Below are 115,343 nucleotides of genomic sequence, written 5' to 3' on the forward strand. Positions count from 1 at the left end.
GGCGCCCTGGCTGTGCTCGGCCTCGCCCTGGGAGATGCTGGCGCGGCCGCTGGTGCCGCCGCGGCGTCCGCGGCCGGCGCGGTGCCACCGCCGCCGGCAGCCGCCACCGCCTTCTCGCAGGCCGGTGAGAGCTTTGCCTTGTTCTTCTCCAGGCACTGCAATGCGGGCGCGCCGCCGGTCGGCACACCGGCGCAAACCTTGGGATAGTCGGAGCGGCACGCACTGCGGATTGCCGAGATCTGCGCGCTGCTTGGCTTTCCTGCGGCGGCAGCTTTCGGCGCCGCCGTCTCCGCGGGCTTGGCCGCGGTGGTTGCGGGCGCCGCGTCGGTCTTGGCTGCCGCGGGCGCGGCGGCCGGTGCTTCCACGGCCTTGACCGCGCTGGCGCAGCCGGGACCGAGGCTTGCCATGTTCTTCTGCAAGCATTGCAGCGACGCTTCGCCGCCCGGCGGGACGCTGGAGCAGTGTGCGATGTAGTCGTTGCGGCATTGCGACTTGATGGCGTCGCGCTGCGCCTGGCTCGGCGCCTGCGACATCGCCGGCGCGGTACTGATGAAAGCCGCAAGCGCAAGCCATGCGGAATGCTTCGTTGCACGTGTCAACGCATTGATCATCTGAATAAATCCTCTTGTCGCGCCGGAAGCCGCCGGCTCAACTGAACTGCGTTCTGAAAATTCTTGCTGTAGCAACCTTCGCGAGCGGTATCATTTTCGCTTTCGAGTTCCGCTGCAAGCGGATTGTTGCTATGGAGGGCAAAGCTGATTTCACTCGGCGTGTTTGATTTAAGTCATTTGCATTGAGGCCCGGAAATGAAGCATGCGCGCGCATCGGCACATTTCATGCGGATCAATTTTGTGCGGCTGCGAAGTGCACCGCTTGCGCGTGCGGCGTTCGTCATGTCCGCCTTCGTCGGTTTAAGTGCCTGCGAGCAAAACAGTTTTGTGGCGCCACCGCCGCCCAAGGTCGAGGTTGCGCCGCCAGTGCAGCGCGCCATCACACGCTATCTGGACGCAACCGGAAACACCGCGCCGATCAAGACCGTCGATCTCGTCGCGCGCGTGCAGGGCTTCTTGCAGGCGATCAACTATCAGGACGGCTCCGCCGTGAAGCAGGGGACCACCCTGTTCACGATCGAGCCGGAGACCTACAAGCTGAAGCTGGAGCAGGCGCAGGCCGCCGAGGTCGGTGCGCAGGCGACGCTGAAACAGGCTGAGGCCGACTTCAAGCGGCAGCAGGACCTGGTGCAGCGCCAGGCGGTGTCGCAGGCGACGCTGGACACGTCGACATCGACGCGGGACAACGCCCAGGCCAATCTGCAACAGGCCCAGGTCAACACCAAGATCGCCGCGGTGAATTACGGCTACACCAATGTGGCAGCGCCGTTCGACGGCATCGTCAGCAACCATCTGGTCTCGGTCGGCGAACTGGTCGGCGTGGCATCGCCGACCCAGCTTGCCACCATCGTGCAGCTCGACCCGATCTATGTGAATTTCAACGTCAATGAACAGGATGTGCAGCGGGTGCGCGACGAAGCGCGCCGGCGCGGCATCTCCGTCAGCGACATCAGGCAGCTGCCGATCGAGGTCGGCCTACAGACCGAGACCGGTTATCCGCACAAAGGCAAGCTCGACTACATCTCGCCGACCATCAACCAGTCGACCGGAACGCTCGCCGTTCGCGGCCTGGTGCCGAATCCAGAGCGCGTGCTGCTGCCCGGATTCTATGTCCGGGTTCGCGTGCCGTTCGACAAGCAGGACAACGCGCTGCTGGTGCCTGACGTCGCGATCGGCAGCGATCAGGCCGGCCGTTACGTCCTGGTCGTCAATGCCGACAATGTGGTCGAGCAGCGCAAGGTGACGACCGGCCCGCTCGATGACGGCCTGCGCGTCATCGAGAGCGGGCTGAAGGCCGATGACCGCGTCGTGACCGCCGGTCTGCTGCGCGCGATCCCCGGACAGAAGGTCGATCCGCAGATTCAAAAGGGCGACGCGACGCCGGCCGCGGCCAAGTGAGGGGCGCGCCATGATCTCGAAATTCTTCATCGAGCGGCCGGTCCTGTCGAACGTCATCGCGATCCTGATGATCCTGATCGGCGGGGTGGCGCTGTTCAATCTCGCGGTCGCACAATATCCCGACGTGGTGCCGCCGACGGTGCAGGTGACGACGCGCTACCCCGGCGCGTCGGCGAAGACTGTGATCGACACCGTGGCACTGCCGATCGAGCAGCAGGTCAACGGCGTCGAGGACATGCTCTATATGCAGTCCTACAGCGGCGCCGACGGCACCTACACCCTGACGGTGACCTTCAAGATCGGCACCGACCTCAATTTCGCGCAGGTGCTGGTGCAGAACCGCGTCTCCTCGGCGCTGTCGCAATTGCCGACCGCGGTGCAGAACCAGGGCGTCACGGTGCAGAAGCGATCGACCTCGATCCTGCTGTTCGTGACGCTGACCTCGCCGAACAAGACCTATGACAGCCTGTTCCTGTCGAACTACGCCACCATCAACATCCGCGACGAGCTGTCCCGCCTGCCGGGCGTCGGCAACGTCACGGTGTTCGGCGCCGGGCAATACTCGATGCGGGTCTGGCTCGATCCGAACAAGCTGCAAGCGCGCGGATTGATGCCGCAGGATGTCATCCAGGCGATCCAGCAGCAGAGCCAGCAGGTCACCGCCGGGCAGGTCGGCGCGCCGCCGGCGCCGCAGGGGCAGGCTTTCCAGTATACGCTGAACGTCAACGGCCGGCTCGATGACGCGAGCCAGTTTGAGAACATCATCGTCAAGACCGGCAATGTCGGCGACGTCATCCGGGTCCGCGACCTCGGCTCGGTCGAACTCGGTGCGCAGACCTACAGCCAGGTGTTCTCGCTGAACCAGAAGCCGGCCACCGGCATCGGTGTGTTCCTGTCGCCGGGCGCCAATGCGCTCCAGGTCGAGAAGGAAGTGCAGAAGAAGGTGGCGGAGCTCGCCAGGCAATTCCCGCAGGACATCCAGTACGACACGCCGTTCGACACCACCAAATTCGTCCAGGCCTCGATCGACGAGGTCTACCGGACCCTGATCGAGGCCGGCCTGCTGGTGCTGGTGGTGATCCTGGTGTTCCTGCAGGACTGGCGGGCGATGCTGGTGCCGGCGACCACCGTGCCGGTCACCATCATCGGCGCGTTCGCGGCCATGGCCGCGCTCGGCTTCACCATCAACCTGTCGACGCTGTTCGCGATCGTGCTGGCGATCGGCATCGTGGTCGACGACGCCATCGTCGTGGTCGAAGGCGCCGCGCATAATATCGAGCGCGGCATGTCCGGCCATGACGCCGCGATCAAGGCGATGGACGAACTGTTCGCGCCGATCGTCGGCATCACCCTGGTGCTGATCTCGGTGTTCCTGCCGGCCGCGTTCCTGCCCGGGCTGACCGGCCGCATGTACGCGCAATTCGCGCTGGTGATCGCGGCCACTGCGCTGCTCAGCGCGGTCAATGCCGCAACCCTGAAGCCGACGCAGTGCGCGCTGTGGCTGCGCCCGCCGGTGCCACCGGCGCAGCGCAATTTCTTCTACCGCGGCTTCAACGCGGTCTATGACCGGGTGGAGCGGGGCTACACCCGGATCATCGGCGGCATTGCCGGCCACGCCAAGACCTCGGTGCTCGTCGCATTGGTCCTGATCGGAATTGCCGGCTACGGGCTGTCACGGGTGCCGACCGGCTTCATCCCGATCGAGGACCAGGGCTACCTCCTGGCCGCCGTGCAGCTGCCCGACGGCGCTGCGATCGATCGCACCCAGCGGGTGCTCGACCGGGTCACCGAGATCGCCCGCAAGACGCCGGGGGTCGAGCAGGTGGTCAGCATCGCCGGCATCTCGGCGCTCGACAATTCGTCGAGCCTGGCCAATGCCGGCGTCGCCTATGTGATCCTGAAGGACTGGGGCTCGCGCGGCCCGGGCGAGGATCTGCGCTCGCTGGTCTACGGCCTCAACGACCGGCTCGCGGTGATCCCGGAGGCGCGCATCCTGGTGATCCCGCCGCCGCCGATCCAGGGCATCGGCAATGCCGCCGGCTTTGCCATGCAGGTGCAGCTGCGTGACGGCAATGCCGACTACGGCAAGCTACAGGCGGTCACCGGCGCGGTGGTCAGCAACGCCCAGACGCAAAGCTCGCTGCAACGGGTGCAGTCGTCGTTCCGCTCGATGGTGCCGCAGTTCGACGTCGAGGTCGACCGCATCAAGACCCAGACGCTGCATGTCACCACCGACCAGATCTTCTCGACGCTGTCGTCCTATCTGGGCGCGAGCTACGTCAACCAGTTCACCAAGTTCGGCCGCACCTTCCAGGTCTACACCCAGGCTGACGCGCAATATCGACTGACGCTGCGCGACATCCAGAACATGATGGTGCGCAACAGCAACGGCGACATGATCCCGCTCGGCACCGTGGCGAACATCACGCCGTCGGTCGGGCCGTCGCTGATCAGCCTCTACAATCTCTATCCGTCGGCCACCATCATCGGCCTGCCGTCGCAGGGCTACAGCTCGGGTCAGTCGATGACGCTGATGGAGGAGATCGCCGCCAAGACGCTGCCGCCGGGGACCGGCTATGAGTGGACGGCGATGTCGTACCAGGAGAAGGCGGTCGGCGGTCAGATCTACTTCGTGTTCGCGTTGGCGCTGCTGTTGGTCTACCTCGTGCTCGCCGGGCAATATGAGAGCTGGTATGCGCCGATCTCGGTGATCCTGGCGGTGCCGCTGTCGTTGCTCGGGCCGATGCTGGTGCTGACGGCGCTCCGGATCGAGAACAATCTCTATACCCAGATCGGCACCATTCTCCTGATCGCGCTGTCGGCCAAGAACGCGATCCTGATCGTCGAGGTCGCGCTCGAGCATCATATCCGCGACGGCAAGCCGGTGCTGGAATCGGCGATCGACGCCGCGCGCGCCAGGTTCCGGCCGATCCTGATGACGTCGTTCGCCTTCATCCTCGGCGTGCTGCCGCTGGTGATCGCGACCGGCGCCGGCGCCAACGCCCGCAAGTCGATCGGCATCACCGTGTTCTCCGGCATGATCGCCTCGACCTGCCTCGCGGTGCTGTTCGTGCCGGCATTCTTCGTCGTGGTGCAGAATTTCGAGAACTGGCGCAAGGTGAAGAAGGGCAAGACGGCCGGGCCGCAAGCCGCGCCGCAGGCCTCGGGCACGGTGCACTAGCCCCGCGTCCTCAATCCATCCCCGTCACCCAGCTGCGTAGGGCGGGTTAGCCGACGGCGTAACCCGCCATGCCAATGCGAAGGAAAAGGTGGGTTACGCTTCGCTAACCCACCCTACGCACCTGCTTCTCGGCTTTACACCTTCACCATGCGCTTGCCGCGGTTCTCGCCGGCGAGCAGCCCGATCAGCGCCTGCGGCGTGTTCTCGATGCCGTCGATGACGTCCTCCTGCACCTTGAGCTTGCCGGAGGAGACCCAGGATTGCAGGTCGGCGAGCGCCGTGTCGCGCTGGTCCATGTAGTCCATCACGATGAAGCCCTGCATGATCAGCCGCTTCACCACGATCAGGCCGGGCACGCCGCGCGGGCCATGCGCCGACGGCACGCCGTCATACTGTGAGATCGCGCCGCAGCAGGCGATGCGGCCGCGGTTGTTCATCTGCGACAGGCAGGCTTCCAGGATGTCGCCGCCGACATTGTCGAAATAGACGTCGATGCCCTTGGGCGCCGCCGCGCGCAGCGCCTTGTAGGTGGCGCCGTCCTTGTAGTCGACCGCGGCGTCGAAGCCGAGCTCCGATGTCAGCCAGTGACATTTGTCCTTGCCGCCGGCGATGCCGACCACGCGGCAGCCCTTGAGCTTGGCGATCTGGCCGACGATCGAGCCGACCGAGCCGGCCGCGGCCGACACCACCACGGTCTCACCCTCCTTGGGCTTGCCGACATGGAGCAGGCCGAAATAGGCGGTCAGGCCGGCAATGCCGTAGACGCTGAGCAGATGCGTCATCGGCTCGAGCTTCGGCATCTTCGACAGGTGCTTGGCGGGCACCGCGGCGTAATCCTGCCAGCCGGTGTCGCCGAATACGACATCGCCCGGCTTCAGGCCGGGGTCATTCGACGACACCACCTCGGCAATGCTGCCGCCGGCCATCACCGTGTTGGCTTCCACCGCGGCACGGTAGGTGGCGCCATGCATCCAGGCGCGGTTGGCGGCATCGAGCGAGATGTAGCGCGTGCGCACCAGCGCCTCGCCGTCCTTCGGCACGGGGACGGTGCCCTTGGTCAGCCGAAAGTGCTCGGGGCCAAGCTTGCCGGTCGGTTTTTCAACAAGCAGGATCTGGCGATTGACGGTGTCGTTCATTGGCGATGTCTCCCCCTCGCGTTGGTCGTTTCGCATGCAATTGGCTGCGCGTTGCGCAGCGCATTGCACAGATTGTGCGCTGCATGAACGCTAGTCCGCGCGCTGGCATTCCACAACGGGAACATTTCGGCAAAGTCCCGCTCGGCGCGAAGCGTGTTGCATAGGTGCGTAAATCTGCCACACTTGCCCTTCGCCGGGAACTTACGGGGGTAAGAGAATGTCGAACAGGTTTACGCAGTACATCCTGATTGCGATGGTCCTTGGCATCGCGATGGGGACGATTGTCTTCAACTATTTTCCTGACAGCCGTGCCGAAATCGCAGCAGACGTCAACCTGATCGCCATGCTGTTCCTGCGCCTGATCAAGATGATCATCGCGCCCCTGGTGTTCGCAACCCTCGTCGGCGGCATCGCGCATATGGGAAGCGGCGCCAAGCTCGGGCGCATCTTCGCCAAGACCATGGGCTGGTTCGTCTCCGCCTCCTTCATCTCGCTGCTGCTCGGCCTCGTGATGGTCAATCTGCTGCAACCCGGCGCCAACTTCCCCGGCACGCTGCCCGACAAGGCCCAATCCACCGGCCTGCCGGTGTCGGCGTTCTCGGTCGAGAAATTCCTGACCCATCTGATCCCGACCTCGATCGCCGACGCGATGGCGCAGAACGAGATCCTGCAAATCGTGGTGTTCGCGGTGTTCTTCGCGGTCGCGCTCGGCGCCATGCCCGAGCGGTCGAAGCCGATCATGAGCCTGATCGACGACCTCGCGCACATCATGCTCAAGGTCACCGGCTACGTGATGCTGTTCGCGCCGATCGCGGTGTGGGCCGCGATCATGGCGACGGTCTCGAAGAACGGCCTCGGCGTGCTCTGGAAGCTGATCGTGTTCATGGGCGGCTTCTACCTGTCGCTGCTGCTCCTGTGGGGCATCCTGGTGATGGTCGGCTTCATCGTGATCGGGCCACGCTACAGCCATCTGCTGCGGCTGATCCGCGAGCCGCTGATGATCGCGTTCTCGACCGCCTCGTCGGAGGCGGCCTACCCGAAGACGCTGGAGGGGCTGAACAAGTTCGGCGCCTCCTCGCGGATCTCGGCCTTCGTGCTGCCGCTCGGCTATTCCTTCAACCTCGACGGCACGATGATGTACTGCACCTTCGCGAGCATCTTCATCGCGCAGAGCTATCACATCGAGATGTCGCTCGGCACCCAGTTCGCGATGCTGGCGACCCTGATGATCACCTCGAAGGGCGTCGCCGGCGTGCCGCGCGCGTCGCTGGTGGTGATCGCCTCGACGCTGTCGCAGTTCAACATCCCCGAGGCCGGGCTGTTGATGATCATGGGCATCGACACCTTCCTCGACATGGGCCGCAGCGCCACCAACGTGATCGGCAACTCGCTGGCGACCGCGGTGGTCGCGAAGTGGGAGGGCGAGCTGAAGGCCGAGCATGAGCTCGGGCCCGACGACGCCGTGCCGTCCGATGCCGTCGCCGGTGACGCTGTGCCGGCACATTGACGGGAGGGACGCATGCATCCTGCCCGCTGGAGGCCGATCCTGGCTGAAGGGCTGGTGCTGGCAGCATGTCTGCTGGCAGCACCGGCCCTCGCACAGACGGCCGGCGGCGAGGGGCTCAGCCCCACGCTCGCCAACATCAAGGCCACGCACAGCGTGCGGCTCGGCTATCGCGAGAGTTCGCCGCCGTTCTCGTTCCTCGACCATTCTAATCGGCCGATCGGCTACAGCCTCGAGCTGTGCGACGCGATCGTGGACGAGATCGGGGCAGAGGTCGACGACGCCAACCTCAAGATCGACTACGTCAAGGTCACCTCGGACGATCGCATTCCGGCGGTCGTCGACAAGAAGATCGATCTCGAATGCGGGTCGACCACGGCGAATGCGGAGCGCGGCAAGCAGGTCGCGTTCTCGCCACTGATGTTCGTGGCCGGCACCAAGCTGATGGTGCCGAAGGCTTCTAGCGTCAACCAGGTCAGCGATCTCAAGGGCAAGACCGTGGTGGTGACCAAAGGCACCACCAACGAGCAGGCGATGCACAATGTTGATGCCAAGCAATCGCTCGGGCTCAACATCGTCACATCGGGCGACCACGAGCAGTCCTACCAGATGCTGGTGGACGGCAAGGCCGATGCGTTCGCGACCGACGACATCCTGCTCTACGGCCTGATTGCGCGGCACAAGTCGCAGGACAAATTCCGCGTTACCGGCGACTACCTGTCCTACGATCCCTACGGCATCATGTACCGCAAGGGTGAGCCGCAGATGAAGGAAGTGGTGGAGCGCGCATTCCGCAAGCTCGCTTCGAACCGCGACATCATCCCGCTCTACGACAAATGGTTCGTCGCCCGCCTGCCGACCGGCGAGAAGCTCAACGTCGCGCTGTCTCCGCAACTCGAAGAGGCCTTCAAGGTGCTCGACGAGAGCAATTGAGCTTGGCGTGATACGTTCGAGATCGTCCCGGCCTTGGCCGCAGGGCAATCGAACATGGGCTCGATCTCCCCACAAACTCCGTCATGCCCGGCCTTGTGCCGGGCATCCACGTCTTGATTACCGCGTGAGAAAGACGTGGATGGCCGGGACAAGCCCGGCCATGACGAACGTGGAAACGGCCGCGCAAAACTGTTCGTGGCCATAAGCGATTGCCCCGGCCGCGGCCGGGACGATTGTCGTGCTGGGGCCGCTTGGTTGACCGCTGGTTACCAAGGGCTGGATGCTGCCCGGGATGGACAGGTGCAAGCTGTCGCTCCGCCCCCGACCGGACCGATTGTTTACCATGTCGAGCATCAGTACCGGTCTTTTACGGGGGTTTACCACTCGTAATACGCTGCTGCCTACGGTGGACCCATAACGGCCTCTTATGGATCCATCAATTACGGTACTGATCAGATGTTCAAGGTCTATAATTGCATCGCGACCGAGCATGATTTGTGGCTCGTTGGGCTGGCCGCCGTCGTCTGTAGCCTTGCCTCCTATGCCGCCATCAACCTGCTGCGCCACGCACGGAGTTCGGTCGGTCAGATGCGCGGTGTCTGGATCGTGGTGTCGGCGGTGTCCACCGGCTTCGGCATCTGGGCGACGCATTTCATCGCGATGCTCGCCTTCGCACCGGGACTTCCGAGCGGCTACAATATCAAGCTGACCTTCCTGTCGCTGGTTGCGGCCATCGTGCTGACCGGTGTGGGACTGGCGGTTGCGATGCGTCCGGGCTGGCGCTTCGGGCCGGCACTGGGCGGGGCGATCGTCGCCGGCGGCATCGCCGCGATGCATTACACCGGCATGGCCGCGTTTGAGGTCGCCGGAGTGATCCTTTGGGACCCCGCGCTCGTTGTGGCCTCGATCGTGATCGGCACGGTGATCGGCGCGGCGGCGCTGCCCGCGGGTCTCCATGACAGGTCCCTGAAGTGGAAGGTGTTGGGTGCGCTGCTGCTGACGCTGGCGATCTGTAGCCATCACTTCACGGCGATGGGCGCGGTATCGATCATCCCCGACCCGACGATCGTGGTGCCGCGTTCGGCGCTGCCGGCCGAATGGCTTGCCGGCGCCGTGGGCGTCGCGAGCTTCGTCATCATCCTGCTTGCGTTGACCGGCAGCGCGCTCGACCTGCGCGAACGCCGCCGGATGGAGATCGAAGCCGACCGCATGCGCGGTCTCGCCAACGGCGCGGTCGAGGGGCTGCTGGTCTGCGACGGCGACATCATCGTGACCGTCAATGACAGCTTCGTGCATCTCGCCGGCTCCTCGTCAGATCAACTCGTCGGCGGCCGCCTCGCAGCCTGCTTTCCGGACCAGATCGCGCTCGCCAGGATCGCGGCCGATCCGCACAAGCCGATCGAGACCAATTTGCATCACGCCGACGGTTCGATGATCCCGGTCGAACTGATCCGGCGATCGCTGGATTTTGCCGGCCGGCCGCATCAGGTCATCGCGGTTCGCGATCTGCGCGCGCGCCGCGAGGCCGAGCGGCACATTCGCTATCTGGCGCACCATGACGCGCTGACGTCGCTGCCAAACCGCAGCCATTTCAACACGCGGATGGATCAGGAGGTCGGCAACGCGCTGGCCAAGGGCGACAAGCTGGCGGTGCTCTGTCTCGACCTCGACCGCTTCAAGGAGGTCAACGACCTGTTCGGTCATGCCGCGGGCGACAAGGTTCTGCAGGCCGTCGCCTCGCGCGTCACCGCAGTGCTCGGCGAGCGGCATATGATGGCCCGGTTGGGCGGCGACGAGTTCGCCATCCTGGTGCCGCAGCTTGCCAGCCCCTCGGCGGTCAGCCATCTGGCCGAATCGATCCTCGATGCGTTGCGCCGCAAGGACATCATGCCCGAGGTCGAAAGTATTTCCAGCAGCGTCGGCATCGCGATCTGCCCGGATGACGGCTCCGAGCGCGAGACCCTGCTGGTGCATGCCGACACCGCGCTCTATCGCGCCAAGACCGAGGGCCGCTCCACCTACCGCTTTTTCGAGGCGAAGATGGGCTCCGACGTCCGCGAGCGACGCATGATCGAGCACGATCTGCGGCATGCGATCTCGCGTGACGAGTTGTGGTTGGTCTACCAGCCGCAGAAGGACATTCGCACCGGGGTCGTGACCGGCTTCGAGGCGCTGTTGCGCTGGAAGCACCCGACGCGCGGCGTGATCTCGCCCGCGGTCTTCATTCCGATCGCCGAGGAGTCCGGCTCAATCCTGGAGATCGGCGATTGGGTGCTGAGAAAGGCGTGCCAGGAGGCGGTGAACTGGACGCAACCGCTGACGGTGGCCGTCAACGTCTCGGGTGCCCAGCTCTACAACGCCAATTTCGTGCAGGACGTGCACAAGGTATTGCTGGAGACCGGGCTGTCGCCGCGCCGGCTCGAAATCGAAATCACCGAGACGGCGCTGGTCCGCGATTTCAATCGCGCGCTGGCGACGCTGCGGCGGATCAAGGGATTCGGCGTTCGCATCGCCATGGACGATTTCGGCACCGGCTATTCGTCGCTGTCGAACCTGCGCGCATTCCCGTTCGACAAGATCAAGATCGACGGCTCGTTCATCAAATCGGTCGATACCAACGAACAGGCTGCCACGATCGTGCGCGCCGTGCTCGGCATCGGTCGCGGGCTCGGCCTGCCGGTGCTTGCCGAAGGCGTCGAGTCGGATGAGGAGCTGCGTTTCCTGCGTGACGAGTTCTGCGACGAGATGCAGGGCTATCTGCTCGGCGCGCCAGCCAGGATCGAGACCTTCCGCGAACTGACTCACAGTGGCGACGAAGCGCCAAGGGAGGACAAGGCTGCCGTCCGGGAATTGGCGCGGACCGCCTGACGACGGTCGCACCTCGGTTGCGTTGTTCAGCCGAACAGGCGGTCGAGGGCGGAGCCATAGGCCGCCTCGACCAATTCCGGATGGCGGCGGGCCAGCGCTTCCATCTTCACGCCGGCGTTCACTTCGAGGATTTTCCACGCACCGTCGGCGCGCACCACGTCGATGGAAGCGAAGCGAATGCCGACGGCTTGTGCAGCCCTGATGGCCAGTGCGACGCAGGCCTCGCGTGCCGCGCCATCTGCAAGAAGCACCGGCTCCGCGCCGGCATCGAGGTTGTGCCGCCAGTTCAACAGCCGCCGCTCACCAAGCGGCGGAATGGCGTCGAGCGCGGCGACGTCGTGTTCCGTGGTGATGATCTTGAATTGATCTTCGGTCGTCGCCGCCCGCGCCAGCGCGCGCAATGAATGGACGCCGTCGCCGACCACCGACGGGCGGGTCTTGCCGTAGACAATCAGCGCGCGCCCATCGAGCAGCACGACGCGCACCTCGTCCTCGATCTCGACATAGGGCGAGATCGCAAGGCTCGGATGCGCGGCGAGGATGCGCGCCACCGCCGTCTCAAGTTGCGCCCGGGTCGTCACCCGAAACACCAGCTCGCCTGATGTCCCCGCATTGGGTTTGACGACGAGCCCGAGCGGATGCCTGTCCAGCAGAAGTTGTATCGCGTCCAGCGAGTCCGATCCCGGGATGTGCTTGCTGAGCTTTGCGCCGAGAACCAGCGTGTGCGGAAGGGCGGGGACGCGCGCCGACGCCAGCACGTCAGCGCAGGCCGATTTGTCGTTGGCAACCTGATGCGCGACCGCGCTGTTCAGCCCGATGTCGTAACCGATCGCGAGCCGTCGCTCGTTGCCCCTGGTCATGATGAGCAGCCATCCGCCGGACCTGATCTCGATCGCGATATCGTGCGCGAGGCAATATTTTTTGATGGTTTCCAGGAAGATTCGCTGGCTGATCAGAACCACGAGATCATTTTCCCTTTGTTGCTGACTTCGCAGCAATTAATTGCCAGATCGGCGCTGATCTCGGCAAGTATATTACGCGCGTCGCCGCGTGTTAACGATGTCGCGTGGTTGAACCTCCGCGCGAAATCGAACGACTGCCATTCTGAGATCGCAATTGCACGCCAGTTGATCTTGACTATCTCTCCCATAGGCGCAATGGACACGCGAGATCTTCAATGATTTCGGCCACTTTTGCGTCGTCGCGGGCAGTCTAAATCAAACCATTCTAAATCTGGTCAATCGAGAAAACGAAAACACATGAGCGCGTTCTATCGAGAGAAGGTTCTTTCCGTTCAGCACTGGACCGATACGCTTTTCAGCTTCCGAGCCACCCGCGATTCCGGTTTCCGCTTCCAGAATGGCCAGTTCGCCATGATCGGCCTCGAGGTCGATGGCCGGCCGCTGCTGCGCGCCTATTCGATGGCGAGCGCCAATCACGAGGAAGAGCTCGAGTTCTTCTCGATCAAGGTGCAGGACGGCCCGCTCACCTCCAAGCTCCAGAAGATCCGCGAGGGCGACACCATCCTGGTCGGCCGCAAGGCGACCGGTACGCTGATCACCGACAACCTGATTCCCGGCAAGCGGCTGATGCTGCTGTCGACCGGCACCGGCCTTGCGCCGTTCGCGAGCCTGATCAAGGACCCCGAGGTCTATGATCGCTACGACCAGATCCTCCTGGTGCATGGCTGTCGCCAGGTCTCCGAGCTCGCCTATGGCGAGGAGCTGGTCGCCAAGCTGCGCGACGACGAACTGTTCGGGCCGCTGCTGTCCGAGAAGCTGTCCTACTATCCGACCGTGACGCGCGAGCCGTTCCGCAACCGCGGCCGCATCACCGACCTGATCACATCCAACCAGCTCTTCACCGACCTGCATCAAGGGCCGCTCGACATCGAGACCGACCGCATCATGATGTGCGGCAGCCCCGCGATGCTGGAAGAGTTGAAGCAGCTGTTCGAGACCCGTGGCTTCAAGGAAGGCAGCGGCAACACGCCCGGTCACTTCGTGATCGAGAAGGCGTTCGTCGAGCGTTAATCGGTGTCGTCCCGGCGCAGGCCGGGACCCATTACCACCACTCTCTGTTTTGCGAAGGCTGGGGCCCCATCGGGCTCCAGCCTTTAGCATTTGTGGTTATGGGTCCTGGCCTTCGCCAGGACGACGGCTGTGCAGGTGGCGTGCACCGTTTTTCCTTTGCTATAACCCTCCCAACGCCGCGCAGCCGTTTCCCGAACGCGGCGACCCGAGGAGCCGCAGCTTGTCCATCACCAATCCGGATGCGCCGAAGACTGCGTTTGTATTCGCCGGCGGCGGCAGCTTTGGCGCGGTGCAGGTCGGCATGCTGCAGGCGCTGGCCGCACACGGCGTCGTTGCCGACATGGTGGTCGGCTCCAGCGTCGGCGCCCTGAACGGCGCATTCTATGCCGGTGATCCCACCGTCTCGGGCGTCGCTCGGTTGGCCGACATCTGGCGCCATTTGACCCGGCAGGATGTGTTTCCGGTGACCTGGCGGACGCTGGTGAGCTTCCTGTGGCGGCGCGACTTCCTGATCTCGCATGAAGGCATCCGCCGTCTGATCGACGACTACATCCCGTTCCGCAATCTCGAGGACGCCCGGATGCCGATCCACATCGTCACCACCGACATCATCAGCGGCGACAGCGTGGTGCTGTCGGAAGGCTCGGCGGCGGAAGCGATCGTGGCCTCGACCGCGATCCCCGGGGCGTTCACGCCGGTGCACTACCGCGATCGTTTCCTGGCCGATGGGGCGATCTCCAGCAACACACCGGTCCGCGTCGCCGTGAAGCATGGGGCGAAACGCCTGATCGTGCTGCCGACTGGACACGCCTGCGCCAATCAGGCGCCGCCGGTCGGTGCGCTTGCCAACGCGCTGCATGCGCTGACGCTGCTGATCGCGCGGCAACTCGTCAACGAGCTCGAGAATATCGGCCCCGACGTCGAGTATTTCGTGGTGCCGCCGCTCTGTCCGCTGGTCGGCTCGCCCTACGATTTCACCCGGACCGCGGACCATATCGCACGCGCGCGCGATACCACCAACGAATGGCTCGCGAGCGACGGCCTGAAGCCGGGCCACATCCCGCACGAATTGCAGCCGCACGACCATTGAGGTCGGGGGGCTCCTAACCTCTCCCCGCAAGAGCGGGGCGAGGGAGCACCAGCGAGTGCGCGGCCGACTTCGTTGCACTGCAATAGGTGGGATTAAGTTGAACGATCATGGCGCTCGCACCCGCCCATCCGGGCGGTTGTCACATCTGTGACCGACCGGCCGTATTACCGTGTAGCGCTGGTTCCGCGAGTTGGATTAGGCTCGCGACCGACAGGGTATCCAGGCAGACCGGCTGAGGGGTTCTATGGACACGATGCTGCTTCCGTTCTCGCCGCGCTTCATCGTGCTGACGATCTGCGCCGTCGTCACCGCGCTGCTGCTGCTGGTCGGGATTTTCGATCACAAGGTCTTCAAGATCGTCCTGATCCCGCTCGTCATCTTCGGCGCGCTGACATTGCTCGGTATCCGCGACCTCACGCAGAAGAGCCACGCGGTGCTGCGCAACTACCCGATCTCGGCGCATGTCCGCTTCCTGCTCGAGGAAATCCGCCCCGAGATGCGGCAGTATTTCTTCGAGAGCGAGAAGGACGGCATGCCGTTCTCGCGCGACACCCGCGCGGTGGTCTATCAGCGCGCCAAGATGGTGCTCGACAAGCGGCCGTTCGGCACCCAGGAGGACGTCTACCGCGAGGGCTATGAGTGGATGCACCACTCGGTGGCGCCGAAGCCGAAAGCCGACGAGAAATTCCGCATCACCATCGGCGGCCCCGATTGCACCAGGCCGTATTCGGCTTCGGTCTTCAACATCTCGGCGATGAGTTTTGGCGCGTTGAGCCCGAACGCGGTGCGGGCGCTGAACGCCGGTGCCAAGAAGGGCGGCTTCGCCCATGACACCGGCGAGGGCGGCGTCAGTCCGTATCACCGCGAGATGGGCGGCGACATCATCTGGGAGATCGGCTCCGGCTATTTCGGTTGTCGCAACCGCGACGGCACCTTCAATCCGGACGAGTTCGCGCGGGTCTCGAGCGACGACCAGATCAAGATGGTCGAGCTCAAGATCAGCCAGGGCGCCAAGCCCGGCCATGGCGGCGTGCTGCCGGCCGCCAAGGTCTCCGAGGAGATCTCCAAGATCCGCGGCGTGCCGCTCGGCGAGGACTGCATCTCGCCGGCCTATCACAAGGCGTTCTCGACACCGATCCAGATGATGGAATTCGTCGCCAACATGCGGAAGCTGTCCGGCGGCAAGCCGGCCGGCTTCAAGATGTGCATCGGCCATCCCTGGGAATTCCTGGCGATCTGCAAGGCGATGAAGGAGAGCGGGCTGTATCCCGATTTCATCGTGGTCGACGGCAACGAAGGCGGCACTGGCGCGGCGCCGTTGGAGTTCATGGACCATTTGGGCATGCCGATGCGCGAGGGCGTCAATTTCGTCCACAACGCGCTGGTCGGTATCGGCGCGCGCGACCGGATCAAGATCGGCGCCTCCGGCAAGATCGCGACCGCCTTCGACATGGCGCGCGCGATGGCGATCGGGGCCGACTGGTGCAATTCGGCGCGCGGCTTCATGTTCGCGCTCGGCTGCATCCAGTCCCTGAGTTGCCACACCGATCGTTGCCCGACCGGCGTGACCTCGCAAGATCCGGTGCGCAACCGCGCGCTCTACGTGCCGGACAAGAGCGAGCGGGTGTACAATTATCACCACTCGACCCTGCACGCACTGACCGAGCTGCTCGCGGCCGCCGGCCTCGAGCATACCCAGGATCTGCGCCCGATCCACTTCTCGCAGCGGACCTCGACCACCGACGTCCGCTCCTTCGCCCAACTCTACCCGGCGCTGCGCCCGGGCGAGTTGCTCGAAGGCACGCAGGATCCGCGCTTCCGCGAAGCCTGGGCGATGGCGCGCGCGGATTCGTTCCAGCCGGCGGGGTAGGGCGCGGGCGAAGAAATCAGGTACTCTTGTGCAATCCGTCATGCCCGGCCTTGTGCCGGGCATCCACGTCTTTGTCTTGGGTGATCCAGGAAGACGTGGATGGCAGGGACAAGCCCGGCCGTGACGAAGAACTCTATCAACCAAGCGGCGCGCCGAACCATCTGGTCAGTGCCTCGGTGAGCCCCGTCTGCGCCTGCTCGCCGACCCACGCCACATAGCCGTCGGGCCGGACCAGCACGGCGGCCGGTGCCGGCACCGTTCCGATCGCGGGAAGCTCCCACGGGCCGGCGTAGCCGGCATCGACCGACTGCACGCGATCAGTCCAGCCGGCGATATCGACGCGGCTCGGCGCTGCGAAATTGAGCAGCACGGGTTGCGCCCAGTGCAGCAGCGTGAAGAGCTGTACGGGACCGTTCGCGGTAACGAGGTCGAGATCCGGCATCCGGCGTCCGAGCAACGGATGGCCATCGCCGAGATCGTAGTGCAGGTCGAGGCCCGACATCATCGCGACAAATCGGCGGCGCGGCTCGTCCATGCGCAATAGATCGGAGACGACCTCGTTCAGCGCCTTGCTGCGCGCGTCGGTGCGGCTGAGCGCGACGTGCGCCATGGTGTTGCGCAGCACGCGGGCCGCCACCGGATGTCGTTCGGCCTGATAGCTGTCGAGCAGGCTGTCCGGTGATATCTGCTTGACCACCTGGGCGAGCTTCCAGCCCAGATTCACCGCGTCCTGTACGCCGATATTGAGGCCCTGTCCGCCCATCGGGGGATGCACATGGGCGGCATCCCCGGCCAGCAGCACGCGCTGCCTGCGATAGGTCGCCGCCTGCCGGGTCATGTCGGTGAAGCGCGAGATCCAGACCGGATCATGGATGCCGAAATCGGTGCCATACGCGGCGGCCAGCGTCTCGCTGACGTCGCGCAGGGTCGGCTCTCTCTCGGTGCCGAGCTGCCGCTCGGTCAGCACCACACGCACGCGCGTGGTGCCTTCCACCTTGCCGATCGCATAGGTGCCGGTGTCGTCCTGGCGAAAGCCCCATTGCGGTTCGCTGGACATCTCGGCCTCGGCGATCAGCCAGCTTCTGGTCGGATCCCATCCGGCGAATTCGATGCCGGCGGCCTTGCGGACGATGCTCCGGCCGCCGTCGCAGCCGACGAGATACTGTGCCCGGATGCTCTCTCCATCCGACAACGCGACATCGACGCCGGCCTCGTCCTGCGTGAAGCCGGTGACGTCGCACGCGCGATAGATCGGCACGCCGAGCTCGCCGACCCATTCGCCGAGAATGCGCTCGATACGGGTCTGGAACAGCCCGAGCGTGAAATTGCGCCGGGTCGGAAAGTCGGTGATATCAAGCGGAACCAGATGCGAGTGGAACAGCACCGCCGGATGGCGCGTTCCCGCCGCGACGAATCGATCGCCGATGCCGCGCTGATCGAGCACCTCCATGGTCCGCGCATGCAGGCCGCCCGCCCGCGAGCCGGTGAGATCCGGGCTCGCCCGCCGCTCGACGATCGCGACATCGATCCCGGCCAACATCAATTCGCCCGCCAGCATCAGCCCGGTCGGCCCTCCGCCGGCAATCACCACATCATGTTCCCGCATTTCGCATCCCCTCGGTTCGATCGATTGGGCGCGCGTTCTACGGGATGACCCCGGGCTTGCGGCAAGCCCGGGGGGTCTACATATATCTGAGTGGGGAGAGGATGACTGCCCGATCCATCCGTCAGGTGTTGCAAGGAACCAATGGCCTGGATGAAGCAGGCCGGGATTCATGCGCACGTCAATCCTGATGCCCTGGATTCGGCTGCTGCGACTTCACTCTGATTGGACGGCCGCGTTGTCGTGCGTGGCCCGCTCCTCCGGCTCCACGTGAATCGTCGTCATCGCTCCTTCGAACCGGTCCTTGATTCCCGCTTCGATTCGATCGCAGATTTCGTGCGCGCGTCCGGTGCTCATTTCAGCCGGTACGACGAGCTGAAATTCGACAAACAGTGCCTTGCCGGCGTGGCGCGTCCGCAGGCCGCGAGCCTCGATCGCACCGTCCGCATTGCGGGCGATCGCCGCCTTGATATCCGCGACATCCTCGGCGGGCGCGGATTCGTCGAGCAGCCCGCTGGTGCTTTCGCGAATCACGCCCCAGCCGCTCCACAGAACGTGGAGGGCGACCAGTGCTGCGATCACGGCATCGAGTTCGATGATGCCCGTGACGACGACGAGGACAACGCCGACAAGGACGCCGACGGACGTCGCCACGTCCGCCATCAGGTGCTTCCCGTCCGCGACCAGTGACACCGACTTGTGGATCCGTCCCTGACGGATCAGGAACAGGCTCCAGCTCAGATTGAACGCGGTTGCTATTATGCTGACGGTCAGACCGGGGCCAGCCGACTCGATCGGTTTGGGCGATACGAAGCCTCCATACGCCTCCTTCATGATGGCGATCGCGGCCGCGACGATCATGACACCGACGACGACGGCGGACAGATACTCGGCCTTATGATGACCGTAGGGATGCTCGGCGTCAGGCGGATTGGCCGCGATCTTGACTGCAATGATGACGGCCGCCGCGGTCGTGATGTTGATGATGCTTTCGATCGCATCCGAATACAGCGCGACGCTTCCGGTTATCACATACGCGATGTACTTGATCGCGAACACCGAAGCGCTGACGATGAAGCTTCCGATCGCAATCTTGAGCGAACGATCGAGGCTGCGTCCGGGCGCACGGACAGGTATCGGCTCGTCGATCACCCTGAACATCATACGGCTCCCTTGCCGAAATAGGATCGTGCCGAATCCATCGCGGGTTTGCAGGAGGGCGCGGCCTCCTGCACAATCTGTTCCGGCGTCTTCCTCGCCAGCCAGACGTCGAGCGCGACCACCACCGCCCATTGCGGATCTTCCGTTGCACGTCGCACTGCCGCGGGCAGCGACGACTTCGTGCACTCGGTGATCTCAGCGACGGTCTGCGGCGGTACGCCTGCCCTCACGAGGCGGTTGGAAATCTCGGTCTGCAAAGGATCGAGGATCAGTGTCTGGACGATGAAGTAGACAATGCCATTCAGCATGGTTGCTCCCCGGCAGCAGTATGCGAGCGATGCAACCCGAAATCGCGCAAGCTGCCGATGAAGCCTGCGCGAGAGCGGTCCGAAGCTCCGTTACGCCGCAAATATGGAGATCGCCGAAGAGCGTCAACCGATCTGTTTGCAAAGGATTTGCATGAGCAAGGTCGTGCGAAGCGTTCGCATCGCACGCACCAGCAACATTGGCTTTTTCCGTCAGGAGCTGTGACTGCGGCATCACTATGTCGCAGTCCTGTCTGCGGCCGGATCGTCGGCTGCGGCGTCAATTGCCTGGCGATGGCGGCATCATATTACCGGCTTTTGCCGGTCCTTTGAAGCCGCCACAGCAGACTCAGAACTCGCCGTGCAGGCGGCCGGAGAAGATGTGCACCGGGCCGCGGTCGGCGTTGTAGGCGGGGTTGGCGATGAACTGGTAGTCCGCCGTCACCGTCAGGTGCTTGTTCACCGAGTAGGCGTAATAGCTCTCGAAGATGCCTTCGTTGCGGTAGTTGAGCGCGCCGTCGCCGATCAAGAGGCCGAGGCCGCCGGCGGCGAGGTAATCACGGTGCGAGGCCGACAGTCCGTTGATTGCGCCGCCGATGCCGATGGTGTCGTCCGGCCGACCCCACCGGCTGCCCTTGATCGACACACCGCCCGAAAGGCTGCGGTCGATGTCGGTGAACGACAGGATCTCGTTCTGGCCGTCGTTCCAGCTCAGCCGGCCGAACAGGCCGACATCGGTCGCGATCTGCTGCTCGGCATTGAGGTAGAAGCCGTACTTCAGATTGTCCTTGCGGATGCTCGCCATCACCGCGTTGATGTCGAGCGTCGGGTCGCTGGCCACGATCGCGAGCGCCTGGCTGTAATTGCCGGTGAAGCCGCGATTGCCGAACACGCCGACGCGCAGTTTGCCGGGCTGGTCGAAGATCGAATAGCGCCCCTCGAATTCGACGACGGCGCCGCCGGTCTTGAAGGTCAGGACGTCGCTGTTCGGTGCATCCGGCACCTGGAACAGGCCGGCGCGCACCGCCCAATCCTTGCGGTTGAGCTCGGCCACCGCGCCGCGGGTATAGCCCGGCAGGTCGGCCGGGAAGTCATAGGCGGCGGACGCCCACATCGCCCAGTTCATGAAATCGGCGCGCGGGTCCTTGGCGTAGGAATTGCCGTCGAAGAAATCGCCGATCGCAAACCGCCCGACGATCAGGGTGAGGCGATCGATGTCGCGCTTGCCCGCGATCTGGTTCGGGCCGTCAGGGACGTCTTCCTGCTCGCCGCCGAAGCCGAAGGTCTGCTTGATGTAGTAGCGCTGCGGCCGGATCCTCGGATACTCGGCGCCGGCCTTCTGTGCTTCGCCGTTCGGGAAGCCGGCGATGCCGAGCGTGCCGTTGAGGCCGAAGCCCTGGGCGGTTTCCGGATTGAAGTAGAGCTCGCCACCTTCCCAAAGCTTGACGCCGACGAACGCGGTCGTGGTCCAGGTCTGCTGCACCTGTCCACCCGCCGGAAGGCTGTTGGTGCCGGCATAGGCCGAACGAATGGCAGGGTAGCCCTGTCCGATCAGGGTCGTCTGGCCATGGATCGACCAATTGTCGGAGTCCGGCAGCCGCGGCTGGGTCGGCGTCGCCGACCACGGCGAGTCGCCGAGCTGGTAGTTCAGGCCGAATTTCAGCAGATGAATCCGCGGGTCGATGGTGACACCGGGTATGCCGAAATCATTGAGCCCGAGTGTCCGGCGCGACAGGTCGACGTATTCGTACTCGATCTTGGCGGTCCAGTTGCCGCTCAGCGCGAACTCGGCGCCGATACCAGCGGTCCATCCGGTCTGGTACTGTCCAGGCTCGGAGACGACGTTGCCGGAATCGTCATTGACCCTGACCTGGGTGTGTCCCCAGGCGAAGCCGCCGGTGATATAGGGCATCCAGCTGCCAAAGCTGTAACCGGCGCGGCCACGCACGGTGCCGAGATAATCGATCGAGGCGTTGAAGGGGCCGAGCGTGCGGCGCGGCAGGTCGACCGGGCTGACGAAGGTCGCATCGGCCTCGACGCCGAGCACGACGCGGTTGGCGAACTGGTGATTGTAGCCGACCTGGAAGCCGCCGACCCCGCCCGTGACCGTGTGCGGGAGCAACACGCCTTGCAGGGGAAGCGGATTGGTATCGGGACCGAGGCTGCCGTCGCCATAGCCGACATGGCCACCGACGTAGAAGCCGGTCCAGTTGTAGACTGCGGTCATGGCCGGTGACTTCACCGCCATGTCGGCCGCCGCCGCGGGCGTTCCGAAGGCAGCCGCGCCGAGCGCTGCCCCGGCGACGATCGGAGCCCGGAACAGGCGGACGCGGGTCATGCGGCGTTGCCCCTCGGGCGGTTGGAGGTATTCCCTGCCATCACGCCAGATTTGACGGCCGCATGCCACCCGAGATTTGAAGTCATTGCCCGCCATCCCCGGTCCGATCCGTACCGTCCCATCCAAAACCAGACCAGCACCTAGCACCGTCCGCATTTTGTTGCAAATAATTCGCAGTTGCAGCTGAGGTGTCCCGGGTGCCTCCCGGTGTGCACTGCCTCTATGACAGTCGTGCAACAGAGCAAGGCCCCTTGCGCGGTTCACCTCATTTGGCTGCGCGGGTGTGGCAGTCAGGTCGAGCGCCCGCCGTTCATTCGATGCCGTCATCGTCTTTAGCTTTCATTGTCGTGGTGAATTCCGGCCGCGACCATCGTCCCAGCACGATCGACGCGCCGGCTCGTTCGAAGGATCGCGCCACTGAGAGCGCCGCGCGGAGCTCGGCGCCCGAGATTGTGCGTTTCAGGTAGAGCGCGGTGGCGCTGCGCAGGATGGCGCTTGCCATCCTGAGCAGCACGATCGCGCCCCATCGCCGGAAGCGGCCCGGCGTGGCTGCGGTCACGCGCCCACCGTGGCCAGCTGGAAGATGCGCAGCAGCACCAGCCCGCCGGCGACCACGAGATAGCCGCGCAGCACGATCATCCAGATCCGGCTCAGCGGGCTGAGCCGTGCCGGCGGCAGCCGATCGAGCGGCGGCATCCGCCAGGTGTCGCGGTTGAACAGCGGCGGCTGGTGCTTGAAGCGGAACGACGCGTTGCGGCGCGACGACATCTCGTACAGCTTGACCAGCGCGGTGACGACGAGCGCAAGCACGCTGCCGCCGATCAGGATGCCGATGATCCATTGTTCGCCGAGGTCGGGGAACAGCACCGCAGCGGTCAGGATCACCGACAGCATCACCAGCGCCGCGACCACCGCGCCGGTGAACAGGTTCAGCCTGGTCGAATTGATCCAGGGTCCGAGGATGTGACGGTCGTTGCAGAGCAGCAGCAGGAATACGGTCGCGCTCGGCAGCAGCACGCCGGCCAGGGTCTGCACTGCGTTGGTGAGCAGCCCAAGCGGTGTGCCCGGCGTCAGCACCAGCGTGGCGGCCAGCACGATCAGCCCGCAATAGACGCCATAGAAGCCTTTGGCGTCCCACGGCTTGCGGTGCAGCGAGTGCTTGACCGCGAACACGTCGCCGATCGCATAGGCCGTGGAGAGGGAGACCGCGGCCGCGCCGATGATGCAGGCATCCAGCAGTGCGAGGGCAAACAGCACCGCCGGCAGCCGCCCGGCGTATTTTTCAAGTCCGACCGCGGTCCCCAGCGCGTCGGTGTAGTTGCCGAATTCCGGCGTCCCGGCAAACACCGCCGCGCAGAACGAGATCATCGCGACCGCGCCAACCACGACCAGCACGATGCCGATGCACAGGTCCAGCCGCTCATAGCGGATGAAGCGCGGCGTGATCCGCTTGTCGACGATGTAGCTCTGCTGGAAGAACAATTGCCACGGCGCCACGGTGGTGCCGACGATGGCAACGATCAGCAGCATCACCTCGCTGAGCTTGGCGCCCTCGGGCATCTTCGGTACGAAGAAGTCCGCCGCGATCTGCCCGACCGGCGGATGCACCATCAGGATGACCGGCACCAGCAGCAGGCTGCCTACGACCAGCACGATGCCGAACCACTCGAAGCGGCGGAAGTCGCCGGTCGAGACCGCCGCCATCACGATGACGGCCGATGCCAGCACGCCCCAGAACTGCGAGACGCCGAGATAGCTGAGCGCCAGCGTGATGCCGATGAACTCGGTGACGATGGTCAGCGCGTTCAGCACCAGCAGGTCGATGACGCTGAAGGCGCCCCAGAACTTGCCGAAACGCTCGAAGATCAGCCGCGCATGGCCGACGCCGGTGACGGCGCCGAGCCGCACCACCATCTCCTGGTTGACATAGAGCACCGGGATCAGCAGCAGCAGCGTCCACAGCAGCGTGGTGCCGTAGTTCTGGCCGGCCTGGGTGTAGGTGCCGAACGCGCCGGCATCATTGTCGCCGACCATCACGATCAGGCCGGGGCCGACGATCGCCAGTAGCGTCTTCATCCGTGCCGCGAATGTCGCGCGGGGCGCGACATCATCCTCGGCGATGCTGCCGAGTGCACCATGGATATCGCCGAGATGGGCCCGGTCGAGGACCGCGGTCCTGACCGAGGTGGCGGCGTCTTGATCGGGGGCGTGCATGTTCAAGTCATTGACGACGGTCATGACTCATTCCTTCTTACTTGCGTGGTTTGGTTGTTTTGGCTGTTGGAAAGCGGATGATGTTGGTCGCGTCAGGTGCGGGCGCAGGTCTTGCAGCCGGCCGGCGCTTCGGCGCGGCGCCGGCGTCGAAGACCAGGACGATGCCGAGGGCTGCGACATGGCGCACCAGGCCCGCGCTCTCGCTGACGAGACCGATGACGCTGCGCATCACGGGGACGAGCGGATCGTTGGTGGAGCCGGTGGGCCGGACGGTCCGCGCAGCCGTCGGCCGAACCGGCAGCTCGACGATGTCATTTGGCTTGGTCATGGTTGCCTCCCGTCCACTCTGGCGTGGATGGACTCGAATTCCGGTCGCGGGATTTCGGTGGTTTCTCGGCGATCCCGAGTTCGTCGGCACGGCGGCGCATCTCGGCCCACACCGAGCCGGGATCGATCTCGGCGCGATGCCACAATGCGACCAGGTGGTAGAGCAGGTCGGCGCTTTCGCGGACGATGGCCTGCGTGTTGTGCTTGACGGTCTCGAGGGCGACCTCGCCGGCCTCCTCGATCACCTTCTGCGCGATCTTGCGGGTGCTCGCGTTGAGCAGCCTTGCGGTGCGCGGGTGATTGTCCGGCGTCACCGCGGCGAGCGACGCATGCAGCCGATCGAGTTCGCCTTGCGTCCCTGATGCGGTAGCGTGGGGGCCGTCGTTCGCCGGACTTGCGCCGGCTTGCCGGCGCAAGCGTCTTTGCCGGCGGTGTATCTCGGTCTCTGTCTGTCTGGCGGTTTCCGTCATAGCTGCTCCGATCGTCTCCGCGCTGCCTGTCAGGCACGGCGCGAGGAACGCGGAGCGGCTTTACACGCGCGCGCAACCTCCGCTGCCGTGAGCAGCGGCATTCTCAAACGTGATGTCGTTCCCCGGAGGGAGTCCCGTTGCGGCGCCGGAACGGCGGGCAACGGGACGTCTAGGTCCTTCGTCCATGTCCGTCCTCTAGGCGCTTGCAGCCATCTTGAGTTCAGCGGCACGCGCGATTGTCATGCGCGGGCCGGAAGGCCGGTCCGCGCATCGCTCACCGTTGGTTGGTTCGGTGGTGGGGTCGACGATCCACCGGGATTCCAGGTGGCCGTCGATCAGGATCCAATGACAGACCGGGGTTGGACGCCGGCGTTCCGCCGGACGGCGAAAGCCCGGCAGGTTGTCATTGGAATGCGTGGCCGGTCGCGGCTCCATGCGCCGCGGCTCGAACGGCCGGAATTTTGCGAGCTTTTCGAACATCGCTCACCTCCACTTCCGCTGTCGCGCGGCAGGCCGGTGAGGAGCGGCGGTCAGCTAAGGCGCGACCACCCATCCACGCAGGCGAGTTCTGCGCGATCAGTCTTGCTGTGTTGCGGCGTCAACAGTCCCGTCGTGGGTCTACTGTCGCCTGAGTTGCTACTGCCCATGTGCCTTCTGTGTTGGCTCGTGGTCGGGTTGGTCTCCGGAGTAGGACCCCGGTGCGGAACGAATGTTCCGACAATCGGGCACTACGCCTGACACAAACGCGTGTCAAGCCGAATCTGCTATCCTCCGGGGAGGATCATGATTATCCTCCGGGGAGGATAGGAGAACCGTATGCCCGATGACCACCCGCACGCTGCGATTGCCCGGCGCCTGAAGCGCGCCAACGGCCATCTCGAGACCATCGTCGAGATGATTGAGCAGGGCAAGCCATGCGCGCAGATCGCCCAGCAATTGCAGGCCGTGGAGAGCGCGATCGAAAGTGCGAAGAAAGCGCTGATTCACGATCACATCGGCCACGGCCTGGAGGAGACGCTGAAGGCGTCAGGCCCGAAGGGCCGCAGCGTGCTGCGCGACTTCAGGCTGATCGCGAAATATCTGTGATCGCAGGCGGCATCGTTGGGCTTTGCAAGGGTTGACCCGTCCGGGAGATCGCCGGGCGGGTCGGTTGCGGCACGGGGTGGATGAGGACCCGCGCCGAACGCAGGATCCGCGGCCTTTAGGCCTGTTCCGCCCGATCAGTAGCAGGAGCGCACGCGGCCGATGTAATTGCCGTAGGCGTCGAACTGGCGCACCCAGACGCAGCGGCGATAGCCATTGTAGTAGCCGTCATTGGCCGCGATCGCGCTGCCGACAATGGCGGCTCCGACGAGGCCCGCGCCAACGCCCCAGCCCCAGCCATACGGCCTGGCTTCGGCCTGCGAGGTGGTGGCCGCGATGCTGCCGGTCACGGCGAGCGCGGTGAGAGCGAGGGCGGCAAGCCTGGTCTTGATCGACATCGGATACTCCATCCTGTTTGAGCGCGGCCCGCTATGGTCCGCATGCCCGTTGGACGGAGGCTTTTCGGTTCCGGTTCGAACGCGGTCGCCGAAATATGGTTTCGTGAATTGTTTCGTCGTGGCGATCGGGACGCGGCGCGGTCACTTGCCGCGCAAGACGCCCGGATCGAACCTGTCGACGTCGGCGAGCAGTTCGCAGAACGCGCGTGCGCCGTGCTCGATCAGCTTCTCGCCTTTCTCGGCGGAGGCCTTGGTCGCATCGCCGATCGCGCCGCTCGGATTGAGGTCCTGCGCCTGCCAGGCGAACGGCGCCGGCCGCTGCGTCGACAGCCAGCGATAATCCTGCTCGAGCTGCACGCTCGCCGGCTTGAAGTCCGCGATCACCTCCTTGCGCACGGCCTGCGGATATTTCGCCAGCATGATCGAGGTCTCGACCGCGCCGCCATGGATGCCGTGACGCAATTCGTCGGCGTCGAACAGCCCGTCCGGAGCGCCGAAGCGCGACCAGCTCGTGGTTACCACCAGCATCCCGTGTTGCGCACGCAGGTCCTGCGCGACGAGCTGCATCGCGGCGGAATTACCGCCATGGCTGGTGACCATCACGAGCTTCTTCAGTCCGGCACGCGCCACGCTCTCGCCAAGCGCCATCCAGCTTTTCACCGCCACCTCGGTCGGCAAGGTCAGCGTACCCTCGAAATCGAGGTGCTCGGTGGAGATGCCGACCGGCTGCAAGGGCAGGAAGGTCGCCGGGGTGGCGGCCGGCAGCAGCTCGCGCACCCGCGCCAGATAGGCCTCGCCGATCATGACGTCGGTTCCGAGCGGCAGATGCGGCCCGTGCTGCTCGGTCGCCGCCAGCGGCAGCACCGCGATCCAGCGCGCGGCTGCGCCCCCGGCGATATCGGGCCAGTGGATGGCGGTCCAGTCACGGGGCGGAAGCTGAGAAGTCATCGAGGCCGTCGTTTCAATACAAGCGTTTCATTGGATGGATTTGCAGGCTAGTTTATCTGGCATCAGTGAGGCGTTCGCGTCTCCGGGCGCGGTCCACGTCTTCCCGCCTTCCATCATGGGCCATAATGTCAGACGGAGTCCAACCATGATCCGGGCCTTTTTGCCGCGAGCGTTAACCACAGGGCTGCTGGCCGCGGTCCTCGGCTTTGCCGCGGGCTTCGTTCCGGCGCGGGCAGAGACCCTGGACAAGGTCTCGTTCGGCACCAATTGGGTCGCCGAGGGCGAGCACGGCGGGTTCTTCCAGGCGGTCGCGGACGGCACCTACAAGAAATACGGTCTCGACGTCACCATCGTGCCCGGCGGTCCCAACGAGAACAACCGCATGCTGCTGATCGCGGGCAAGCTCGACTTCTTCATGAGCGCGAACTCGTTGCAGACCTTCGACGCCGTCACCAACAACGTGCCGCTGGTCGCCGTCGCGGCGATGTTCCAGAAGGATCCGCAGGTCTTCCTGAGCCATCCCGAGGCCAAGGTGAGCAAGATCGAGGATCTCAAGCCGCTGACGCTGCTGGTCTCCAAGGAGGGCATCGTCACCTACTTCCAGTGGATGAAATCGCGCTACGGCTTCAGTGAGAGCAAGGTGAAGCCCTATACCTTCAACGCGCAGCCCTTCATCGTGAACAAGGACGTCGCGATGGAGGGCTATGTCTCCTCCGAGCCCTACGCGGTGGAGAAGGCGGCGGCCTTCAAGCCGAACGTGCTGTTGATCGCCGACTACGGCTTCAATGCCTACTCGACCCTGATCGAGACCCGCCGCGATCTCGTCGACAAGAAGCCGGACCTGGTGCAGCGCTTCGTCGATGCCTCGATCGTCGGCTGGTATCACTACCTCTACGGCGACAATTCGGCCGGCAACGCCATGATCAAGAAGCTCAACCCCGACATGACCGACGAGCTGCTGGCCTACTCGGTCGCCGCGATGAAGGAGCATGGCATCGTCGATTCCGGTGACGCCATCAAGAACGGCATTGGCGCGATGACCGACGAGCGCATGGCCGATTTCTTCGAGAAGATGGTGAGTGCCGGCGTGGTCAAGAGCAATATCGACTATCGCCAGGGTTACACGCTGCGCTTCGTCAACAAGGCGGTCGGCGTCGAGTTCAGGCCGAAGAACTGACGGTGCGGACGCGCGATGAGATTTAGTCCGGACGTTGCAGCGACGGTGCTCCACCTCTCCCCTTGTGGGAGAGGTCGGATTGCATCGCCAGATGCAATCCGAGTGAGGGGTGACGCTCTCACGCGGGACGTATCCGCCCTCACCCGCGCCTGCGGCGCGACCTCTCCCCGGCGGGGAGAGGTGAACTCTGCGGCTCGACCGCGCCCACCAGTATCCAGCCGCCGATGGTAGAGAGCATCGTGCCGGAAACCGATGCCAGCAGCTTCGCCGTGCGGTTGCGCGGCGTTACCAAGACCTATGACAGCGGCGTGATGGCGCTGGGACCGCTCGACCTCGACGTCGGCAGCGGCGAGTTCGTCTCGCTGCTCGGGCCGTCCGGCTGCGGCAAGTCCACCGCGCTGCGAATTATCGCGGGCCTCGCCGCGGCGAGTACGGGCACGGTCGAGCTCGCGCATCACGACGTCGAGCGGCGCGGCAGCCACCGGATCGGCTTCGTGTTCCAGGAGCCGACCCTGATGCCGTGGGCCACGGTGCGCGACAATGTGCGGCTGCCGCTCAAGCTTGCCCGCACGCCGGCAGCCGAGGCCGATGCGCGCATCGATGCGGCGCTCGATCAGGTCGGGCTCGCCGATTTTGCCAGCGCTTATCCGCGCGAACTGTCCGGCGGCATGAAGATGCGGGTGTCGCTGGCGCGCGCGCTGGTCACCGATCCCGATATCCTCCTGATGGACGAGCCGTTCGCGGCGCTCGACGAGATCACGCGCTTCCGCCTCAACAACGATCTGCTGGCGCTGTGGCGCAATCTGCACAAGACCGTCATCTTCGTGACGCACTCGGTGTTCGAGTCGGTCTATCTCTCGCAGCGCGTGATCGTGATGACGGCGCGGCCGGGCCGGATCGGCGCCGAGTTTCGCATCACCTCGCCGGAGCCGCGCGGCGAGGAATTCCGCACCTCGGCCGAATATGCCGCATTCTGCCGCGAGGTCTCGGGCGCGCTGGCGCCGTCTTATGCGGGGCAGACCGGCGCATGAAGTCTCCGCAAAGCCTCGTCCGCTTCGTGCTGCCGGTCGCGGTGTTCGCCGCTGGCCTCGTGCTCTGGGAGGCGATCGTCCGCATCAACGGCATCCAGCCCTATGTGCTGCCGAGCCCGCTGCTGGTGCTGAAGACGCTGGTCGCGGATTGGCCCATGCTATCGCAATCGCTCGGCGTCACGCTGTTGACGACGCTCGAGGGCTTCGTCGCCGCCGCGGTCGGCGGCGTCGTGCTGGCGCTGTTGTTCAACCAGTCGAAATGGCTGGAATACTCGCTGTTCCCCTATGCCGTGGTGCTGCAGGTCACGCCGGTCATCGCGATCGCGCCGCTGCTGTTGATCTATCTGCAACAGCAGACCGCGGTGATCGTCTGCGCCTGGATCGTGGCGTTCTTCCCGGTGCTGTCGAACACCACGCTCGGCCTCAACTCGGTCGACCGCAACCTTGCCGGATTGTTTCAGCTTTATGGCGCCTCGAAGGTGCAGACATTGCTGTTCCTGAAGCTGCCGGCGGCGCTGCCTTACATCCTCGGCGGCCTGCGCATCGCCGGCGGGCTGTCGCTGATCGGTGCCGTGGTCGCGGAGATCGCGGCGGGCAGCGCCGGCGCCGGCTCCGGGCTCGCGTTCCGGATCGCTGAATCGGGCTACCGGCTGAATATTCCCCGCATGTTCGCGGCCCTTCTGCTGCTATCGCTGGCCGGGATTGTCATCTATGGGTTGCTGGCGCTAGTTTCGCACCTCTTGTTGCGGCGTTGGCATGAAAGCGCGTTAGGAAAGGACAGTTGATGGCCCCGATTTCTTCCGAAAAGATCGATCTGCTGATTTACGGACCGATCCGGCCAATCCTCGAAAACGGCTTTCCCGACCAGTATGTGCTGCACAAGGCCGAGAGCCGCGGCGATCTCGAGCGCCTGACGCCCGACACGATGGCCAAGATCCGCGGCATCGCCGTCACCTATCACTCGATGGCGACCGACAAGACCGCGATGGCGCTGTTTCCGAAGCTGGAAATCGTCGGCAGCTTCGGCGTCGGCTACGACCATGTCGATTCCGCCTATGCACGCGATCACAACATCGTGGTCACCAACACGCCGGACGTGCTGACCGAGGAGGTCGCCGACGTCGCGATGGGGCTGTTGATCGCGACCCTGCGCGAATTCGTCAAGGCCGACCGCTATGTGCGCTCCGGCCTCTGGCAGACCCAGAATTATCCGCTCAGCGTCGGCTCGCTGCGTGACCGCAAGATCGGCATCGTCGGCATGGGCCGGATCGGCCAGGCGATCGGGCGCCGGCTCGAGGCCTCGCGCGTGCCGGTCGCCTATCACTCGCGCAACCCGGCGAAGGACGTTTCCTACAAGCACTATCCCGACCTGATCGAGATGGCCAAGGCGGTCGACACCCTGATCGTGATCGTGCCGGGCGGCGCCTCGACTGCGAAGATGATCAATGCCGACGTCCTGAAGGCGCTCGGCCCGCGCGGCGTGCTGATCAACGTCGCGCGCGGCTCCGTGGTCGACGAGCCGGCGCTGGTCGCGGCGCTGAAATCCGGGACCATCCTGGCCGCCGGCCTCGACGTGTTCGCATCCGAGCCGAACGTGCCGGACGAATTGAAGGCGATGCAGAACGTCGTGCTGCTGCCGCATATCGGTTCGGCCTCGGTGGTGACGCGCAACGCGATGGACCAGCTCGTGGTCGACAACATCACGAACTGGTTCGCCGGCAAGGCCCCGCTGACGCCGGTTGCCGAGACCCCGGTGAAGGGCCGCTGATGAGATTGTCCCGCTTCAGCGTCGTGCTGCTTGCGCTGCTGGCCGCGTGCGGTCCGGCATCCGCGCAGGATGTCACGACGTTGAAGAAGGACATGATCGGGCAGTGGGAGCTCGCCACCACCGAACGCAGCAAGACCTGCGTGGTGACGCTGAAGGGCGATCCGGTGCCGCAAGGCTTCAAGCTCGAGCTGGAGCCGGCCTGCGCCACCGCGCTGCCCTTCACCAAGGACATCACCGGCTGGAGCGTCAAGGGCCTTGGCGACATCGTGCGGCTGCACAACGCGGCGGGCGAGGCGGTGATCGATTTCACCGAGGTCGAGACCGGCATCTTCGAGGGGCTGCGCACCAACGAAGGCGTCTACATCCTGCAAAACCTCGCCGCGGCCCGCTCGCTCGCCAAGTCGATGGACCAGATGATCGGCGATTGGTCGCTGGTGCGCGGCAACGGCCAGGCGATCTGCGCCCTGGTGCTGACCAACACCGAGGCCGGCAACGACAATTTCCAGGTGTTCATGAAAGGCAAATGCGATCCGGCGGTCGCGGCCTTCAACCCGACGCTGTGGCGGCTCGACCACGGCCAGATGATCCTGATGTCGGCCAAGGGCGAGAGCTGGCAGTTCGAGGCCGACGACAACGCCCAGTGGCGCCGCGTCCCCGACAGCGCCGACCCCCTGATCATGCTGCGGGAGCAGTAAGGGATAACCTCCATTCGGTGGCTGATCCGCTAGGCGTGGTCGCCGTTCTTGCGAGGCAGGTTCGGGAGCAGCAATAAGAGCGGAAGTGCCAGCGGCCCTATCAGAGCAGCGATCCATGCCCAGGCTTTGAGGCTGCGCCCGCGGTGCCCGGCCATTCGGGCCGCCAGAACGATCGAGGCGATCGAGCCGATGAGGAGGGCCAAGCTCAGTAAGTCCATGATGCATGCTCCGGCGCCAGACGCGGTGATTGAGAATAGCACGGATGGATCGTCGGCAGTGGTCGGCGGCCGGCCAATAACGCCGAATTGAGGCTCCCGAGACCGCGATCCGGCCGAATCCACCAGCGAAATATTTCTCCAGCTGCTGTCGATCCGGCCGCCTCCGGATCGTCGTTTCCTGTACCGAGCCGGTTTTGGCGGCGATGATCGCCGCGCCTCGTTCAAAGCAGGAGCATTTTCATGCGTTTCATGTCGATCGTGACCTCTCCGCAGCCGCCCGCGCAGCCGACCCCGGCGCTGCTGGAGGCCATGCACAAACTGGCTGACCGCGAGATCAAGGCCGGCCGCATGGTCGATACCGGCGGCCTGATGCCGCTCGCGACCGGCGCGCAGGTGCGCATTGCCGACGGCAATCTCAGTGTCGTCGACGGTCCCTTCGTCGAGGCCAAGGAGGTGATCGGCGGCTATGCGATCTTCGAGCTGCGCAGCAAGGAGGAGGCGGTGGCACTCGCCGTCGAATTCATGCAGCTCCACAAGGACCACATGCCAGGCTGGGAAGGCACCTGCGAGGTCCGCGCCTTCGCCGGCTTCGCCGGACAATGTCCGGAATAGGCGAGGGGAGGATAGACCATGCGCTTCATGTACGTCCTGGTTGCCGAGAAACCGATGTTGCCGAACCCCGCGTTGCGGGAGGCGATCGGCAAGCTGGCCGAACGCGAGATCGCGGCCGGCCGCATGCTCGATACCGGCGCGCTGCTGCCGCGCACGGCGGGCGCCGAGGTGAAGATCAAGGACCGCAAGCTCACCGTCACCGACGGCCCGTTCATGGAGGCCAAGGAAGTGGTCGGCGGCTATGCGGTGTTCGAGCTGAAGGACAAGGAGGAGGCGGTGGCGCGCGCGGTCGAGTTCATGCAGCTTCATCTCGATCACATGCCGGATTGGGAGTTGTCATGCGAGGTTCGTCCGTTCATGGCGGGCTGACGATCGCCGCGATCGCACGCCGGTGGCCGGCATGACGAACGACGACGTCAAGCGCACCATCCTCGGCGTCTGGCGCGTCGAGCAGCCGCGGCTGATCACCAGCCTGTCGCGGATGCTGCGCGACGTGCCGCTCGCCGAGGATCTGACCCAGGAAACGCTGATTGCCGCGCTCGAGCATTGGCCGGCCGATGGCATCCCGGACAAGCCGGGTGCCTGGCTGATGGCGACTGCCAAGCGCCGGGCGCTCGATCATCTGCGTCACGTCAGCATGCGCACGCAGAAGCACGGCATGCTGGCGCACGATCTGGCGCGGGAGCAGGACACCATGCCCGATCTCGATTCGAGGCTCGACGACGACATCGGCGACGAGTTGCTGCGGCTGATCTTCACCGCCTGCCATCCGCTGCTGTCGCGCGAGGCGCGCGCCGCGCTGGCGCTGCGCATGATCTGCGGCCTCACCACCGAGGAGATCGCGCGTGCCTTCCTCCAGGCGGAGACGACCATCGCCCAGCGCATCGTGCGCGCCAAGCGCACCTTGTCGGACTCCGGTCTTGCCTACGAGACGCCGCGTGGCGCGGAGCTGTCCGAACGTCTCGCCTCGGTGCTCGAGGTCGTCTATCTGATCTTCAACGAGGGCTATACCGCAGCGCGCGGCGACGAATGGCTGCGGCCGCAGCTCTGCAACGAGGCGCTGCGCATCGGCCGGGTGCTGACCTCGATCGCGCCGTCGGAGCCGGAAGCGCACGGCCTGCTGGCGCTGATGGAGTTCAACGCCTCGCGGATGGCGGCGCGCACCGATGCGGCCGGCGAGCCGATCCTGTTGACGGACCAGAATCGCGCGCTGTGGGATCGCCTGCAAATCCGCCGCGGGCAACTCGCACTGGCCCGCGCCCGCGAGCTCGGCGGTGCCGGCGGCTTCTATGCGCTGCAAGCCGCGATCGCCGCCTGCCATGCCGAGGCCGATGCGCCCGACGCCACCGACTGGCGCCGCATCGCCACACTCTACGGCGATCTCGCCGCGCTGCTGGATTCGCCCGTCATCGCGCTCAACCGCGCGGTCGCGATCGGCATGGCCGAGGGGCCGCGAGCGGCGCTTGCGATCGTCGACGGTCTCGCGGATGTGCCGGCGCTGAAATCCTATCACCTGCTGCCGAGCGTGCGCGGCGATCTGCTGTACAGGCTGGGCCGCTTCGCCGAGGCGCACACAGCGTTCGAGGCCGCCGCCGCATTGGCCGGCAATACGCGCGAGCGTGAGTTTCTCAAACGCCGCGCCGCAGCCGCCGCGCGTGCCGCGCAGGATCAAGACGGCCGTACGGATCCATCGATCGCGTAGCCGCATCTGCGAAGCGATAGGCCGGACACAGCGCCACGAATCTGGGTCAGGCCTTAGGCGCGATCAGCGCAGCCTTGCCGCGCAACCCCCACAGCAGCAGGAGCGATGCTGCGATGATCGCAAGGCCGATTGCGACGAACCCGGCGGTCACCAGCGTTTCCTGCCACTGCGCGGCGGCACGCCCGGGTGCGGTGATCGGCGAGAGCGCCCCGGTTCCGAGAATGGCGGCGAGGGTCGTGACCGCCCAGTTGCCATAGGTGCCGAACAGCAGCGTCCAGTAGGCGACGGCGCTGCTGCGAGACGGCAACCGGACCTCGCTCCAGATCGCACCGACCACGAGCAGGAACGTACCGTTCATGACGCCCTCGAGATGGGCCGCGAGCGCCATCCGCACATTGGTGAAATGTTGCTCGACCAGGCCGGTCAACAGCCCGATCAGGAACAGGGCCATGCCGTGAAAAAGCAGTCGCCGCCGATAATCCATTCTCGCCCCTCAAATCGTTTAGCGCCGGTAATGGCCGAACCATAACAGAAAGCGCGCAGGCGCCCCCCCAGTGACCGAGTGACGCCGGCCCGCGGCCGGTCTTCGCCCGCGGGTCCAGGCCCGTCGCTGCCACGGGGCAGGCTCCCGTCCGGGAGGGCCCGGCGGTTGTTGCCGGCCACAACCTATGACACCATCCCGATTCCGATTTGGTTTGACGTGGGAGGCCCATGCCGCGCCGGAAATTTGCCTGGGAGAAACTGTCCGATGAGCAGTTGCTCGGGCTACGCCTCAGCAGTCTGAGGGTTGCGGTCGAGGGCACCTGGCTGGAGGATTGCCTCGGCACGCTCCACGAGGAGTTCGAAGAGCGAGGCATTCGGCTGCGGCCGCACGCATGGATATCGAGCGAGTGGTTCAGCCCTTCGACCACGCCCGGTATCGCGATTCCGTTTTATCTCGCGCATCCGCGGCTGATGAAACTCGAGAAGAAGATGATGCTCGACGTCGAGGGCGGCACCTGGTCGGAGTGCATGGCCATTCTGCGCCATGAGGCGGGGCATGTCATGCAGCACGGCTACCAGCTGCACCGCCGCCGGCGCTGGCAACAATTGTTCGGTCCGTCCTCGAAGCACTATCCGCGCTACTACCGGCCCAATCCGGCCAGCCGCAACTATGTCCAGCATCTGCGGCTCTGGTATGCGCAGAGCCATCCGGACGAGGATTTCGCCGAGACCTTCGCGGTGTGGCTGCGGCCGCGTTCGAACTGGCGGACGCGCTATGCCGGCTGGCCCGCGTTGAAGAAGCTCGAATATGTCGACGAGCTGATGGCCGAGATTGCCGGCAAGCGGCCGCTGCTCACGACGCGCGAGCGCGTCGATCCGTTGCATTCGCTGAAGCAGACGCTGGCCGAGCACTACAAGAAGAAGCAGGCGTTCTATGCCTTCAATCCACCGAAGACCTATGACCGCGATCTCTCGAAGCTGTTCTCCGCCGATCCACGGCATCGACGGCAGCCGCCGGCCGCGGTCTTCATCAGGCGGCACCGCGCCCAGATCAGGCAGCTGGTCGCGCGCTGGACCGGCGAGAACCAGTTGACGCTCGATGCCGTGCTCGACGACATGATCTCGCGCTGCCGCGAGCTCAACCTGCGCGCCGTCGGTCCCGAGCAGAAGCTCGTGACCAACTTCACCATCCTGCTCACCGCCAAGACCATGCACGCGCTGTTCGGCCCCTCCCGCCGCAAATGGATTGCGCTATGAAACGTCTTCGCATTCTCGTGCTCATGCACCCGGACTTCGTGCCGCCTGAGACCACCGACGGATATTCCGCGCGCGAGATCAACGCGTGGAAGACCGAATACGACGTCGTCAGCACCTTGCGTGCAGCCGGCCATGAGGTGCGGCCGCTCGGCGTGCAGGAGGAGATCAAGCCGGTCCGCGACGCGATCGAGGATTTCAAGCCGCATGTGGTGTTCACGCTGCTCGAGGAGTTCCACTACGAGGTGGTGTACGACCAGCACATCGCGAGCTACCTCGAGCTGATGAAGGTCCCCTACACGGGATGCAACCCGCGTGGCCTGATCCTGGCGCGCGGCAAGGACCTGTCCAAGACCCTGGCGCATCATCGCCGGATTCCGGTGCCGGCCTTCGCGGTGTTTCCGATGCGTCGCAAGGTCAAGCGGCCGCCGCGTCTTGCGCTGCCGCTGATCGTCAAGAGCCTGAGCTCGGATGGATCGCTGGGCATTTCGCAGGCATCGATCGTCGATACCGACGAGAAGCTCGCCGAGCGCGTCGCCTTCATCCACGAGCGGATCGGGACGGCCGCGATCGCCGAGCAGTTCATCGAGGGCCGCGAACTCTATGTCGGCGTGCTCGGCAACAACAGGCTGCGCGTGTTGCCGGTCTGGGAGTTGAAGTTCGGCAGCATGGGCGGCCCCGGTATCGCCACCGAGAAGGCGAAGCACGATCCGAACTATCAGGAGCGCATCGGAATTGCCGACGGGCCGGCCAGGGATCTGGCGCCGGAACTGTCCGCGCATATCCAGCGGCTGGCGAAACGCATCTACCGCACGCTCGGGCTCGATGGCTATGCGCGGATCGACTTTCGCCTCTCCGCCGATGGCACTCCGTATTTCATCGAAGCCAATCCGAATCCCGAAATCGCCAAGAGCCAGGAGTTCGCGACGGCGGCCCAGCATGATGGGCTGGACTACCCGGGTCTCCTGCATCGCATCGTGACGCTCGGCATGAGCCGCGCAAAGGCCGGCGTATCGCTGGGCTGAGTCGCTGCGTCGTCTGCTAACGATCTGCCGCCGTCAGAGGCTGCGCTGGGTCGGGTGGCGTCGTCCGTCCGCCGGGACAAACATCGCAAACGTTTCCCTAACGCGCGCCGCCGGCGTCGGTGCGTCAGCAGGCGCGGAGGCCTCGGCCGCCATGGGGCGGAACGCGTCGGGGTCTGGCCACCGGCTGGCAACGATGTCGGTTGCCGGAGCCGCCAAGGCGACGCCGTAGCTGCGGCAGCTATCGTAGACGTACAAGACAGCAAGAAAAATCGATACGAGAACAAGGATCGTCCTGAAAACCGGCATTGTGATTGCGCCTTCTTGATTGAGGCGAACAATGCCCGGCCACGGTGAACCGTGCGTTTAGCTGCAAGATCGACCGGCCGATACGGTTCCCGTTTCGTGAACGTGGCGTGTAAACGGCTCGCTTACCAACGGCCTCAAGGTTGCGGCAACCAGCTTTCCTCACCGGCCCGAAAGAAGTCTCTGGCATTGATGGGCCAACAAGAAGACTGAGGAGGCTCCATGTTCATCGCTATTCGAGTCATGATCCTGATCGCCAGTGCATACGCCGGGTCGGCCGTCGCAGAGATGCAGTTCGCGCCTTTGCCGAGCCTCGCGGCTTCGTCGCAGCGATAGGACGGCGCGTCAGGTCGGACGCTTGCGGTTCGAGGAGTCCTGCGTCACGGGCTCGGCCGAGGGTGCGCTGTGATCCAGCAGCAGGAAGTGCACGCAACCGTCGACCGTCTGCGATGCACGCGCAAACCGTTCGGCGAGATCGAGAATGATCGCGCGCTTGTCCGGCTCCATGATGCAGTAGAACGCCAGTGTGAGCCTGAGGGCTTCCTCGTCATCGGGACGGCCAAGCATTCGAGTCTCCGCGCATCGGCAGCAGCGTGTCCGCGGCCACTAGAGCATGATCCCGAGAAGTGGAAACCGGTTTCCCCTGCGACAAAACGGCAAGCGCTTGCACAGAGCTCATGCTCGAACCAGAGATCAGATCGTGATGCGATTCCACGGAAACGCTTCACGATCCGCTGCCCTCAGCCATCCTGAGATCGGCAGGAGAGGCAAATGAAGTGCAGGTTCTCCGCGAAGCCGGCCGCTTCCCGGCGGCCGATTTCGCTGATCGATTTGCGGATCAAGATATCATCGGGCTCGGCTCTCATCTAGCCGCCGTCCGGTGGCGTCGCTGCATGATGGACGCGGGAAGGGAACGGCCTCGTAAGCGCGATGATGCGTCCGACGCAAGGAGATCCGGCCCGATCGCCTGCAAAAGGACAGCGCAGCCAATGCGATGCGCCGAATGTTTCAGCGTGGATGCGCGATCGGCATCAGCAGATCGGAACCGACCGATCGCGGAATCCAAACCAGCATGACGAGCGCAATGTCTCGTCCGCGCAATTCACCTCGTAACTTTACCAGTTCTAAGCGCGGGACAGGCTCGCGTGGCTGGAGCAGGTCCATGCGAATCGCCATGGTCGCACCGGCCATCGGCAGATGGCCGCGCGGATCAGCGACATGATCGAAATTGCGCGCCCTGGGGCGCGCGGCGCGGCGGACCTACTGGTCGACCTTCGGCGTCTTGCCTGCGATGTCGAGGCCGAGCCGGAGTGCGCGTTCCTGGCGCTCTTCGGTCAAGAGCTTCAGTTCCCGTTCCAGCGACCGCGCAACCTCCTGTTGCGTTTCCCTGGAAGGGCGACGGGAGCTATTTTGCGATTTGGCCGGTTGGGCAGTCACTGAAAAACCCTTGTCATCACATTGTCACAGGCATGCCACGACCGAGGTCGGGCGAACAATCAAAAAGAATTCAGCGAGGGTCGATTAGAACGTTTGTTGTGCACCTGACTCAAATTTGAGCAGAAAATTCTCCCCACGAATTTCTCCCAGTATTGTGTCGAATGATGTCGAAGCCGCGATCTCATCAATTCGGATGAGAGAGCCGGGTTCCCACGAAATCATTTCGAGATTCGGACGAAGACGTCCTGAAACCGACAAGGTCTAACCTTAGTAGCGTTGTGAAGGACGGGTGCCTGATGACACGCTGACGATCGACGTCGTGAGGTCGGTCGGTGCTCCCGTGAGACTTTGGGGATGATCTCGGAAATGAAGAAGCCGAATGCTGTGCCATATGTCTGGGCGGCCGCGCTGATTGCGGTCGCGATCTGGGGTGTGAGCGGCACCCCGCAGGTGGCACATACGTCTGCCAGCACGCATCTGGCTCGGGTGCGGTAGCGCGTTTCGCGCGATAGCTCGTTGGCTAGAGCTTCGGCCGCAGCGAGCGCTGCATATCCATCGTGTAGGTGTAGCGCCCTTCGGGGTGCGTGGTGATGGTGACCTCGAACAGTTCCTCGCGCTGGCCATAGTAACGGCGGACCACGGTGAGCGCCGGCGAGCCGGTCTTGACGTCGAGCGCCTTGGCGATCGGCGCCGGCATGCCCCGCACGAAGATCTCCATCTGCGCGCGCTCGGTGACCTGGCCGTACATCTTGGCGATCTGCTCATGCACCGGGGTGCGGCCGTGGTCGCTGCGGGTCACGACATCGGCGAACCGGCGCAGCACGTAGATCTCGGTCCAGCCGAGCGGCGCGGCGAACTGGTCGGAGCGACGCACCGCCTCGATCAGGAACCAGCTCTTGCCGGGCTCGCATTTCAAGAGCGCGGCAAGCTTGCGGTCGGCAACGATGTCACTGCTGCCGACCACATCGCGGTAGGTTTCGTTGGAATAGCGCAGCCACTCGCCGAGCGATTTGACGCTGTGGGTGAACAACACCGGCGGCTCGGAAGCGATCACCACCGAGCCGAGCCCGGCGCGGCGCACGATCAGGCCCTGGTCGATCAGGATGCGCAGTGCCTCACGCACGGTCTGGCGGCTGGCCTGGTAGCTCGCCATCAGCTCGGTTTCGGTCGGCAGCAGATTGCCGACGGCGTAGGTGCCGAGACGAATCTCCCGTTGCAGTCCGGTGGCGATGTCGCGGTAGCGGGACGATCTCGCTCGGTCCGGTTGTTCAGACATGGCGGATCACTGGTATGCCATATGGCAGGCGACCGGATGTCCCGTCTGCATCGATTGCAGCGCGGCCTCGAACGCGGCGAGCGTCGCCAGCACGTCGGCTTCCGGGACCGGGAACGGTTGCTTGCGTTCGACCGCGTCGGCGAAGGCCACGAGTTCCGCGGCAAGCGTGTCGACTGCGGGATAGCGTGTCGTCGCGGGTGCTTCGCCGGATCTCCGCAGCACCATCGTCACCTCGTCGAGCACTTCGGCAGATCCCCTCGTTCCGAACACATGCACGCGCCAATAGAACGGTGTTGCGCGGATTGTCGCAAGGGTTGCGCTGACGCCATTCACAAATTGAATCACCAAAGTTGCAGTGTCGAGCGGTGGCGGTCCGGCTTCGCGTTCATTCAGCCGGGCGTAGACCCGGCGCGCGGGACCTAGCAGGCTGACGAAGCCGTCGAGCACATGCAGTCCCGCGCCGGTCAGTCCGCCGCCCGGGGATTCCTCCGGCGACAGCCGCCAGCCCTGCGTGACGGCCTGGGAGTTCTCGTTGCTGTTGTGGCCCTCGACATGCAGGATCGTGCCGAGCTCGCCGCTGGCTGTGATCGCGCGCAGTGCCTGCATCGACGGCCAGAACCTTCGGTTATGCCCGACCGCGAGAGTGACGCCGGCGCTGCGGCAGGCCGCGAACATCTCGGCGGCGTCGTCACGCCGGAGCGCCAGCGGTTTCTCGCAAAACACCTGCTTGCCCGCACTGGCCGCCGCGATCACCTGGCGCTTGTGCAGCGAATGCGGCGTCGCCAGCAGCACGGCATCGATGCCGGGATCGGCGAGGACGTCGTCCAGGCTTGCCGCGAGCGCCAGATTGTGCGCCTTGCAAAAGCTCGCGGCGCCGGTGCTGTCGGGTTCCACCGCGCGGATGATGTTCAGCCGGGGCTCCTTGCGCGCGGCCTCGACCAGCGCGCGGCCCCAGCGGCCGAGGCCCGCGATCGCACAATTGATCATGAATGGTCCTCACCCCGGTGCTGTCCGGCACGTACCGCCTCGATGACAGCGGCGCTGTCGCAGTCCGGGCCCTCGAGCGCAATCGCCTTGCGCAACAGCTCGGCCTGCACTGAAGTCAGCGGCAAGGGCAGGCCGTGCCGGCCGGCCTCCAGCAGGATCAGCTCGGCGTCCTTCAAGGTCTGCGCGATATGCGATTGCGGCGAGAAATCCCGCGCCAGCATCTTCGGTCCCTTGCTGTCCATCACCCTGGAATATGCCGCCGATTGTCGCGCCGTCGCAAGGAAGCTCGCGCCGTCCAGACCGAGGCTTTCGGCAAAGGCGAGGCCCTCGGCGAGCGCCGCGCGGTTGTTCTGCAGGATCAGGTTGATGGCGAGCTTGGTGCGGCTCGCATCGCCGATCGCGCCGACATTGATCCGCTGCGGGCAGAGGATGTCGAGCGTTGCCGCGGCGGCTGCGATAATGTCCGCATCGCCTGCGACAAGCGCGCTGGCGGTGCCGGCGCGCACCTCAGCGCTGGTGCCCGAGATCGGCGCCTCGATCAGGGCAAGGCGCGAGCGGGCAGCGAAGTCGGCGATCGTCGCCATCTCGTCCGGCGCGCAGGTGGTGGTGCAGATGACGAGTGGCGGCGGCGTCGCGTTGGCGAGGTCGGGCAGCAATCCGATCGCCTGGGCCGCGTCATACACCGCGATGACGATGATCCGGCAGCGCGCCGCGACGTCGGCGGCGAAGGCCGCGAACTCGGCGCCGCTGGTCTTCAGCCCATCGGTCTTCGCCGCATCGACGTCGAAGCCGATCACCCCGATGCCGGCATCGATCAGGCGTGCCGAGAGCGCTGATCCCATCAGCCCCAGGCCAATCATGCCGACAGGTGTCTCGCGCGCCATGATGCGACGTAGCTTCGCGCTATTGCGGCTCGATGCCGGCGGCCTTGACCTCCGCCGACCAGCGCACGACCTCGCTCTTGACGAAAGCGGCGAACTCGGCCGGCGCCAGCGGCGCCACGATCACGCCGACATCGGCGAGTTTCTTCCTGGTTTCCGGCATCGCGAGGTATTTGGCGCATTCGGCATAGATCTTGTTGACCACCGGTTCCGGCGTGCCGGCCGGCGCGAACAGGCCGTACCAGATCGTCGCCTCGAAGCCCGGCATCGCTTCCGACAGCGCGGGCAGGCCGGGCGTCAGCTCGTTGCGGGCCGCCGATGTCACCGCGATGCCGCGCAGGGTGCCGCCCTGCATCTGCGGGATCGCGACCGAGAAATCGCCGAAGGTCAGGTCGATCACGCCCGCCATCACATCGGTCATCGCCTGCGGCACGCCGCGATAGGAGGCGGCGATCAGCGACAGGCCGCCGCGCGACTGCAACTGCGCGATCGAGATCTGCGATGCGCCGGAGCCGTAGCCCGCGGTCAGGTTGGGGTTGGCCTTGGCGTAGCTGAGGAACTGCGGCAGGTCCTTGGCTGCGAGCTTCGGGTTGACCAGCAGCACCATCGCCGTCGTGGTGGTGCGGATGACCGGCGCGAAATCCTTCACCGGGTCGTAGGGCAGGCTCTTGAGCGTCGCGACATTGCTGGCTTGGGTGGTGTTGGTGCCCATCAGCAGCGTGTAGCCGTCCGGTGCGCTGCGGGCGACTTCCTGGGCACCGATGCTGCCGAGCGCGCCGGCGCGGTTCTCGATCAGCACGGTCTGGCCGAACGCATCCTGTAGATGCTGGCCGACCAGGCGCGCGACATTGTCGGGTCCGGCGCCGGGCGGGAACGGCACGATGATCCGGATCGGCCGCTGCGGGAAGTCGTCCGCCGCGGCTGCCGGCAGGACCGGAAGCGCAGCGAGCAGGACGGCGAGCAGCCCCAGCCGTAACTTCATCCCGGTCCCCTCCTGGCGGTTTTGAAGAATTTATACGGACAAATTTATCAGGAATGCAAGAGAAGGGCCTATAGGAATATTGTTGTACGACATATTTATCCGTATAAATAGCCAGAACACGGGAGCCGGACGACGATGGTCGACATCAGCGATCTGCATGCGCGCGGGCTGCGGCGGCGCCAGAAGATGTTCGGCGAGGTCGATGTCGCCAAGCGGATGGCGGCCGCCGGCGAATTCGGCACCCCGCTACAAAACATCATCAATGCCTATGTCTATGGCGACGTCTGGGAGCGCAGCGGCCTGTCCGACCAGATCCGCAGCCTGGTGATGCTCGGCATCACCGCGGCGAGCAGCAAGCCCACCGAATTCCGCGTTCACGCCAAGGGCGCACTGGCAAATGGCTGCACCGCTGCGCAGGTGCAGGACGTGCTGCTGCTGGTCGCGATGTATTGCGGCATTCCGGCTGCCATCGAGACCAGCAAGATCGCAGCCGAGGTGCTCGGCGAAACGCCGGCGGAGGGGTAGGGCAGCGGCTTGCGCCGTGATAGGCAAATTGCCGACCGCGACCGGCAACAGGATGCGCCCATGTCCGCCTTTCCGACCTCGACCACCGTGCTCGACTCCGTGTTGTTTCGGGATGCTTTCGGCACGCGCGAGATGCGTGAGGTGTTCTCCGACCTGCGGCTGATCGGGCGCTACGCCGAGGTTGAGGTCGCGCTGGCAAAGGCCGAAGCGCGCTGCGGCGTGATCCCGGCGGAAGCTGCGGAAGAGATCGCTGCGCGAACCGATGTCACCGCGCTCGATTTCGATCTGCTGCGGCAGGAGACCGACGTGGTCGGCTATCCGATCCTGCCGCTGGTGCATCAGATGGCGAAGCAGTGCGGCGAGGCCGGCCGCTATGTCCATTGGGGCGCGACCACGCAGGACATCATGGACACCGCCGTGGTGCTACAGCTGCGCGACGGTCTCAGGATCGTCGAGAACGACATCGCCGCACTGCGCGGCATCCTGGCCGATCTGTCGAAGCGTTATCGCGACACGCCGATGGCCGGCCGCACCCATCTGCAACAGGCCCTTCCCGTGACCTTCGGCTACAAGACCGCGATCTGGCTCGCTGCCTTCGATCGTCACGCCGCGCGGCTGGCGGAGCTGAGGCCGCGTGTGCTGGTCGGCCAGTTCGCCGGTGCCGCCGGCACGCTGGCCTCGCTGGGCGGCAAGGGGTTCGAGGTGCAGCAGGCGCTGTGCGAGGAACTCGGCCTCGGTGTGCCGGTCGCGACCTGGCACGTCGCCCGCGACGGTCTGGCGGAAGCGGTGAATTTCCTGGCGCTGGTCACGGGAACGCTGGGCAAGATCGCGCTCGACATCATGATCATGGCGTCGACCGAGTTCGCCGAGGTCTATGAGCCATTCGTGAAAGGGCGCGGCGCTTCCTCGACCATGCCGCAGAAGCGCAACCCGATCTCGTCGGAGTTGATGCTCGCCGCCGCCAAGGCGGTGCGCCAGCATGCCGGCCTGATGCTGGATGCGATGGTGCAGGATTTCGAACGCGCCACCGGCCCGTGGCATGCCGAGTGGATGGCGATCCCGGAAAGCTTCGTGCTCACCGCCGGCGCGCTGCATCAGGCCAGGTTCGCGCTCGGCGGCCTCATCGTTGATGAAAGGCGGATGGCCGACAATCTCGACATCAGCCGCGGGCTCATCGTGGCGGAAGCCGTGATGATGGGGCTCGCGCCCGCGATCGGCCGGCAAGAGGCGCATGACGTGGTCTACGATGCCTGCCGTGTCGCCAACGACAAGGGCGTGACCCTCGCCGAGGCGCTGGCCGCCGATCCGCGCGTCGCGAGCCGGATCGATCGGGCCACGATCGACCGCCTCACCGCGCCAAAGAACTACCTCGGCCTGGCGCCCGAGATGGTCGACCGGGTGCTGACTTCGGTGAAGCGGTAAAATTCGAGGCAATTGCTCGCCGTCGCGTGATCGGCTGCGGCGGGCAGGAACCTTGCGAATGCGGATCGAATTGGACTACGAATCCTCATCACCCTCCAACGACACGGCCGGACGCTTCATGACCGCACTTCAACGCAACCTTTCCGCCTCGATCGATCCCGTCAAGCTCGATCGGCTCGCCGAAGTCGCGATCAAGGTCGGCCTGCAATTGCAGCCGGGGCAGGACCTGCTGCTCACGGCGCCCGCCGCGGCGATGCCGCTGGTGCGGCGGGTGGTGGAGCACGCCTACAAGGCTGGCGCCGGTCTCGTGACGCCGTTCTTCTCTGACGAGGAGCTGACGCTGGCGCGCTACCACTATGCCAACGATGCAAGCTTCGACCGCGCCGCGGGCTGGCTTTACGAAGGCATGGCGAAGGCGTTCGGCGCCAACACCGCGCGGCTCGCGATCGTTGGCGACAATCCGATGCTGCTGTCCGGCGAAGACCCAACCAAGGTCGCACGCGCCAGCAAGGCCAACTCGATCGCCTACCAGCCGGCGCTGGAGAAGATCGTCAATTTCGACACCAACTGGAACATCATCGCCTATCCGAGCACATCCTGGGCCAGGCAGGTATTCCCCGACGATGCCGAAGACGTCGCGGTGGCCAAGCTTGCGGATGCGATCTTCTCTGCATCCCGGGTCGATCAGGATGGCGCCGTCGCCAACTGGGAAAGGCATAATGCGAAGCTGCGCGAGCGCACCGAATGGCTGAACGGCCAGCGCTTCCACGCGTTGAAATATTCCGGCCCCGGCATGGACCTGACCATCGGCCTCGCCGACGGTCACGAATGGGAAGGCGGCGCCTCGACCGCCAAGAACGGCATCGTCTGCAATGCCAATATCCCGACCGAGGAAGTCTTCACCACGCCGCACTGCCGCCGTGTCAGCGGCCATGTCGTCAGCTCGAAGCCGCTATCCTACCAGGGCACGCTGATCGACAATATCGCGGTGAAGTTCGAGGAAGGTCGCATCGTCGAGGCCAAGGCCTCGCGCGGCGAGGAAGTGCTGAAGAAGGTGCTCGACACCGACGAGGGTGCGCGCCGCCTTGGCGAGGTCGCGCTGGTGCCGCACTCTTCGCCGATCTCGAAGAGCGGGCTGTTGTTCTTCAACACGCTGTTCGATGAGAACGCCGCCTCGCATATCGCGCTCGGCCAGTGCTACTCGAAATGCTTCGTCAATGGCGACAGACTGACGCCGCAGCAGATCGCCGAGCAGGGCGGCAACAAGAGCCTGATCCACATCGACTGGATGATCGGCTCCGCGCATACCGACATCGACGGCATCCACGCCGACGGCCGCAGCGTGCCGGTGTTCCGCAAGGGTGAGTGGGCTTAACACAGCCCACTAGCGAAACCTCTGCTCCCGGGCAGCGATCAGCGCGCCGCGCGTGGCGCTGAAGCGGCAGGTCTCGTGCTGCGGCTTGAAGCCGAGCCGGCGGTAGATTTTCAGCGCGGGCGCGTTGCGGCTCGAGACGTTGAGCCAGCAGGGATGCTCGACCGAGACGTCGTGTGCGCTGAGCACGCGATAGACCAGCAGTTGGCCTAATCCGCGTCCCTGCCGCGCCGGATCGACCGCGACCGATTCGATCCACATCGAGTTCCGCTCCGGCTCGGTCAGGCAGAAGCCGGACATCTGTCCATCTTCCGAGGCGATCCAGACCTCGGTCTCGGTCAGGACCTGCGCCATCTCCTCCGGCGAGTACAGGCGGAACGCGGCATCCGAGGCGTAGGCGGCGTTATGGATACGCGCGACCTCGGCGGCGCAGGCGGTCACGTCGCTGACCTGCTCGATGGTGGCGCGGGCGGCGGCGAGCGTGCGCGCCGGCTGCAAGGGCTCGACGCACTTCATCCCGATCTCGGACTCAACATGAGCAAAGCCGAAGGCGGCGACGAAGGCCATGCCGGCCGGCCAGTCGCCGCTCACCAATGTTTGCACGATCAGAGCGGGATCGGCGTCGATTGCGATGATGTCGTCGAACAGCGCAAGGCCAATCCGGCGTCGCCGCATCTCGGGCACCACGACGATCTTGAGGAACCGGGAATGATGTGCGCCTTGATCGCGCAACGATGACTCAGCGAGGCCGAGGAGTCGCCCATTTCGTTCGGCGACACGAAAGTCGCGTCCGCCACGGTTTTGCGGCAGCTTCAGGAACTGGTCCCATTGCGGCAGCGCGACAGGGCCTAGCCGCGGTTCCACCGCAGCTGCCTTTGCGTAAAGTGCGACCACCGCTTCCGCATCAGCCTCTCGAAGCGGCCGGATGGTGATGCCGTCATCCATGAGTCGGAAGTTTACCCGATATCGAGCCGATAGACATCCTTTGCCGTCTTCAAGAACAACGCCGTCTTCTCGACTTCGCTATATTGTGAAGCAAGCCGTTTAAAGGTGTTGAAGATCACCTGATAACTGCACTGCCCCTTGTCAGGTGGGAAGTTGCTCTCGAACATGCAACGGTTGGGGCCGAACGCCTCGATGCAGGTTTCCACATAGGGACGCCAGGCCGCGGCGAGTTCCTCCGACGACGGCGGTCGCGGGCGGAGATGAAAGTCGTAGCCCAGCAGGCACATCGCCAGCCCGCCGAGCTTGACCACGACGTTCGGGCATTTGGCGATCTCCTGGATCGATGCCTTCCAGACCGGAAAGGTCTCCTCGCGCTTGCCGGCGAAGCGGCCGGTGCCGACCGGGCCGCCGCAATGGTCGAGCACGATCCTGGTGTCGGGGAAGGCGCGGGCGAGGTCGGTCAGCTCGCCAATCTGCGGGTGGAACAACCAGGCATCGAAGCTGAGGCCGAGCGGCGCCAGGCAGGCGAACCCCCTCCGAAAGGTGGGATCGAGCAGGATGCCCTTGGGCCGGTTCGCGTACATGTGGGCGACGTTGGGGTCTTCGTCCCAGGCCGACGAATGGCGGATGCCGCGGAACCGGCCGTTGCCGGCGGCGATCTCCGCCTCCAGCACCGCCTTGGCCTGATCGCCGATCAGAAGGTTGACGTGGCTGACGATGCCGGCGCAGATCGCCGCGTTGCCGTAGCCGCCACTTGCCGCCATCGCGGCGACGCCATTGGCGAACTCGACCTCGCCGACCGGGCGGAACGCCTCCGGGCCACTGGCGCGATACATCGATCGGCAATCGACATAGACGGTCGCGACGATGTTGTGGCCGGAGGCGATGTCGTCGCGCATGTCCTCGATCAAGTAGCGCAAGCCGCCGCGGTCCCACAGATGATGGTGCGGATCGATGATCGGCCTGTCGGGATCGATGATCGCCTCGGTGTATTGGGCGAGCCAGTCTTCGCGCGGATCGGCATAGAGCCCGCTGGCTGAGGCGGGCAGAGTGCTGGCCATGGATGATGCTCCCTGTTCTTGCTTCTTGTCGGCCGCCGATACGATGTCGGCTGCGGGAGGATAACGAGCCGCGTGCGAGCAGGTCAAATGCGCAGCCCCGGCGCTTTCCGTTGCGTCATCATCCAGGCCAGGCTGGCGCCAGCGAACTGAACGAGGCTCCCGGCGAGCATCGCAAGCCGCAAGCCGTGGCCGCCGCCGCCGGCCGCCGCATACAGCGCGCCGAGCATCGCGACCCCTATCGTTGCACCGCTGATCCGGGCCACGTTGATCAGCGCCGCAGCCGTACCGGCCCGCGCGGCGGCGACGTCGCCGACGGCCATCGCTGAGAGCGGTCCCGCGGCGAGCCCGAGCCCGAGGCCCGTGATGGCCAGCCCGAACTCGGCCAAGGTGATGTCTGGTTGCATGCCAACAAGGCCGATCATCAGGAGTCCGGCGCTCATCAGCGTCACGCCGCCCGATGCTGTCGCGCGCAATCCAAACTTGTCCGAGAGCGTGCCGGAAAGCGGCGAGACCAACACGAACACCAGCGACATCGGCAGCAGCGCGGCCGCGCTTGCCGCGGCATCGAACCGCCCGCTCGACTGCCACGCCAGCGGCAGCACGAACACCATGCCGTATCCGCCAAAGGTCATGCCCGTGGTGGCGATCATCGCGGCGCGGAACTGGCGGGCACCGAGTATCTCCGGCGACAACAGCGCCGCGGACCCCTTCTTCCTCTCGATCGCGATCAACAGCGTTGTCGAAAGCGCGGCGACGACCAGCGCGGCGATCATCGCGCCCGGCGCCGATTGCCCGCCGATCGCGGCATAGGTCAGGCTTCCAAGCGCCAGCGCGCCGCAGAGTTGGGCCGGAGCGTCGAATGCGCGGCGCTGCGGGTTTGCCGACTCCGGGACCGTCGAGCCGGCCATCGCAACCACGAGCAGACCGAGCGGCACGATCACCAGGAAGATGCTGCGCCAGCCGAGCCATGGAATCAGCAGCCCGCCAAGGCTTGGTCCGAGCGCCATGGCCACGCCATTGCAGGCGGCCCAGATGCCGAGAGCGCGGGCGCGTTCGTCCGGCTGGTCCCAGACCACGCGGATGATCGCAAGCGACGCGGGGATCATCAGGGCGCCGCCGGCTCCGGTGAGCGCTCGTCCGCCGATCAGCACCAGTGCGGACGGTGCGGCTGCGCACAGCAGCGATGTGGCGCTGAAGATCACGGCGCCGGCCATCAGGATCCGGCGCCGGCCGTAGCGGTCCGCGAGCATTCCGCCGGTCAGCAGCGAAGCCGCATAGACCAGATTGTAGCTGTCGACGATCCATTGCAGCTGGTCGACACCGGCGCCGAAGTGATCGCCGATCGCACGCGCGCCGAGATTGACGATGAACGTATCGATGTGCGCGATCGTGACGGCCAGACACAGCGTCAGCAGCGTCACTCGGCGCGATGCGCGCATGGCAAAGGGTTTACGCCGAAGCATATCGTCCATCGCGCATCCTGTTGTCTGATCGGTGAGGGCTCAGGCCTTGTTCAGGCTTTGGGCATGGAGCGCTTGGCGCGGGCGCGCTGCTGCGGCGAAACCGAGGGCCGGCGGCCGCCGGCCATCCATTCGTCGTAGAATTCGACCTTGGCGTCGACCAGCGTCAGCGCCTCGGTCCATTTCGCGATCATCGCGTGCACGCGGAGCTGATGTGCGGCGAGCAAGGCGCGGCGTTTGGCCAGGCTCGCGCCGCCCTGTTTCACCAGCGCGGTGTACTCGCGCAGCTGCCGGATCGACATGCCGGTCAAGCGCAGCCGCTCCATCAGGTCGAGCCAGCCGATGTGGTAGTCGCTGTAGACGCGGCGGCGGCCGCGGTCCCTGATGACGCCGGGCATCAGGCCCTGCGTCTCGTACCAGCGGATGGTATGCACGCTGCGGCCGGAGCGGCGCGCGATCTCGCCGATATGAAGCGCGGCTGGCGCCTGGGCTGTTCGGGCATCCATCATGAGACCGCCTTCGTCGTGCCGGCGAGACTCGCTTGTGGGGTCGTCGCCGGACAGTTCGGAGTGAACAAGCTAGAGCATACTCTAGGTCAAGCGCGAAAATCGCCGGTTGACGAAATCGTGTCAGGGACGGGCCGCCTCACACGCCATCGAGGATGATCACCGTCGGCGTCGCCGGCAGCGTGTCGCGCGAAATCCGCAAGGTGCGCTCGCCGCCGCGGCGGTCGATCTCGAACTGCTGGCCGATCAGGCGCATGAATTCGTCGAGCGGGGTCGCGAAGCGGTGCATCGGCAGCACCACCGAGGCACGTAGCCGCCGGGTGATCTCGGAGATGCCGCTGAGCGACATCGTATAGGTGCCGTCGATCGGCACCATCACGATGTCGAGCCGGCCGATCGCCGCGAACTGGCTGTCATCGAGCTTGACGTGGAGGTGGCCGAGATGGCCGATGCAGAGGCCGGCGACCTCGAAGATGAAGATCGAATTGCCGTCCTTGATCATCCCGCCGCCGGCATCCTCGCCCCAATAGCGGCGGATGTCGGTGGTGACATTGCGGATATAGACGTCGCCGATCCGCTCCGAATAATGCGCGGCCTGGCCGTTCTCGCCCCAACCGTGCAGCACATGGGCGATCCGGGGATCGGGAAACAGCGTGTAATGGGTCGCATGCGCCCGGTTCATGGTCGCGACGTCGGGCAGACGTCCGGTCTGATAGGCGCCGTTGTAGTCGGTCGCGATCCGGACGCCTTCCGGCGTGTCGATGTAATAGGTCGAATGGCCGGCATAGGTGATCGCGACTTCGCCGGTCTTGGTCGTGGTCTTGGCGGCGACGCGGCGGTAGGCCACCGGGATGGCACGGGGCGGTGCATTGGCCATCGCCAGGCATTCGCTGCGCGGGGCATCCTGCGCGAGGGCGTGGCTGGCCAACGTTCCGAGCAGCATGAGCGCGGCGAGCAATCTCAGCATGACCTGTTCCGTTTGCGGCAATATCCTCCGACGAGATGTTATCGTCGAACTGGCGCGCCGTCATGATGACGTGCGCGCATCGCTCCATGACGCGGATTGCAATGCGATCCCGGCGAACAATCCGGCAGGACGCGCTACCATGGCGAGCAAAGCGATCGAAGAGGAGTCCGCCGTGACCGAACATGCCGCCGCGCCGAGGGCGCCATCGACCAAACTGCTCGAGCCGCTGCGTCACGTTGACGCCGGCGTGCTCAATATCGCCTATTACGAGGCTGGCCCGGCCGACGGTCCGGCCGTGCTGCTGATGCACGGCTTTCCCTACGACATCCATTCCTATGTCGACGTCGCGCCATTGCTGGCGGCGCAGGGCTGCCGGGTCATCGTGCCCTATCTGCGCGGCTATGGGCCGACGCAATTCCGCGACAAGGCGACGCCGCGCTCGGGCGAGCAGGCGGCGGTCGGCGCCGACATGATGGCGCTGCTGGATGCGCTTGGTATCCAGCGCGCGGTGTTCGCCGGCTATGACTGGGGCGGCCGTGCCGCCTCGATCGGCGCGGCACTGTGGCCGGACCGATGCATCGGGCTGGTCTGCACCAACGGCTACATGATCCAGGACATCGCACATGCCATGGTGCCGGCGCGGCCGGAGCGCGAGGTGCCGCTCTGGTATCAGTATTACTTCCAGCTCGAGCGCGGCCGCGCCGGGCTTGCCGCCAACCGGCGCGGCATCGCGCGGATATTGTGGTCGCAATGGTCGCCGGGCTGGGCGTTCGACGATGCCTGCTTCGAGCGCAGCGCGGCCGCATTCGACAATCCGGATTATGTCGATGTCGTGATCCATAGCTATCGCCACCGCTACGGCGTCGTCGAAGGCGATCCGCACTATGCCGACGTGCAGCGGCGCCTGGCGGCGTTGCCTGTGATCGCGGTCCCCACAATCACGCTCGATGGTGCCGATGACGGGGTCACGGCCGCCGCCGACGCCAGCGCCAGCGCGGCCAAATACACCGCCCGCCTGGCGTATCGCGTGATCCCGGGGGCTGGCCACAACATACCGCAGGAAGCGCCGGACGCCTTCGCCGCGGCCGTGATCGAGGTGATGAAAGGATAGTCGGCGGCTGCGCGCGCCGAGCCGGTCGTGTCGGATGCATCGCGCATCCAGGGCGATGTGTCCCAGTAGAATCATCGTCGCGCCTGGCTTCCCGTTAAGGTGCGGTCTCCGTGCAAGTGCGTTTGTTGAGAGGGAAAGCCGCTTCAGGAACGTGCCTCAGCGCTTCGAGGCCTTCCGTTTGGTGACCTTCTTCTTCGCGGACTTCGTGGCCTTCTTCGCCTTGCCGGCCTTTCTTGCGGTGGTTTTCTTCGCGGCCTTCTTCATGGCTTTCTTTGCCGACTTCTTCGCAGCCTTCTTTTTGGACGCCTTGGTCGCCTTGGCTTTGGCTTTCTTCACGGTTTTCTTGGCAGTGCTCTTCTTGGCAGAAGCTTTTTTGCCGACCTTCTTGCCTGTGCCGCCGGCCTGCTTTCTCCTGGCGCTGGCCTTGGCGCGTTTCTGCTGTGCCCTTTCGTCTTCATCCTTGAACGGATCGGGGTCGGCGCCAGCCGGGGTGCTCCATGGCTTGGTGGCGGCTTCGGGGAAGAACAACAGACGGCGATTGTTCTTGTAGGTGCCATTCTGGAAGTTCGATCCAATCCAGCCGTCGGTCGTATCAAGCAACAGCCATTCCTCGCGCTGGCCCGCGTTCGCCTGCTTGTTGATGATATCGCGCGAGCGGAAGTGCCTGAAGATGCGATCGAGTTCGGTCACGTAGATGTCGGCGACCCTGGTGTCGCCGCGGATCAGCAGCATGTTCTCGTCGTTTGCTGTCAGCGAATTCGCCGAGAAATTGGCCGAGCCGGAGCAGACCAGCGGGTCATCCGACAGCGGATCGACGATCAGTACCTTGGCATGGACGAAGAACACGTGGCCCTTGTTGGTGGGACGATCGAGTTCTTCGTCGATGAACCATTTGTCGAGATTGGAATTCGGGATCGGGGTCACCTTGGCGCCGCCGAAGCTCGACTTGTACTTGATGAACGACTTGCCGAGGATCGCGCCGTTGGAGAAGGCAAGCTTGCCGCGGTTGCGCTGCTCAGCGGCGTTCACCGCCGCGCTCGGGGGATCCTCCAGGATCACCAGCCGCATCGCGTTGCTGGTCTTGCCGAGCGCGGTGAGGATGGTGTCCGCGACGTTGAACGGAATCGTCATCATCGCGAGCGACCCGGCATCGTCGATGCGTTGCCCGTACCAGTCGAGCATGTTGTCGGCGATGCGCGGCGAGAAGAACGGGACGGTGGAGGATTCAGCGATCACATTCGGCGGGTTGGGCGTCAGCTCGATCGCGTTGTGCAGCGCAACGCTGTGCACCGGATCGTCCTTCAATTCCGTCCAGTAGCTCAGATAGGTCTTCACCGTGGTGGCGTCAGCGGTCACGTGTCCGACATTGGTCTGACCGTAGAAGCCGGAGTCGGTGAAGTTGGTCGAGCCGGTCCACACCAGCGGCGGCTTGCCCGCGGCCAGCTTGACGATGAACTTGTTGTGGGGGATCGCGGTCCGGGTGCGCGGATGCACGATCGCGGCCGGCAGCTTGGCCGTTGCGATCGCGGCGCGATTGGGATCGTTGTCGTGCTTGGTGTCGTGATAGATGATCTGTACATCGACGCCGCGATCATGCGCCCGCTTCAAGGCGGCCAGCACCGGAAGATAGGTGAATTCGTAGGCGCAAACCCGCAATTGGTCGCCGGACCCCGCGCTGTTGATGTATTTGAGGCAGGCCTCGGCCAGGCCGCGCGAAAGCCATTGCGTCTCGCGGTCGAGCAGCCGGCCGTCGTCGCTGACATTGTTGACCATCTCCTCGGTCAGCGTGGCATTGTGAAAATCGACCGCCATCGCATGGCTCGCGATGATACCGCGGTTGAACCAGACGCCCTGGCCCTTGCCGTCGTATTCCGGCTCGGTCGTGATCGAGAAGTTCAAGGTGTAGCGTTCCTCCATGTTGTGGAGGTCGCCGTAGAGCGCGATGATCGTGAAGTCGTAATCGACGCCGGGGCTTGCAGTGTAGTCGGACCACAGGAACGACTGGAACGGCTGCTGCCGCGACGGGAAGCTGTCGCCGGGCTTCGGGTTCGGCACCAGGTCCTTGAAGTACTTGATGCCTTCCAGCCATTGCTGAGCCTGGCCGCCATGGCCGCGCTTGATGGCGAAACCGCGCAGGCCGGGCCTCGCACCTTCGTCCATGTCCAGCGCCATCAGGACGACATGGGTGCCCGCGATCGCCTTGACGCGAAGGGCCCCGCTCGATTGCGAAACGCGCATGATGCTCTCCCTCGGCGGAATAACTTCGTAGTTGCAATCTTGCTGAAATACACCGGAGGTGCAAGTCTACCTTCGCCCGCAGAATGCCGGGGCACCTCGCAGGCAAGCTAGGCTCCAGTCATGATAAAGACGTGACGGCCGTCACGGATTGCGCACGACAGAGACGGTCGAGCAGTGCCAGCCGTGACTGGCGCATCGGGGATCGAGGCCGTGATCAGCGTCGCGGGCTCAGCTTCCAGGCGATGACGAGTGTCAGCAGTGTCAAGGTGCCGCTGACGACGGCCGCCGCCGGGATCGTCAAGGCGAGTGCCGCGGTTGCGGCCCAGCCGATTGAGCAGAACGCTTCGGCGAAGGTGGCGACGCGGGAGGAGGTCTGGCGCCGGCGGAATTGGCTGCGCCTGGCCTGCGCGCGGAACCAGAATTGAACGGCGGCTGCGGATGCGGTCGCGATGATGATCGCGATCGCCGTCACCAGGGCCTGTTGCGGCGAGGCGAGCGCCAGCGCTGCCACCAGCGGCGCAAAAATCGCGGCGATCGCGATCAGGACGACTTCGACCTTGGCGCGGATCACCCGCGATGGTGGCAGCGGCGCGGTCGCAACCAGGTCGGGCGCGTCCTCGCCCGAAATGGTCAGCCAGGCCAGCCCGCCCGCGAGCTGCCCCGCGGCCATCACCACGACCGGCGTGATCAGCACGATCGCGGTCGACGAGCCGGAGAAGCTTCGCCACAGCATCAGCGCCGGCGGCACCAGATAGAGCATTTGCATCAGGCTCTGCGACAGCAGCCAGGGATCGCGGCGCAGCAGCAGAAACTCCTTCCTGCGCAGCGCCTGCTGCCGCGAGCCGGACCGGAACGCGCGGGCCCGCCCCCGCGTCGCCGCGGCCGGATTGGCGGCGACGCTCGTCACGGTGTCGGCAAAGCGCGGCGCGAACACCGCCATCACGACGCCGAGCATCACCAGCGCGGCGGCAAGCAGCAGCATCATGATTTCGACGTCACCCAGCGACGCCCGCGCTGGCCACCACAGCAGGCTGTCGAGTGCCGGCGCGACCCGTGCCGCGGTATCCGAGGTCAGGAAAGCAAACCGCGACAGCGTGCCGTAGGACAGCACGGCAACGACCTGCAAGGCGATGACGAAGCCGGCGCCGATCACGGCGGAAACGATCTGCGCCACCAGCCGCGTGCGGCCCGGTCCGATCAGGCGGAACAGCACGACGGTGACGGCGATCGCGGTCGCCGCCGCCGAGAGCCCGATCGCAACCACGACGCCGAAGCCGGCGAGCCAGCGCGCGCCGCCGAGATAGACCAGAACGTCGATGAACGGCGTCGACAGCAACAGCGCCATGCAACTCACCGTCAGCGCGATCGCGGCGATCCGGATCGAGAAGATGTTGGTGAGCTTGGCCGGCGACGACATGATCAGATCGAGATCGGCGCGGGCATAGAACACCCGCGTCACCGACTCGATCGCCTGCGAGAGCATCAGCGCCCAGGACAGGAAGATCGTCGCCGTCAGCACGATCAGCGAGGATGGATCGAGCGGAAACCTGAGGTCGACATAGCGGGCGACCACGGCATAGGCCGGCAGATGCAGGATCGCCGCGAAGATCACGAGCCCGATCACGGCGCGATTGCGCCGGCGCCGGCTGCCGGTCATCATCGCCAGCCATTCGCGCCAGGCGAGGCGGAACTCGTGGCGGGCGAACCAGGCGAGATGGGCGGTCGAGCTCACGCGGCGACCGCTTCGGTATCGACCAGCGCGATGAACATGTCCTCGAGGCTCGTGTCGTTGCGGCCGTTCTGCTCGCGCAGCTCGGCCAACGTGCCCTCGGCGATCAGCCTGCCGGCCGCAATCACGCCGATGCGGTCGGCCATGCGCTCGGCGACTTCGAGAATATGGGTGGTCATGATCACGGTGCAGCCGGCGCGGACGCGCTCCTGCAACAGCCCCTTGACGTGACGCGCCGACAGCGCGTCGAGGCCGGTCAGCGGTTCGTCGAGAATGATCAGGCGGGGATCGTGCACCAGCGCGCCGGCCAGCGCCACCTTCTGGCGCATGCCCTTGGAGAAACCTTCGCAGCGCTCGTTGAGATGCGGCTCGAGCCCGAGCGAGGCGAGCAGATTGCGTGCCGATTCTTCCGAAGTGCGCGGGTCGATGCCCCAGAGGCCGGCGACGAATTCGAGATATTCCAGCGGCGTCAGCTTGTCGTAGATCATCGGCTCGTCGGATACCCAGGCCATGATCTGCTTGGCGGCGACCGGATCGGCCAGCGCGTCGATGCCGAGGATCGACACCGCGCCGGCATCCGGCCGCAGCAGCCCGGCCACCATACGCAGCGTCGTGGTCTTACCGGCGCCGTTCGGCCCGAGCAGCGCATAGAACTCGCCGACACGGACGGTGAGATCGAGCGCATCGACCGCCGGGCGGTCAAAACGCTTGGTTAACCCTCGCACGGCGAGTGCGGCCAGTTCCGATGTCATGATGTGGTGGCGATCCGGGATTTCGCTCGTCAGTTGCGCAAGCTTGGACAAAAACCGTTTCGGTGCGGTGAATCGCAGCGGGCAAATCGAACACGATACCCGTATTAGTCCGTGCTGCGGCATTTCTCCGCAAATGTGATGATGGCGGCGGATCAGCGGTTTGTTGACACGGATCGGGCCTTTTGGCTCAATCGGGGTGGACATAGGCGGCTTTCAGCGCTTCCGGCACAAGGGCGCGAAGGCGGGATGCAACGAGCGGTCGGACTAAGAACCGCCGGGCATCGGGGAGGGAACGATGCTGGACTTTGTTCAGCAGCTCGTCAGCGGCATTGCGCTCGGCTGCGTTTACGGCCTGATCGCGCTTGGCTTCGTGCTGGTCTACAAGGCCACCGAAGTCGTCAATTTCGCGCAAGGCGATTTGATGATGCTGGGCGGCTTTTTCGCCTTCACCTTCATCGGCATGCTCGGACTGAACTACTGGGTCGGCTTCGCCGGCGCGGTGATCTGCATGGCGCTGTTCGGCATGCTGGCCGAGCGGCTCGTGGTGCGGCCGATCCTCGGCTATCCGCAGTTCTCCATCATCATGGCGACGATCGGGCTCGGCTATTTCCTGCGCTCGGTCGCCGGCATGATCTGGGGCACCGACGACTTCAAGATCGAGACGCCGTTCAGCCAGGGCGTGCTGCGAATCGGCAGCCTGGTGCTCGCCTATGACAAGCTGTCGGTGATTGCGGCGACCATTATCCTGTGTGCGCTGCTCTATCTGTTCTTCAACCGCACCACGCTCGGCACCGCGATGCGCGCCAGTTCGGAGAACATGCTGGCTGCCTATTACATGGGCATCCCGGTCAAGCGCGTGGTTTCGATCGTCTGGGCGATCTCGGCGGCGGTTGCGACCTGCGCCGGCGTGCTGCTGGCGCCGATCACCTTCATCCATTCCAATGTCGGCCTGGTGCTGGGGCTGAAGGCGTTTCCAGCCGCGGTGCTCGGTGGCTTCGGCTCGATCCCGGGCGCGGTGGTCGGCGGTATCCTGATCGGCGTAATCGAGAGCATGGCCGGCTTCTATCTCCCGCAGGGATGGAAGGACGTCGCGCCCTACATCGTGCTGCTCGCGGTGCTGCTGCTCAAGCCCGAGGGCCTGTTCGGCCTTCACGTCCGAAAAAAGGTTTGAGGAGGAAGCATGCGGTTTCTCTTCAAGACCGACTATGAAGACGACATCAGGCTGTTCCCGCATTCCGGCTACGTCTATTCTTACGGCCTGTTGCTCGTGGTGCTGCTGATCGCGCCGTATGTGCTCTCAAGCTATCTGATGAGCCAGCTCGTCTTCGTCTGCATCTATGCGACGGTTGGCGTCGGGCTGATGATCCTCACCGGCTTCACCGGGCAGGCCTCGCTCGGCCATGCCGCATTTCTGGCGATCGGCGCCTACACCGCGGCCTATCTGCAGCAGTTCAACGTGCCGTTTCCGGTCTACTTCCTCGCCGCGGGATTGTTGACCGGCGTGGTCGGCGCGCTGGTCGGATTTCCGGCGCTGCGGTTGCAGGGCATCTATCTGGTGATCGCGACGATCTCGTTTGCCTTCATCGTCGAGGAGATCATGGCGCGCTGGGAAAACGTGACCAATGGCAACGAGGGCATGCGGGTCAAAACCATGCAGTTGCTCGGCACCACGGTGTCGCGCGACGGCCCGGTCTTCTATTATCTCTGCCTTGCGGTGCTGGTGCTGACCATCGTCGGCACGCTCAACCTGCTGCGCTCGCCGACCGGGCGCGCCTTTGTCGCGATCCGCGACAGCGAGACCGCGGCGCGCAGCATGGGCATCAATGTCGCGCTCTACAAGGTGAAGTCGTTCGCGATCTCGGCTGGCATCACCGGCTTTGCCGGCGTGCTGTTCGCACACAAGCTCTCCTTCATCTCGCCCGAGATGTTCACGTTGCAGCTTTCGATCGAGTTCATCATCGTGATCCTGATCGGCGGCACCTTCAGCCTGCATGGCGCGGTGCTGGGCGCGATCTTCCTGGTCATGATCGATCCGTTCCTGACCTATCTGAAGGACGACATGCCGGGCGTGATCGCGGGCGCTGCCGCCACGCTCGGCGCCGGCCAGGACCGCGCGGCACACATCCAGGATGCAGTCGCGGCCTTCGCCTCCGCCAACGGGCTGAAGGGCGCGATCTACGGCATCATCATCGTGGCGTTCGTGCTGTTCGAGCCGCTCGGGCTCTACGGCCGCTGGCTCAAGATCAAGCTCTTCTTCCAGTTGTTCCCGCTGTACAAGCGCGCGACCTTCAAGCGGCAGAAGATCTATGTGAAGTCGGAGCGGAATCGATGAGCTATTTCCGCGCCGAGAACCTGTCGCTGCATTTCGGCGGCCTCAAGGCGGTCGATGCCGTCAGCTTCGCGGTCGAGAAGGGTGAGATCCTCTCGATCATCGGGCCCAACGGCGCCGGCAAGAGCTCGATCTTCAACCTGATCTCGCGAATCTATCCGCCGACCTCGGGCAGGATCTTCTTCGAGGATCAGGACATCACCCACGAGCCGGCCTACGATATCGCCCGGCTCGGCATCGCGCGCACCTTCCAGAACATCGAGCTGTTCGAGAACGCGACCGTGCTGAGCAATCTGCTGGTCGGGCGGCATCGCCATTCCACCACCCGGCTCTGGCAGGAGCTGTTGTTCCTGCCGAGCGTCCGCGCCGGCGAGAAGGCGCATCGCCGCCGGGTCGAGCAGGTGATCGAATTCCTCGATCTCGAGCCCTATCGCGACAAGCTGATCTCAGGCCTGCCCTACGGCGTGCGCAAGGTGATCGAGCTGGCGCGGGCGCTGTGCTCGGAGCCGAAGCTGATCCTGCTCGACGAACCGTCGTCCGGGCTCAATGTCGAGGAGACCGACGACATGTCGTTCTGGATCCGCGACATGAAGAGCGAGCTCGGCATCACGGTGCTGATGGTCGAGCACGACATGACGCTGGTCAACCGCGTCTCCGATCGCGTGATCGCGCTGAATTACGGCCGCGTGCTGGCGATGGGTTCGCCATCCGAAGTGCAGCACCATCCCGACGTCGTCGCAGCCTATCTGGGCGCATGAGGATGATGCCATGAGCACGCCCGACATCATCCTGAAACTCTCCAACATCGAGAGCTACTACGGACCGATCATGGCGATCCGCGGCATCAGCCTCGAGGTGCCGCGCGGCCGGATCGTGACGCTGCTCGGCGCCAATGGGGCCGGCAAGACCACGGTGCTGAAGACGATCTCCGGCATCCTCGACCCGCAGAAGGGCTCGATCGAATTCCTCGGCAAGCCGATCCAGCGCATGGAGGCGGACCGGATCGTGCGGCTCGGCCTCAGCCATGTGCCGGAGGGACGCGAGGTGTTTCCGTTCCTGTCGGTGCGCGAGAACCTGATGATGGGTGCCTATCTGCGCAAGGACCGCGACGGTGTGGCGCAGGACCTCGAGCGCGTCTACGGCTATTTTCCACGGCTGAAGGAGCGGCTCGGCCAGCCTGCCGGGCAGCTTTCGGGCGGCGAGCAGCAGATGCTGGCGATCGGCCGTGCGCTGATGAACCGGCCGACGCTGCTGCTGCTCGACGAGCCGTCGCTCGGGCTGTCGCCGATCCTGGTGAAGGAGATCTTCACCATCATCCGCCGGGTCAATCAGGAGCAGGGCATGTCGATCCTGCTGGTCGAGCAGAATGCCAAGATCGCGCTGGAGACGGCGGATTACGGCTATGTGCTGGAGATCGGCCGCGTCGTCATGAACGACACCTGCGAACGGCTGATGAATTCACCCGATATCCAGGAGTTCTATCTCGGCGCCAAGGAAGCCGGCGCGCGGGGCGAGCGGCGCTGGAAGAAGAAAAAGACGTGGCGCTGAGAGCGCTGAGGAAGGCTTGGTACTGAAACAGAGTTGGAGCTAGATTTTAGCCCTGTCTCGTGAACAAGACCGGCACCAAGGGCCGGCACGTGAGGCAGGCGGCAGAGGAGGGAGCGCGCATGGCAGGACCGGCGGTGCTGACGGTTGCCGACACGATCGCGAGGAGCTTTCTGCTCGCGGTGCAAACGCGTGGCGACAGGCCCGCGATCCGCGAAAAGAAATTCGGCATCTGGCAGCCGACCAGCTGGCGCCAATGGCTACAGATTTCCAGGGACATCGCCTTCGCCCTGCACGCGACCGGCTTCCGCCCCGGCGATGTCGGCTCGATCATCGCCAACGCGGTGCCGGAATGGGTCTATGCCGACATGGGCATTCTGTGCGCCGGCGGCGTCTCCTCCGGTATCTACCCGACCGATTCGGCGGCGCAGGTCGAATATCTCGTCAATGATTCCCGCACCCGGGTGATCTTCGTCGAGGACGAGGAGCAACTCGACAAGGTGCTGACCTGCCGGTCGCGCTGTCCGACGCTGGACAAGATCGTCGTGTTCGACATGGAGGGCCTCTCCGGCTTCTCCGATCCGATGGTGCTGTCGCTCGCGGAATTCACCGCGCTCGGCCGCAATCACGCGCAAGGCAACGACGCCCTGTGGGACGAGATGACCGGTAGCCGCGCCGCCGCCGATCTCGCGATCCTGGTCTACACCTCGGGCACCACAGGCCCGCCCAAGGGCGCAATGCACTCCAACCGCAGCGTGACGCATCAGATGCGCCACGCCAACGATCTCTATCCCTCGACCGACAGCGAGGAACGGCTGGTGTTCCTGCCACTCTGCCACGTCGCCGAGCGGGTCGGCGGCTATTACATCTCGCTCGCGCTGGGCTCGGTGATGAATTTCGCCGAGAGCCCGGAGACGGTGCCGGACAATCTGCGCGAGGTGCAGCCGACCGCATTCCTCGCGGTGCCCCGGATCTGGGAGAAATTCTATTCCGGTATCACCATCGCGTTGAAGGACGCGACCCCGTTCCAGAACTGGATGTACGCCCGGGCGCTTGCGATCGGCAACCGGATGACCGAGTGCCGGCTGGAGAGCGAGACGCCGCCACTGTCGCTGCGGCTCGCCAACCGTGCCGCCTACTGGCTGGTGTTCCGCAACATCCGCCGCATGCTCGGGCTCGACCGCTGCCGGATCGCGTTGACCGGCGCCGCGCCGATCTCGCCGGATCTGATCCGCTGGTATCTCGCGCTCGGCATCGACATGCGCGAGGTCTACGGCCAGACCGAGAACTGCGGCGTCGCGACCATGATGCCGGCGGACCGCATCAAGCTCGGCTCGGTCGGCAAGGCCGCGCCCTGGGGCGAGGTGATGATCTGCCCGAAGGGCGAGATCCTGATCAAGGGCGACTACCTGTTCATGGGCTATCTCAACCAGCCGGAGAAGACCGCCGAGACGATCGACGCCAAAGGCTGGCTGCACACCGGCGATGTCGGTGCGATCGACAATGAAGGCTTTGTGAAGATCACCGACCGGATGAAGGACATCATCATCACGTCAGGCGGCAAGAACATCACGCCGTCGGAGATCGAGAACCAGCTCAAATTCTCGCCCTACGTCTCGGACGCGGTCGTGATCGGCGACAAGCGGCCGTATCTCACCTGCCTGATCATGATCGATCAGGAGAATGTCGAGAAATACGCCCAGGATTACGACATCCCGTTCACCAACTACGCGAGCCTGTGCCGGGCCCGCGAGATCCAGGACCTGATCCAGCGCGAGGTCGAGGCGGTCAACGTCAAGTTCGCGCGGGTCGAGACCGTCAAGAAATTCTACCTGATCGAACGCCAGCTCACGCCGGAGGACGAGGAGCTGACGCCGACCATGAAGCTGAAGCGCAGCTTCGTGAACAAGCGCTACGCGGCCGAGATCGACGCCATGTATGGCGAGCGGGCGGTGGCGTAGCGGACGACGAACGTCGCGAAGGAGCCAGCAGGCCCGACCCTTCGCTCACCATGGGCCTTTGCAAGGAGGAGACTGCAATGTCGAAATCGCTGAAGGCGCTGGGCCTTGCGGTCAGCGCGCTGGCGCTGACCTGTCTGCCGGCCGCAGCCCAGACCAAGGTCACCAATGAGGGTATCTCGCCGACCGAGATCGTGATCGGAACGCATCAGGACCTGTCCGGCCCGATCAAGGTCTGGGGCGTGCCGGTGTCGAACGGCATGAAGATGGCGGTGGAGGAGATCAACGCCGGCGGCGGCATCAACGGTCGCAAGATCAGGCTGATCCTGGAAGACAATGGCTATGATCCGAAGAAGGGCGTGCTGGCCTCGCAGAAGATGGTCGAGCGCGACAAGATCTTTGCGATGATCGGCTCGATGGGCTCGGCACCGACGCTCGCCGCGCAGGACATCCTGTTCGATGCCGGCGTGCTGCAACTGTTCCCGCTCACGGCGGCGGAATTCACCTTCAAGTTCGATCCCAACAAGCCGCAGGAGCGGCTGAAGTTCAACAACCTCTTGCCCTATGTCGAGAGCACGCGCGCCGCGCTCAAATACATGATGGAGTGGAAGAACTTCAAGAAGCCCTGCATCATGAATCAGGACGACGAGTACGGCAAGAACGTGCTCGACGGCTTCACCCAGCAGCTCGCGGCGATGAAGGTGCAGCCGGCCTCGATCACTAGCTACAAGCGCGGCGCCTCCGACTTCTCGGCGCAGATCGCCAAGATGAAGGCCGATGGCTGCGACCTCGTCGTGCTCGGCACCGTGATCCGCGAGACCATTGGCGCGATGAACGAGGCCAAGAAGCTCGGCTGGGACGTAACCTTCCTCGGCGCCACGCCGACCAACGTGCTCGAAGTGCCGGCGCTCGGCAAGGAGGCCGTCGAAGGGCTCTATGCCGCCTCGGGCTTCGAAATCCCCTACGAGGACACGGCCAAGGGCAAGGTCAAGGACTGGCTGGTCAACTACAAGAAGATGTTCAACACCGACGCCAACACCCAGGCGATCATCGGCTACAATGCGGTGATGACCTTTGCGTTCTACGCCCAGAAAGCGGGCAAGGATCTCACCGGACAGAAGATGCTGGATTCGCTGGAGTCAGGCGACAAGTTCCTCGACATCTTCAATTCGCCGCCGACCAAGTTCTCCAAGACCGATCATCTCGCCAACACCATCACCCAGGTGCAGCAGGTGAAAGCCGGCCGCTGGGTTCTGGTGAAGGACAACCTGATGTTCTGAGCGGGCCGGGACTCCGCCTGCCGTCGTTGCGAGGAGCATCGCGACCAGGCAATCCATCTCTCCACGGAGGGATGGATTGCTTCGCTTCGCTCGCAATGACGGAATGTATTTGAAAGTTCGGTTCAATTCGCCGGCACGGCCGGCCGCCACGCGGCCTCGGTGACGAGCGGCGCATCGACATAGCGGCTGACGCCATGCTGGTCGATCACGAAGGTCGGCCGGAAATTCCTGATATCGGAATCCTCGATCATCGCCATGCGGCGGTTGTCGAGGATCAGCCAGTGGCCGGCGAGCCGCGCCGCGACGACGGCATGGTCCTCGCCGCCGAGCAAATCGTGCATCACGACGATGCGGAGGTCGTCCGCCGCGACGCCGGCCTCGCGCAGCGCCACGAATTTCGCGATCGCATAATCCTCACAGTCGCCGCTGCCGCGAGCGAAGGTGGCCAGCGGCGTGGCCCAGACGTCGGGCTCGCCATAGGCGGCCAGATCGCTGGCCGGATGGATCGCCAGGTTGATCGCGCGGTTGATCTCGCCGAACCGGGCGCGGCCGTCCCGCGCCCGTCCGGCATCGACGATCGCCAGGAACCGCAACGCCTCTTGCGACGCGCAACCCTCACGGTCGCCTTCGCAGATCGCGAGTTGCACCATTTCGCCCGCGAGTTGGCGCTGCACGCCGAGCCATTTGTCGTGCAGGCCGCCGCCGGCGAGCAGGCTGGTCCGCTGGCCGAACGGCTCGGTCGATTGTCTGATCAATGTTGCCGGGCCGGGCGACAGCAGCGACGCGGCGTTGAGCTCGGCAATCGGGGCGGTCAGCGCCAGGCCGAACCCCAGCATGACGGCACGCAGCGTGCGCGAGCGAAGCGAGAATCCCATGTGACACCCCTGTCCGGGCATCGGCGGGCGCATGCTGCACCGCGCACGTGACCGGATCGTTTCAATGCCACCAACATGGCAGACGGCCCTTTGAATCCGCTTAAGATGTGGGGAAACCGGGCAAGAGGCTGAAGGTCGCGTGGTCAGGGTCCCGAAAACTTTATCGGTTTGTGAAGGGAACCAGCGAACCTTTTCTGCCCTCGCGCCGCCTTACGCTTGGATTCGGGCAATCGGCTGTCCGCGCGCAGGGCTGCTGTAATTTGTAAGCTAATTCACAGCTTTAGCCGGAAGTTTGCGGTTAACTCCCGGCCCGGGACTGCGGGCAAATAGAGGCAAGTAGAGTGATGTCGATCGATACCACGAACACGTGGCTCAATACCCATCTTGGCCCGAATCCCACCTCATGATACCGTTTATCGAGTCCGAACTACACGAGTCGCGAGACAGGGGGCCGGAGCTGACCCGGCAAGAAGGCGCGGCCGGAGCACCGTGCGCAAGCACGACATGGTTTCGCCAGGCTTTATCCAGTGATATGCATAAGCATTCATTTGGATACCTTAAGAATTTTAACCATCGTGCGGTGAGCCGCCCGTGAACTTTGTCGATAAATTCGACGGCTTTTTGCCGGACACGGACGCCTATGCCCGTGGCGGGTCGGTTCATGTCGACAGCGTCTCCACACATGCGCCGCCCGGCGCGATCACGGTCGACGACGGGCAATTGCTGTTCACCGGCGACTTCAAGCGGACCGGGCTCGACCTCGTCATCGCGAAGGACGACCGGGAACTGGTTCTGCGCGACTATTTCAAGGGCGAGCACCGGGCGGCGCTGGCGTCGCCTGAGGGTGCGCATCTCACCGGCGACCTCGTCAACGCGCTCACCGGTTATACCCAGTACGCGCAGGCTGGGGGGGCCGCGGAACCGGCCAAGGTCATCGGCCACGTCACCAAGCTGACCGGAAGTGCCACCGCCATTCGCAACGGCGTCGCGATCATCCTGAACCAGGGTGACAACGTCAACAAGGGCGACGTGGTGCAATCCGGTAGCGACTCGACGCTCGGCATCACCTTCATCGATGGCACCGTGTTCGGTCTCGGACCGAACGCCAAGATGGTGTTGAACGAGATGATCTACGACCCGAACGGGTCGAGCAATTCGTCGCTGATGAGCCTGGTTTCGGGCACGATCTCGTTCGTGGCCGGTGCGACCGCCAAGCACGGCGACATGAAGGTCGACACGCCGGTCGCGACCATGGGCATCCGCGGCACCGCGGTGCTGGTCGAGATCGATTTCGACGTGCAGGGCACCGGCGGCGTCCCGCCAGCCAAATTCCAGGTGCTGGTCGAGCCCGATGGCACCACGGGCTCATACATCCTGTTCGACAAGACGACGCTCAATCCGATCGCGACCGTCGATCAGGCCGGCACCCAGACCATCGTCAACGGCCAGGGCAGCGTCAGCTTCGTCTCGTCGGCGCAACTGTCGACCGATGCGCAGAAGCTCATTTCGGACGTCTTCGCGCTGAAGTTCACCGACAATTCGAATCCCAACACCAAGCTCACGACGAACTTCACTGACAGCGTCATCCCGGTCACGATCGGTATCAAGCTCGCTGGCGGCGACGTCGTCGTGCCGACCACCGTGCTGCTGTCGATCTCCGGCGTCACCATCCCGCAGGCCGTTGCCGCGGGGTCCCAGCACGTCGCCGGGCCGCCGAAAGTCGTGACGCAGAATGCGGAGTTCACCGAGCAGCCCGGGGTGACTCATAGCGGGGTGCCCGACACCGTGACGGGCGGGATCTCGTGGGTGGACGTCAATCTTGGCGACACGCCGACTGCGACGGCCTATTTCAATGCGTTCAACTACCACGACGCCAGCGGCAACGACGTGACCTCGTCGCTGACGGCGGTGCAACTGGCGGCCATCAAGGCCGTTGAGATCCCGCTGCTGCTGGATCCCAATCCGCTGAACAGCAATTTCGGCTCGGCAAGGTGGACGTACAGCCTGGCCGACGGCGCCTTCGACTTCCTGGCCGCCGGCGAAACGCTGACGCTGACCTACATGGTGCGCGTCGACAACAATTTCGCGCTGAGCAACGAGACCGGGTACAACACCATCACCATCACGATTACCGGTACCAATGATGCGCCGGTCGTGACGTCCTCGGCACAGGTCGGTTTGATCGTCGAGCAGCCATGGACGACGAACTCCACCGTTCCGGATACCGCACACGGCACGGTGACATTCACCGACGTCGATCTGACCGACACCCACTCCGTCACCATCACCGGCGTCACCGAAGCCGGTGTCACCACGGGGCTCGCCAGCGAGGCCACCGTGCTGAGCTGGCTGTCGCTGGGGGCACTGGTCGATTCGACCGACGGCGTGACGGGATCGCGCTCCTGGACCTTCTCGGCTGCCGACAGGTATTTCGACTATCTTGCCGCGGGCGAGACGCTGACGCTGGCCTACACGGTCCAGATCGACGATCATCATGGCGGCGTCGTCACGCTCCCTGTCACGATCACGATCGTCGGAACCGACGACAAGCCGGTGATCACTTCGCCGACCCAGGCGGCGGCCATCACCGAAATCCCCGACGTGACCGGCTCGCTGACGCATGATGTCGCGTCCGGCAGGGTGACGTTCACCGATGTCGATCTCAGCGACACCCACAGCGTCACGGTCGCCGGCGTAACCGAGGCGGGCGTTACTACGGGCCTTCCCGATCAGTCGACGATCCTGAGCTGGCTGTCGCTCGGCGCCCTGACCGACTCGACCGGCGGTGTCACCGGATCGCGGGCCTGGACCTTCTCGGCGGCCGACAAGAATTTCGACTATCTCGCCGCGGGCGAGACGCTGACGCTGACCTATCTGATCCAGGTCGATGACCATCATGGTGGCGTCGTCACCCAGCCCGTGACCATCACCGTCACCGGGACCAATGACGCGCCGACATTCACCTCGGAGCCGTCGACCGCGACGATTACCGAGGCGCCCGGCGTGACCGGTTCGCTCACGCCCGACGTCGCCCACGGCGCGATGACGTTCGTCGATGTCGATCTCAGCGACACCCACACGATGACCATCACCGGCGTGGCGGAATCCGGGACCACCACGGGCCTGCCCGAGGATGAATCGACGATCCTGAACTGGCTCTCGCTGGGCACGCTGACCGATTCGACTGGCGGGATCACCGGGTCACAGCTCTGGACCTTCTCGGCCGCGGACAAGAATTTCGATTATCTGGCTGCCGGCGAAACGCTGACGCTGACCTACACGGTCGAGGTCAACGATCACCATGGCGGCATCGCGAGCCAGCCGGTGATCATCATGATCGTCGGCAGCAACGATACGCCGGTCATCACGTCGGCGGCGCAGGCCGCGACCATCATTGAGCAACCCGACACGACGGGGTCGTCGAAGCCGGACAGCGCATCCGGCACCGTGACGTTCACCGATGCCGATCTCAGCGACACCCACGCGGTGACCATCACCGGTGTCGCCGAGGCCGGCGCAACCACGGGCCTGACCGAGGACGAGTCCACCATCCTGAACTGGCTCTCGCTCGGCACGTTGACGGACGCGACCGGCGGCGTGACGGGAGCGTCGACCTGGACCTTCTCGGCGGCGGACAAGAATTTCGACTATCTCGCCGCGGGCCAGACGCTGACGCTGACCTACACGATCCAGATCGACGACCATCATGGCGGCGTCGTCACCCAGCCGATCACGATCACGATCGACGGCTCCAACGACGCGCCGACGCTCGCCAACGTCCTTGCCGGCACGCTGGTCGATACCGCGGCCAACGACACGTTCAGCCCGCTGACCGGGACACTCCACGGCAATGACGTCGACCAGGGTGAAACCGCGACGCTGACCTATGCCGCGCTCAATTCGAGCCATCTCGCGGTCAACACGCCGATCGCGGGTCTCTATGGCTCGCTCACCGTCCATGCGGATGGCACCTACACCTACGTTCCCGACTCGGCCGCGATCAACGCGCTGGGCGAGGGGACCTTCGCCGATACGTTCAGTGTCGAGACGATCGACATGCATGGCGCCGTCGGGGTCGCAACGCTGACCGTCGACGTGATCGGCGCCAATGATGCGCCCATTATCCATCCCGACAATATCGGCCTGATCCAGAATCCCAACGGGACCGAAACGATCACCGGCCTGACGGTGACGGACGCGGATGCCGCGGCCAGCGAGATATTCACCCTGGCCGCGTCGACGCCGCCCGGTTCCGGCAACAGCGTGACGCCGACGACGCTGCTCGGCCATCTCTCCGACATCAACACCGCGCTCGGGTCGACGGGCCTTACCTTCACCGATCCCGGCCATACGCCGCCGGTGACCGATCAGGTCGCGCTCACGGTGACCGATGGCCATAGTGCGAGCGACACGCTCAATCTGATCTTCAACCTGACGACCTCGGGCCCGAACATCGCGCTGCAAGGGACCGCCGGCAACGACGTGATCTTCGCGACCAGCCATGCCAACACGCTGACCGGCGGTGGTGGCGCCGATCAGTTCGTGTTCAGGGCCGACACCGGCAACGACACGATCACCGATTTCAAGCCTGGCATCGACAAGATCAACCTGTTCGATTATTCGCCCTTCGTTGCCGGCGATGCCGACTCGTTCAACGCCTGGCTGAACAATGCCGCCGTCGAACAGCTCGCCAACGGCACGCTGATTCACCTCGATGCCAACGATTCGATCATGTTGACGAACGTCAATCGGGCGAACCTGCACATCAACGACTTCATCCTTCATCCCGGCGGCATTGCCTGAGGGCGGCCGAGCCGGCCGTTGCGAAAGTCCGCGCGTGATCGGCTCGCGCGACCGTGATATCCAGACGGCATGAAACGGCTGAGGGCGATACGAAGGTGGTTCGGACGGCGCTTCGGTTATGCGCGGCTGGCCTGCGTCGGGCTGCTGATCGGCGTGGCCGCGCTGCGCGCCGCGGACCCGGCTCCGGTTCAGGAAATTCGTGTCAGGATGTTTGACACCTTTCAGGTGCTCCAACCCCGCAAGAAGGCTGCGCATCCGGTCACCATCGTCGACATCGACGAGAAGAGCCTCGCCGATCCGCGGCTCGGACAATGGCCCTGGCCCCGCACGCGGATCGCCGACATCGTGATCAATCTCACCCGGCTCGGTGCCGTGGTGATCGCCTTCGACGCGGTGTTCTCCGAGCCGGACCGGCTCAACCCCGATATCGCGGCCGACACCTTCAGCAGCCTCGACGAGGAGATGCGCACCAGGTTGCGGCAGCTGCCGAGCAACGACAGCATCCTGGCCGACGCCATCAAGAGCTCGCGCGTGGTGCTCGGCGAATCCGGCGGCCCCAATGTGCGCGCCGACCTCAATGAAAAGCTGCCGGTCACAGGATTTGCGATGCTCGGCGAGGAGCCGCAGCAATTCATGGTCGAGTTTCCGGGGCTGTTGCGCAACGTGCCTGTGCTCGAAGAGGCGGCGGCCGGACGCGGCCTGTTCACGATCAAGCCGGAACGCGACGGTATCGTGCGGCGCGTGCCGATGATCATGGTCGCCCAGGGCATCACCATGCCGTCGCTGACCTTCGAGATGCTGCGTGTGGCGAGCGGCACGGGCACCATCCTGATCAAGGCCGACGAGGCCGGCATCCAGAGCCTCGGCGTCAAGGGTTTTGCGATCCCGACCGATCGCAATGGCCAGCTCTGGATTCATTACGCGCCCCGCGATCCCTCGATCTATGTCTCGGCCATCGACGTGCTGGAGGGACGTGTCGCGCCGGACAAGATCGCCGGAAAGCTGGTCCTGATCGGCACCTCCTCGATCGGACTGAACGACATCAAGACGACGCCGGTGACGCCGGCGATGCCCGGCGTCGAGGTTCATGCCCAGGTGCTGGAGAGCGCGCTGACCGGCGACGTCGTCTCGCAGCCGAACTACGGCATCAGCATCGAATTCCTCGCCGCGCTGGTCATGGGTCTGCTGGTGATCGCCTTCGCCCCGAAGTTCGGCCCGGTGACGCTGGTCGCGGTCGGCGGGCTGTTCGCCTCGGTGCTGATCGGCACCTCCTGGTACTTCTATGCCCAGCATCGGCTCCTGATCGACTTCACTTACCCGCTGATGTCGACCACGGCGATCTACCTCACGCTGATCTTCTCCGCTTTCGTGCGCGAACAGCAGCAGCGCCGGCAGATCAGGTCGCAGTTCGTGCAGTACATGTCGCCCGCGCTGGTCGAGCAACTGGCGCAATCGCCGGAGCGGCTGGTGCTCGGCGGCGAGGAGCGCGAGATGACCATCATGTTCTCGGACATGCGCGGCTTCACCTCGATTTCGGAAACCTACAAGAGCGACCCGCAGGGCCTCACGGCGCTGATGAATCGCTTCCTCACTCCGCTTTCCAACGCGATCCTCGCCCGCAAGGGCACGATCGACAAGTATATGGGCGACGCCATCATGGCGTTCTGGAATGCGCCGCTCGACGACAGACAGCACCAGATTAACGCCTGCGACGCCGCGCTCGACATGCTGGAGCGCATCGGCGACCTCAACCGCGAGCGCGAGCAGGAGGCGCGGGATGGCGGGCATGTCTATGTCCCGCTGAACATCGGCGTCGGTCTCAACACCGGCACCTGCGTGGTCGGCAATATGGGTTCCGACGTGCGCTTCGACTATTCGGTGTTCGGCGACAGCGTCAACCTGGCCTCGCGGCTCGAGGGACAGTCCAAGGAATATGGCTTCCCGATCATCGTGGGATCGAAGACCGCGCTCGCGGTGAAGGAGAAATTCGCGATCCTCGAGCTCGACTTCATCATGGTCAAGGGCAAGAAGGAGCCCGAGGTGATCTACGCGATCGCCGGCCGCGAGGACGTGGCGAACTCCGGGCGCTTCCAGCGGCTGCGCAACCTGACCATCGAGATGCTCGCCTGCTACCGTGGCCGTGACTGGGACGGCGCACTCGCTGCGATCGAGCGCGGCCGCAAGACCGATGAGGCGCAGACGTTGCAGTATCTCTACAGTCTCTATGAGGCACGGATTCGCGCCTTCCAGGCCGAACCGCCGCCGGTCGATTGGGATGGCGCGTTCGCGTTGACGACGAAGTAGGCGATGTCGTCCCGGCCCCCGTGCGCAATTGCGCGCTAGGCCGGGACGACGGCGGAGAAGGTCACTCCAGCCCGATCTGCGTCAGATCCTGGAACCAATGCTGCGCCTGCACGAAGGTCTTCACCTTCGGCGATAGTGCGTGCGGATTGGTGTCGTGCACCACCCAGACCAGCGCGGCATCGTCGACGATCAGTGCGTGAGCTTGCGCGAGCAACGCGTCCTGCTTCGCGGTGTCGAAGGTCTGCCTGGCTTCGTCGATCAACGCATCGACCTTCGGGTTCTTGTAGCCGCCCCAATTGACGCCCGTCGGCGCCACCTGGCCGGAATGGAAGAACCGCACGATGGCATAGAGTGGATCAGACGTGACATAGGCGATGTTGTTGGCGGTGATGCCGGCGTTCATCTCGTCGGCCGCGCCCTTGCGCCAGTGCGTATAGAGCGTCTCGAGCTCGACCACCTTGAAGTCGATGTCGATGCCGATCTCCTTGAAGCTCTGTTGCAGGAATTCGTTCATCGGCAGCGACAGCATCTGCCCGGTACCGCCCTGGGCGATAATGAAGGTGGTCTTCAGCGGCTTGTCCTTGGAGTAGCCGGCTTCCGCGACCAGCTTCTTCGCTGCGGCGAGGTCGTATTTCAACTCGAAGCTCGGCTTGCCGAACCACGGGCTGGACGGGTCGACCTGGCCCTTGGCCGGCTTCGCCAAACCATTCATCAGGCCGACCACCGCGTCGCGATCGATCGCGAGGTTGAGCGCCTTGCGCAGCCGGATGTCGGTCCAGGGCGAGCCTGGCAGCACGCTCAGATGATAATTCCAGACATGCGGCGTCACGTTGTCGACGATCCTCATGCCGGCGGCCTTGAGCTGTGGCACGGCGTCGGGCGCCGGTGTTTCGATCAGGTCGACCTGGCCGGCCAACAGCGCATTGGTGCGGGTCAGCGCTTCCGGCATCGGGATCAGGATCATCTTGTCGACCTTGGCGAGCCGCTTCTTGTCCCAGTAATCCGGATTCTTCGTCAGCTCGGCGAGCTCGCGCGGCACCAGTCTGGTCAGCTTGAACGGGCCGGTACCGGAGGGCTGGCTCGCGAACTTGTCCCAATCCTTGCCGAGCTTGTCATACTGCGTGGGACTCGAGACCAGGAACCAGAGCATCTGGTAGGGGAAGAACGAATCGACCGTCTTGGTCGTGATCTCGATCGTGGAATCGTCGATCTTGGCGTAGCTCGCAACCGAAGGCAGGCGGGTCTTGACCTGCGCGCTCTGCCGCTTGTCGAACTGTGGTGCCTTGTCATTCAGCACCTTGTCGAGATTCCAGATCACGGCATCGGCGTTGAAATCGCTGCCGTCGTGAAACTTGACGCCTTTGCGCAGCGTGAAACGCCATTTGGTCTTGTCGCTGTCGTCGACCTTCCATTCGGTGGCGAGTCCGGGCACCAGTTTGCCCGGCCGGTCGGCAACGTCCATCTCCCAGGCGACCAGCGGATCGTAGATCGTGTAGGCCGTGAACTGATAAGCGCCGGCACCGCGATCGGGCTGGCCCGTCGTCAGCGGAATGTCGGCCATCGAGATGCCGTAGCGCACAATGGATTCCGCTTGCGCGGACAAGGAAGGCCAGCCCGTGATGAGGGCAAGCGCCACAGCCGCCGTCAGGATCGAATTGCGCGCACGCATGTAAAGGCTCCGTTGGTGGGACGTCGGAGCCGAATGGTGCAAGCATGATGCCAGAATAGGCATCTTTGTGCGGTGCAGGGGCGAGGTGGGAAGAAATGACGCGCCCGGCGGTCATTTGCTGAAGAACTATTCCCCTTGGCACAGGCATTGCATACGCTTGCCCAACAAATAATCACCAAAACGTCACCAGTCTCGAAGGGGTTGCTCAGATGCGTAACAGGAAGACCAATGCGGCAGCGATGATGCTGGCGCTCGCGATGGCCAATTGCGTGCCGGCGATCGCCAGCGCCGAGACCGTGCTGCGTATTGGCATGACGGCCGCCGATATTCCGCGCACGCTCGGGCAGCCCGACCAGGGTTTCGAAGGCAATCGCTTCACTGGCTTGACGATGTATGACGCCCTGACGATGTGGGACCTGTCGTCGTCGGACAAGGCCAGCGCGATGATCCCGGGCCTCGCCACCGAGTGGAAGGTCGACGATGCCGACAAGACCAAGTGGGTTTTCAAGCTGCGTCCCGGCGTCACCTTTCATGATGGCTCGCCGTTCAATGCCGATGCGGTGGTCTGGAACGTCGACAAGGTTCTGAAGCAGGACGCGCCGCAATACGACGCGAGCCAGGTCGGCGTCACCGCTTCGCGCATGCCGACCTTGGTCTCGGCGCGCAAGATCGACGACATGACGGTGGAGCTGACCACCAAGGAGCCGGACAGCTTCCTGCCGATCAACCTCACCAATCTGTTCATGGCGAGCCCGGCCAAGTGGCAGCAGTTCTACGACAAGGCCGAAGGCGCCGACGCCAAGGCGAAGTCGCAGGCCGCATGGGCTGCGTTCGCCAAGGACGCCTCGGGCACCGGTCCCTGGAAGATGTCGAGCTTCACCCCGCGCGAGCGGCTCGAACTGGTGAAGAACGAGAACTACTGGGACAAGGCCCGCGTACCGAAGACCGACAAGATGGTGCTGTTGCCGATGCCGGAGGCCAATGCGCGCACCGCCGCGCTGCTGTCCGGGCAGGTCAACTGGATCGAGGCGCCGGCGCCGGATGCGTTGCCGGAGATCAAGCAGCGCGGCTTCAATCTCTATTCCAACGAGGAGCCGCATGTCTGGCCGTGGCAGTTCTCCCGCGTCGAGGGCTCGCCGTGGAACGATATCCGGGTCCGCAAGGCCGCCAATCTCTGCATCGATCGCGAAGGGTTGCGCGATGGCCTGCTCGCGGGACTGATGGTGCCGGCCACCGGCACGTTCGAGCCGGGTCATCCGTGGCGCGGCAACCCGACCTTCCAGATCAAATATGACAAGCCGGCTGCGCAAAAGCTGATGCAGGAGGCGGGCTTCGGCCCGAACAAGAAGCTGACGGTCAAGATCCAGACCTCGGCGTCGGGATCGGGCCAGATGCTGCCGTTGCCGATGAACGAATATCTGCAACAGGCTTTGGCGGAGTGCTACTTCGATGTGCAGCTCGATGTCATCGAGTGGAACACGCTGTTCACCAACTGGCGGCGCGGTGCCAAGGACCCGTCGGCCAATGGTAGCAATGCGATCAACGTCACCTACGCGGCGATGGATCCGTTCTTCGCGCTGGTGCGCTTCCTGCAATCGGGCATGGCGCCGCCGGTCTCGAACAATTGGGGCTTCAACAACAATCCGAAGTTCGACGAGCTGGTGAAGAAGGCCCGCCAGACCTTCGAACCCGCGGCCCGCGACGCGGCGCTGGCCGAGCTGCATGCGGCATCCGTCGACGATGCAACCTTCCTGTTCGTCGCCCACGACGTCGCGCCACGGGCGATGAGCCCGAAGATCAAGGGCTTCGTGCAGCCGAAGAGCTGGTTCGTCGACTTCTCGCCGGTCACGGTCGCGCCGTGACACGGGACGCATAGACCGGTGCACCCTCTCCCCTTGTGGGAGAGGGTGGCTTCGCGAGAGCGAAGCCGGGTGAGGGGTTATCTCCGCGGATGCTCCTCTCGCCGATGTGAAGTGACTTTGGCCGCGGACAGAACCCCTTATCCGGCGCGCGCTGCGCGCCACCTTCTCCCACCAGGGGAGAAGCAAGAGAGAACGCAACGTGCTCGCCTATACGTCCAGACGGATCGTCTACGTCATTCCGATCGTGCTCAGCGTCGCGCTGGTGTGCTTCCTGCTCGTGCATATCACGCCTGGCGACCCGCTGGTCGCGGTGCTGCCGGCCGATGCCTCGCAGGAGCTCGCCGCGCAATTGCGCTCGGCTTATGGTTTCGACCGCCCGCTGCCGGTGCAGTTCGGGTTGTGGCTGTGGCGCGCGATCCACGGCGATCTCGGCAACTCGATCGCGACCGGGCGCCCGGTGCTGTCGGAGGTGATGCGCGCGGTCGGCAACACCGTGATGCTGGCGGTCGCCGCCGCAATGATCGGCTTCACGCTAGGCTTGCTGTTCGGGCTGATCGCCGGCTACTTCCGCGACACCTGGGTCGATAAGGTCGCGACCTCGATCGCGATCGCAGGCGTCTCGTTGCCGCATTACTGGCTCGGTATGGTGCTGGTCATCATCTTCTCGGTGCAGCTCAACTGGCTGCCTGCGGTCGGCGCCGGACCCGGCGGCTCCGCGGCCTGGGCATGGGACTGGGAGCATCTGCGCTATCTGGTGCTGCCGGCGATCACCACCTCGGTGATCCCGATGGGCATCGTCACCCGCACCGTGCGCGCGCTGACCGGCGACATCCTGAGCCAGGACTTCGTCGAGGCGCTGCGTGCCAAGGGCCTGCGCGAGACCCACGTGTTTCGCCACGTCGTCAAGAACGCGGCACCGACCGCGCTCGCGGTGATGGGCTTGCAACTCGGTTATATGCTCGGCGGCTCGATCCTGATTGAGACGGTGTTCTCCTGGCCGGGCTCGGGCCTGCTGCTGAACTCGGCGATCTTCCAGCGCGATCTGCCGTTGCTGCAGGGCACGATCCTGGTGCTGGCGCTGTTCTTCGTGCTGCTCAATCTCCTGGTCGACATCGCGCAGGCCGCGATCGATCCGCGCATCAAGCGGAGCTAGAGCATGATCCGGAAAAGTGGAGACCGGTTTTCCGTCGCGACAAACGCGGAACGCGTTTGCGCGGAGATCATGCTCCAACCAAGAGCCGTCCTATGAGTGCGATGTCAGATACTGCATTGCAGGCTGCACCCGCGAGCAAGGCGCGCGGCTACTGGGCGACGGTCGGGCGACGGATCCGGCGCGACAAGGTCAGCATGGCCTGCGCCATCATCCTGCTGCTGATCTTTGCCTCGGCGCTGCTGGCGCCGTGGCTGCATCTCGCCGATCCCTATCAGGGTTCGATGATCCGCCGTCTCCGCCATATCGGCACGCCGGGCTATCCGCTCGGCACCGACGAACTCGGCCGCGACATGCTGGCGCGCTTGATCTATGGCGGACGGCTGTCGCTGGTGATCGGTATCCTGCCGGTGATTCTCGCCTTCGTGATCGGCACCTCGCTCGGCCTCGTCGCCGGCTATGTCGGCGGTAAGCTCAACACCGCGATCATGCGCACCGTCGACGTGTTCTATGCCTTCCCGTCGGTGCTGCTGGCGATCGCGATCTCGGGCGCGCTCGGCGCCGGCATCACCAATTCGATCGTGTCGCTGACCATCGTGTTCGTGCCGCAGATCACCCGCGTCGCCGAAAGCGTCACCACCGGCGTCCGCAACATGGATTTCGTCGAGGCGGCGCGCGCCTCCGGCGCCGGTCCCTTCACCATCATGCGGGTCCACATGCTCGGCAATGTGCTCGGCCCGATCTTCGTCTACGCCACCGGCCTGATCTCGGTGTCGATGATCCTGGCCGCCGGTCTCTCGTTCCTCGGGCTGGGGACGAAGCCGCCGGAGCCGGAATGGGGCCTGATGCTGAATACGCTGCGCACCGCGATCTATGTCAACCCATGGGTCGCGGCGCTGCCGGGTGCGATGATCTTCGCGGTCTCGATCTGCTTCAATCTGCTCAGCGACGGCATGCGCAGCGCCATGGACATCAGGAACTAAGCACGATGAAAATACTCGCGGCCGCTCTCCGCAACGACGGTCCACCTCTCCTTCTGTGGGAGAGGTCAGATCGCATCGTTAGATGCGATCTGGGTGAGGGGTTACGGCCTCTCGTTGGACCTAAGGCCCTCACCCGGCGCTGCGCGCCGACCTCTCCCCGGTGGGGAGAGGTGATACCAGCGTGCTCGGTATGATCGACACAATGACCTCCATCGACATGTTGGAGCCGGTCGCCGACCTCGGCGGCGCCGCGCAGCCGCTATTGCAGGTCAACGGGCTGACCAAGCACTTCCCGGTGCGCGGCGGGCTATTCAGCCCGCGCAAGACCGTGCGCGCCGTCGACGACGTCACCTTCGCGGTCATGAAGGGAGAGACCGTCGGCATCGTCGGCGAATCCGGCTGCGGCAAGTCGACCACGGCGCGGCTGCTGATGCACCTGATGCCCCGCGATGGCGGCGACATCATCTATGACGGACGGCAGGTCGGCCCGTCGCTCTCGCTGCGCGATCTGCGCCGCGGCGTGCAGATGGTGTTCCAGGACAGCTACGCCTCGCTCAACCCGCGCCTCACCATCGAGGAATCCATTGCCTTCGGACCGAAAGTCCATGGCATGGCCGATGATACGGCGCGCACGCTGGCGCGCGAACTGCTCGGCAAGGTCGGCCTGCGGCCGGAGATCTTTGCCAATCGCTATCCGCATGAGGTGTCCGGCGGCCAGCGCCAGCGCGTCAACATCGCCCGCGCACTGGCGCTGTCGCCGCGGCTCGTGATCCTCGACGAGGCGGTCTCGGCGCTCGACAAATCGGTCGAGGCGCAGGTGCTCAATCTGCTTGCCGACCTGAAGCGCGAATTCGGGTTGACTTATCTCTTCATCAGCCACGATCTCAATGTCGTGCGCTATATCTCCGACCGCGTGCTGGTGATGTATCTCGGCGAGGTCGTCGAACTCGGCCCGGTCGATGCGGTGTGGGATGCGCCGGCGCATCCCTATACCCGCGCGCTGCTGGCGGCGATGCCGTCATCGGATCCCGACAAGCGCACCGAGGTGCCGCCGATCTCCGGCGATCCGCCCAATCCGATCGATCCGCCGTCAGGATGCCGGTTTCACACCCGTTGTCCGTTTGCGGAGCCGCTCTGCGCAAACGACACGCCAAAACTCAGCGATCTCGATACAATGGGTCATCAAGCGGCATGCTACATGGCCATTCCTGGCTCGGGGCACAGCCGCGCGCCGGCAAAAGCAAAAGGAGAAAACGCGGCATGACCAGGCCCACACCCAAGGACGTCAAGGTGATCGCGCACGTCGCCGACGTGCCGGCCGATGACGAGGTCGCGAACCGCATCGCCAATTCGATCGGGCCGGCCTTCGACGGCTTTGCACCGATCGCCGGCACGCTGCCGTTCGATCTCGAACCCGCGAGCTTCCTGCTGGCGCAGATCGCAAAGGTGTCGAAATGAGCTCCGATCCGGCCCTGATGACGCTGACCGCGGTCGCCAAGGCGATCGCCGAGAAGAAGCTCTCCTCGCAAGAGGTGACGCGCGCCGTGCTGCATCGCATTGCCGAGTGGCAGCCGCGCCTCAACGCCTATATGGCGATCGAATCCGAACCGGCGCTCGCCGCGGCGGCCGAAGCTGACGCCGAACTCGCGAAGGGCAAGAGCCGCGGCGCACTGCATGGCGTGCCGCTGGCGCACAAGGACATGTATTACGACGCCGGCAAGGTCGTGACCTGCGGCTCGCTGATCCGCCGCGACTTCGTGCCGAAGACCACCGCGACCGCGTTGCAGCGGCTGAAGGATGCCGGCCAGGTCCGGCTCGGCTCGTTGCAGATGGTCGAGTTCGCGTTCGGGCCGACCGGCCACAACGTGCATTACGGCCCGGTGCGCAATCCCTGGAACACCGAGCACATCACCGGTGGTTCGTCGTCGGGCTCGGGCTCGGCGGTCGCTGCGCGTCTGACCTTCGCCGCGCTCGGCTCCGACACCGGCGGTTCGGTGCGCATGCCCGCGCATTTCTGCGGCGTCACCGGGCTCAAGACCACGGTCGGCCGGGTCAGCCGCGCCGGCGCGATGCCGCTGTCGCAGTCGCTCGATACCGTCGGCCCGCTGGCACAGACCGCGGAGGACTGCGCGCTGCTGCTCGGCCTGATGGCCGGTGCCGATCCCGAGGATCTGACGGCGTCGACGCAGCCGGTGCCGGACTATTTGGCCGCGACCGGCCAATCGCTGAAGGGTCTCAAGATCGGCGTCCCGACGGCGTTCTATGTCGACGATCTCGATCCCGAGGTGGCGCGCGCCCTCGACGAGACGGTGGCCACCCTCAAGAAGGAAGGCGCCGAGATCGTCAAGGTCGAGCTGCCGGATCAGCGTCAGCTCAGCGGCGCGTCGCAACTGGTGCTCGCGGCCGAAGCCGCCGCCTTCCACAAGCGCTGGATGATCGAGCGGCCGCAAGATTACGGCGCGCAGGTGCTGATGCGGTTGCAGAACGGCCTGACCATTCCCGCCGTCAGCTATCTCGAGGCGATGCGCTGGCGCGGGCCTGCGCTGGCCGCGCACAATGCGGCGGTCACCGGGATCGATGCGGTCATCGCGCCGTCCTCGCCGGTGCCGGCGCCGACCATTGCCGAGAGCGATGTCGGCAACGGCCCGGGCGCGGAAGCCGTGATCCAGCGGCTGACCCGGTTCACCCGTCCGGTCAATTATCTCGGCGTGCCGTCGCTGACGATTCCCTCCGGCTTCACCAAAGCGGGGTTGCCGGTCGGCATGCAACTGATCGGTCGCTCCTTCGAGGAGGCGACGCTGCTCCGGATCGGCGCTGCGTTCCAGCGCGCGACCGATTTCCACGCCAAGGTACCCAAGCTCGCATGACCAATCTCGTCGAGATCAACAACCTCAACATCCGCTTCACCGGCGATCGCACGGTCCATGCCGTGAACGATCTCAGCCTGTCGCTCGGCGAAGGCGAGGTGTTGGGGCTGCTCGGCGAGTCCGGTTCCGGCAAGAGCGTCACGTTGCGCGCGCTGATGCGGCTGTTGCCGCGGAAGCGCACGCAAATCTCCGGCAGCGTCAAGGTGCTGGGCCAGGAGGTGCTGGCGATGGACGACGACGCGCTGTCCGCGTTCCGCGGCCAGACCGTCTCGATGATCTTCCAGGAGCCGGCGCTGGCGCTCGATCCGGTCTACACTATCGGGCGCCAGATCGCCGAGACGGTGATGCGCCACGAGGGCAAGAGCGAACGCGACGCCACCGCGCGTGCGCTCGAGATGCTCGAAGTGGTGCGGATCCCCTCGGCGAAGCGACGGCTGGACTCCTATCCGCACGAGATGTCGGGCGGCATGCGGCAGCGCGCGATGATCGCGCTGGCGCTGGCCTGCAAGCCGAAGATCCTGCTCGCGGACGAGCCGACCACGGCGCTCGATGCCACCGTGCAGATCCAGATCCTGCTGCTGCTGCGCGAGTTGCAGCGGGAATTCGGCATGTCCGTCATCTTCGTCACCCATGACATCGGCGTCGCCATCGAAATCTGCGACCGCGTCGCGGTGATGTATGCCGGCCAGATCGTGGAGCAGGGCGCCTTGCGCGACATCGTGCGCACGCCGGCGCATCCCTATGCCAGGGGCCTGCTGGCCTCGACCATTCACGGCGCGATGCGCGGCCAGCGCCTCGAGACCATCCCGGGCACGCCGCCCTCACTCGATCAGGCGCCGGCCAGTTGCTCGTTCGCGCCGCGCTGCAAGTTCGCCGAGCAACGTTGCAGTGAGGGTTTGCCGCCGAGCGTGCAGGTCGCGCCCGGTCATTTGGCACGCTGCGTCCTGGCTGAGGCCGCCGCCGCGACGGTTTAGCTCGCGCGCGCGACGGCGTCCGCGATCCAGCGCCGCACGGCGGCGATCCGGCGGTCCCGGGCCTGTTCGGTGCGGGAGACCAGATAGATCGTCTCGTGATGCGTCGGCTCGAACGCGAACGGCGCCACCAGCCGCTTGCCGAAGCCCGGCCGTACCTTGATCAAGGGCGCCATCGCCAGCGCCACGCCGAGCCCGTGTTCGGCGGCTTCCAGCATCGCCGGCACGCTGTCGAGCCACAGATGCCCGCGCGGCGTGAGGTTCGGCAGCCCGGCCTCCTTCAGCCAGGCCGGCCATGCGCGCGGCTGGCTCGTGACATGGATCAGCACCTCGCGCGACAGGTCGGCGGGTGTCCGCAGCCCGCCTTTGACCAGCGCCGGCGTGCAGACAGCCAATCCCCTGACCTCCACCAGCGGCTCGACCTTCAGCCCGGTGGCGTGCTCCCGCCCGTAGCGGATCGCGACATCGACCCGGGAGCCGGAGAAGTCTGCATATTGATGGGTGGCCTCGATCCGCAGCGTCAACTGCGGATGGCGCCGCTTGAACTCCGGCAGCGCCGGCAGCAGCACGGCGCTGGTGAAGAACGGCAACGAGCTGATCCATAGCTCGCCGCTGGCTTGGCCGCGTTGCCGCAGCATGTCGCGGCTCGCCTCCTGCAACGTCGCCAGCGCGGCCGACACCTTTGCCAGATAGCGTGCGCCGTCGTCGGTCAGTCGCACCGAGCGCGCGCCGCGGACGAACAGTCTGGTGCCGAACTGCTCTTCCAGCCCGCGGATCTGGTGGCTGATCGCCGAAGGGCTCAGCGACAGGTCGCGCGCGGCGCGCCGGAAGCTCAATTGCGTTGCCGCGCGCTCGAAGGCGAGCAATGCCGCAAGCGGCGGGATGGCCCGAGGGTCCGGGGCGTCCAATGGGTGAATTCTGTTCACCTCGAGTGATGAATGGCCTTTTGTCATGATCATCATTCTTCGCCCAGAATGCCCGAACGCTCAATCCTGCTCACCTTGGGAATCTGCCTTGGCCATCTTCGAACCGCTCGCCGCGCCGCATCACTGGAAGCCCGCCGCGCTGGCGGCAGGGCCGTTCGCAGGCCTCCAGGGCGGCGCGGTCGCGAGCCTGTTGACCGCCGAGGTCGAGGCCTTGGCAGAATCGCGCAATTGGGGCTCCGCGATCTCGGCGGCGGCCTGGTTCCTGCGGCCGACCCCGATGGCCGAGCTGCGCACGCAGATCGGCGTCGTGACGGAGGGCGGCCGGGTCAGCGTCGTCGACAACACGCTGTGGCCGGCGGGCGAAGAGCAGCCCTGCGCGACGGTGCGCGTCACGCTGTCGCGCGAACGCGCGGTCGCGATCCCGGGCTTTCGTGAACAGGCGACCGAAGCCGTCGATCCGCTGCAATTTCCGTTGCGGAACCTGCACGCCGTGCATGGCCGCAGCTGGTTCATGGATGCCATGGAAGCTCGCGCCGGAGATGACGCGGCCTGGTTCCGGATGCATCACGGCGTGATCGAAGGGGCCGGCCCGCTGGCGCGGGTGCTGGGTCCGGCGGACTGGACCCATGGCATCGCCCGTCCGGTCCATAACGTCGTCGCCGACCCCAATCCGAACCTCGCCGTTCAGTTGTTCAGGCCACCGCGCGGCGACTGGGTCGGCGTTCGGGCCGAGAGCCGCTGGCGTCCCGAGGCGGGGCTCGGCGTCGGGAGCGGTGTGCTGCTCGATGTGGATGGCGAGATCGGCCGGGTCTCGATGTCGGTCATTCTCGTGCCCTATCCGAGAAGTCCGGCAGATGCCGCGGCCGGCTAACCCTGGTTATTCCGTCAAACCTCTGTGCCATAACGAAAATAGGTCGCGAACCATCTCCGGTTTGGCGCGACTTAAATAGACGATGGCCACAAACGTCGGTACAACGTGGTCATTACCTAACCGTTTGCAGAGACAATACATTAATGGCAGGTGCGCCCGCTGTCCGGCGTTCCGAACTGGCTGAGGCGCTGCGCGCATGCCGCGGTGCCTTCGTCGGTGTCGGCCTCATCAGTTGCATGATCAACCTGTTGTACCTGACAGGTTCGATGTTCATGCTGCAGGTCTACGACCGGGTGCTGCCGAGCCGCAGCGTGCCGACCCTGGTCGGTCTCGTGGTCATCGCCGCGGTGCTGTACATCGCCCAGGGCGTGCTCGACCTGCTGCGCGGACGGATCCTCGGCCGCGTCGGCACCTCGCTCGACGAGGCGCTCAATGCGCGGGTGTTCGACACCGTCGTGCGGCTGCCGCTGATCGCCGGCAATCGCAGCGAGGGGTTGCAGCCGTTGCGCGACCTCGACAATGTTCGCTCCTTCCTGGGCAGCATGGGCCCCGGCGCGTTCTTCGACCTGCCATGGCTGCCGTTCTACCTGGCGATCTGCTTCGCGTTCCACTGGCTGCTCGGCGTCACCGCGCTGGCCGGCGCCATCATTCTGGTGACGCTGACGCTGATCACCGAATACATGTCGCGCACGCCGGCCAAGGAGGCGATGTCGCTCGCGGCGCGTCGCAACGATCTCGCCGCCTCCAGCCGCCGCAATGCCGAGGTGCTCGTCGCGATGGGCATGGCCGGGCGCATGAACAAGCGTTGGAACGAGGCCAACGAGGAATATCTGTCCGGCAACCAGCATGCGAGCGACGTCACCGGCGGGCTCGGCGCGGTCGCCAAGGTGCTGCGCATGATGCTGCAGTCCGCGGTGCTCGCGGTCGGCGCCTATCTCGTGATCCATCAGGAGGCCACCGGCGGCATCATCATCGCCGGCTCGATCCTGAGCGCGCGGGCGCTGGCGCCGGTCGATCTCGCGATCGCGCATTGGAAAGGGTTCGTCGCGGCGCGGCAGAGCTGGCAGCGGCTCAACCGACTGTTGCAGCAGCTGCCGGCGCGGCCCGCGCAGACGCTGTTGCAGGCGCCGCAGAAGAAGCTCTCGGTCGAGGCCGTGACCATGGTCGCGCCGGGCGACCAGCGCGCCATCGTGCAGGACGTCTCCTTCGCGGTCGAAGCCGGCAGCGGTGTCGGCGTGATCGGCCCGAGCGGTTCCGGCAAATCGTCGCTGATCCGCGCGCTGGTCGGCGTCTGGACACCGGCGCGCGGCAAGGTGCGGCTCGACGGCGCCGCGCTCGATCAATGGTCGTCGGACGAACTCGGTCGCCATGTCGGCTATCTGCCGCAGGACGTCGAACTGTTCGCCGGCACCGTGGCGCAGAACATCTGCCGGTTCGATCCCGACGCCACGTCGGACGGCATCATCGCGGCGGCCAAGGAAGCCGGCGTGCACGAGATGATCATCAAGATGCGCGAAGGCTACGACACCCAGGTCGGCGAACAGGGTACTGCGCTCTCCGCCGGCCAGGCCCAGCGTGTCGCGCTGGCGCGTGCGCTTTACGGCAATCCGTTCCTGATCGTGCTGGACGAGCCTAACTCCAACCTCGACAGCGAGGGCGACGAGGCATTGACCCGCGCGGTGCGTGGCGCCCGTGAGCGTGGCGCCGTCGTCGTGGTGGTCGCGCACCGGCCGATCGGCATCGAGGGCGTCGATCAGCTGCTGGTGCTCAAGGACGGCCGCATGCAGACCTTCGGGCCGAAGGAGACCGTGCTGGCGCAGGTGTTGCAGCGCGTTGCGCCGCCGGTGCCGACGCCGATCAAGATCGTCGCCGACGCGGGGCACGCCAAGCCATGACGGAGCAACCGCGCAACGCGCATCTCTCGATCCGCAAGCACCTCATTGTCGGGCTCGCGGTGGTGCTCGTTCTCGGCGGCGGCGTCGGCGGCTGGGCCGCCACGGTGCCGATCTCTGGCGCCTTGATCGCGCCGGGCTCGGTGGTCGTCGAATCCAACGTCAAGAAGGTGCAGCATCCGACCGGCGGCGTGGTCGGCGAGGTCCGGGTGCGTGACGGCGACGTGGTCAAGGCGGGCGATATCGTGGTGCGTCTCGACGAGACGGTCGTGAAGGCGAGCCTTGCGATCGTGGTCAAGACGCTGAACGGTCTCTATGCCCGCGCCGCCCGGCTCGAGGCCGAGCAGCAGGGCCGCGACAAGATCGCATTTCCGCAGCAACTGCTCGATCAGGCAGGCGATCCCGACGTTCGCGACATCATGGCGAGCGAAACCAAGCTGTTCGAGGTCCGCGTCAACGGCCGCACCGGCCAGAAGGCGCAACTGCGCGAACGCGTCACCCAGCTCAACGAGGAGATCTCCGGCTTGCAGGCGCAGGAAGCCGCCAAGGACAAGGAGATCGCGCTGGTGCAGCAGGAGCTGGTCGGCGTCCGCCAGCTCTACGAGCAGCATCTGGTGCAGCTCACCCGCCTGACCACGCTGGAGCGCGACGCGGCGCGGCTCTCCGGCGAGCGCGCGCAATACATCGCCTCGCGCGCCCAGGCCAAGGGCAAGATCACCGAGACCGAGTTGCAGATCATCCAGGTCGACAAGGACATGCTGTCCGAGGTCTCGAAGGATCTGCGCGAGACCAACGACAAGATCGGCGAGTTCGTCGAGCGCAAGGTGACGGCGGAAGACCAGCTCCGCCGCGTCGATATCCGCGCGCCGCAGGACGGCGTGGTGCTGCAATCCACCGTTCATACCGTCGGCGGCGTCATCACCGCGGGTGATGCCATCATGATGATCGTGCCGAAGGCCGACGACCTGTCGGTCGAGGCCAAGGTCAATCCGCAGGACATCGACAAATTGCAGGTCGGGCAGAAGACATTGCTGCGGCTCTCCGCTTTCAACCAGCGTACCACGCCAGAGCTGAACGGCGTCGTCACCCGCGTCTCCGCCGACGTCACCACCGACCAGCGCACCGGGCAGAGCTACTACACCATCCGCGTCTCGATGCCGCCGGAGGAAGTCGCGCGCCTCGGCAGCGAGGTGAAGATCATCCCAGGCATGCCGGTGGAGGCCTTCGTGCAGACCGGCGACCGCACCATGCTGTCCTACCTGATGAAGCCGATGAGCGACCAGTTCATGCGCTCGTTCCGCGAGAAGTGAGGACTGGCTCGGCTGCTTCCTCGCGTCGTCCCTGCGAAAGCAGGGACCCATTACCACAGGATTGAGTTGTTGGAGCGCGCTGTGGCCCCAACCATGTTTAACAACATCTAGCGGTGGTTATGGGTCCCGGCCTTCGCCGGGACGACGGCGGAAACTACGGTGACAGATTCCTCAGCAACAACTCCAGCGCCGCTTTCGCGAACGCCTGCATGTTGGCCTGCCGGTCACCGCTTCCGGTTTCCAGCGTGATCACTTGCTGCTTGGGGCCTGCCACCGCCATGCAGCTATGGCCGGCGGCATCGCCGTAGCGGTTGCCGGTCGGGCCGGCCGCGCCGGTCTCCGACAATCCCCAGTCGGTCGAAAGCCGCTCGCGGATCTGGCGCGCCAGCAATTGCGCATAGGGCTCCGACGACGAGCGCAGACCACGCATCGCATCATCGGAAATGTCCATCAGCGTACGTCGTGCGTCGCGGGTGTAGATCACGCCGCCGCCGAGGAAATAGGCCGACGCACCGGGCACCGCCAGCAGCGCGGCCGAGATCAGCCCGCCGGTGGATGATTCTGCGACCGCAATGGTCTGCTTGTTCGCGATCAGTTTTGCTGCGACCTGTTCGGCGACAGCGCTCAGCTCTTTCATCTCGTCAACTCCGGTGCAGGATGCGTTTCAGCAGCGGCTTCTTCTCGGCGGGCTTGTCGGCCAGCGAGTGATAGACCACGCGAATGAAATTGCTGCTCGCCAGTTCGCTCAGCGCCCATTTGGCGTCGAGATCGGCAAACGGCTTGGCCGCGACCACCTCGTCCTCGCTCTTGCCGTCCTTGACGAGTTTCGCCATGCGATCGCGCGCCGTAGCCAGCATGGTGCGGTAGGCTTGCAGCGCCGCCTTCTCCGCGATCGGGCCGTGGCCCGGCACGATCCGGCTCCGCCCGTTGGTGAGCTTCAGATAGGTGTCGGCGGCGGCGATCATGCCGTTGATATTGCCGCCATTGGCGAAGTCGATGTTGGGATAGCGGCCGTTGGTGAAGGTGTCGCCAGTCGCCAGCACATTGGCGGTCTTGAACCAGACATAGGTGTCGCCGTCGGTATGGGCGTTGGCGATATGCTTGAGGTCGGCGACGCGGCCGGGCATCCGGATCTTGTAACGGCCGGTATAGGTCTTGGCCGGCAGTGCTTCCGGCGCTGCCGGCGGCGTCTTCACGCCAGTGAGGCCGTTGGTGGTCCCTGCCGCCAGCCGTGTCTTGACGTTGACCTCGGAGACGATGATGGCGCCATCCTTTGCGAACGGCGCGTTGCCGCCGGTGTGGTCGCCATGGAAATGCGTGTTGATCAGGTATTTGACCGGCAGCGGCGAGATCGTCGCGATCGCGGCCTTGATCTTGTCGTGCAGCGGCGCGAACTCGCTGTCGACCATGATGATGCCGTCCTTGGCGGTTGCCACCGTGATGTTCCCGCCCTGGCCTTCGAGCATGTAGATGCCGTCCCCGAGATCGGTGGTCTTGATCTCGACCTTGGAGAAGTCCGGCGCCGGCGGTGCGGCCGGTGGGCTCTGCTGGGCCAGTGCCAGGCCGGAGAGCGCGAGGGCGGCGGCAAGCGTCGTCAATCCGGTCCGAATCATCGCGAGATCTCCCTCATCGCGGCCCATGTTTTCCTAGCACACGGCCACGCCGTTTGCGCAAGTTGCAGGTCCGGGGTGAGCCTGCTTCAATATCGGCAAGGAACCAAGCGGCGTCGTCGAACAAGATGCCGTGAGAGGAAACATCATGACGTCGCCGATCGCGGGCGGCGTGGATTGCGATCTGCATCCCGCCGTGCCTCATCTCACCAGCCTGCTGCCCTATATGAACGATTACTGGCGCGACCAGGTGACGACGCGCGGCATGACAGATCTGCTCTCGCAATCCTATCCGGTCAATTCGCCGATCTCGTCGCGGCCGGACTGGCGTCCTGCGCAGGGCAAGCCGGGCTCGAGCCTTGCGGACATGCAGCGGCAGGCGCTCGACAAGTTTGGCACGGCCCATGGCATCTGCAATCCGCTCTACGGCGTGCAGATGGTGTTCTCCGAGGACATGGCCGACGCGTTCTGCCGCGCGTTGAACGACTGGCTGGTCAAGGAATGGCTCGACAAGGACGATCGCCTGCGCGGCTCGATCGTTGTTCCCGTGCAGAGCATCCCGAAGGCGGTCGCCGAGATCGAGCGCTGCGCGCAGGACAAGCGCTTCGTGCAGGTCTTGATGCTCGTGATGGGCGACATGCCGCTCGGCAAGCGCCATTACTGGCCGATCTACGCCGCGGCCGAACGGCTCGGCCTGCCGATCGGGGTCCATGCCGGCAGCGCCTATCATAACCCGCCGAGTTCGGTCGGCTGGGGCTCCTATCACATCGAGGACTATGTCGCTCAGGCGCAGGCGTTCCAGACCCAGCTCACCAGCCTGATCGTCGAGGGCGTGTTCGCGCGTCATCCGGCCTTGAAAATGGTGATGTTGGAGTCCGGCTTCACCTGGCTGCCGCCGTTCCTGTGGCGGCTGCACAAGTTCTGGCGCGGCGTGCGGATGGAAACGCCGTGGGTCGACCGCGCGCCGCTTGAGATTGTGCGCAGCAACATCCGCTTCTCGCTGCAACCGGTCGACGCGCCGCCGGAAGGCGATACGCTGAACCGGCTGTTCGACCATATGCAGTCGGACGAATTGATCCTATTCTCCACGGACTATCCGCATTGGCAGTTCGATGGTGACGAGGTGCTGCCGAAGGGGTTGTCGCCGGACCTAGTCCGCAAGGTCATGATCGACAATCCGTACGCGACCTATCCGCGCCTTAAGGTGGGGCATGATCCCGAAAAGGGGCCGCCGGTTGTCGGACAAGATCATGCCCAGAACTGAAGAGGAGACGACGCGATGAACGTCCAGATTCGTGAGCGCCCGGAAGCGGCATCGTCAACCAGCATCAAGACCGCGATCGCCGATTGCGACATCCATCCGGCACGCGCGACCAATGACGAACTGTACCCGTTCCTTGCCAAGCGCTGGCACGCGCATCTCGAAACCTTCGGCGTTCATGCCTATCAAGGCATGATGGGCGGCCCGCCCTATCCGAAGGCGCAGCCGAATGCCTCGCGCCGCGACGCCTATCCGCCGGAAGGCGGACCGCAGGGCTCGTCGCTGTCCTTCATGCAGAAGCAGCATCTCGATCCCAACAATGTCGCGCTCGGCGTGCTCAACCCGCTCAACACCGGGCAGGGCATCCGCAACCAGGAGCTCGCCGGGGCGATTTGCTCAGCGATCAACGACTGGCAGATCGAGAAGTGGACAGCCAAGGATTCGCGGCTGAAGGGATCGGTGGTCGTCGCCAATGAGGACGGCGTGTCGGCCGCAGCCGAGATCCGCAAGCGCGCCGGCGACAGTAATTTCGTCCAGGTGCTGCTGCTCAGCCGCAATGTCGAGCCGCTCGGCCAGCGCCGTTACTGGCCGATCTATGAGGCGGCGCAGGAGGCTGGCCTGCCGATCGGCGTGCACGCCTTCGGCTTCGGCGGCAACCCGATCACCGCCTCCGGCTGGCCGAGCTTCTATATCGAAGAAATGGTCGGGCATTCGCAATGCCAGCAGACCGTGCTGGCGAGCCTGGTGCTCGAGGGCGTGTTCGAGCGCTTCCCGAAACTGAAGATGGTGATGGTCGAGGCAGGGTTCGGCTGGGCGCCGTCGCTGGCCTGGCGGCTTGACAAGGTGTTTGGCCGCCTGCATGCCGAGGTGCCGCATCTGAAGCGCAAGCCGTCGGAGTACATCCGCGACCACATCTGGTGGACAACGCAGCCGATGGAAGACCCGGAGAGCCGCGACCATCTGTTCCAGATCATCGAGTGGATCGGCTGGGACCGGCTGTTGTTCGCGACCGACTATCCGCATTGGGACTTCGACGAGCCGTCGCGCGTGTTGCCGGCCGGCGTCAGCGACGCCCACAAGCAGGCATTCTATCTCGACAATGCCAAGCAGCTTTACGGTGTCTCATAAGATGGTGCGTCATGTGATTGCCCCGGTGGATGAACTGCCGCCGGGTTCGCGAAAGCTGGTCGAGATCGACGGGCGGCCGATCGCGGTCTTCAACGTCAAGGGCGAGTTCTTCGGCCTGCTGAATCGCTGCCCGCATCAGGGCGCCTCGCTGTGCGAGGGGCCGCTGATCGGGCTGGCGTCGTCATCGGACCCCGGCGAGATCGAATACACCAAGCTCGGCGAGATCCTGCGCTGCCCCTGGCATGGCTGGGAGTTCGATCTCCGCACCGGCCAATCCTATTGCGATCCGCGCCGTTTTCGCGTCCGTGCCTATCCGGTCAATGTCGAGCCCGGCACCAATGTGGTGAAAGGCCCGTACGTCGCCGAGACCATCAAGGTGGCGGTGGAGAGCGACTACGTGGTGGTCGATCTGTAGCCACTCGTCATTCCGGGGCGCCGCGCAGCGGCGAGCCCGGAATCCATTTCTACGCTTGTCTTGTGGCTCGATGGATTCCGGGCTCGTGCTGCGCGCGCCCCGGAATGACGGAAGAGGTTATTCCGCCATCATCTGCCGTTCCCGCGCGTAGCGCACCAGCGCGACGAAGCGGTAGATGCCGTGCACGAATTTCCCGTAGGGCATCGTGATGAACAGCGCAAACACCACGCCGAGATGCAGCGCCAGCAGCGGACCCATCGCGGCGCTCTCGCGCCACAGCAACAAGGCAAGGCCGGTGATGCTGGTCAGGAACAGCATCAGGATGAAGGCGGTGTCCATGCCCATGGCCTGCTCGTCGACCAGCACGCGGTCGCGCTTCCATTTCTCCGACAGGAGCCCGATCGGGCCGATCACGAGCCCGATGCCGCCGAGCGTGCCGAGCACCACCGGCAGGTCCCACCACGCATAGGGCGCCTCGCGCGCCAGCAGGTAGTGATAGAGCGTGCCGACGCAGGTCGCGGCGAAGCACAGCGCGAAGCCGTAGAAGGTGAAGTGGTGATACAGCTTGCGGCGGTCGGTCGGATGGTCGTCCTCGTTGAAGCACCCGACGCCGCCACCGTCGAGATAACGCAGCTCGCCGGCGTCGCGGATCGCCTGCAACAGCGCCCTCGCATCCGTCTTCATGCCAATGGGCTCGCCGATATCGCGCCAGAAGGCGCGCACGCCCATCGCCAGCGCCAGGATCGCGTAGAGCAAAGCGAGGCCGAACAACAGTGCCATCGCGTTGTGCGGCATCAGTTTGTAGAACGCGCCCGGACCGGTGTGGATGCCCATCAGAACGCTGGCGTCGTTGATCGCGGCGAAGCCGAAGATGAAGGCTGCGACGCTGAGTGCTGCGATCACGCTGATCACCAGGCCATTGCGCGCGAACGCGCCGGCAAAGGCGCGCGGCCAGGCATAGGCGGCGTAGGATTCGGCGCGCGCCACCGCGAGTGTCTTCGGGACGTTGACGTTGAATTCGTGCGGCGGCGAGAACTGGCAATCGGTGTAGCAGGCGCCGCAGGAATGGCAGAGATTGGCGAGGTAGTTGAGGTCGCCGTCGGAGAAGGCGCGGCGCATCTCCATCGCGGGAAACACCGCGCACAGGCCCTCGCAATAACGGCAGGAATTGCACACCGTCATCAGACGGTCGGCCTCCTGCAATGTCCTCGTCCCGTGCATCGCGCGCTGGTTCCTATCGTTTAGTCAGCCCTTTGCCTTCCAGCCATGTCTGGATCAGGCCGGCGACCTCGGCATTGTTCTTGTCCATCATCATCATGTGCGAATTGCCCTTGATCCCGACCTTGGGCAGGTCGACCACATCGACGCTGCCGCCGGCGGCGCGAATGGCGTCGGCGAAGGCACCACCGGTGGCGCGGATCTTCGGCCAGCGCGAATCGCGCTCGATGAAGTCGCCATAGACCATCAGGGTCGGGATGTTCTTGAGCGCGTCGACCTTGGCGGGATCGCCGACGCCGGCCGGCTCGATCGCGATCAGCGCCTTGACCTTGTCGGGACGCGCCTGCGCGACCTTGAAGCCGAACGAGCCGGCCTGGCTGTGGAACAGGATGATGCAGGGACCGACGCGGTCGATCTCGGCGATATAGGCCGCGATCGTCGCGTCGTCGGTCGTGGTCCAGCGCGGCACGTTCTGCTTGACGAAGTTCTCGTAGCCCTCGTTCGGGAACTGGCTCCCCGGCATCAGCTTGCGCTTGGCCGGATCGGGGTCATAGGAGCCGGGGCCGTCGCCGATCCGGAAGCGCTCGAACGGATTGGCGGTGGTCAGAAACACCGGCTCGCCCTTGAAGATGTCGGGATATTGCGCCCAGCCGGCGCGGCCGCGCTCGACCGCGTCCGAGTTGTAGACGCTCCAGCCCTTGCGCAGGAAGTAGTTCAGCCAGCCCTCGCGGCCATCGGGCGTCGTTTCATAGGTGACGCCGGTCAGGCCGCCGCCGTGCCACAGCAGCAGCGGATAGGCGCCCCTTTCATTTTGCGGCAGGAAGTACTGCACATACATCTGCTCGACCTGGTAGGTGCCGTTCGGATCGACCTTCGCCGGCACGCCGCCGGGCGTGAAGGTGACCTCCTTCACCGGCTTGCCCGTGATCTCGACCAGGCGGCCACCGACATGGAACGAGCCCATGTCGCGCAGCGCGATCGGCTCGGCTGCGTGTGCGGTGGCCGAGGTCATCAGGACAGCGGCGGCGACGATCGCAAGGCGTGGCATGGCTGCTTCCTCATCTCGCGCTGTCAGTTCCGCGCATTCTTCGCCGCTTCCCGTCCGGCGACGCGGCCGAACACGCTGCCGATGGTCATGCCGATGCCGGCGGCGTAGCCTTTGCCGAGCACATTGCCGGCCATGATCTCGCCGGCGGCGAACATGTTGGCCGACGGCTTGCCGTCCTTCATCAGCATGCGCGCCTGCTTGTTCACGCGGGTGCCGAGATAGGTGAAGGTGATGCCGGGCCGCACCGGATAGGCGAGATAGGGCGGCGTCTCGATCTTGCGGGCCCAATGCGTCTTCGCCGGCGTGATGCCTTCGGTACGGCAGTCGTCGAGGATGGTGTGGTCGAAGGTGCCGGGCCGCACCGCGGCGTTGAACTCGGTGATGGTCTTTTCCAGCGCGGCGGCATCGAGCTCGAGCTTGCCGGCGAGCTCGGCAATCGTCGCGCCCGCGATCGGCGGAAACAGCGTCGGCATGAAGCTCGTGACGACCGTCGAATCGAAGATGATGTAGGCGATCTGGTCGGGCTGCGCCGCGACCAGGCGGCCCCAGATCGCATAGCGCTTCGGCCAGATGTCCTCACCCTCGTCGTAGAAGCGCTCGGCGTGCTTGTTGACGACGATGCCAAACACCACGGAGTCGTGGCGGGTGATGATGCCGCCGTCGAATTTCGGCGCGCGGGCGTCGATCGCCACCGCATGGCACTGCGTCGGATCGCCGATCTCCTGCACGCTCTTGGCCAGCAGCATCTTGAGGATCGCGCCGCGGTTATACGGCGTGCCGCGGATCAGGAAGTTGTCGGCGGCCTCGCCCCAATATTGCTTCAGCCATTCGATGTTGGCTTCGAAACCGCCGGCGGCCGCGACCAGCGTCGAGGCCCGCACCTCGGTCTTGCCGCCGACCGGCTGCTTGAGCTGCGCCGACAGGAACATGCCGTGCTCGATCACGAGGTCGATCACCTCGGCATTGTAGAGGATGTCGACGCCGAGCTCCTCGGCGGTGCGATAGAGCGCGTTGAGCATCGCGCGGCCGCCGCCGAGGAAGAACGAGTTGGTGCGGCCGAGACTCAAGGTGCCGCCGAGTGAGGGCTGCCAGCGCACGCCCTGTTCGACGATCCAGTTCAAGATGTCCTTGGACTCGTGGATCATGAAGCGGGCCAGTTCCTCGTCGGTCTGGCCGCCGGTCACCAGCAGCAAATCCTTCCAGAACTCCTCCTCGGTGTAGGGGCCGGTGAGGATCTCGGTCGCCGCGTCATGGGCGCAGCGCATGTTGCGGGTGTGGCGGGTGTTGCCGCCGCGGTAGAATTTCGGAGCACCTTCCAGCACCAGCACCGAGGCGCCGGCGCGCCGTGCGCTGATCGCAGCGCATAAGGCGGCGTTGCCGCCGCCGATCACCAGCACGTCGAACCTGCGCGTCAGATCAACCATGCGCTCTTGTGATCGTTGTTGGCATGGAAAGCAACATGCCGGGGCAGGCGATCGGCCTGCCCCAATTGCATGCGGAGGATCAGGCCGCGACCGTCTTGCGCTCCTCGATGGTCTGGCCGCCGCGATAGACGATCAGCGCGGCAACGATGCCGAGCGCCGCGCCGAACATCAGCCAGTACGCCGGCGAGGCCTTGTCCTGCCCGGTCATTGCGATCAGCTTGGTTGCCACGAACGGGGTCGAGGTGCCGAAGATGCCCGCTGCCAGCGCGAACGCGATCGAGAAGCAGGTGGTGCGGACATGCGCCGGCACGATCTCGACCAGGCATCCCAGCATGGTGCCGCTGTAGACGCCGAAATAGAACGAGAACATCATCTGCACCGCCAGCAGTTTCCCGAGCGTAGGCTCATGCGCCAGCCATGACAGCGCCGGGTAGGCGGTCACGAACGACAGACCCGCGATCGCGAGCAGCACCGGCTTGCGGCCGATCCGGTCGGACAGCGCGCCGCCGACCGGATTCCAGATGAAATTCGTCACCGCGACCAGCAGGGTCACCAGCAGGGTCCCGGACGCCGACAGGTGCAGCTCCTTACCGAAGCCGGGCGCATACACCGTGATGAAGTAGAACGTCGTGGTGGTCAGAACCGCAATCATCATGCCGAGGATGACGATGCGCCAGTTCTCGATCGCCGATGCGAACACTTCGCTCGGCGTCGGATGCTTCTTCATGGCCAGGAAGGCCGGGGTTTCCTCGAGCGAGCGCCGCAACGCGAAGATCACGGGAATGATGAGGCAGCCGATGAAGAACGGGATGCGCCACTTCGCAACGCCGCCGAGCGTATCCAGGAAGGTGTCACCAGGTATTACCTCACGCAACACGTATCCAATGATCGCGGCGACGAAGATTGCGACCTGCTGGCTGGACGATTGAAACGAGGTGTAGAAGCCCCGGTTGCCGGGCGTCGCGATTTCGGAGAGATAGACGGAGACGCCGCCCAGTTCGACGCCGGCGGAAAAGCCTTGGATCAGCCGCCCGATCAGCACGATGATCGTCGCGGCAATGCCGATGGATGCGTAGGGCGGGCAGAACGCGATCACCACCGTGCCGAGCGCCATCAGCGCCAGCGTCACGATCAGGCCCTGGCGGCGGCCGATACGGTCGATGTAGGAGCCGAGCACGATCGCGCCCACCGGGCGCATCAGTGCGCCGAGCCAGAACACGCCATAGGCATTGAGCAGCGCCGCGGTCTCGTTCTGGGCGGGAAAGAACGCCTTTGCGATGTCCTGCGCATAGAAGCCGAACAGGAAGAAATCGAATTGCTCGAGGAAATTGCCGCTGGTCGCGCGCAGGATCGCGCCGAGACGTGACTTGATTTGCGGAATTTGCGATGGACTCGACTGCGACATAACGGCCTTTCCTCCCCGTGGCAAAATCGGCCGGCGCAAATTGTTTCGCCGGCGAAGGCAGTTAACTGCCGTATGCGGCAATTTGGCACGGCTGTCCGGCGCGACCAACCTGAAATCACGCCGCCACCATCGGAAAAAAGCCGTAGATCGAAATCGCCGGAGCGCCTTCGCGCGAAGAAGGCGTCAGGGCGCTGTATGCGCGGCAGCGCCGAGCCAGGACCGGAACGCCGAGAGCTTTGCCGTGTCGGGGCGTCCCTGCGGCGAGACCAGATAGAAGCCGGCATCGGCTGGCAGCGCGATCTTGAAGGGAACCACGAGGCGGCCCTTGGTGATGTCGTCCTGCACATAGGAGGTGCGGCCCATCGCGATGCCGATGCCGTCGATCGCGGCCTGGATGGTGACGAACAGGATGTCGAAGGTAATGCCCGGCTGCTTGGACACGTCGGTCGGAAGGCCCGCCGCGGTCAGCCACAGCCGCCAGTCGTCGCTGTTGGCGTTGCCGGTGTGCAGCAGCACGTGGTCCCTGAGGTCCTCAGGAGATTTGAGCGGCTTGTTGCCTTGCAGCAGCGACGGGCTGCACACCGGAAACAGTTCGTCCGCCATCAGCCAGTCCGCGCGCAGCCCCGCCCATTGGCCGCGGCCATAGCGGATCGCGGCGTCGACCTTGTCGCGCTGGAAGTCGACCAGGCTGGTCGAGGTGGTGATGCGGACGTCGATCCCGGGATGCGCCTCCTGGAACGCCGACAGCCGCGGCAGCAGCCATTTGGCCGCGAGCGATGCCAGCGTCGAGACGGTGAGCACGTGGTCGTCGTCCCGCCGCAGCAGCCGGTCGGTCGCCAGCCTGAGGTCGTTGAACGCGGCGCGGACGCCGGGAAGGTATTCAGTAGCCTCCGGTGTCAGGCTCAGCGAGCGGTTCTGGCGGATGAACAGGCGGACGCCGAGTTCTTCCTCGAGCCGCCGGATCTGATGGCTGATCGCGGTCTGCGTCACGTTCAGTTCGGACGCCGCCAGCGTGAAGCTCATGTGTCGCGACGCGGCCTCGAAGGCCCTCAAGCCGTTCAGTGAAGGCAGCCGGCTGGTCATCCCTTCAATGCCTCCAAATACATGACTTTAATTCATGCGAAGCAGTACAAAGTGTCGTTTGTGAACGGACCGAATAGCTCCGATATTCCCGCCAACAGGTTACCGATAGGAGCCGCAAATGTCCATTTTCACCCATGAATCGATGACAAATCATCATACGCCGGGGCTGCTGAATCAGGTCAGCGACACGATCCATGTCTGGTGGGATCGTTATGAGCGCCGCCGCGAACTGTCGCAATGGACCGAGCGTGATCTGCACGACATCGGCATGTCCCGCAGCGACATCGCTTTCGAAACCGAGAAGCCGTTCTGGCGGGCCTGAGAAGGACGCCTTCGCTGGCGCCGCCTCAATGAGGGACGCCGGCCAATTTCTTCGCCCGAGGAGCGTGTCATGACTGCGCTGCGTCTCGATGATCTGAAGCAATACTCCGATGTGCTGCGCGCCAAGGACGGCAGCGAGATCAAGGTGCGCTTCGTCGAGCCGCGCGACCGCGAAGAGCTGCAGAGCTACATCCGTTCGCTCTCCGCGAGTTCCCGTTACAACCGCTTCCTGGGCGCGTTGAGCGAGCTGCCGAAGACGGAGCTCGAGCGCTTCATCCATGTCGGCGAGGCTGACCGGTTCACGGTGGTCGCGACGATGCTGGTCGATGGTTTCGAGACCATTGTCGGCGAAGCGCGCTACGCCTTCCATGCCGATACGTCGAGCGTCGAGTTCGGCCTGTCGATCGATGACCGGTGGCAGGGCCACGGCATTGGCAAGGCGCTGTTGAAGAATCTCGAATGCCGCGCGGCGTCCTTCGGAGCCGAGCGCATCTTTGGCGACACGTTGCGTTCCAATGCCAGCATGATCGGCCTGGCTCGCAAGTCCGACTACGCCTTCGTGCAAAGCCCCGGCGACTGGAAGCTGGTGCGCTTCGCGAAAGAGCTCCACGTCGAGCCGCAAGACATTCCATGTGCCAGCTGGCGGCTTGCCGCCACTTCCCGCTCGGCCGCGATGTCCTCGCTTGCGGTTTGACTGACTAGGCCCGGTTCTGGCCTCCCCAGAACCGGGCCCTTTTCTTTCTCTGCCTTCACCACTCGCTCCGCTGTCGCCTCTCCCCTTGTGGGAGAGGCCGCAGTGCATGCAGCGCAGCGGAATGCGCTGCGGGTGAGGGGTGCAGTCTCGCGGCAGGCTCGTGCTCACGGAGGGGCTTGAACCCCTCGCCCGGATTGCATCTTTCGATGCAATCCGACCTCTCCCACAAAAGGGAGAGGTGATTTCGAGGGCGCTATGCGCTCAATTCCCTTTAAACACCGGCTTGCGCTTCTCGATGAAGGCCTGCACCGCCTCCTTGTGATCGGCGGTCGTGGTGAGGCGGATCAGCCGCTCGGCCTCGTGGTCGCGCGCGGTGGCGAAGTCGAATTGCAGCGCCTCGTCGAGATTGTCCTTCATGTAGCGCAGCGCCAGGGTCGGGCCCTCGGCCATCGACTTCGCCAGCGCGAACGCCTCGTCGTGCAGCGCCTCGTCCGGCACCACGCGGTTGACGAGGCCGATCTGTTCGCACCTCGTCGCATCGACCTTCTCGGAGGTGAACATCAGCTCGCGGGCGCGCGAGGTGCCGACCAGCCGCGTCAACAGCCAGGCCATGCCGTAATCGCCGCTCAGCGCCACGCGCAGATAGCCGGTCGAGACGAAGGCGGATTGTGCGGCGATTCGGATGTCGCAGGCCATCGCGATCGCAAGGCCGGCGCCGACCGCGGGGCCAGGCAGCGCCGCAATGGTCGGCTTGCGCACCGAGGCCAGCGCGCCGGTGAGCAGGCGCTGGCGCTCCTGCAAATCCGCGACCTTGTCCTCGTAGGACATTTCGAGCTTCTTCGGGTCGCGATTGGCGCCCATGCCCTTGACGTTGCCGCCGGCGCAGAACGCCTTGCCGGCGCCGGTGACCAGCAGCACGCCGACCTCGGGGTTCTCGCCGCAGGTCCGGATCATCGTGCGCAGCGCGGGCGTCAGCGTGTCCGACAGCGAGTTGCGGGCGTCCGGGCGGTTCAGCGTGATGATGGCGACGCGGTCGCGGATCACGCAGAGCAGTTCGTCGGTGCCGGTTTCGATCTTGATTTCGGTGGTCATGGTTCCTTCCCCTGTTCGTCGTCATTGCGAGGCGCAAAGCGCCGAAGCAATCCATGTCGCCGCTCGTGATGGCATGGATTGCCTCGCTCCGCTCGCAATGACGGATGCGGCGGATGGTTGTCGGCGACGTTACGCCGCTTGCATGATCTTCGTCATCTCAAAACTTCTCAACCCAGGGCCGCAATTCCAGCTCCCAGGTCCAGGCGCTGCGCGGTTGTTGCAGCACATTCCAGTAGCTCAAGGCAATCGCGTCGGGATCGAGCATCGAGTCCGGCTTGTCGACGGGCTCGGTGCGCGCGGCGCTGCGGATGCCGCCGTCGATCACGAAATGCGCGACATGGATGCCCTGTGGCGACAATTCGCGCGCCATGCTCTGCGCAAGACCGCGCAGCGCGAATTTGCCCATCGCGAACGGCGCCGATTGTGCATAGCCCTTGACGCTGGCGGAGGCACCGGTGAACAGGATCGCGCCCTTCTTGTTGGGGACCATGCGTTTCGCCGCCTCCTGCGCCACCAGGAAGCCGCCGAACGCCGACACCGCGATCGCCTGCTCGACCTCGGAGGGCACGAGTTCGACGAAGGGTCCGCGCGATCGGCCGGAAGCATTGTAGACCACGAGATCCGGAGTTCCGATTTCACGCTCGACGAGGCCGAACAGGCGTTCGACCTCCTCGGCCTTGGTGGCATCGCAAGCATAGGCCTTCGCGCCGGTCTCGGTGCAGAGCGCGCCGAGCTTCTCGATGCTGCGGGCGCCCAGCGCCACCCGAATTCCCTCTCGCGAAAATAGCCGCGTGAGCGAGGCGCTGAGGCCCTCGCCGGCGCCGACGATCAGGGCGATCTTGTACTTCGGAATATCCATTGGGCTTTCCTTTGCTCGGCCGGAGGAGGATAGTCGTGCCCAAACAAATGAGCACCGAAGCCGGGAATTCAATGCAGCAGCATACGCAGGATCTGACCTCGTCGCCCACCAGCCAGCCGGGCCTGCTGGCGCCCGACACGACGGGAATGAATTTCTACCGCGCCGATCCCGCGCTGACCGATCTGCTCAAGCTGCATTTGCCCGAGGCCTTGTTCCGCCACATCGAGCCGCATCTCGACCGGCTCGGCGGATTGGCCGGCGGCCATCTCGATGAATGCGCGCGGCTCGCCGATCGCCATACGCCAGTGCTGCACCAGCGCGACAAGTTCGGCCGCGACGTCCAGACCATCGAATATCATCCGGCCTATCGCGAGATCGAGAACGCCGCGTTCGGCGAGTTCGGCATCCACGCGCTGTCGATCCGCAAGGGCATCATGGGCTGGCCCGACAAATACCCCGTGGTCGCCAAGCATGCCTTCACCTTCCTGTTCAACCAGACCGAATTCGGCATGGGTTGCCCGATCAACGTCACCGACGGTTGCGCCAAGCTGCTGAATAATTTCGGCAGCGAGGCGTTGAAGGCGAAATATCTCGACGGCCTGACCCAGACCGACATGAGCAGACTGACTCAGGGGGGCCAGTTCATGACCGAGAAGGAAGGCGGCTCCGACGTCGGCACGCTGACCACGCGCGCGGTGCAGGAGGGCGATCACTGGCGGCTCTATGGCGAGAAATGGTTCTGCTCGAACGCCGATGCCAAGGTAGTGATGCTGCTGGCGCGCCCCGAGGGCGCGGGGCCAGGCACCAAAGGCGTCGGCCTGTTCCTGATGCCGCGCTTCCTCGACGACGGCTCGCAGAACCACTACCGGATCGTGCGCTTGAAGGACAAGCTCGGCACCCGCTCGATGGCTTCCGGCGAGATCAAGTTCGATGGCGCGATCGCCTATGCGGTCGGCAAGCTCGACCGCGGCTTCGTACAGATGGCCGAGATGGTCAATTCGTCGCGACTGTCCAATGGCGTGAAATCGACCGCGCTGATGCGCCGTGCCTGGCACGATGCCATCACCGTGGCGCGGAACCGCGTGGTGTTCGGCCAGCGCATCATCGATCTGCCGCTGGCGCGGCGGCAATTGATGAAGATCATGCTGCCGACCGAGCAGGCGCTGTCGATGAGCTTCCTCACCGCGGATGCGCTCGACCGCGCCGAGGCCGGCAGCCAGGACGCCGCGGCGCTGCTCCGCATCCTGACTCCGACGTTGAAATTCCGCGCCACCCGTGACGCCCGAAAAGTCTGCGGCGATGCCATGGAGATGCGCGGCGGCATCGGCTACATTGAGGAATTCGTCACGCCGCGCCTGCTGCGCGATGCGCATCTCGGCTCGATCTGGGAGGGCACCGGCAACATCGTCGCAATCGACGCGCTGAAGCGCGCGGTCGGACGCCATGGCGCCGACAACGCGCTCGCCGCCGATCTGCATGCGCGGCTCGATGACAGCGCCAATGTGCCGCAGGCCTGGCGCAACCGGCTGCGCGAGCTCAGCGACCGCGCGATCACGTTTGCCCGCGAGGTCGCAGGCCGCATCGATAATGAGGGCGATGCGCGGCGTGCCACCAGCCTGCTCTATCATGTCGCAAGCGCCGTCGCGCTGGCCTGGGAAGGTGGCCGCATTCATGAGATGCGCGGCGATGCACGCCGGCTGTTGTTGTCGCGGATGGTGATCGATCACCGCGTGATGCCGGGCGATCCGTTCCGGCTTGCGGAAAATACCGTTCAGCGCCGGATGACCGAGCATCTGCTCGGTGATCGCGCGATCGGCATGGCCGAGGTTGGCGAATTGCTTGTCGCAGCGTAGGCTCGCAGTGGCCGCTCACGCAGTCTCACCTCTCCTATCGGGAGAGGTCGGATCGCGTCAGCGATCCGGGTGAGGGGTAGTGCTCTGTCGATAGGCCCGAACCCCTCACCCGGACCGCATCTTCGATGCGCTCCGACCTCTCCCTGCGGGAGAGGTGGAGAGCGTGCGTAACAAAAAACATGAGAGGAAATTCCGATGAAGGCCGCCGTCCTGCATGAAGTCAATCAGCCGCTGGTGATCGAAGATGTCAGCGTGCCCAATCCCGGGCCGCGCGAGGTCCTGATCCGCACCGCGGTCGCGGGCCTCTGCCATTCCGACCTGCATTTCATGGAAGGTCTCTATCCGCACCCGCTGCCGGCCGTGCTCGGCCATGAATCGGCCGGCGTGGTCGAGAAGGTCGGCTCCGACGTCAATTACGTGAAGCCCGGCGATCACGTCGTCACCTGTCTCTCGGTGTTCTGCGGCACCTGCGATAATTGCACCACTGGCCGCACCGTGCTGTGCACCGACACCACGGTGAAGATGCTGCCTGGCGCCTCCAACCGGCTGTCCTGGGGCCGGAAGGAGAAGCTCAACCAGTTCCTCAATCTGTCGTCCTTTGCCGAGCAGATGCTGGTGCACGAGAACGCCATCGTGAAGATCAAGAAGGAGATGCCGCTCGATCTCGCCGCGCTGATCGGCTGCGGCGTCATCACCGGCTACGGCGCCGTGGTGAATACCGCGAAGGTCACCGCGGGTGAGACCGTGGCGGTGATCGGCTGCGGCGGCGTCGGCATGGCCGCGATCAACGGTGCGCAGATCGCCGGCGCCGGCCGTATCATCGCGATCGACACCAATCCGGCCAAGCTGCAACTCGCGACCAAGCTTGGCGCCACCGACATCGTCGATCCGGCCCGCGGCGACGTCGTGCAGCAGGTGCGCGAACTCACCGGCGGCGGTGTGCAGCATTCCTTCGAAGTGCTCGGCCGCAAGGACACCGCCGAGCAGGCCTTCGGCATGCTCGCCGCGGGCGGCACCGCGACCATCGTCGGCATGATCCCGTTCGGTCAGAAGATCGAGCTGCACGGCTTCGACTTCCTGCGCGAGCGCCGCATCCAGGGCTCGTCGATGGGCTCGAATCATTTCCGCGTCGACATGCCGCGCCTGGTCGACTTCTACATGCGCGGCAAGCTGCATCTGGAAGACTGGATCTCGGCCAAGCTGAAGCTCTCCGAGATCAACGAGGGTTTTGCCAACATGAAAGCCGGCAAGACGCTGCGCAGCGTGATCATGTTCGACAGCTAAATTTGCGTCGTCCCGGCGAAGGCCGGGACCCATAACCACCACCGTTTGGATGGTTAAGAAAGCGGTCCAACCCTGTGCCCAAAGCGCAGACTCGGCGTATGGGTCCCGGCCTTCGCCGGGACGACGGTGGTGTTGTGTTCGCCCTCACCGCGCCACGTGTGCGGAGACCGCGAGCCATTTTCCGTTCTGCCTCGCCCAGCAATCGGTGTAGCAGCCGTGCATCGGTTCGCCATCCGCGGTGCTGTAGCTGGTGCGGGCATGGATGATGGCGAAATCGCCGAGGATGCGAATCTTGACGTCCTCGGCCTTCAGTCCCTTGATCTTCACCGGGATCGCCGTCTGCTTCAGGAAGGCGGCGCGATCGACCAGGCTCTTGTCGGGATTGGTGCAGTAGAAATCCTGCGCCAGGATTTCATCGAAGCGCTCGACGTCGCAGTTCTGCACCGAATCGACGTAATCCTTGTTGAGTCTTGTCAGCTCTTCGAGGTCGTTGCTCATTGGTTTTCTCCCTATTCCCCTCGTCATTGCGAGGAGCCAGCGGGTCGCGCGAACGCGCGCCCGATGACAGGCTCCGCGAGGAAGCAATCCATGCCTCCGCATACGCGGATATATGGATTGCTTCGCTTCGCTCGCAATGACGGCGCGCGTCACTCAATCATCGAACGCCTTCGGCGGCACGAAGCCGCCGAACTCGCGTTCGATCAGTTCGGCGAGCTTCAGCGGCGTGCGGTCTTCCAGCATCGGGCCGACGATCTGCACGCCGATCGGCAGTCCGTCGGGCGCAAAGCCGGTCGGGATCGCGGTGGAGGGCAGGCCGGGCAGGGTCGCGATGCCGGGCCAGGCGAGCTGGTCGGTGTAGACGTGCGGCTCGCCGTCGATCAGGATCTTGCGCTGCTCCTGGTCGGGCGAATGATCGTGCGGATAGGCCGGGGTCGGCATGATCGGGCAGATCACCGCGTCGAACGATTTGAACAGCTCGCGCCACTGCGCGCGCAGCCGGGCGCGGCCGCCGTCGGCGATCACCCAGTCGCGGTGGCTGAGCGCGATGCCGCGTAGCCGTTCGGCTTGCAGGCTGGTGTTGTCGGCCGGCAGCGCCGCCGCGGCGGCGCTGGCGCCGGCATAGACCTCCGGCGGGAAGCTCGCCGCCAGGAACGACAGCAGGATCCGCATATAGAGCCGCGAGGAGGCGGCGAAGTCCGGCAGCAGCGGGCTTGTGCGAGACACCTTTGCGCCGGCCCTGTCGAGATTGCTGGCGAGCTTGTCGATGCTTCCGCGGATCACCTTATCGGTCGGCAGCACCGGATCGCTGTCGATCACCAGGATGCGGAAATCCTTCAACGTGCTGTGGCGCGCCGCGGGCAGGTCGAGCCGGTAGGCCTTGCCCGCTTCGAGCGGGTCGGGGCCGGCCATTACGTCGAGCAGCAGTGCGAGATCGGCCGCGCCGCGCGCCATCGGGCCGATCACCGACAGGTCGCGATCGAACGGCAGCGGCGGCAGCGGCGGCGGGGTGTGACCGCGCGACGGCAGCAGCGCAAAGGTCGGCTTGTGCGCATAGATGCCGCAGTGGAATCCCGGCACGCGCAGCGAACCGCCGATGTCGGAGCCGAGCGACAGCGCGCCATAACCCGCGGCGAGCGCCGCCGACGATCCGCCGGAGGAGCCGCCGGGCGTGCGGCCGAGGTCGTAGGGATTGTTGGTGGTGCCGTAGATCTCGTTGTAGCTCTGCCAGTCGGCGAGCCCCACCGGCACGTTGGTCTTGCCGAGGATCACGCCGCCGGCGTCCTTCACCCGCTGGATCGAGAGCGCGTCCTCGGCCGGGACGAAGTCCTTTTGCGGCAGGAAGCCCCAGGTGGTCGGTAGGCCCGCGACGTTGAAGGATTCCTTCACCGTCATCGGGATGCCGAGCAGCGGCTTGTGCTCGCCGCGCGCAATTGCGGCGTCGGCGGCGCGTGCGGCAGCGAGGCCGCGATCGAAATCGCGCACGCAGATCGCGTTGACCTTGCCGTCGTGGCGCTCGATGCGGCCGATCGCATCTTCCGCAAGCTCGACCGCCGAGACCTGCTTTCTGCGCAACGCCTCCGACAGTTCGATGGCGGTCTTGAAACTCCATTGCGATTTGGCCACGGCATGCTCCCTGGTTTTGGCGGCGATCATGCGCAGAATGGAGCAGACGGGCAAGGTTCACTTGATCGCAATTGCGTGGGCGCGAGCTGCCAGGGATCTGGAGCGTGCTAATACGGCGTGGTGCGCGCCGACAGATGTGCCATCGGATTGATTGCGCCGTTCGCGCTCGATCGCTCTCCCGCAGCCTCCTTGGCTCCGGGCACCGGAAATGCGTAGCCGATGATGGTCTTGAACACGAGCCGGTCGGACGCCGGCGTCAGGCCGTAACCAACGCCGAAATCGATGTCGACGTCGCCGACCTTGAAGTCGGTGACAGCGAACAGCGTGTGCTGTTGTTGTGCCAGCGGGCTGAAATTGCCGATCTTGCCGAAGTCGGCGTAATATTCGAGGCCGACATAGACATCGTCCTTCAGCTTGCGCGCCACGCGCGCGGCCGGTGCGAAGTCCGCCTCGCCATACCTGCCGAAGCCGACGTCGACGATCGGGTTGACGATGAATTCATAGTCCGCATTGCGCACGCCGATGATCGGCCGGATCTCGAGGCCCCAACGGGTCTGCGCGAATTTTGGCATCTCGTAGCTGAGCTCGAAATTGATGCCGTAGAACAGGTTGCGCTTGTCGGCGTTGGGCGAGACGAACAGCGTGCGCAGCTTGAACGCATCGGACAGGAACTGCTGGTCCTGCACCGCGAACGGCAGATAGAGCCCGAGCTCCCACCAGTCAGTCATGCCATAGGCGAATTCCGGCGTGCCGTTGAGGCTGTGGTTGGACGGAAAGCCGCCGGGGAACGGCGGGTCTTTCTGGCCGACGCCGACATAGTTGAGATGTTGCTGGATGGTGAATTGCCCGACCTCGGCAATGGCGGCGTTGTAGACCTGGATCTCGTCGGTCGCCCGCACGCTGCCGCTCCATGAGAGCAGCGCGGCACCAAGCGCAGCGCTGGCCAAATAGCGGGCTTGATGGTGATGCCGCATCTTTGCCCCCGCCCGCTCAGCTACGCCGCACCGATCAATATGCCGACCGCGAGCACGATCGCGCCGCCGAGCACGATCTGGAACACGGCCTGCAAGAACGGCGTGTCCATGTAGCGCGAGCGGATGAAGGCGATCGCCCACAATTCGAAGAACACGACGATCCCGGCGATCGCGGTCGCGATCCAGAATGCATTGGGCCAGGCGTCGGGCACCAGATAGGGAATGGTGTGGCCGAGGCCGCCGAGCGTCGTCATCAAGCCGCAGGTGATGCCGCGCAGCCAGGGCGAGCCGCGGCCGGTCAGCGAGCCGTCGTCGGACAACGCCTCGGCAAAGCCCATGCTGATGCCGGCGCCGATCGAGGCGGCGAGGCCGACCAGAAAGGTCTGCCAGTTGTGATGGGTGGCGAAAGCGGCGGCGAACAGCGGCGCCAGCGTCGAGACCGAGCCGTCCATCAATCCGGCGAGGCCCGGTTGCACGTATTGCAGCACGAACATGCGTCGCCGGGTGCGGTCTTCCTCGGCGCGCACATCGGGCTTGAGGATCTCGCCGGTCAGCTTGATTGCGAGCTTCTCGTGACTCTTTTCTTCTTCGGCGAGATCGCCGAGCAGGCGGCGCACGCCCGTATCCTCGGCCTTCTCGGCAGCCCTGGCGTAGAAGCGCTCGGCCTCCAACTCCATGGTCTCGACTTCCCTGCGGATGGTGTCCAGCGGTAGATTCTTGGTCAGCCAGATCGGGCGCCGGCGCAGAAAGCCCTTGACGTCCTCGCGCCGGATCGGCGGCAGGTGCGGTCCGAAGCGCTGCTCGTAGGTTTCCAGCAGCCGGTGACGATGGCCGCGCTCCTCCTCGGCCATCTCTTCGAAGATCTTTGCGGTATCTGGATAGCGTTCAGCCAAGTCTTCGGCGAAGCTCATATAGATGCGGCTGTCCTCCTCCTCGGAGGCAATCGCGACCGCAAGCACCTCGCGCTCGGTCAGATCGGCGAAACTCTTCAAGGCAACTCTTTCTTCAGCTAGATTAGAATTAGAATAATTCTAATCTAGCTTTGCCTCTTAACGAGGTCAAATCTGGCGTTCCCGACCGGCGTGCGCCGAACAGGTCACCGGAGCGGGATCGAAGGAGAAAAGCCTTTGAAGATCAATTAGAAGCGTTCTCACCCTGACGCCCTTACGGACCGATGCCGGCCTCTCGCAGGAAAGTGAACAGCAGCCGGCTCACCTCGTCCGGCTGTTCCTGCTGTACCCAGTGGCCGGCGCCGTCGACCAGATGGCAGCCGATCATCCTGGTGCAGGCTTTGCCCTGCATCGCCTCGAACACGCCGGGCCGCTGGTAGGTGCCCCAATCCTGCTTGCCCGAGATGAACGCGGATGGCTGGTCGATGCTGCGCCCGCTCCAGGTTTGCAGTTCCGGCACGAACGCGCCCGACGTCCCGCAACGATACCATTGCAGGCCGCCCTGGAATCCGGTGCGCTCGTATTCCGCGCTGTAATAGGCGAGCTCGCGATCCGGCAGCCAGGTGTTGGCGGCGATCGCGGCGCGCGACGGCATCTCTTCGGCGACCGTCGCGGCCATGTCCTTGGCGAGATCCATCACGTAATAGGTCGGCAGTTTTGCCAGTTCGCCCGCCGACCATGACTCCAGCCGATACGGCCTATTGTCTTTCCAGTCCGCGCTCTTGTGATGGTAATAGGCGCGCAGGAAGTCGTGCACGCCTTGCGGCGCGTGATGCATGTCGGCATTGGCCGGTCGCGTCGAGTAGTACCATTGGTAATGCTTGCGCGGCCGCGACAGCGCGGCGAGTTCGCGATGGACCGGGTCTTCGGTCGCGGGCTTCGCCGGCTCGTTCGCCGTATTGAATGGCAGCGACGGCGGGCCTGAGAACGGCGCGCTCATCATCACTACGGCGCGGAACACGTCGGGGCGGATCAGCGCGCACCACGCCGCGACCGACGAGCCGAAATCATGCCCGACCACGGCATCGACGTGCTTGTAGCCGAACGCCGCGACCAGTCCGACCGCGTCGCGCACCAGATTGGGCAGGCGGAAGGGGGCGAGATCGCCGTCATAATCCGCGCTCCAGCCGGTGGTGCGACCATAGCCGCGCTGGTCGGGCGCGATCACGTGATAGCCGGCTGCGGCGAGCTTCGGCATCACCTTGCGCCAGGAAAACGCCAGCTCCGGAAAGCCGTGCAGCAGCAACAGGCTGGGGCGGCCGGAGGTTTCGAAGCCCGCTTCGAGCACATGCATGCGCAGGCCGTTGATCCCGTCGACATAGCGCGAGCGGATCGTGGAGGGCAGCGGGATATCGGGAAGAGCTTCCATCTGGGATCACCTGTTGGGCATCGCCGCACAACCAGCGCATTTGGCTGTATGCTGGCGGCCATTGTGTCACGATAGCAACTTTGCTCAGGGGATGCCTACCGCATGCGCTACGCGAGGAGTGCAGGGCTGCCCGGCTGGATATTGCAGCTTGGTCTGACTGTCGCAGCCGCGAGCCTGGTGCTGATGTCGGCCGTGCGCGCGGCCGACATCAAGCAGCTGACCGAGAAATTGCCGCATGCCTATATCGGCGAATTCCTGTGGGACGGCGACACCACGGTGCAGAACGTCGTGATCACCTTCGACAAGGTGCAGCCGCTGAACGAGCAGAACGCGGAAGCGTTCGGCTGCGGTTCATATGAAGCCGGACGTCAGGTGACGAAGATCGGCGTGCGGATGTTCATCCGGCTGTCCGATCTCGAGGTCGAGATCTTCGAGCGCTCGCCTGACGGCAACGGAATATTCGAGACCGACGGCAGCCATCGCGGCAAATTGTCGGCCGATCTCCAGCAGATCGATGCGCAGTGGACCACGACCAGCACCGGCCAGCACGGCCAACTGCACCTGCGCGCCGCCACCTCCGCAGCCTGCGAGCCGGCGGCGGAGTTGTAGCTGGGCTTACGCCTTCGCCGGCGCTTTCGGCCAATAGCGGTCGCGCAGATGGCGCTTCACCAGCTTGCCGGTCGGCGTGCGCGGCAGCTCCTGCTCGAAGTCGATGCTCTTCGGGCATTTGATCGGCGACAGATGCTGCCGGCAGAACGCGATCAACTCGGCCTCGAGCGCCTTGCCGGCCTTGCCGATGTCATGCGGCTGCACCACGGCCTTGACCTCCTCGCCCATCTCCTCGTTCGGCACGCCGAACACCGCGACGTCGGAGACCGCGGGATGCGTGATCAGCACGTCCTCGGTCTCCTGCGGATAGATGTTCACGCCGCCGGAGATGATCATGTAGCTCTTGCGGTCGGTGAGATAGAGGAAGCCTTCCTCATCCAGGTAGCCGACGTCGCCGAGCGTCGACCAGCCCTTGGCGTTGTAGGCCTTCTTGGTCTTCTCCGGATCGTTGTGATAGCTGAACACGGGCGCGTCGGCGAAATAGACCTGACCGATCTGCCCCATCGGCGCTTCCTGATCGTTCTCGTCGAGGATCTTGACCTTGCCGACCACGGCGCGGCCGACCGTGCCGCGATGGGTCAGCCATTGCTGCGAGGTCGAGACCGTGACGCCGTTGCCTTCGGAGCCGGCGTAATACTCGATCAGGATCGGCCCCCACCACTCGATCATCTTCGCTTTCACATCGACCGGGCAGGGCGCCGCAGCGTGGATCGCGCCCTTCAGCGACGACACCTTGTAGCGGGCGCGCACCTCGTCGGGCAGCTTCAGCATGCGCACGAACATGGTCGGCACCAGCTGCGACTGCGTTACCTTGTGCTTTTCGACCTGCTTCAAGAAGTCCTCGGCGTCGAAATGCTCCATGATCACGGAGGTGCCGCCGAGCACAGTCGCCATCATGTTGAAGCGCAAGGGAGCCGCGTGATAGAGCGGCGCCGGCGACAGGTAGATCGAGTCGGCATTCATGCCGCACATGTCAGCCGTGAGGATGCGCAGGAACGGGTTCGGCACATCGATCCGGTTGCCCTCGAACTCCTTCTTGATGCCCTTGGGTCGCCCGGTGGTGCCGGAGGAATACAGCATGTCGTAGCCCGCGACCTCGTCGGCCACCGGCGTGGTCGGCTGCGCGGCGGCTTCCTTGTCGTAGGAGCGGAAGCCGGGCGCCGGCTCGTCCATCATGTAGAACAGCGGCTCGCCCGCCTCGCCCTTGATCAGGCCCTTCACCTTGTCGGCGCATTGCGGCGTGGTGATGAACACCTTGGCGCCGCAGTCCTTGATGATGTAGGCGATCTCCTCTTCGGTCAGATAGCGGCTGATCGCCGTGTAATAGAGGCCCGAGCGCTGCGCGGCCCAGCAGATCTCCATGAAGGCGAGGCGGTTCTCCATCAGGATCGCGATGTGGTCGCCGGGCTTCAGGCCGAGCGAGCGGAACAGATGCGCGCCCTGGTTCGAGAGCTCGTCGAGCTCGCGGTAGGTGATGGCCTTGCCGCTGCCCGCCATCTGGTAGGCGATCTTGTCCGGATGGTTGCGCGCGTGGATGGAGGGGTGGGTCATTGTGTTTCCTCAAGGCATCAATAGTGGTCGTCCCGGCGAAGGCCGGGACCCATAACCACAAATTTTTGTTGTTGGACTGGGCTGTGGCCCCAGCCGGGCCTAACCACGGGTGCCTGTGGTTATGGGTCCCGGCCTTCGCCGGGACGACACTATTGTTGTTGCCGCCGATGCGGACTCTTCCTACAGCCGCTCGACGATCGTGACGTTGGCCATGCCGCCGCCTTCACACATGGTCTGCAAGCCGTAGCGCTTGTTGCGCTGCTTCAGGGCATGCAGCAGCGTGGTCATCAGCTTGGTGCCGCTGCCGCCGAGCGGATGGCCGAGCGCGATCGCGCCGCCATTGACGTTGAGCCGCGCCGGGTCGGCGCCGGTGGTCTTCAGCCATGCGGTCGGCACCGAGGCGAAGGCTTCGTTGACCTCGAACAGGTCGATGTCGTCGATTGTCATGCCGGCCTTTTGCAGGGCACGCTGGGTCGCCGGCAGCGGCGCTTCCAGCATGATCACGGGATCACCGCCCATCATGGTGAGATGATGGATGCGCGCCATCGGCGTGAGGCCGAGCGCCTTCAGGCCCTTCTCGTTGACGACCATCACGCCGGAGGCGCCGTCGCAGATCTGGCTGGCGCTGGCCGCGGTCAGCTTGCCGTTCTCGGCGATCAGCTTGACGCCCTTGATGCCGTCGAGGCTGGCGTCGAAGCGGATGCCCTCGTCGATGTGGTGGGTGTCGGTCGAGCCGTCGGCGCGGGTGATCTGGACCGGCACGATCTCGTCCTTGAAGTGGCCGGCCTGGGTCGCCGCGATCGCGCGCTGATGGCTGTTGTAGGAATATTCGTCGAGCTCATCCTTCGACAGGCCGTACTTCTCGGCCATCATCTCCGCGCCGGTGAACTGGCTGAACACGATGTTGGGATATTTCGCCTCGATCCCCGGGCTCTTGTAATGGCCGAAGCCGTTCTTGGCCGGCAGCGAGGAGGCGAGGCCCATCGGCACGCGGGTCATCGATTCCACGCCGGCGGCGATCACGCAGTCCATGGTGCCAGACATCACCGCCTGCGCGGCGAAGTGCAGCGCCTGCTGCGAGGAGCCGCACTGGCGGTCGATCGAGGTCGCGGGCACGCTCTCCGGCAGCTTCGAGGCCATCACAGCGTTGCGGGCGACGTTGGTGGACTGCTCGCCGGCCTGCATCACGCAGCCCATGATGACGTCCTCGACCTGCGCGGGATCGACGCCGGTGCGATCGACCAGCGCATCGAGCACGGTGGCGGCCAGATCGGCCGGATGCCAGCCGGCGAGACGCCCTCCCTTGCGGCCGCCCGCGGTGCGAGCGGCGGCGACGATATAGGCCTCGGCCATGTCTGATCTCCCTGATGTTTCTGGATTGATCGGTCTTTGAGTTGGGCCGGATTTAAGGGGCGGCTCAGCATTTAGTCAATCAATCAATTAACTCTTGAGTGCAGCCCCGCCATGGGCTTATGTGCGGCCTCGATTTACCGTCGTGTCCAGACACAGAGCGGGACCAGAGCGCAGTTGAACACCAGCGTACCGACGAAACTCGCCGCGGGCAAAAATGCCACCGCCGACAAGCTATTGGTCGCAGCCAGCGAGCTGATGATCGAGCGCGCCTCGATCGAGGTTTCGCTGTCCGACATCGCCCAGAAGTCGGGCGTCAACGCGGCCCTGGTGAAATATCATTTCGGCAACAAGGACGGGCTGCTGCTGGCCCTGCTGGCGCGCGATGCCGCCACCGAGATGTCGCAGCTCGAATACCTGATCAGCCAGCCGATCACGCCATCGGCGAAACTGCGCCTGCATATCGGCGGCATCATCCGTGCCTATCACCAGTTCCCCTATATGAACCGGCTGATCCATTATCTCCTGCACGAGAGCTCGCCTTCCGCCGCCAACGAAGTGTCGAAATTCTTCGTCGCGCCGCTGTTGGATTTTCACCGCCGGCTGCTCGCCGAAGGCATCAAGGCCGGCGAATTCCGCAAGATCGATCCGGTGCTGTTCTACACCAGCCTGATCGGCGCCTGCGATCACCTGTTCTTCGGCCGCCATGCGATGTCGCGCGCGGTCGGCGTCGGTCCGGTCACCGACGAGGTCTGCCGCGAATACATCAAGCACATGGAAGCCTTGATCTTCGGCGGCGTGCTCAATCCCGACCAGGCAACGGCAGTGATCGCCGCCGGATAACAAAGTTCGAAGTCCAGAGAAGAAACGCCCGAGAAAACGCCCAAGGAAAGGTTGTTCCCATGCAGTTGAAAGATGTTGCCGTTCTCATCACCGGCGGTGGCTCCGGCCTCGGCGCCGCGACCGCGCGCGCCATGGCCGCCAAGGGCGCCAAGATCGGCGTGATCGACCAGAACAAGGAAAACGCCGAGAAGGTCGCCGCCGAGGTGAAAGGCGTTGCCCTGCACGCCGACGTCACCGACGAGGAAGCGATCAAGGCCGCGATCGCCAAGGCCGAAGCCGCGCACGGCGTTGCCCGTGTGCTGATGAACTGCGCCGGCATCGGCGGCTCGCAGCGCATTATCGGCAAGGACGGAACGTACCCGCTGGCGAAATTCGTCCGCATCATCAATGTCAATCTGATCGGCACCTTCAATGTGCTCCGCCTGTTCGCCGAGCGCCTCGCCACCGCCGAGACGGTCGGCGAGGAGCGCGGCGTCGTGATCAACACGGCTTCCGTTGCGGCCTATGAAGGCCAGATCGGCCAGATCGCCTATGCCGCCTCGAAGGGCGGCGTCGTCGGCCTCACGCTGCCGGCCGCGCGCGACCTCGCGAGCCTGAAGATCCGCGTCAACACCATCGCGCCCGGCCTGTTCCTGACGCCGCTGCTGATGGGTCTCAACGAAGAAGCGCGCAAGAGCCTCGGCGCCCAGGTGCCGCACCCGGCCCGTCTCGGCGACGCCTCGGAATACGGCAACCTCGCCGTCCACATCGTTGAGAACCCCATGCTCAACGGCGAGACCATCCGCCTCGACGGCGCCATCCGCATGGCGCCGCGCTAGCGCGCGCCTTGTCTCAACCCTCCCCCCTTGTGGGGGAGGGCGGCAGCGAAGGCTGCCGGGAGAGGGGTTCTCGCCGCGGCCACCCCTCTCTGAAGCGAACACGCGGCAACCACGCACATGCCCTCTCCCGCAAGGGGGGAGGGCGCATTAACCCGCACCGCATCCGCAGATGCAGGAGTGTGACGCGTGACAAATCCGCTGCTGATCGAACATCACGACGGAGTCGATTGGGTCACGCTCAATCGCCCCGACAGCCTCAACGCGCTCGACCCTTCGCTGATCGACGCGCTCAACACCTATTTCCAGGGCTTGCAGCGCAATCGCGACACCCGGGTCGTGGTGCTGAAGGGCGCTGGCGCGAATTTCTGCGCCGGACTCGACCTCAAGCACGTGATGGCGCGGCGCGGCGGGCAGACCGAGCCGCCGGGCGTCACTGAATCCCTGGACTCGCAGCGTCGCATCGCCGACATCGTGATGTTGATGCGGCGCGCTCCGCAGCCGATCATCGCGCTGGTGCAAGGCGCGGCCGCCGGCGGCGGCTTCGCGCTGGCGCTCGCGGCCGACATCCGCATCGCGGCGAAGACCGCGCGGATGAACTGCGCCTTCATCAAGCTCGGGCTCGGCGGCTGCGACATCGGCACCAGCTATTTCCTGCCGCGCCTCGTCGGCGTGTCGGTGGCGTCAGAGCTGATCCTGACCGGGCGCTTCATCAATGCCGATCGCGCGCTTGCCGTCGGTCTCGTGTCTGAAGTCGTCGAGGTCGCCGATCTCGATACCGCCGCCAATCCTTACATCGATGCGATGATGACGGCCTCGCCGGTCGGCCTGCGCCTCTCGAAGGAATGCATCAACATGAGCGTCGACGCCGGCTCGATCGAAGCCGTGATTGCGATGGAGGATCGTAATCAGGTGCTATGCAGCCGGTCGGAAGATTTCCAGGAAGGCATCAGGGCCTTCCTTGAGAAACGAAAGCCTGTCTATATCAGGCGCTGAGAACAGATCCTCAAAAGGACAAGAATTCCGGGAGACGCAAAATGGATGGAGACGCGGCGATGCTGACGAAACCCGCCTTCCG

At 64.8% G+C, this 115,343-nt stretch carries 102 protein-coding genes (1 of these 102 cut by a window edge); 54 read left to right on the top strand and 48 right to left on the bottom strand.

Annotation, left to right across the window (positions count from 1 at the left end):
- Positions 1-611: cysteine rich repeat-containing protein (locus B2W55_RS01475; RefSeq protein WP_291532174.1), on the bottom strand; the 611-nt coding region annotated here is incomplete at its 3' end.
- Between the two features lie 282 nt (positions 612-893).
- Here B2W55_RS01475 and B2W55_RS01480 point away from each other — a divergent pair.
- Both B2W55_RS01480 and B2W55_RS01485 read left to right on the top strand, forming a co-directional pair.
- Entirely contained in the window at positions 894-2,009 is a 1,116-nt protein-coding gene (locus B2W55_RS01480) for an efflux RND transporter periplasmic adaptor subunit (RefSeq protein ID WP_024581574.1), read from the top strand.
- Between the two features lie 10 nt (positions 2,010-2,019).
- Positions 2,020-5,190, top strand: coding sequence for an efflux RND transporter permease subunit (locus B2W55_RS01485; RefSeq protein ID WP_024581575.1), 3,171 nt, complete (start codon positions 2,020-2,022; stop codon positions 5,188-5,190).
- A 134-nt stretch (positions 5,191-5,324) separates the two neighbouring features.
- Here the strand turns inward: B2W55_RS01485 and B2W55_RS01490 are convergent, their stop codons facing one another.
- Positions 5,325-6,326, bottom strand: a complete 1,002-nt coding sequence (locus tag B2W55_RS01490; protein WP_024581576.1) for an NADP-dependent oxidoreductase — start codon at positions 6,324-6,326, stop codon at positions 5,325-5,327.
- A gap of 217 nt (positions 6,327-6,543) precedes the next feature.
- Between B2W55_RS01490 and B2W55_RS01495 the strand changes: the two genes are divergently transcribed.
- The 3 genes from B2W55_RS01495 to B2W55_RS01505 all read left to right on the top strand — a co-directional run bounded on the left by B2W55_RS01495 (position 6,544) and on the right by B2W55_RS01505 (position 11,631).
- Positions 6,544-7,833: a dicarboxylate/amino acid:cation symporter gene (locus tag B2W55_RS01495; protein WP_024581577.1), complete on the top strand. Its 1,290-nt coding sequence runs from the start codon at positions 6,544-6,546 to the stop codon at positions 7,831-7,833.
- A gap of 12 nt (positions 7,834-7,845) precedes the next feature.
- On the top strand, positions 7,846-8,763 hold the full coding sequence (locus tag B2W55_RS01500; RefSeq protein ID WP_024581578.1) for an amino acid ABC transporter substrate-binding protein: 918 nt from the start codon (positions 7,846-7,848) through the stop codon (positions 8,761-8,763).
- A 456-nt stretch (positions 8,764-9,219) separates the two neighbouring features.
- A complete protein-coding gene (locus B2W55_RS01505; protein WP_024581580.1) occupies positions 9,220-11,631 on the top strand; it encodes a bifunctional diguanylate cyclase/phosphodiesterase in 2,412 nt (803 codons plus the stop codon).
- A 26-nt stretch (positions 11,632-11,657) separates the two neighbouring features.
- Here B2W55_RS01505 and B2W55_RS01510 read toward each other — a convergent pair whose 3' ends face one another.
- Entirely contained in the window at positions 11,658-12,593 is a 936-nt protein-coding gene (locus B2W55_RS01510) for an ATP-grasp domain-containing protein (protein ID WP_024581581.1), read from the bottom strand.
- Between the two features lie 297 nt (positions 12,594-12,890).
- Between B2W55_RS01510 and B2W55_RS01515 the strand changes: the two genes are divergently transcribed.
- The 3 genes from B2W55_RS01515 (at position 12,891) to B2W55_RS01525 (ending at position 16,624) form a co-directional block, all read left to right on the top strand.
- Positions 12,891-13,664 carry a ferredoxin--NADP reductase gene (locus tag B2W55_RS01515; protein ID WP_024581583.1) on the top strand — a complete coding sequence of 258 codons (774 nt, stop codon included), beginning with the start codon at positions 12,891-12,893 and terminating at the stop codon, positions 13,662-13,664.
- Between the two features lie 220 nt (positions 13,665-13,884).
- Positions 13,885-14,754: a patatin-like phospholipase family protein gene (locus B2W55_RS01520; RefSeq protein WP_024581584.1), complete on the top strand. Its 870-nt coding sequence runs from the start codon at positions 13,885-13,887 to the stop codon at positions 14,752-14,754.
- Between the two features lie 244 nt (positions 14,755-14,998).
- Entirely contained in the window at positions 14,999-16,624 is a 1,626-nt protein-coding gene (locus B2W55_RS01525) for an FMN-binding glutamate synthase family protein (RefSeq protein ID WP_024581585.1), read from the top strand.
- Positions 16,625-16,760: 136 nt separating this feature from the next.
- On the opposite strand, the gene B2W55_RS01530 is transcribed toward B2W55_RS01525, so the two are convergent.
- From B2W55_RS01530 to B2W55_RS01570, 9 genes are all read right to left on the bottom strand, one after another.
- The gene (locus B2W55_RS01530) at positions 16,761-18,230 is read right to left on the bottom strand and encodes an FAD-dependent monooxygenase (protein ID WP_024581586.1); all 1,470 of its coding nucleotides are present in this window, start codon (positions 18,228-18,230) and stop codon (positions 16,761-16,763) included.
- A gap of 213 nt (positions 18,231-18,443) precedes the next feature.
- Complete coding sequence (locus B2W55_RS01535; RefSeq protein ID WP_043855495.1) at positions 18,444-19,388, bottom strand: cation diffusion facilitator family transporter; 945 nt, start codon at positions 19,386-19,388, stop codon at positions 18,444-18,446.
- On the bottom strand, positions 19,388-19,696 hold the full coding sequence (locus tag B2W55_RS01540; protein ID WP_024581588.1) for a hypothetical protein: 309 nt from the start codon (positions 19,694-19,696) through the stop codon (positions 19,388-19,390). The genes B2W55_RS01535 and B2W55_RS01540 overlap by 1 nt, the downstream gene beginning before the upstream one ends.
- A gap of 346 nt (positions 19,697-20,042) precedes the next feature.
- A complete protein-coding gene (locus B2W55_RS01545; protein WP_024581589.1) occupies positions 20,043-22,031 on the bottom strand; it encodes a carbohydrate porin in 1,989 nt (662 codons plus the stop codon).
- Positions 22,032-22,341: 310 nt separating this feature from the next.
- Positions 22,342-22,545: a hypothetical protein gene (locus B2W55_RS01550; protein ID WP_291532175.1), complete on the bottom strand. Its 204-nt coding sequence runs from the start codon at positions 22,543-22,545 to the stop codon at positions 22,342-22,344.
- A 41-nt stretch (positions 22,546-22,586) separates the two neighbouring features.
- On the bottom strand, positions 22,587-24,245 hold the full coding sequence (locus tag B2W55_RS01555) for an NRAMP family divalent metal transporter (RefSeq protein ID WP_029879170.1): 1,659 nt from the start codon (positions 24,243-24,245) through the stop codon (positions 22,587-22,589).
- 37 nt (positions 24,246-24,282) lie between these two features.
- Entirely contained in the window at positions 24,283-24,573 is a 291-nt protein-coding gene (locus tag B2W55_RS01560) for a hypothetical protein (protein ID WP_024581592.1), read from the bottom strand.
- Positions 24,557-25,042 carry a phosphoribosyl-ATP diphosphatase gene (gene hisE / locus B2W55_RS01565; protein ID WP_024581593.1) on the bottom strand — a complete coding sequence of 162 codons (486 nt, stop codon included), beginning with the start codon at positions 25,040-25,042 and terminating at the stop codon, positions 24,557-24,559. The genes B2W55_RS01560 and hisE overlap by 17 nt, the downstream gene beginning before the upstream one ends.
- Positions 25,043-25,237: 195 nt before the next feature.
- On the bottom strand, positions 25,238-25,522 hold the full coding sequence (locus tag B2W55_RS01570; protein WP_024581594.1) for a hypothetical protein: 285 nt from the start codon (positions 25,520-25,522) through the stop codon (positions 25,238-25,240).
- A gap of 336 nt (positions 25,523-25,858) precedes the next feature.
- On the opposite strand from B2W55_RS01570, the gene B2W55_RS01575 reads away from it, so the two are divergent.
- Positions 25,859-26,128 carry a metal-sensing transcriptional repressor gene (locus B2W55_RS01575; RefSeq protein ID WP_024581595.1) on the top strand — a complete coding sequence of 90 codons (270 nt, stop codon included), beginning with the start codon at positions 25,859-25,861 and terminating at the stop codon, positions 26,126-26,128.
- A gap of 134 nt (positions 26,129-26,262) precedes the next feature.
- On the opposite strand, the gene B2W55_RS01580 is transcribed toward B2W55_RS01575, so the two are convergent.
- Positions 26,263-26,523 carry a hypothetical protein gene (locus B2W55_RS01580; protein ID WP_024581596.1) on the bottom strand — a complete coding sequence of 87 codons (261 nt, stop codon included), beginning with the start codon at positions 26,521-26,523 and terminating at the stop codon, positions 26,263-26,265.
- A 141-nt stretch (positions 26,524-26,664) separates the two neighbouring features.
- Complete coding sequence (locus B2W55_RS01585; RefSeq protein WP_024581597.1) at positions 26,665-27,471, bottom strand: creatininase family protein; 807 nt, start codon at positions 27,469-27,471, stop codon at positions 26,665-26,667.
- A gap of 145 nt (positions 27,472-27,616) precedes the next feature.
- On the opposite strand from B2W55_RS01585, the gene B2W55_RS01590 reads away from it, so the two are divergent.
- From B2W55_RS01590 to B2W55_RS01610, 5 genes are all read left to right on the top strand, one after another.
- A complete protein-coding gene (locus tag B2W55_RS01590; RefSeq protein ID WP_024581598.1) occupies positions 27,617-28,648 on the top strand; it encodes an ABC transporter substrate-binding protein in 1,032 nt (343 codons plus the stop codon).
- Positions 28,649-28,872: 224 nt separating this feature from the next.
- Positions 28,873-29,679: an ABC transporter ATP-binding protein gene (locus B2W55_RS01595; RefSeq protein ID WP_024581599.1), complete on the top strand. Its 807-nt coding sequence runs from the start codon at positions 28,873-28,875 to the stop codon at positions 29,677-29,679.
- Positions 29,676-30,464 (top strand): ABC transporter permease, encoded by a 789-nt coding sequence (locus B2W55_RS01600; RefSeq protein WP_024581600.1) that lies wholly within the window; start codon positions 29,676-29,678, stop codon positions 30,462-30,464. Before B2W55_RS01595 ends, B2W55_RS01600 begins: the two co-directional genes overlap by 4 nt.
- A complete protein-coding gene (locus B2W55_RS01605; protein ID WP_024581601.1) occupies positions 30,464-31,447 on the top strand; it encodes a 2-hydroxyacid dehydrogenase in 984 nt (327 codons plus the stop codon). The genes B2W55_RS01600 and B2W55_RS01605 overlap by 1 nt, the downstream gene beginning before the upstream one ends.
- On the top strand, positions 31,447-32,142 hold the full coding sequence (locus tag B2W55_RS01610) for an AprI/Inh family metalloprotease inhibitor (RefSeq protein WP_024581602.1): 696 nt from the start codon (positions 31,447-31,449) through the stop codon (positions 32,140-32,142). The genes B2W55_RS01605 and B2W55_RS01610 overlap by 1 nt, the downstream gene beginning before the upstream one ends.
- 29 nt (positions 32,143-32,171) lie before the next feature.
- Here B2W55_RS01610 and B2W55_RS01615 read toward each other — a convergent pair whose 3' ends face one another.
- Entirely contained in the window at positions 32,172-32,360 is a 189-nt protein-coding gene (locus tag B2W55_RS01615) for a hypothetical protein (protein ID WP_024581603.1), read from the bottom strand.
- Between the two features lie 240 nt (positions 32,361-32,600).
- Between B2W55_RS01615 and B2W55_RS01620 the strand changes: the two genes are divergently transcribed.
- From B2W55_RS01620 to B2W55_RS01630, 3 genes are read left to right on the top strand one after another with little or no spacing between them, the layout of a single operon-like run.
- Entirely contained in the window at positions 32,601-32,972 is a 372-nt protein-coding gene (locus B2W55_RS01620) for a YciI family protein (protein ID WP_024581604.1), read from the top strand.
- Positions 32,973-32,990: 18 nt separating this feature from the next.
- Positions 32,991-33,341, top strand: coding sequence for a YciI family protein (locus B2W55_RS01625; protein WP_024581605.1), 351 nt, complete (start codon positions 32,991-32,993; stop codon positions 33,339-33,341).
- 31 nt (positions 33,342-33,372) lie between these two features.
- Entirely contained in the window at positions 33,373-34,674 is a 1,302-nt protein-coding gene (locus B2W55_RS01630) for an RNA polymerase sigma factor (RefSeq protein ID WP_024581606.1), read from the top strand.
- Between the two features lie 46 nt (positions 34,675-34,720).
- Here B2W55_RS01630 and B2W55_RS01635 read toward each other — a convergent pair whose 3' ends face one another.
- Complete coding sequence (locus B2W55_RS01635; RefSeq protein WP_024581607.1) at positions 34,721-35,158, bottom strand: hypothetical protein; 438 nt, start codon at positions 35,156-35,158, stop codon at positions 34,721-34,723.
- Positions 35,159-35,385: 227 nt separating this feature from the next.
- Between B2W55_RS01635 and B2W55_RS01640 the strand changes: the two genes are divergently transcribed.
- Both B2W55_RS01640 and B2W55_RS01645 read left to right on the top strand, forming a co-directional pair.
- A complete protein-coding gene (locus tag B2W55_RS01640) occupies positions 35,386-36,414 on the top strand; it encodes a putative zinc-binding metallopeptidase (RefSeq protein ID WP_024581608.1) in 1,029 nt (342 codons plus the stop codon).
- Positions 36,411-37,436: a D-alanine--D-alanine ligase family protein gene (locus tag B2W55_RS01645; protein ID WP_024581609.1), complete on the top strand. Its 1,026-nt coding sequence runs from the start codon at positions 36,411-36,413 to the stop codon at positions 37,434-37,436. Before B2W55_RS01640 ends, B2W55_RS01645 begins: the two co-directional genes overlap by 4 nt.
- Before the next feature lie 648 nt (positions 37,437-38,084).
- On the opposite strand, the gene B2W55_RS01650 is transcribed toward B2W55_RS01645, so the two are convergent.
- Complete coding sequence (locus B2W55_RS01650; RefSeq protein WP_024581611.1) at positions 38,085-38,306, bottom strand: hypothetical protein; 222 nt, start codon at positions 38,304-38,306, stop codon at positions 38,085-38,087.
- A 651-nt stretch (positions 38,307-38,957) separates the two neighbouring features.
- Between B2W55_RS01650 and B2W55_RS01655 the strand changes: the two genes are divergently transcribed.
- A complete protein-coding gene (locus B2W55_RS01655) occupies positions 38,958-39,179 on the top strand; it encodes a hypothetical protein (protein ID WP_160306705.1) in 222 nt (73 codons plus the stop codon).
- 517 nt (positions 39,180-39,696) lie between these two features.
- Here the strand turns inward: B2W55_RS01655 and B2W55_RS01660 are convergent.
- The 4 genes from B2W55_RS01660 to B2W55_RS01675 are packed head-to-tail and all read right to left on the bottom strand — an operon-like array spanning position 39,697 to position 43,302.
- Positions 39,697-40,452 (bottom strand): GntR family transcriptional regulator, encoded by a 756-nt coding sequence (locus tag B2W55_RS01660; RefSeq protein ID WP_024581613.1) that lies wholly within the window; start codon positions 40,450-40,452, stop codon positions 39,697-39,699.
- 6 nt (positions 40,453-40,458) lie between these two features.
- Positions 40,459-41,439, bottom strand: a complete 981-nt coding sequence (locus B2W55_RS01665; protein ID WP_024581614.1) for a Gfo/Idh/MocA family protein — start codon at positions 41,437-41,439, stop codon at positions 40,459-40,461.
- The gene (locus B2W55_RS01670; RefSeq protein ID WP_024581615.1) at positions 41,436-42,323 is read right to left on the bottom strand and encodes an NAD(P)-dependent oxidoreductase; all 888 of its coding nucleotides are present in this window, start codon (positions 42,321-42,323) and stop codon (positions 41,436-41,438) included. The genes B2W55_RS01665 and B2W55_RS01670 overlap by 4 nt, the downstream gene beginning before the upstream one ends.
- A 19-nt stretch (positions 42,324-42,342) precedes the next feature.
- Positions 42,343-43,302 (bottom strand): Bug family tripartite tricarboxylate transporter substrate binding protein, encoded by a 960-nt coding sequence (locus B2W55_RS01675; RefSeq protein WP_024581616.1) that lies wholly within the window; start codon positions 43,300-43,302, stop codon positions 42,343-42,345.
- Positions 43,303-43,437: 135 nt separating this feature from the next.
- Between B2W55_RS01675 and B2W55_RS01680 the strand changes: the two genes are divergently transcribed.
- The 3 genes from B2W55_RS01680 to B2W55_RS01690 all read left to right on the top strand — a co-directional run bounded on the left by B2W55_RS01680 (position 43,438) and on the right by B2W55_RS01690 (position 46,624).
- Entirely contained in the window at positions 43,438-43,827 is a 390-nt protein-coding gene (locus B2W55_RS01680; RefSeq protein ID WP_029879174.1) for a carboxymuconolactone decarboxylase family protein, read from the top strand.
- 60 nt (positions 43,828-43,887) lie between these two features.
- A complete protein-coding gene (gene pcaB, locus B2W55_RS01685) occupies positions 43,888-45,249 on the top strand; it encodes a 3-carboxy-cis,cis-muconate cycloisomerase (RefSeq protein WP_024581618.1) in 1,362 nt (453 codons plus the stop codon).
- 118 nt (positions 45,250-45,367) lie between these two features.
- Positions 45,368-46,624 carry an aminopeptidase gene (locus B2W55_RS01690; RefSeq protein WP_024581619.1) on the top strand — a complete coding sequence of 419 codons (1,257 nt, stop codon included), beginning with the start codon at positions 45,368-45,370 and terminating at the stop codon, positions 46,622-46,624.
- 9 nt (positions 46,625-46,633) lie between these two features.
- Here the strand turns inward: B2W55_RS01690 and B2W55_RS01695 are convergent, their stop codons facing one another.
- The 5 genes from B2W55_RS01695 to B2W55_RS01715 all read right to left on the bottom strand — a co-directional run bounded on the left by B2W55_RS01695 (position 46,634) and on the right by B2W55_RS01715 (position 51,560).
- The gene (locus B2W55_RS01695; RefSeq protein WP_160306704.1) at positions 46,634-47,353 is read right to left on the bottom strand and encodes a GNAT family N-acetyltransferase; all 720 of its coding nucleotides are present in this window, start codon (positions 47,351-47,353) and stop codon (positions 46,634-46,636) included.
- A gap of 224 nt (positions 47,354-47,577) precedes the next feature.
- Positions 47,578-48,627, bottom strand: coding sequence for an amidohydrolase family protein (locus B2W55_RS01700; protein WP_024581621.1), 1,050 nt, complete (start codon positions 48,625-48,627; stop codon positions 47,578-47,580).
- Positions 48,628-48,710: 83 nt separating this feature from the next.
- Positions 48,711-50,099: an MFS transporter gene (locus B2W55_RS01705; RefSeq protein ID WP_024581622.1), complete on the bottom strand. Its 1,389-nt coding sequence runs from the start codon at positions 50,097-50,099 to the stop codon at positions 48,711-48,713.
- Positions 50,100-50,140: 41 nt separating this feature from the next.
- Positions 50,141-50,593, bottom strand: a complete 453-nt coding sequence (locus tag B2W55_RS01710) for a MerR family transcriptional regulator (RefSeq protein WP_200894404.1) — start codon at positions 50,591-50,593, stop codon at positions 50,141-50,143.
- Between the two features lie 139 nt (positions 50,594-50,732).
- The gene (locus B2W55_RS01715; RefSeq protein WP_024581624.1) at positions 50,733-51,560 is read right to left on the bottom strand and encodes an MBL fold metallo-hydrolase; all 828 of its coding nucleotides are present in this window, start codon (positions 51,558-51,560) and stop codon (positions 50,733-50,735) included.
- Positions 51,561-51,699: 139 nt separating this feature from the next.
- On the opposite strand from B2W55_RS01715, the gene B2W55_RS01720 reads away from it, so the two are divergent.
- Positions 51,700-52,671 (top strand): alpha/beta fold hydrolase, encoded by a 972-nt coding sequence (locus B2W55_RS01720; protein WP_080891016.1) that lies wholly within the window; start codon positions 51,700-51,702, stop codon positions 52,669-52,671.
- 156 nt (positions 52,672-52,827) lie between these two features.
- On the opposite strand, the gene B2W55_RS01725 is transcribed toward B2W55_RS01720, so the two are convergent.
- From B2W55_RS01725 to B2W55_RS01735, 3 genes are all read right to left on the bottom strand, one after another.
- On the bottom strand, positions 52,828-54,909 hold the full coding sequence (locus B2W55_RS01725; protein WP_024581626.1) for a phospholipase D-like domain-containing protein: 2,082 nt from the start codon (positions 54,907-54,909) through the stop codon (positions 52,828-52,830).
- 214 nt (positions 54,910-55,123) lie between these two features.
- Positions 55,124-56,641 carry a hypothetical protein gene (locus B2W55_RS01730; RefSeq protein ID WP_024581627.1) on the bottom strand — a complete coding sequence of 506 codons (1,518 nt, stop codon included), beginning with the start codon at positions 56,639-56,641 and terminating at the stop codon, positions 55,124-55,126.
- The gene (locus tag B2W55_RS01735) at positions 56,638-57,390 is read right to left on the bottom strand and encodes an ABC transporter ATP-binding protein (protein WP_024581628.1); all 753 of its coding nucleotides are present in this window, start codon (positions 57,388-57,390) and stop codon (positions 56,638-56,640) included. The genes B2W55_RS01730 and B2W55_RS01735 overlap by 4 nt, the downstream gene beginning before the upstream one ends.
- A gap of 295 nt (positions 57,391-57,685) precedes the next feature.
- Between B2W55_RS01735 and B2W55_RS01740 the strand changes: the two genes are divergently transcribed.
- From B2W55_RS01740 to B2W55_RS01765, 6 genes are all read left to right on the top strand, one after another.
- Positions 57,686-58,561: a branched-chain amino acid ABC transporter permease gene (locus B2W55_RS01740; protein ID WP_024581629.1), complete on the top strand. Its 876-nt coding sequence runs from the start codon at positions 57,686-57,688 to the stop codon at positions 58,559-58,561.
- 9 nt (positions 58,562-58,570) lie between these two features.
- Complete coding sequence (locus B2W55_RS01745; protein WP_024581630.1) at positions 58,571-59,722, top strand: branched-chain amino acid ABC transporter permease; 1,152 nt, start codon at positions 58,571-58,573, stop codon at positions 59,720-59,722.
- A complete protein-coding gene (locus B2W55_RS01750; RefSeq protein ID WP_024581631.1) occupies positions 59,719-60,477 on the top strand; it encodes an ABC transporter ATP-binding protein in 759 nt (252 codons plus the stop codon). The genes B2W55_RS01745 and B2W55_RS01750 overlap by 4 nt, the downstream gene beginning before the upstream one ends.
- Positions 60,478-60,487: 10 nt before the next feature.
- The gene (locus B2W55_RS01755) at positions 60,488-61,267 is read left to right on the top strand and encodes an ABC transporter ATP-binding protein (protein WP_024581632.1); all 780 of its coding nucleotides are present in this window, start codon (positions 60,488-60,490) and stop codon (positions 61,265-61,267) included.
- Between the two features lie 119 nt (positions 61,268-61,386).
- Positions 61,387-63,225 (top strand): AMP-dependent synthetase/ligase, encoded by a 1,839-nt coding sequence (locus tag B2W55_RS01760; RefSeq protein ID WP_024581633.1) that lies wholly within the window; start codon positions 61,387-61,389, stop codon positions 63,223-63,225.
- A 77-nt stretch (positions 63,226-63,302) separates the two neighbouring features.
- Positions 63,303-64,502 carry an ABC transporter substrate-binding protein gene (locus tag B2W55_RS01765; RefSeq protein WP_024581634.1) on the top strand — a complete coding sequence of 400 codons (1,200 nt, stop codon included), beginning with the start codon at positions 63,303-63,305 and terminating at the stop codon, positions 64,500-64,502.
- 122 nt (positions 64,503-64,624) lie between these two features.
- Here the strand turns inward: B2W55_RS01765 and B2W55_RS01770 are convergent, their stop codons facing one another.
- Positions 64,625-65,377, bottom strand: coding sequence for a transglutaminase-like cysteine peptidase (locus tag B2W55_RS01770; protein ID WP_024581635.1), 753 nt, complete (start codon positions 65,375-65,377; stop codon positions 64,625-64,627).
- Between the two features lie 591 nt (positions 65,378-65,968).
- Here B2W55_RS01770 and B2W55_RS01775 point away from each other — a divergent pair.
- Together B2W55_RS01775 and B2W55_RS01780 are read left to right on the top strand one after the other, a co-directional pair.
- Positions 65,969-70,180 (top strand): VCBS domain-containing protein, encoded by a 4,212-nt coding sequence (locus B2W55_RS01775; RefSeq protein ID WP_024581636.1) that lies wholly within the window; start codon positions 65,969-65,971, stop codon positions 70,178-70,180.
- 69 nt (positions 70,181-70,249) lie between these two features.
- Complete coding sequence (locus tag B2W55_RS01780; RefSeq protein ID WP_024581637.1) at positions 70,250-72,484, top strand: CHASE2 domain-containing protein; 2,235 nt, start codon at positions 70,250-70,252, stop codon at positions 72,482-72,484.
- Positions 72,485-72,545: 61 nt separating this feature from the next.
- On the opposite strand, the gene B2W55_RS01785 is transcribed toward B2W55_RS01780, so the two are convergent.
- Positions 72,546-74,153 carry an ABC transporter substrate-binding protein gene (locus B2W55_RS01785; RefSeq protein WP_024581638.1) on the bottom strand — a complete coding sequence of 536 codons (1,608 nt, stop codon included), beginning with the start codon at positions 74,151-74,153 and terminating at the stop codon, positions 72,546-72,548.
- Between the two features lie 209 nt (positions 74,154-74,362).
- On the opposite strand from B2W55_RS01785, the gene B2W55_RS01790 reads away from it, so the two are divergent.
- The 7 genes from B2W55_RS01790 (at position 74,363) to B2W55_RS01820 (ending at position 81,989) form a co-directional block, all read left to right on the top strand.
- Positions 74,363-76,015 carry an ABC transporter substrate-binding protein gene (locus B2W55_RS01790; protein WP_024581639.1) on the top strand — a complete coding sequence of 551 codons (1,653 nt, stop codon included), beginning with the start codon at positions 74,363-74,365 and terminating at the stop codon, positions 76,013-76,015.
- 199 nt (positions 76,016-76,214) lie between these two features.
- Positions 76,215-77,168: an ABC transporter permease gene (locus tag B2W55_RS01795; RefSeq protein WP_024581640.1), complete on the top strand. Its 954-nt coding sequence runs from the start codon at positions 76,215-76,217 to the stop codon at positions 77,166-77,168.
- A 92-nt stretch (positions 77,169-77,260) separates the two neighbouring features.
- On the top strand, positions 77,261-78,148 hold the full coding sequence (locus B2W55_RS01800) for an ABC transporter permease (RefSeq protein WP_029879182.1): 888 nt from the start codon (positions 77,261-77,263) through the stop codon (positions 78,146-78,148).
- Positions 78,149-78,350: 202 nt separating this feature from the next.
- Entirely contained in the window at positions 78,351-79,412 is a 1,062-nt protein-coding gene (locus tag B2W55_RS01805; RefSeq protein ID WP_371412469.1) for an ABC transporter ATP-binding protein, read from the top strand.
- Entirely contained in the window at positions 79,409-79,606 is a 198-nt protein-coding gene (locus tag B2W55_RS01810) for a hypothetical protein (protein ID WP_024581643.1), read from the top strand. The genes B2W55_RS01805 and B2W55_RS01810 overlap by 4 nt, the downstream gene beginning before the upstream one ends.
- Positions 79,603-81,015 carry an Asp-tRNA(Asn)/Glu-tRNA(Gln) amidotransferase GatCAB subunit A gene (locus B2W55_RS01815; protein WP_024581644.1) on the top strand — a complete coding sequence of 471 codons (1,413 nt, stop codon included), beginning with the start codon at positions 79,603-79,605 and terminating at the stop codon, positions 81,013-81,015. The genes B2W55_RS01810 and B2W55_RS01815 overlap by 4 nt, the downstream gene beginning before the upstream one ends.
- On the top strand, positions 81,012-81,989 hold the full coding sequence (locus tag B2W55_RS01820) for an ABC transporter ATP-binding protein (protein WP_024581645.1): 978 nt from the start codon (positions 81,012-81,014) through the stop codon (positions 81,987-81,989). The genes B2W55_RS01815 and B2W55_RS01820 overlap by 4 nt, the downstream gene beginning before the upstream one ends.
- Here the strand turns inward: B2W55_RS01820 and B2W55_RS01825 are convergent.
- Positions 81,986-82,894 (bottom strand): LysR substrate-binding domain-containing protein, encoded by a 909-nt coding sequence (locus B2W55_RS01825; RefSeq protein WP_024581646.1) that lies wholly within the window; start codon positions 82,892-82,894, stop codon positions 81,986-81,988. The genes B2W55_RS01820 and B2W55_RS01825 overlap by 4 nt on opposite strands.
- Before the next feature lie 106 nt (positions 82,895-83,000).
- Here B2W55_RS01825 and B2W55_RS01830 point away from each other — a divergent pair, with 106 nt between their 5' ends.
- From B2W55_RS01830 to B2W55_RS01840, 3 genes are all read left to right on the top strand, one after another.
- The gene (locus tag B2W55_RS01830; protein ID WP_024581647.1) at positions 83,001-83,783 is read left to right on the top strand and encodes an acyl-CoA thioesterase domain-containing protein; all 783 of its coding nucleotides are present in this window, start codon (positions 83,001-83,003) and stop codon (positions 83,781-83,783) included.
- 143 nt (positions 83,784-83,926) lie between these two features.
- Positions 83,927-85,678: a type I secretion system permease/ATPase gene (locus tag B2W55_RS01835; protein WP_024581648.1), complete on the top strand. Its 1,752-nt coding sequence runs from the start codon at positions 83,927-83,929 to the stop codon at positions 85,676-85,678.
- Positions 85,675-86,985, top strand: coding sequence for an HlyD family type I secretion periplasmic adaptor subunit (locus B2W55_RS01840; protein ID WP_024581649.1), 1,311 nt, complete (start codon positions 85,675-85,677; stop codon positions 86,983-86,985). Before B2W55_RS01835 ends, B2W55_RS01840 begins: the two co-directional genes overlap by 4 nt.
- Before the next feature lie 154 nt (positions 86,986-87,139).
- Here B2W55_RS01840 and B2W55_RS01845 read toward each other — a convergent pair whose 3' ends face one another.
- Both B2W55_RS01845 and B2W55_RS01850 read right to left on the bottom strand, forming a co-directional pair.
- Positions 87,140-87,622, bottom strand: coding sequence for a CinA family protein (locus tag B2W55_RS01845; protein ID WP_024581650.1), 483 nt, complete (start codon positions 87,620-87,622; stop codon positions 87,140-87,142).
- Positions 87,623-87,626: 4 nt separating this feature from the next.
- Positions 87,627-88,598 carry an MBL fold metallo-hydrolase gene (locus B2W55_RS01850; protein ID WP_160306702.1) on the bottom strand — a complete coding sequence of 324 codons (972 nt, stop codon included), beginning with the start codon at positions 88,596-88,598 and terminating at the stop codon, positions 87,627-87,629.
- A gap of 145 nt (positions 88,599-88,743) precedes the next feature.
- On the opposite strand from B2W55_RS01850, the gene B2W55_RS01855 reads away from it, so the two are divergent.
- Genes B2W55_RS01855 through B2W55_RS01865 form a run of 3 tightly spaced genes read left to right on the top strand, consistent with a single transcriptional unit; the run spans position 88,744 to position 91,399 of the window.
- Positions 88,744-89,859, top strand: coding sequence for an amidohydrolase family protein (locus B2W55_RS01855; protein WP_024581652.1), 1,116 nt, complete (start codon positions 88,744-88,746; stop codon positions 89,857-89,859).
- Positions 89,860-89,874: 15 nt separating this feature from the next.
- On the top strand, positions 89,875-90,984 hold the full coding sequence (locus B2W55_RS01860; protein WP_024581653.1) for an amidohydrolase family protein: 1,110 nt from the start codon (positions 89,875-89,877) through the stop codon (positions 90,982-90,984).
- Position 90,985: 1 nt separating this feature from the next.
- On the top strand, positions 90,986-91,399 hold the full coding sequence (locus B2W55_RS01865; protein ID WP_024581654.1) for a Rieske (2Fe-2S) protein: 414 nt from the start codon (positions 90,986-90,988) through the stop codon (positions 91,397-91,399).
- Positions 91,400-91,516: 117 nt separating this feature from the next.
- Here the strand turns inward: B2W55_RS01865 and tcuB are convergent, their stop codons facing one another.
- From tcuB to B2W55_RS01890, 5 genes are all read right to left on the bottom strand, one after another.
- Positions 91,517-92,620 carry a tricarballylate utilization 4Fe-4S protein TcuB gene (tcuB, locus tag B2W55_RS01870; RefSeq protein ID WP_024581655.1) on the bottom strand — a complete coding sequence of 368 codons (1,104 nt, stop codon included), beginning with the start codon at positions 92,618-92,620 and terminating at the stop codon, positions 91,517-91,519.
- A gap of 13 nt (positions 92,621-92,633) precedes the next feature.
- Positions 92,634-93,665: an esterase gene (locus B2W55_RS01875; protein WP_024581656.1), complete on the bottom strand. Its 1,032-nt coding sequence runs from the start codon at positions 93,663-93,665 to the stop codon at positions 92,634-92,636.
- A 23-nt stretch (positions 93,666-93,688) separates the two neighbouring features.
- The gene (gene tcuA / locus B2W55_RS01880) at positions 93,689-95,089 is read right to left on the bottom strand and encodes an FAD-dependent tricarballylate dehydrogenase TcuA (protein ID WP_029879186.1); all 1,401 of its coding nucleotides are present in this window, start codon (positions 95,087-95,089) and stop codon (positions 93,689-93,691) included.
- Positions 95,090-95,168: 79 nt separating this feature from the next.
- Positions 95,169-96,494 (bottom strand): MFS transporter, encoded by a 1,326-nt coding sequence (locus tag B2W55_RS01885; protein WP_024581658.1) that lies wholly within the window; start codon positions 96,492-96,494, stop codon positions 95,169-95,171.
- A 183-nt stretch (positions 96,495-96,677) separates the two neighbouring features.
- Complete coding sequence (locus B2W55_RS01890) at positions 96,678-97,577, bottom strand: transcriptional regulator GcvA (RefSeq protein ID WP_024581659.1); 900 nt, start codon at positions 97,575-97,577, stop codon at positions 96,678-96,680.
- 118 nt (positions 97,578-97,695) lie between these two features.
- Here B2W55_RS01890 and B2W55_RS01895 point away from each other — a divergent pair, with 118 nt between their 5' ends.
- Entirely contained in the window at positions 97,696-97,899 is a 204-nt protein-coding gene (locus B2W55_RS01895; RefSeq protein WP_024581660.1) for a DUF1127 domain-containing protein, read from the top strand.
- A gap of 69 nt (positions 97,900-97,968) precedes the next feature.
- A complete protein-coding gene (locus B2W55_RS01900; protein ID WP_024581661.1) occupies positions 97,969-98,592 on the top strand; it encodes a GNAT family N-acetyltransferase in 624 nt (207 codons plus the stop codon).
- A gap of 261 nt (positions 98,593-98,853) precedes the next feature.
- Here B2W55_RS01900 and B2W55_RS01905 read toward each other — a convergent pair whose 3' ends face one another.
- Together B2W55_RS01905 and B2W55_RS01910 are read right to left on the bottom strand one after the other, a co-directional pair.
- Complete coding sequence (locus tag B2W55_RS01905) at positions 98,854-99,684, bottom strand: enoyl-CoA hydratase (protein WP_024581662.1); 831 nt, start codon at positions 99,682-99,684, stop codon at positions 98,854-98,856.
- Positions 99,685-99,841: 157 nt separating this feature from the next.
- Positions 99,842-100,543: an SDR family oxidoreductase gene (locus B2W55_RS01910; RefSeq protein ID WP_024581663.1), complete on the bottom strand. Its 702-nt coding sequence runs from the start codon at positions 100,541-100,543 to the stop codon at positions 99,842-99,844.
- A 71-nt stretch (positions 100,544-100,614) separates the two neighbouring features.
- On the opposite strand from B2W55_RS01910, the gene B2W55_RS01915 reads away from it, so the two are divergent.
- Both B2W55_RS01915 and B2W55_RS01920 read left to right on the top strand, forming a co-directional pair.
- Complete coding sequence (locus tag B2W55_RS01915; RefSeq protein ID WP_024581664.1) at positions 100,615-102,396, top strand: acyl-CoA dehydrogenase family protein; 1,782 nt, start codon at positions 100,615-100,617, stop codon at positions 102,394-102,396.
- A gap of 195 nt (positions 102,397-102,591) precedes the next feature.
- Entirely contained in the window at positions 102,592-103,680 is a 1,089-nt protein-coding gene (locus B2W55_RS01920) for a Zn-dependent alcohol dehydrogenase (RefSeq protein ID WP_024581665.1), read from the top strand.
- 144 nt (positions 103,681-103,824) lie between these two features.
- On the opposite strand, the gene B2W55_RS01925 is transcribed toward B2W55_RS01920, so the two are convergent.
- From B2W55_RS01925 to B2W55_RS01945, 5 genes are all read right to left on the bottom strand, one after another.
- Positions 103,825-104,178 (bottom strand): nuclear transport factor 2 family protein, encoded by a 354-nt coding sequence (locus B2W55_RS01925; RefSeq protein WP_024581666.1) that lies wholly within the window; start codon positions 104,176-104,178, stop codon positions 103,825-103,827.
- 153 nt (positions 104,179-104,331) lie between these two features.
- On the bottom strand, positions 104,332-105,804 hold the full coding sequence (locus B2W55_RS01930; RefSeq protein ID WP_024581667.1) for an amidase: 1,473 nt from the start codon (positions 105,802-105,804) through the stop codon (positions 104,332-104,334).
- Positions 105,805-105,911: 107 nt separating this feature from the next.
- Complete coding sequence (locus B2W55_RS01935; protein WP_291532176.1) at positions 105,912-106,703, bottom strand: hypothetical protein; 792 nt, start codon at positions 106,701-106,703, stop codon at positions 105,912-105,914.
- A 95-nt stretch (positions 106,704-106,798) separates the two neighbouring features.
- A complete protein-coding gene (mbfA, locus tag B2W55_RS01940) occupies positions 106,799-107,770 on the bottom strand; it encodes an iron exporter MbfA (RefSeq protein ID WP_024581669.1) in 972 nt (323 codons plus the stop codon).
- Positions 107,771-107,942: 172 nt separating this feature from the next.
- Positions 107,943-109,097, bottom strand: a complete 1,155-nt coding sequence (locus tag B2W55_RS01945) for an alpha/beta fold hydrolase (protein ID WP_024581670.1) — start codon at positions 109,095-109,097, stop codon at positions 107,943-107,945.
- A gap of 102 nt (positions 109,098-109,199) precedes the next feature.
- On the opposite strand from B2W55_RS01945, the gene B2W55_RS01950 reads away from it, so the two are divergent.
- Positions 109,200-109,706: a hypothetical protein gene (locus B2W55_RS01950; protein ID WP_024581671.1), complete on the top strand. Its 507-nt coding sequence runs from the start codon at positions 109,200-109,202 to the stop codon at positions 109,704-109,706.
- 6 nt (positions 109,707-109,712) lie between these two features.
- On the opposite strand, the gene B2W55_RS01955 is transcribed toward B2W55_RS01950, so the two are convergent.
- Complete coding sequence (locus B2W55_RS01955) at positions 109,713-111,257, bottom strand: acyl-CoA synthetase (RefSeq protein ID WP_024581672.1); 1,545 nt, start codon at positions 111,255-111,257, stop codon at positions 109,713-109,715.
- Positions 111,258-111,437: 180 nt separating this feature from the next.
- On the bottom strand, positions 111,438-112,610 hold the full coding sequence (locus tag B2W55_RS01960) for an acetyl-CoA C-acetyltransferase (protein WP_024581673.1): 1,173 nt from the start codon (positions 112,608-112,610) through the stop codon (positions 111,438-111,440).
- Positions 112,611-112,721: 111 nt separating this feature from the next.
- Here B2W55_RS01960 and B2W55_RS01965 point away from each other — a divergent pair, with 111 nt between their 5' ends.
- The 4 genes from B2W55_RS01965 to B2W55_RS01980 all read left to right on the top strand — a co-directional run.
- Complete coding sequence (locus B2W55_RS01965; protein WP_035635965.1) at positions 112,722-113,450, top strand: TetR family transcriptional regulator; 729 nt, start codon at positions 112,722-112,724, stop codon at positions 113,448-113,450.
- A gap of 59 nt (positions 113,451-113,509) precedes the next feature.
- Positions 113,510-114,268, top strand: coding sequence for an SDR family NAD(P)-dependent oxidoreductase (locus B2W55_RS01970; protein ID WP_024581675.1), 759 nt, complete (start codon positions 113,510-113,512; stop codon positions 114,266-114,268).
- A 186-nt stretch (positions 114,269-114,454) separates the two neighbouring features.
- Positions 114,455-115,261, top strand: coding sequence for an enoyl-CoA hydratase/isomerase family protein (locus B2W55_RS01975; RefSeq protein ID WP_024581676.1), 807 nt, complete (start codon positions 114,455-114,457; stop codon positions 115,259-115,261).
- A gap of 41 nt (positions 115,262-115,302) precedes the next feature.
- Positions 115,303-115,343, top strand: the beginning of a protein-coding gene (locus tag B2W55_RS01980) for an AMP-binding protein (protein ID WP_024581677.1). It continues 1,825 nt past the right edge of the window; the window shows 41 of its 1,866 coding nt (coding positions 1-41); it begins with the start codon at positions 115,303-115,305; its stop codon lies beyond the right edge, outside the window.

Source organism: Bradyrhizobium sp. UBA2491 (genome assembly GCF_002341725.1).
Taxonomy (GTDB): domain Bacteria; phylum Pseudomonadota; class Alphaproteobacteria; order Rhizobiales; family Xanthobacteraceae; genus Bradyrhizobium.

Coding starts and splice junctions, on each gene's coding strand:
- tcuB (WP_024581655.1), bottom strand. CDS start 92,620: ATGCACGGGACGAGGACATTGCAGGAGGCCGACCGTCTGATGACGGTG.
- B2W55_RS01760 (WP_024581633.1), top strand. CDS start 61,387: ATGGCAGGACCGGCGGTGCTGACGGTTGCCGACACGATCGCGAGGAGC.
- B2W55_RS01705 (WP_024581622.1), bottom strand. CDS start 50,099: ATGGACGATATGCTTCGGCGTAAACCCTTTGCCATGCGCGCATCGCGC.
- B2W55_RS01965 (WP_035635965.1), top strand. CDS start 112,722: ATGGGCTTATGTGCGGCCTCGATTTACCGTCGTGTCCAGACACAGAGC.
- B2W55_RS01580 (WP_024581596.1), bottom strand. CDS start 26,523: ATGTCGATCAAGACCAGGCTTGCCGCCCTCGCTCTCACCGCGCTCGCC.
- B2W55_RS01885 (WP_024581658.1), bottom strand. CDS start 96,494: ATGTCGCAGTCGAGTCCATCGCAAATTCCGCAAATCAAGTCACGTCTC.
- B2W55_RS01855 (WP_024581652.1), top strand. CDS start 88,744: ATGACGTCGCCGATCGCGGGCGGCGTGGATTGCGATCTGCATCCCGCC.
- B2W55_RS01605 (WP_024581601.1), top strand. CDS start 30,464: ATGGCCCCGATTTCTTCCGAAAAGATCGATCTGCTGATTTACGGACCG.
- B2W55_RS01620 (WP_024581604.1), top strand. CDS start 32,601: ATGCGTTTCATGTCGATCGTGACCTCTCCGCAGCCGCCCGCGCAGCCG.
- B2W55_RS01720 (WP_080891016.1), top strand. CDS start 51,700: ATGGCGAGCAAAGCGATCGAAGAGGAGTCCGCCGTGACCGAACATGCC.
- B2W55_RS01925 (WP_024581666.1), bottom strand. CDS start 104,178: ATGAGCAACGACCTCGAAGAGCTGACAAGACTCAACAAGGATTACGTC.
- B2W55_RS01890 (WP_024581659.1), bottom strand. CDS start 97,577: ATGACCAGCCGGCTGCCTTCACTGAACGGCTTGAGGGCCTTCGAGGCC.
- B2W55_RS01895 (WP_024581660.1), top strand. CDS start 97,696: ATGTCCATTTTCACCCATGAATCGATGACAAATCATCATACGCCGGGG.
- B2W55_RS01805 (WP_371412469.1), top strand. CDS start 78,351: ATGACCTCCATCGACATGTTGGAGCCGGTCGCCGACCTCGGCGGCGCC.
- B2W55_RS01770 (WP_024581635.1), bottom strand. CDS start 65,377: ATGGGATTCTCGCTTCGCTCGCGCACGCTGCGTGCCGTCATGCTGGGG.
- B2W55_RS01535 (WP_043855495.1), bottom strand. CDS start 19,388: ATGTTCAGGGTGATCGACGAGCCGATACCTGTCCGTGCGCCCGGACGC.
- B2W55_RS01525 (WP_024581585.1), top strand. CDS start 14,999: ATGGACACGATGCTGCTTCCGTTCTCGCCGCGCTTCATCGTGCTGACG.
- B2W55_RS01500 (WP_024581578.1), top strand. CDS start 7,846: ATGCATCCTGCCCGCTGGAGGCCGATCCTGGCTGAAGGGCTGGTGCTG.
- B2W55_RS01875 (WP_024581656.1), bottom strand. CDS start 93,665: ATGCCACGCCTTGCGATCGTCGCCGCCGCTGTCCTGATGACCTCGGCC.
- B2W55_RS01865 (WP_024581654.1), top strand. CDS start 90,986: ATGGTGCGTCATGTGATTGCCCCGGTGGATGAACTGCCGCCGGGTTCG.
- B2W55_RS01835 (WP_024581648.1), top strand. CDS start 83,927: ATGGCAGGTGCGCCCGCTGTCCGGCGTTCCGAACTGGCTGAGGCGCTG.
- B2W55_RS01480 (WP_024581574.1), top strand. CDS start 894: ATGTCCGCCTTCGTCGGTTTAAGTGCCTGCGAGCAAAACAGTTTTGTG.
- B2W55_RS01635 (WP_024581607.1), bottom strand. CDS start 35,158: ATGGATTATCGGCGGCGACTGCTTTTTCACGGCATGGCCCTGTTCCTG.
- B2W55_RS01545 (WP_024581589.1), bottom strand. CDS start 22,031: ATGACCCGCGTCCGCCTGTTCCGGGCTCCGATCGTCGCCGGGGCAGCG.
- B2W55_RS01840 (WP_024581649.1), top strand. CDS start 85,675: ATGACGGAGCAACCGCGCAACGCGCATCTCTCGATCCGCAAGCACCTC.
- B2W55_RS01725 (WP_024581626.1), bottom strand. CDS start 54,909: ATGCGCGTTTCGCAATCGAGCGGGGCCCTTCGCGTCAAGGCGATCGCG.
- B2W55_RS01920 (WP_024581665.1), top strand. CDS start 102,592: ATGAAGGCCGCCGTCCTGCATGAAGTCAATCAGCCGCTGGTGATCGAA.
- B2W55_RS01505 (WP_024581580.1), top strand. CDS start 9,220: ATGTTCAAGGTCTATAATTGCATCGCGACCGAGCATGATTTGTGGCTC.
- B2W55_RS01655 (WP_160306705.1), top strand. CDS start 38,958: ATGATCGAAATTGCGCGCCCTGGGGCGCGCGGCGCGGCGGACCTACTG.
- B2W55_RS01585 (WP_024581597.1), bottom strand. CDS start 27,471: ATGACTTCTCAGCTTCCGCCCCGTGACTGGACCGCCATCCACTGGCCC.
- B2W55_RS01555 (WP_029879170.1), bottom strand. CDS start 24,245: ATGCACGCCCCCGATCAAGACGCCGCCACCTCGGTCAGGACCGCGGTC.
- B2W55_RS01700 (WP_024581621.1), bottom strand. CDS start 48,627: ATGGCCAGCACTCTGCCCGCCTCAGCCAGCGGGCTCTATGCCGATCCG.
- B2W55_RS01590 (WP_024581598.1), top strand. CDS start 27,617: ATGATCCGGGCCTTTTTGCCGCGAGCGTTAACCACAGGGCTGCTGGCC.
- B2W55_RS01950 (WP_024581671.1), top strand. CDS start 109,200: ATGCGCTACGCGAGGAGTGCAGGGCTGCCCGGCTGGATATTGCAGCTT.
- B2W55_RS01650 (WP_024581611.1), bottom strand. CDS start 38,306: ATGCTTGGCCGTCCCGATGACGAGGAAGCCCTCAGGCTCACACTGGCG.
- B2W55_RS01690 (WP_024581619.1), top strand. CDS start 45,368: ATGACCGCACTTCAACGCAACCTTTCCGCCTCGATCGATCCCGTCAAG.
- B2W55_RS01615 (WP_024581603.1), bottom strand. CDS start 32,360: ATGGACTTACTGAGCTTGGCCCTCCTCATCGGCTCGATCGCCTCGATC.
- B2W55_RS01630 (WP_024581606.1), top strand. CDS start 33,373: ATGACGAACGACGACGTCAAGCGCACCATCCTCGGCGTCTGGCGCGTC.
- B2W55_RS01860 (WP_024581653.1), top strand. CDS start 89,875: ATGAACGTCCAGATTCGTGAGCGCCCGGAAGCGGCATCGTCAACCAGC.
- B2W55_RS01815 (WP_024581644.1), top strand. CDS start 79,603: ATGAGCTCCGATCCGGCCCTGATGACGCTGACCGCGGTCGCCAAGGCG.
- B2W55_RS01600 (WP_024581600.1), top strand. CDS start 29,676: ATGAAGTCTCCGCAAAGCCTCGTCCGCTTCGTGCTGCCGGTCGCGGTG.
- B2W55_RS01485 (WP_024581575.1), top strand. CDS start 2,020: ATGATCTCGAAATTCTTCATCGAGCGGCCGGTCCTGTCGAACGTCATC.
- B2W55_RS01970 (WP_024581675.1), top strand. CDS start 113,510: ATGCAGTTGAAAGATGTTGCCGTTCTCATCACCGGCGGTGGCTCCGGC.
- B2W55_RS01515 (WP_024581583.1), top strand. CDS start 12,891: ATGAGCGCGTTCTATCGAGAGAAGGTTCTTTCCGTTCAGCACTGGACC.
- B2W55_RS01915 (WP_024581664.1), top strand. CDS start 100,615: ATGCAGCAGCATACGCAGGATCTGACCTCGTCGCCCACCAGCCAGCCG.
- B2W55_RS01540 (WP_024581588.1), bottom strand. CDS start 19,696: ATGCTGAATGGCATTGTCTACTTCATCGTCCAGACACTGATCCTCGAT.
- hisE (WP_024581593.1), bottom strand. CDS start 25,042: ATGACGGAAACCGCCAGACAGACAGAGACCGAGATACACCGCCGGCAA.
- B2W55_RS01820 (WP_024581645.1), top strand. CDS start 81,012: ATGACCAATCTCGTCGAGATCAACAACCTCAACATCCGCTTCACCGGC.
- B2W55_RS01490 (WP_024581576.1), bottom strand. CDS start 6,326: ATGAACGACACCGTCAATCGCCAGATCCTGCTTGTTGAAAAACCGACC.
- B2W55_RS01785 (WP_024581638.1), bottom strand. CDS start 74,153: ATGCGTGCGCGCAATTCGATCCTGACGGCGGCTGTGGCGCTTGCCCTC.
- B2W55_RS01750 (WP_024581631.1), top strand. CDS start 59,719: ATGAGCTATTTCCGCGCCGAGAACCTGTCGCTGCATTTCGGCGGCCTC.
- B2W55_RS01765 (WP_024581634.1), top strand. CDS start 63,303: ATGTCGAAATCGCTGAAGGCGCTGGGCCTTGCGGTCAGCGCGCTGGCG.
- B2W55_RS01945 (WP_024581670.1), bottom strand. CDS start 109,097: ATGGAAGCTCTTCCCGATATCCCGCTGCCCTCCACGATCCGCTCGCGC.
- B2W55_RS01660 (WP_024581613.1), bottom strand. CDS start 40,452: ATGTCTGAACAACCGGACCGAGCGAGATCGTCCCGCTACCGCGACATC.
- B2W55_RS01810 (WP_024581643.1), top strand. CDS start 79,409: ATGACCAGGCCCACACCCAAGGACGTCAAGGTGATCGCGCACGTCGCC.
- B2W55_RS01850 (WP_160306702.1), bottom strand. CDS start 88,598: ATGATTCGGACCGGATTGACGACGCTTGCCGCCGCCCTCGCGCTCTCC.
- B2W55_RS01575 (WP_024581595.1), top strand. CDS start 25,859: ATGCCCGATGACCACCCGCACGCTGCGATTGCCCGGCGCCTGAAGCGC.
- B2W55_RS01680 (WP_029879174.1), top strand. CDS start 43,438: ATGGTCGACATCAGCGATCTGCATGCGCGCGGGCTGCGGCGGCGCCAG.
- B2W55_RS01715 (WP_024581624.1), bottom strand. CDS start 51,560: ATGCTGAGATTGCTCGCCGCGCTCATGCTGCTCGGAACGTTGGCCAGC.
- B2W55_RS01755 (WP_024581632.1), top strand. CDS start 60,488: ATGAGCACGCCCGACATCATCCTGAAACTCTCCAACATCGAGAGCTAC.
- B2W55_RS01910 (WP_024581663.1), bottom strand. CDS start 100,543: ATGGATATTCCGAAGTACAAGATCGCCCTGATCGTCGGCGCCGGCGAG.
- B2W55_RS01905 (WP_024581662.1), bottom strand. CDS start 99,684: ATGACCACCGAAATCAAGATCGAAACCGGCACCGACGAACTGCTCTGC.
- B2W55_RS01665 (WP_024581614.1), bottom strand. CDS start 41,439: ATGATCAATTGTGCGATCGCGGGCCTCGGCCGCTGGGGCCGCGCGCTG.
- B2W55_RS01900 (WP_024581661.1), top strand. CDS start 97,969: ATGACTGCGCTGCGTCTCGATGATCTGAAGCAATACTCCGATGTGCTG.
- B2W55_RS01780 (WP_024581637.1), top strand. CDS start 70,250: ATGAAACGGCTGAGGGCGATACGAAGGTGGTTCGGACGGCGCTTCGGT.
- B2W55_RS01570 (WP_024581594.1), bottom strand. CDS start 25,522: ATGTTCGAAAAGCTCGCAAAATTCCGGCCGTTCGAGCCGCGGCGCATG.
- B2W55_RS01560 (WP_024581592.1), bottom strand. CDS start 24,573: ATGACCAAGCCAAATGACATCGTCGAGCTGCCGGTTCGGCCGACGGCT.
- B2W55_RS01745 (WP_024581630.1), top strand. CDS start 58,571: ATGCGGTTTCTCTTCAAGACCGACTATGAAGACGACATCAGGCTGTTC.
- B2W55_RS01735 (WP_024581628.1), bottom strand. CDS start 57,390: ATGACATCGGAACTGGCCGCACTCGCCGTGCGAGGGTTAACCAAGCGT.
- B2W55_RS01740 (WP_024581629.1), top strand. CDS start 57,686: ATGCTGGACTTTGTTCAGCAGCTCGTCAGCGGCATTGCGCTCGGCTGC.
- B2W55_RS01595 (WP_024581599.1), top strand. CDS start 28,873: ATGGTAGAGAGCATCGTGCCGGAAACCGATGCCAGCAGCTTCGCCGTG.
- pcaB (WP_024581618.1), top strand. CDS start 43,888: ATGTCCGCCTTTCCGACCTCGACCACCGTGCTCGACTCCGTGTTGTTT.
- B2W55_RS01845 (WP_024581650.1), bottom strand. CDS start 87,622: ATGAAAGAGCTGAGCGCTGTCGCCGAACAGGTCGCAGCAAAACTGATC.
- B2W55_RS01670 (WP_024581615.1), bottom strand. CDS start 42,323: ATGGCGCGCGAGACACCTGTCGGCATGATTGGCCTGGGGCTGATGGGA.
- tcuA (WP_029879186.1), bottom strand. CDS start 95,089: ATGGTTGATCTGACGCGCAGGTTCGACGTGCTGGTGATCGGCGGCGGC.
- B2W55_RS01960 (WP_024581673.1), bottom strand. CDS start 112,610: ATGGCCGAGGCCTATATCGTCGCCGCCGCTCGCACCGCGGGCGGCCGC.
- B2W55_RS01955 (WP_024581672.1), bottom strand. CDS start 111,257: ATGACCCACCCCTCCATCCACGCGCGCAACCATCCGGACAAGATCGCC.
- B2W55_RS01625 (WP_024581605.1), top strand. CDS start 32,991: ATGCGCTTCATGTACGTCCTGGTTGCCGAGAAACCGATGTTGCCGAAC.
- B2W55_RS01645 (WP_024581609.1), top strand. CDS start 36,411: ATGAAACGTCTTCGCATTCTCGTGCTCATGCACCCGGACTTCGTGCCG.
- B2W55_RS01640 (WP_024581608.1), top strand. CDS start 35,386: ATGCCGCGCCGGAAATTTGCCTGGGAGAAACTGTCCGATGAGCAGTTG.
- B2W55_RS01790 (WP_024581639.1), top strand. CDS start 74,363: ATGCGTAACAGGAAGACCAATGCGGCAGCGATGATGCTGGCGCTCGCG.
- B2W55_RS01495 (WP_024581577.1), top strand. CDS start 6,544: ATGTCGAACAGGTTTACGCAGTACATCCTGATTGCGATGGTCCTTGGC.
- B2W55_RS01530 (WP_024581586.1), bottom strand. CDS start 18,230: ATGCGGGAACATGATGTGGTGATTGCCGGCGGAGGGCCGACCGGGCTG.
- B2W55_RS01710 (WP_200894404.1), bottom strand. CDS start 50,593: ATGGATGCCCGAACAGCCCAGGCGCCAGCCGCGCTTCATATCGGCGAG.
- B2W55_RS01610 (WP_024581602.1), top strand. CDS start 31,447: ATGAGATTGTCCCGCTTCAGCGTCGTGCTGCTTGCGCTGCTGGCCGCG.
- B2W55_RS01675 (WP_024581616.1), bottom strand. CDS start 43,302: ATGAAGTTACGGCTGGGGCTGCTCGCCGTCCTGCTCGCTGCGCTTCCG.
- B2W55_RS01800 (WP_029879182.1), top strand. CDS start 77,261: ATGAGTGCGATGTCAGATACTGCATTGCAGGCTGCACCCGCGAGCAAG.